The 90313-nt window shown below is 59.4% G+C and carries 74 protein-coding genes; 44 read left to right on the top strand and 30 right to left on the bottom strand.

Annotation, left to right across the window (positions count from 1 at the left end; translation table 11 throughout):
* Positions 1 to 269 (bottom strand): LysR family transcriptional regulator (locus AF71_RS24835; protein WP_169683669.1); only part of this gene is annotated, 269 nt, incomplete at its 3' end.
* A gap of 84 nt (positions 270 to 353) precedes the next feature.
* On the opposite strand from AF71_RS24835, the gene AF71_RS24830 reads away from it, so the two are divergent.
* The 16 genes from AF71_RS24830 (at position 354) to AF71_RS24755 (ending at position 21429) form a co-directional block, all read left to right on the top strand.
* Positions 354 to 593, top strand: a complete 240-nt coding sequence (locus AF71_RS24830; RefSeq protein ID WP_169683668.1) for a helix-turn-helix transcriptional regulator — start codon at positions 354 to 356, stop codon at positions 591 to 593.
* A 594-nt stretch (positions 594 to 1187) separates the two neighbouring features.
* A complete protein-coding gene (locus tag AF71_RS24825; RefSeq protein ID WP_210258378.1) occupies positions 1188 to 6485 on the top strand; it encodes a DUF4082 domain-containing protein in 5298 nt (1765 codons plus the stop codon).
* Between the two features lie 20 nt (positions 6486 to 6505).
* Positions 6506 to 7729 (top strand): GTP-binding protein, encoded by a 1224-nt coding sequence (locus tag AF71_RS24820; protein WP_169683665.1) that lies wholly within the window; start codon positions 6506 to 6508, stop codon positions 7727 to 7729.
* A 26-nt stretch (positions 7730 to 7755) separates the two neighbouring features.
* On the top strand, positions 7756 to 8064 hold the full coding sequence (locus tag AF71_RS24815) for a hypothetical protein (RefSeq protein ID WP_025660548.1): 309 nt from the start codon (positions 7756 to 7758) through the stop codon (positions 8062 to 8064).
* A gap of 38 nt (positions 8065 to 8102) precedes the next feature.
* Positions 8103 to 10247, top strand: coding sequence for a peptidase domain-containing ABC transporter (locus tag AF71_RS24810; RefSeq protein ID WP_169683663.1), 2145 nt, complete (start codon positions 8103 to 8105; stop codon positions 10245 to 10247).
* Positions 10244 to 11650: an HlyD family type I secretion periplasmic adaptor subunit gene (locus AF71_RS24805; RefSeq protein WP_169683662.1), complete on the top strand. Its 1407-nt coding sequence runs from the start codon at positions 10244 to 10246 to the stop codon at positions 11648 to 11650. The genes AF71_RS24810 and AF71_RS24805 overlap by 4 nt, the downstream gene beginning before the upstream one ends.
* Before the next feature lie 130 nt (positions 11651 to 11780).
* Positions 11781 to 12674 (top strand): phenylacetic acid degradation operon negative regulatory protein PaaX, encoded by an 894-nt coding sequence (gene paaX, locus AF71_RS24800; protein WP_169683660.1) that lies wholly within the window; start codon positions 11781 to 11783, stop codon positions 12672 to 12674.
* Positions 12675 to 12868: 194 nt separating this feature from the next.
* The gene (pcaF, locus tag AF71_RS24795; RefSeq protein WP_169683659.1) at positions 12869 to 14074 is read left to right on the top strand and encodes a 3-oxoadipyl-CoA thiolase; all 1206 of its coding nucleotides are present in this window, start codon (positions 12869 to 12871) and stop codon (positions 14072 to 14074) included.
* 25 nt (positions 14075 to 14099) lie between these two features.
* Complete coding sequence (gene paaA / locus AF71_RS24790; protein WP_169683658.1) at positions 14100 to 15104, top strand: 1,2-phenylacetyl-CoA epoxidase subunit PaaA; 1005 nt, start codon at positions 14100 to 14102, stop codon at positions 15102 to 15104.
* A 104-nt stretch (positions 15105 to 15208) separates the two neighbouring features.
* On the top strand, positions 15209 to 15493 hold the full coding sequence (paaB, locus tag AF71_RS24785; protein WP_018856780.1) for a 1,2-phenylacetyl-CoA epoxidase subunit PaaB: 285 nt from the start codon (positions 15209 to 15211) through the stop codon (positions 15491 to 15493).
* Positions 15493 to 16272 carry a 1,2-phenylacetyl-CoA epoxidase subunit PaaC gene (gene paaC, locus AF71_RS24780; protein WP_169683657.1) on the top strand — a complete coding sequence of 260 codons (780 nt, stop codon included), beginning with the start codon at positions 15493 to 15495 and terminating at the stop codon, positions 16270 to 16272. Before paaB ends, paaC begins: the two co-directional genes overlap by 1 nt.
* Before the next feature lie 15 nt (positions 16273 to 16287).
* Positions 16288 to 16812 (top strand): 1,2-phenylacetyl-CoA epoxidase subunit PaaD, encoded by a 525-nt coding sequence (paaD, locus tag AF71_RS24775; RefSeq protein WP_169683656.1) that lies wholly within the window; start codon positions 16288 to 16290, stop codon positions 16810 to 16812.
* 25 nt (positions 16813 to 16837) lie between these two features.
* Positions 16838 to 17914 carry a 1,2-phenylacetyl-CoA epoxidase subunit PaaE gene (paaE, locus tag AF71_RS24770; protein ID WP_169683654.1) on the top strand — a complete coding sequence of 359 codons (1077 nt, stop codon included), beginning with the start codon at positions 16838 to 16840 and terminating at the stop codon, positions 17912 to 17914.
* Positions 17915 to 17941: 27 nt separating this feature from the next.
* Positions 17942 to 18697: a Phenylacetic acid catabolic protein gene (locus tag AF71_RS24765; RefSeq protein WP_025660539.1), complete on the top strand. Its 756-nt coding sequence runs from the start codon at positions 17942 to 17944 to the stop codon at positions 18695 to 18697.
* A 16-nt stretch (positions 18698 to 18713) separates the two neighbouring features.
* Positions 18714 to 20771, top strand: coding sequence for a phenylacetic acid degradation bifunctional protein PaaZ (gene paaZ, locus AF71_RS24760; protein WP_169683653.1), 2058 nt, complete (start codon positions 18714 to 18716; stop codon positions 20769 to 20771).
* 43 nt (positions 20772 to 20814) lie between these two features.
* On the top strand, positions 20815 to 21429 hold the full coding sequence (locus tag AF71_RS24755; RefSeq protein WP_169683652.1) for a transferase hexapeptide repeat family protein: 615 nt from the start codon (positions 20815 to 20817) through the stop codon (positions 21427 to 21429).
* Between the two features lie 214 nt (positions 21430 to 21643).
* On the opposite strand, the gene AF71_RS24750 is transcribed toward AF71_RS24755, so the two are convergent.
* The 3 genes from AF71_RS24750 to AF71_RS24740 form a co-directional block, all read right to left on the bottom strand.
* Entirely contained in the window at positions 21644 to 23080 is a 1437-nt protein-coding gene (locus AF71_RS24750; protein ID WP_169683651.1) for a DUF6880 family protein, read from the bottom strand.
* A gap of 252 nt (positions 23081 to 23332) precedes the next feature.
* Positions 23333 to 24571: a type II toxin-antitoxin system HipA family toxin gene (locus tag AF71_RS24745; RefSeq protein ID WP_169683650.1), complete on the bottom strand. Its 1239-nt coding sequence runs from the start codon at positions 24569 to 24571 to the stop codon at positions 23333 to 23335.
* Positions 24568 to 24840 (bottom strand): helix-turn-helix transcriptional regulator, encoded by a 273-nt coding sequence (locus tag AF71_RS24740; protein WP_018856771.1) that lies wholly within the window; start codon positions 24838 to 24840, stop codon positions 24568 to 24570. Before AF71_RS24740 ends, AF71_RS24745 begins: the two co-directional genes overlap by 4 nt.
* A 204-nt stretch (positions 24841 to 25044) precedes the next feature.
* Here AF71_RS24740 and AF71_RS24735 point away from each other — a divergent pair, with 204 nt between their 5' ends.
* Entirely contained in the window at positions 25045 to 25197 is a 153-nt protein-coding gene (locus tag AF71_RS24735; protein ID WP_246733796.1) for a hypothetical protein, read from the top strand.
* Positions 25198 to 25383: 186 nt separating this feature from the next.
* Here the strand turns inward: AF71_RS24735 and AF71_RS24730 are convergent, their stop codons facing one another.
* Entirely contained in the window at positions 25384 to 25611 is a 228-nt protein-coding gene (locus AF71_RS24730; protein ID WP_113469847.1) for a hypothetical protein, read from the bottom strand.
* Here AF71_RS24730 and AF71_RS24725 point away from each other — a divergent pair.
* Both AF71_RS24725 and AF71_RS24720 read left to right on the top strand, forming a co-directional pair.
* Positions 25610 to 27019, top strand: a complete 1410-nt coding sequence (locus tag AF71_RS24725) for a nodulation protein NfeD (protein ID WP_169683648.1) — start codon at positions 25610 to 25612, stop codon at positions 27017 to 27019. The genes AF71_RS24730 and AF71_RS24725 overlap by 2 nt on opposite strands.
* A 26-nt stretch (positions 27020 to 27045) precedes the next feature.
* The gene (locus tag AF71_RS24720) at positions 27046 to 27807 is read left to right on the top strand and encodes a slipin family protein (protein WP_062368341.1); all 762 of its coding nucleotides are present in this window, start codon (positions 27046 to 27048) and stop codon (positions 27805 to 27807) included.
* Between the two features lie 87 nt (positions 27808 to 27894).
* Here the strand turns inward: AF71_RS24720 and AF71_RS24715 are convergent, their stop codons facing one another.
* The 4 genes from AF71_RS24715 to paaG all read right to left on the bottom strand — a co-directional run bounded on the left by AF71_RS24715 (position 27895) and on the right by paaG (position 31182).
* Positions 27895 to 28491, bottom strand: a complete 597-nt coding sequence (locus tag AF71_RS24715; RefSeq protein WP_025660533.1) for a TetR/AcrR family transcriptional regulator — start codon at positions 28489 to 28491, stop codon at positions 27895 to 27897.
* Between the two features lie 104 nt (positions 28492 to 28595).
* Entirely contained in the window at positions 28596 to 29906 is a 1311-nt protein-coding gene (paaK, locus tag AF71_RS24710; RefSeq protein WP_169683646.1) for a phenylacetate--CoA ligase PaaK, read from the bottom strand.
* 35 nt (positions 29907 to 29941) lie between these two features.
* Positions 29942 to 30391: a hydroxyphenylacetyl-CoA thioesterase PaaI gene (paaI, locus tag AF71_RS24705; RefSeq protein WP_169683644.1), complete on the bottom strand. Its 450-nt coding sequence runs from the start codon at positions 30389 to 30391 to the stop codon at positions 29942 to 29944.
* Complete coding sequence (gene paaG / locus AF71_RS24700; RefSeq protein WP_169683643.1) at positions 30388 to 31182, bottom strand: 2-(1,2-epoxy-1,2-dihydrophenyl)acetyl-CoA isomerase PaaG; 795 nt, start codon at positions 31180 to 31182, stop codon at positions 30388 to 30390. Before paaG ends, paaI begins: the two co-directional genes overlap by 4 nt.
* Before the next feature lie 102 nt (positions 31183 to 31284).
* Here paaG and paaN point away from each other — a divergent pair, with 102 nt between their 5' ends.
* The 7 genes from paaN to AF71_RS24665 all read left to right on the top strand — a co-directional run bounded on the left by paaN (position 31285) and on the right by AF71_RS24665 (position 39530).
* On the top strand, positions 31285 to 32946 hold the full coding sequence (gene paaN / locus AF71_RS24695) for a phenylacetic acid degradation protein PaaN (protein WP_169683642.1): 1662 nt from the start codon (positions 31285 to 31287) through the stop codon (positions 32944 to 32946).
* Between the two features lie 41 nt (positions 32947 to 32987).
* On the top strand, positions 32988 to 34136 hold the full coding sequence (locus tag AF71_RS24690) for an ABC transporter substrate-binding protein (protein WP_169683641.1): 1149 nt from the start codon (positions 32988 to 32990) through the stop codon (positions 34134 to 34136).
* A 66-nt stretch (positions 34137 to 34202) separates the two neighbouring features.
* Positions 34203 to 35075, top strand: coding sequence for a branched-chain amino acid ABC transporter permease (locus AF71_RS24685; protein WP_169683639.1), 873 nt, complete (start codon positions 34203 to 34205; stop codon positions 35073 to 35075).
* Positions 35072 to 36034 carry a branched-chain amino acid ABC transporter permease gene (locus AF71_RS24680; protein WP_169683638.1) on the top strand — a complete coding sequence of 321 codons (963 nt, stop codon included), beginning with the start codon at positions 35072 to 35074 and terminating at the stop codon, positions 36032 to 36034. Before AF71_RS24685 ends, AF71_RS24680 begins: the two co-directional genes overlap by 4 nt.
* On the top strand, positions 36031 to 36816 hold the full coding sequence (locus AF71_RS24675; protein WP_169683637.1) for an ABC transporter ATP-binding protein: 786 nt from the start codon (positions 36031 to 36033) through the stop codon (positions 36814 to 36816). Before AF71_RS24680 ends, AF71_RS24675 begins: the two co-directional genes overlap by 4 nt.
* On the top strand, positions 36803 to 37504 hold the full coding sequence (locus AF71_RS24670) for an ABC transporter ATP-binding protein (protein WP_169683635.1): 702 nt from the start codon (positions 36803 to 36805) through the stop codon (positions 37502 to 37504). The genes AF71_RS24675 and AF71_RS24670 overlap by 14 nt, the downstream gene beginning before the upstream one ends.
* Positions 37505 to 37508: 4 nt before the next feature.
* The gene (locus AF71_RS24665; protein WP_169683634.1) at positions 37509 to 39530 is read left to right on the top strand and encodes a 3-hydroxyacyl-CoA dehydrogenase NAD-binding domain-containing protein; all 2022 of its coding nucleotides are present in this window, start codon (positions 37509 to 37511) and stop codon (positions 39528 to 39530) included.
* A gap of 53 nt (positions 39531 to 39583) precedes the next feature.
* On the opposite strand, the gene AF71_RS24660 is transcribed toward AF71_RS24665, so the two are convergent.
* Together AF71_RS24660 and AF71_RS24655 are read right to left on the bottom strand one after the other, a co-directional pair.
* On the bottom strand, positions 39584 to 40330 hold the full coding sequence (locus tag AF71_RS24660; RefSeq protein ID WP_169683633.1) for a CpsD/CapB family tyrosine-protein kinase: 747 nt from the start codon (positions 40328 to 40330) through the stop codon (positions 39584 to 39586).
* Between the two features lie 130 nt (positions 40331 to 40460).
* Entirely contained in the window at positions 40461 to 41915 is a 1455-nt protein-coding gene (locus AF71_RS24655) for a Wzz/FepE/Etk N-terminal domain-containing protein (protein WP_169683631.1), read from the bottom strand.
* Positions 41916 to 42247: 332 nt separating this feature from the next.
* Between AF71_RS24655 and AF71_RS24650 the strand changes: the two genes are divergently transcribed.
* The gene (locus tag AF71_RS24650; protein ID WP_169683630.1) at positions 42248 to 43546 is read left to right on the top strand and encodes a polysaccharide biosynthesis/export family protein; all 1299 of its coding nucleotides are present in this window, start codon (positions 42248 to 42250) and stop codon (positions 43544 to 43546) included.
* Between the two features lie 29 nt (positions 43547 to 43575).
* Positions 43576 to 45111, top strand: a complete 1536-nt coding sequence (locus AF71_RS24645; RefSeq protein ID WP_169683629.1) for an O-antigen translocase — start codon at positions 43576 to 43578, stop codon at positions 45109 to 45111.
* Between the two features lie 448 nt (positions 45112 to 45559).
* Here the strand turns inward: AF71_RS24645 and AF71_RS24640 are convergent, their stop codons facing one another.
* The 7 genes from AF71_RS24640 to AF71_RS24610 form a co-directional block, all read right to left on the bottom strand.
* Positions 45560 to 46018 carry a hypothetical protein gene (locus AF71_RS24640; RefSeq protein WP_246733794.1) on the bottom strand — a complete coding sequence of 153 codons (459 nt, stop codon included), beginning with the start codon at positions 46016 to 46018 and terminating at the stop codon, positions 45560 to 45562.
* A gap of 206 nt (positions 46019 to 46224) precedes the next feature.
* Positions 46225 to 47445, bottom strand: a complete 1221-nt coding sequence (locus tag AF71_RS24635) for a DegT/DnrJ/EryC1/StrS family aminotransferase (protein WP_169683627.1) — start codon at positions 47443 to 47445, stop codon at positions 46225 to 46227.
* A complete protein-coding gene (locus AF71_RS24630) occupies positions 47442 to 48416 on the bottom strand; it encodes an NAD-dependent epimerase/dehydratase family protein (RefSeq protein WP_169683626.1) in 975 nt (324 codons plus the stop codon). The genes AF71_RS24635 and AF71_RS24630 overlap by 4 nt, the downstream gene beginning before the upstream one ends.
* A gap of 6 nt (positions 48417 to 48422) precedes the next feature.
* On the bottom strand, positions 48423 to 49130 hold the full coding sequence (locus AF71_RS24625) for an acyltransferase (RefSeq protein WP_169683624.1): 708 nt from the start codon (positions 49128 to 49130) through the stop codon (positions 48423 to 48425).
* The gene (locus AF71_RS24620; RefSeq protein WP_169683623.1) at positions 49120 to 50226 is read right to left on the bottom strand and encodes a DegT/DnrJ/EryC1/StrS family aminotransferase; all 1107 of its coding nucleotides are present in this window, start codon (positions 50224 to 50226) and stop codon (positions 49120 to 49122) included. Before AF71_RS24620 ends, AF71_RS24625 begins: the two co-directional genes overlap by 11 nt.
* A complete protein-coding gene (locus AF71_RS24615; RefSeq protein WP_169683622.1) occupies positions 50223 to 51260 on the bottom strand; it encodes a Gfo/Idh/MocA family oxidoreductase in 1038 nt (345 codons plus the stop codon). Before AF71_RS24615 ends, AF71_RS24620 begins: the two co-directional genes overlap by 4 nt.
* Positions 51257 to 51763, bottom strand: coding sequence for an acyltransferase (locus AF71_RS24610; protein WP_169683620.1), 507 nt, complete (start codon positions 51761 to 51763; stop codon positions 51257 to 51259). Before AF71_RS24610 ends, AF71_RS24615 begins: the two co-directional genes overlap by 4 nt.
* Positions 51764 to 52051: 288 nt before the next feature.
* On the opposite strand from AF71_RS24610, the gene AF71_RS24605 reads away from it, so the two are divergent.
* The 3 genes from AF71_RS24605 to AF71_RS24595 all read left to right on the top strand — a co-directional run bounded on the left by AF71_RS24605 (position 52052) and on the right by AF71_RS24595 (position 56532).
* Entirely contained in the window at positions 52052 to 53299 is a 1248-nt protein-coding gene (locus AF71_RS24605) for a glycosyltransferase family 4 protein (RefSeq protein ID WP_169683618.1), read from the top strand.
* A 648-nt stretch (positions 53300 to 53947) separates the two neighbouring features.
* On the top strand, positions 53948 to 54859 hold the full coding sequence (locus AF71_RS24600) for an aldo/keto reductase (protein ID WP_169683616.1): 912 nt from the start codon (positions 53948 to 53950) through the stop codon (positions 54857 to 54859).
* Between the two features lie 116 nt (positions 54860 to 54975).
* A complete protein-coding gene (locus tag AF71_RS24595; RefSeq protein ID WP_169683614.1) occupies positions 54976 to 56532 on the top strand; it encodes a GMC oxidoreductase in 1557 nt (518 codons plus the stop codon).
* A gap of 229 nt (positions 56533 to 56761) precedes the next feature.
* Here the strand turns inward: AF71_RS24595 and AF71_RS24590 are convergent, their stop codons facing one another.
* Positions 56762 to 57688, bottom strand: a complete 927-nt coding sequence (locus AF71_RS24590) for a glycosyltransferase family A protein (protein ID WP_169683613.1) — start codon at positions 57686 to 57688, stop codon at positions 56762 to 56764.
* A 543-nt stretch (positions 57689 to 58231) separates the two neighbouring features.
* Between AF71_RS24590 and wecB the strand changes: the two genes are divergently transcribed.
* Entirely contained in the window at positions 58232 to 59461 is a 1230-nt protein-coding gene (gene wecB / locus AF71_RS24585; protein WP_169683612.1) for a UDP-N-acetylglucosamine 2-epimerase (non-hydrolyzing), read from the top strand.
* 119 nt (positions 59462 to 59580) lie between these two features.
* Here wecB and AF71_RS31370 read toward each other — a convergent pair whose 3' ends face one another.
* The 4 genes from AF71_RS31370 to AF71_RS24565 form a co-directional block, all read right to left on the bottom strand.
* Positions 59581 to 59898 (bottom strand): hypothetical protein, encoded by a 318-nt coding sequence (locus AF71_RS31370; protein ID WP_210258376.1) that lies wholly within the window; start codon positions 59896 to 59898, stop codon positions 59581 to 59583.
* A 437-nt stretch (positions 59899 to 60335) separates the two neighbouring features.
* Positions 60336 to 61595 (bottom strand): UDP-N-acetyl-D-mannosamine dehydrogenase, encoded by a 1260-nt coding sequence (gene wecC, locus AF71_RS24575; RefSeq protein ID WP_169683611.1) that lies wholly within the window; start codon positions 61593 to 61595, stop codon positions 60336 to 60338.
* A 43-nt stretch (positions 61596 to 61638) separates the two neighbouring features.
* Complete coding sequence (locus tag AF71_RS24570; RefSeq protein ID WP_169683610.1) at positions 61639 to 62400, bottom strand: WecB/TagA/CpsF family glycosyltransferase; 762 nt, start codon at positions 62398 to 62400, stop codon at positions 61639 to 61641.
* Positions 62401 to 63585 (bottom strand): hypothetical protein, encoded by a 1185-nt coding sequence (locus AF71_RS24565; protein ID WP_246733799.1) that lies wholly within the window; start codon positions 63583 to 63585, stop codon positions 62401 to 62403.
* Between the two features lie 539 nt (positions 63586 to 64124).
* Here AF71_RS24565 and AF71_RS24560 point away from each other — a divergent pair.
* Complete coding sequence (locus tag AF71_RS24560; RefSeq protein WP_246733791.1) at positions 64125 to 65072, top strand: glycosyltransferase family 2 protein; 948 nt, start codon at positions 64125 to 64127, stop codon at positions 65070 to 65072.
* Here the strand turns inward: AF71_RS24560 and AF71_RS24555 are convergent.
* Positions 65051 to 66274 (bottom strand): glycosyltransferase family 4 protein, encoded by a 1224-nt coding sequence (locus AF71_RS24555; protein ID WP_169683605.1) that lies wholly within the window; start codon positions 66272 to 66274, stop codon positions 65051 to 65053. The genes AF71_RS24560 and AF71_RS24555 overlap by 22 nt on opposite strands.
* 500 nt (positions 66275 to 66774) lie before the next feature.
* Between AF71_RS24555 and AF71_RS24550 the strand changes: the two genes are divergently transcribed.
* The 3 genes from AF71_RS24550 to AF71_RS24540 all read left to right on the top strand — a co-directional run bounded on the left by AF71_RS24550 (position 66775) and on the right by AF71_RS24540 (position 70166).
* Complete coding sequence (locus AF71_RS24550; protein WP_169683603.1) at positions 66775 to 67725, top strand: glycosyltransferase family 2 protein; 951 nt, start codon at positions 66775 to 66777, stop codon at positions 67723 to 67725.
* Entirely contained in the window at positions 67722 to 68528 is an 807-nt protein-coding gene (locus AF71_RS24545; protein WP_169683601.1) for a hypothetical protein, read from the top strand. Before AF71_RS24550 ends, AF71_RS24545 begins: the two co-directional genes overlap by 4 nt.
* Positions 68529 to 68849: 321 nt before the next feature.
* A complete protein-coding gene (locus AF71_RS24540; protein WP_169683600.1) occupies positions 68850 to 70166 on the top strand; it encodes an O-antigen ligase family protein in 1317 nt (438 codons plus the stop codon).
* Positions 70167 to 70235: 69 nt separating this feature from the next.
* On the opposite strand, the gene AF71_RS24535 is transcribed toward AF71_RS24540, so the two are convergent.
* Both AF71_RS24535 and AF71_RS24530 read right to left on the bottom strand, forming a co-directional pair.
* Positions 70236 to 71315, bottom strand: a complete 1080-nt coding sequence (locus AF71_RS24535; RefSeq protein ID WP_169683599.1) for a glycosyltransferase family 2 protein — start codon at positions 71313 to 71315, stop codon at positions 70236 to 70238.
* A gap of 520 nt (positions 71316 to 71835) precedes the next feature.
* The gene (locus AF71_RS24530; RefSeq protein WP_169683597.1) at positions 71836 to 75465 is read right to left on the bottom strand and encodes a hydantoinase B/oxoprolinase family protein; all 3630 of its coding nucleotides are present in this window, start codon (positions 75463 to 75465) and stop codon (positions 71836 to 71838) included.
* A 212-nt stretch (positions 75466 to 75677) separates the two neighbouring features.
* Between AF71_RS24530 and AF71_RS24525 the strand changes: the two genes are divergently transcribed.
* The 5 genes from AF71_RS24525 to AF71_RS24505 all read left to right on the top strand — a co-directional run bounded on the left by AF71_RS24525 (position 75678) and on the right by AF71_RS24505 (position 78797).
* Entirely contained in the window at positions 75678 to 76085 is a 408-nt protein-coding gene (locus tag AF71_RS24525) for a hypothetical protein (RefSeq protein WP_246733790.1), read from the top strand.
* A 170-nt stretch (positions 76086 to 76255) separates the two neighbouring features.
* A complete protein-coding gene (locus AF71_RS24520; protein WP_169683595.1) occupies positions 76256 to 76774 on the top strand; it encodes a copper chaperone PCu(A)C in 519 nt (172 codons plus the stop codon).
* A 67-nt stretch (positions 76775 to 76841) separates the two neighbouring features.
* On the top strand, positions 76842 to 77210 hold the full coding sequence (copC, locus tag AF71_RS24515) for a copper homeostasis periplasmic binding protein CopC (RefSeq protein WP_169683593.1): 369 nt from the start codon (positions 76842 to 76844) through the stop codon (positions 77208 to 77210).
* Positions 77207 to 78085: a copper homeostasis membrane protein CopD gene (copD, locus tag AF71_RS24510; protein ID WP_169683592.1), complete on the top strand. Its 879-nt coding sequence runs from the start codon at positions 77207 to 77209 to the stop codon at positions 78083 to 78085. Before copC ends, copD begins: the two co-directional genes overlap by 4 nt.
* A gap of 109 nt (positions 78086 to 78194) precedes the next feature.
* The gene (locus AF71_RS24505; RefSeq protein WP_169683590.1) at positions 78195 to 78797 is read left to right on the top strand and encodes a HupE/UreJ family protein; all 603 of its coding nucleotides are present in this window, start codon (positions 78195 to 78197) and stop codon (positions 78795 to 78797) included.
* Between the two features lie 37 nt (positions 78798 to 78834).
* On the opposite strand, the gene AF71_RS24500 is transcribed toward AF71_RS24505, so the two are convergent.
* Positions 78835 to 79620: an SDR family oxidoreductase gene (locus AF71_RS24500; RefSeq protein WP_169683588.1), complete on the bottom strand. Its 786-nt coding sequence runs from the start codon at positions 79618 to 79620 to the stop codon at positions 78835 to 78837.
* A 24-nt stretch (positions 79621 to 79644) separates the two neighbouring features.
* Complete coding sequence (locus tag AF71_RS32290; protein WP_169683587.1) at positions 79645 to 80322, bottom strand: FCD domain-containing protein; 678 nt, start codon at positions 80320 to 80322, stop codon at positions 79645 to 79647.
* A 125-nt stretch (positions 80323 to 80447) separates the two neighbouring features.
* Here AF71_RS32290 and uxuA point away from each other — a divergent pair, with 125 nt between their 5' ends.
* Positions 80448 to 81635, top strand: coding sequence for a mannonate dehydratase (gene uxuA, locus AF71_RS24490; protein ID WP_169683585.1), 1188 nt, complete (start codon positions 80448 to 80450; stop codon positions 81633 to 81635).
* Between the two features lie 63 nt (positions 81636 to 81698).
* On the opposite strand, the gene AF71_RS24485 is transcribed toward uxuA, so the two are convergent.
* Positions 81699 to 82103, bottom strand: coding sequence for a response regulator (locus tag AF71_RS24485; protein ID WP_169683582.1), 405 nt, complete (start codon positions 82101 to 82103; stop codon positions 81699 to 81701).
* Between the two features lie 347 nt (positions 82104 to 82450).
* On the opposite strand from AF71_RS24485, the gene AF71_RS24480 reads away from it, so the two are divergent.
* Together AF71_RS24480 and pbpC are read left to right on the top strand one after the other, a co-directional pair.
* On the top strand, positions 82451 to 87928 hold the full coding sequence (locus AF71_RS24480; RefSeq protein WP_169683580.1) for an alpha-2-macroglobulin family protein: 5478 nt from the start codon (positions 82451 to 82453) through the stop codon (positions 87926 to 87928).
* Positions 87925 to 90006: a penicillin-binding protein 1C gene (gene pbpC, locus AF71_RS24475; RefSeq protein ID WP_169683578.1), complete on the top strand. Its 2082-nt coding sequence runs from the start codon at positions 87925 to 87927 to the stop codon at positions 90004 to 90006. Before AF71_RS24480 ends, pbpC begins: the two co-directional genes overlap by 4 nt.
* A gap of 36 nt (positions 90007 to 90042) precedes the next feature.
* Here the strand turns inward: pbpC and AF71_RS24470 are convergent.
* The coding region (locus AF71_RS24470) for a transposase (protein WP_210258344.1) at positions 90043 to 90313 on the bottom strand (271 nt) is incomplete at its 5' end.

Here is a 90313-nt window from a genome sequence, read left to right as displayed (position 1 = left end):
ATGCGACTGCCGCCGGCTGCCCGCGTCAGTTCCGTGGTCAGGTCGATGTCGCTCAAGATCCGCACACAGCGATCGTAAAAGGTTTCCCCTGCCCTGGTCAGTTCCACCCTTCTCGTCGAGCGGATGAACAGCGGGCAGCCAAGCTCCCTTTCCAGCGACATCACATGATTGCTGAGGGCCGGCTGGGCAATGCGCATCCTGGCTGCTGCCCGGCCGAAGTGCAGTTCCTCGGCCACTGCTTTGAAATAGGAGAGTTGGCGTAGTTCCATGTTCGCGTCGTTTCCTGCATATGGTCGTCAATTTACATACTATAGTTGATAAACTTATAGTGTGCAAATTGCGATCTTTCACGCATGGACATGCGTAAATTGGTCGGTCGCAACTTTGCTCGTCTCCGTCGGGAAAAAGGCCTGACGCAGGAGGATATTGAGACGCGATCAGGCTACAGCCAACAATATCTCAGTGGGCTAGAGCGCGGAAAACGCAATCCCACTGTCGTTACCCTTTACGAATTGGCCCAGGCACTTGGCGTGAGCCACGTTGACCTTGTTTCTCCCGATGAGACATCTACACAAATCAAAGCAGCAATGTGATCTTTTCATTTCAGCGGACGCGCGACGGCTCCACTATCGTCATAGCTCATAAATCCGTTATGAGCGGCGACCGGATAGTTCGTTCACCGCGCACCGTCCCCCCAACCGTTCGACGAGGAACATGCTGGCCCTGCAGGGGAATGAGCCGGCACGGCGTCTTCGTTGCAGCGTTGAGACGGCCGCGCCAGGTCATTGGTAGGCACGTTGGAGACGAAGGCATGTCAGGCGTCGGCGCCATCGATCAGCGCTAAAAGGCAGGTTCCCGGACGTACGCTTCCCCACCTTAAGCGGACGAAATGCGGAACCATCACGCTCGGCAAGCAACTTTGTATCCGCACGGTTGCCGATCCTATGGAACTCACAGGACCGAACTGCGTCCGCCCGAAGGAGTCTTCACTCGAGCTGACTGCTTTAAGTATTACTTTCAGTGGAACAGAGCCAACTTAAATAAAATCCGTTCAATAGCTTATCGATAATCCTATCGGGGTATGCCCTACGATACTACTTACCGCAGATTACTGTCGTTCTCTCTCGCCGCAAACATGACAGGATAATTGCCTGAACCTGTGTCGCAGCGCAATGAGGACGTTTGTCATGCTGAGGATCAACATCAAGGACCGCGACTATTTGAGTGGATGGGGCGGCTCGTTGAATGTTTACAGCGCAGCAGCGACCGGCAGCGCTCTTTTCGTGACCGCAACAGTGGGTTCGTCAGCCAGCGATAGCGCAGTTGCCGATTTAAGCACCGTCGGCTCTGTGACCTCGCTCACGGGGACGACCACTGCGTCTCCTTTGACCAATGATCCAGCCGCGGCGCAAACGTCACCGGCTTCAGGCGCCTCCTCCACAGTCGACGCGACCGGCGGAGCGAGCTTGGCGCTCACCACCGCCACAACGCCGACCGAAGGCACCCCCGACCCACAGACGATCAAACCGCGCACCGTCCTGCCACCAGATCCTTCCACTTCTATCACCACGACGTCGCTGGAGCCGGCTCTGTCAGCTGCTCCTGAGGTTGTGCTGCCGGTCTCGGACGCGAGCGATACGTCGAGTGTTCCGGTCCTGAGATTCTCGGTTGCAAGTGTGGGAACGGCTGAGGATACGTCATCCGCGTCAGCAACGGCGACTTCGGATGCGCCGGCGACCCTCGCCGCAACAGCTTCGACGACGACGGTTTTGGCCGTTACAGCTGCAGTGGCCGCGGCTCCTACGCTTAATAAGATCGCCCTCGAAAACATGAAGCAGGGCAACCCCAAAAGTGAATGGGGTGTTGATGGCGACGGCGGCGGGACCATTCAGGGGTTTGCAACCGAGATCAGCACCAATGTCGGCCAGACTGTCGACTTCAAGATCGCAACGGACTCCACCCATTACCGCATCGACATTTATCGGTTGGGCTACTACGGGGGTGACGGCGCGCGCAAAGTCGCGTCGATCGACAAGTCGCTGACGACAGCGCAAATCCAGCCACATCCGATCGTCGACATGTCTCTTGGTCTGATCGACTGCGGCAACTGGTCGGTTTCGGCAAGCTGGCAGATTCCGGATGACGCCGTCTCCGGTGTCTACATTGCCAAGCTGGTTCGTGAAGACGGGACCGAAGACGCCAGCATCATTCCATTTGTCGTACGCGACGACGCTTCGACGAGTGACATCGTCTTCCAGACGTCCGACACGACCTGGCAGGCCTACAATGCCTGGGGCGGGGCAAGCCTCTACGAAGGCAATGTACCGGTCGACCCAGCAGACATGATCGGCTACATGCCTCCAAACTGCAGTTGCGGCCTGACGGCAATTGGGCGTGCATCGGCAATCAGCTACAACCGGCCGATCATCACCAATTCAAGCCCGATGGGAGGAACGTGGGACTACATCTTTGGCGCCGAGCATTCCGCAATTCAATGGCTGGAACAGAACGGCTACGACGTATCCTACATCTCGGGCGTCGACGCTTCCCGAAATGGCAATCTGCTGCTCAACCACCAGGCCTATCTGTCGGTCGGCCACGACGAGTACTGGTCTGGCGAACAGCGCGCCAACGTCGAGGCGGCGCGCGACAGCGGCGTCAACCTCGCATTCTGGAGTGGCAACGAGTGCTATTGGAAGGTGCGCTGGGAAAGCAGCATCGACGGCAATGGCCAGGCCTACCGGACGATGGTCTGCTACAAGGAAACCTGGGGGACCAGCACCGATCCGAGCGACACCGGCACCGGCACGTGGCGCGATCCACGCTATGCAGACCCCGGGCAGGAGCCAGAAAATTCACTGACCGGAACCATGTTCACGGTCGACAGCTATCGCAGAGATACCATTACGATACCGTACGACTATTCGAACCTCCGCTTCTGGCGCAACACCGACGTTGCCAACCTCCAGCCCGGAGAGACATATAGTCTCGTACAGAACCTGCTCGGTTACGAATGGGATTCCGACGTCGAGAACGGCTTCCGACCTGATGGCCTTGTCAACCTTTCCCTCTCCACGATTGCCGTCAATACGTATCTTCGGGACTATGGCCAAACCGTTGGAGACGGGATCGCAACGCACAGCCTCACAATGTACCGGGCCGAAAGTGGAGCCCTGGTGTTCGGCGCAGGTACCGTTTTCTGGTCGTGGGGTCTGAACGATCAACACGAGGGCGATGAGACCCCAACTGATCCAAACGTCCAGCAGGCCATGGTCAACATGTTTGCAGACATGGGCATCCAGCCGACGACACTGGATGCAAGCCTTATCCTGGCGACCCAATCGACCGACAGCCTCAAACCAACGTCGACGATTACCTCGCCGATCATCGGCGCCAGTTTCGTCGAAGGGCAGCATGTCACCATAACAGGAACGGCCCAGGATTTCGGCGGGGGCATCATCGCCGGCATCGAGGTTTCGACCGACGGCGGACAGCATTGGTTCAAGGCAACCGGGCGCGAGAACTGGAGCTACAACTGGGTCGTCCAGGCCAGCGGCACCTACACGATCATGTCACGCGCCGTCGACGACAGTGTCAACCTGGAAACACCGTCGGCTGGCAAACAGGTCAGCATCATCCTGCCCGACACGAGCAGTCTCTGGACGCTGGCGTCCAAGCCTGCGCTCGAGACCGCGATTGACCGCGACGGTGTCGAACTTGGGGTCCGCTTTCAGTCCACGACGGGCGGCTCCATCGAGGGAATACGCTTCTACAAGGGCTTCTATAACGTTGGAGAGCACACTGTCAGCCTGTGGGATGCGAACGGTACGCTGCTCGCAACCGGTATATCGACAGGAGAATCTCTTTCAGGCTGGCAAACAGTCATGTTTTCCTCGCCGATCCATATCTCGGCGGGAACGACCTATATCGCATCCTACCATAGCAATGGCTATTACTCTGCCACCGAAAACTATTTCACCACGGGGTCGACCTACAGCAGCGGCGCGTTGAAGGCAGTCGACGGTGGCGGCGTTTACACATATGGTGCTACCAGTGCCTTCCCCGGAAACAACTCTGGCGGTGCAAACTATTGGGTTGATGTCGTCTTCGATGCTGGGCCGAACAGCGTGCCCGTTGCCGCCGACGACAGCGGCTTTTCGGTTTCACGCAATGGCACACTGACGATTTCCATTGCTTCGCTCGTTGCCAACGACGTCGATCCCAACGGTGACGCGCTCACCATCTCGGCTGTTGGCAATGCCTCAAATGGCACCGTCTCGCTGGACACGCAGACTGGCACTGTCATCTTCACACCCAATGCAAACTACACGGGTCCGGCAAGTTTCAGCTACACACTGTCTGACGGACGCGGCGGCACGGACCAAGGCGACGTGAGCCTGACCGTCGAGGAAGGACCAGCCGGCCAATCACTGTTCCAGGCTGGCGAAGGCCCTGGCAATACTGCTTACAACGACAATGCTCCAATCGAACTGGGCATGAAGTTTACCGCCTCGACAAGCGGCACGCTCACGGGGATTCGCTTCTACAAGGCGGCAGGTGATAGTGGCGCCCATACCGGTTCAATATGGACTGCTGACGGGACGCTGATCGCTACGGTCACATTCACAAATGAGTCCCTGAGTGGTTGGCAGACTGCCAAGTTCTCCTCGCCAATCCAGATTACTGCCGGAACGACCTATATTGCTTCCTATCATACGACGGGCAGCTATGTTGCAACCACCAACTATTTCTCGACTGCTCATACCAGTGGTGCGCTGACTGGCTTGTCGAGCGCAGCCAGCGGCGGCAACGGCGTCTACTCCTATGGGGCGAATACGACGTTCCCAACCTCCAGCTACCAGGCATCGAACTACTGGGTGGACGTTGTCTTCAATCAATCGACGGTCAACAGCGCCCCGGTTGCGGCAAACGACAACGGATTCACGACCTATTCCAACACCGCCCTGTCAATTGCGGCGGCAAGTCTGCTTGCTAATGACACGGATCCTGACGGCGATGGCCTGGCGATCACGGAGGCGAATGGCGCAACAAACGGTACGGTAACGTTTGACAGCCAAACCAACTCCGTCATCTTCACACCAACGACAAACTATGTAGGCGCTGCAAGCTTCAGCTACACTATTTCTGATGGTCGTGGCGGAACATCGTCTGCGACCGTCTCTCTCAATGTTGGAGCTCAGGCCACCGGTGCGGGTCTGTTCAGCAGCTCGGACACGCCAAGTATTGCCGCCGACAACGATCCCGCATCTGTTGAACTGGGTGTCAAGTTCGTGGCATCCGAGCGCGGCGAAATCACCGGCCTACGCTACTACAAGAGCGCTCAGGACGTCGGTACCCACGTCGGTTCACTGTGGAGCAGTACCGGTCAACTTCTGGCAACGGCAACGTTTACCAACGAAACAGCAAGCGGCTGGCAAACTGTGACCTTCTCGCAGCCGGTCACCATTTCTGCCGGTGTGACCTATGTCGCAAGCTATCATTCCAACGGCTTCTATGCAGCAACGCCAAACTACTTCACAACGAGCCATACGAACGGAGTATTGACTGCGCCGTCCAGTTCGACGAGCGGTGGAAATGGCGTCTACGCATACGGGAACGGAAGCCTGTTCCCGACCGCGAGCTACAATTCGGCCAACTACTGGGTCGACGTCCTTTATCAGCAGTCGTCGCAAAATGCTGTGCCTGTTGCCGTCAACGACAATGGAATTTCGACGAGTGTCGGAACGCCTGTTGTCATCCAGGCATCAAGCCTGCTCGCCAACGATAACGATCCCGATGGCGACCAGATCTCGGTTGCAAGCGTTGGCAACGCGATCAACGGTACGGTCGTTTTCGACAACCAATCCGGCGCGATCACGTTCACGCCGCTGGCCGGCTATACCGGTGCAGCAAGCTTTGACTACACGATCCAGGATACTCAAGGAGCGACGTCAACGGCCAATGTCTCGCTCAACGTGACCAATCAGGGCAGCGAGCAGAACGTCTTTGCAGCCGGCACGACACCTGCGATCCTCTCTGTCAACGACAACAGCCCTGTCAATCTCGGCATGAAGTTCCAGTCGAATGCAGCAGGCTGGATCACCGGCATTCGCTTCTACAAGAGTGAGGACAATACCGGACCGCACACTGGGTATCTCTGGACGGCAAGCGGCACGTTGCTTGCAAGCGCGACCTTCTCCAACGAGAGCGCAAGCGGTTGGCAGTCTGTCGACCTTTCGCAGCAGGTCGCAATCGATGCGGATACGACATACGTCGTCTCCTACAGCACGAACGGCAACTATTCCGCAACGGGCGACTACTTCAGCGACACGACGACCAACGGCAATCTGCAGGCCATGTCGTCGGCGCTGAGCGGTGGCAACGGCCTCTATGCATATGGCTCCAGCGGGTTGTTCCCGACGAGCACATTCAACAGCACCAACTACTACGTGGACGTGGCGTTCAGGCAGCAGCTCGCAGCGTAACAGCGAGTGGGGGAGTATCAATGACAGGTGGCGACAAGCGCCTCCCAGTAACGGTTTTGGCGGGTTTCCTCGGCGCGGGAAAGACAACCATCCTCAACCATGTATTGCGTAACCGGGAAGGACGCCGGGTTGCCGTTATCGTCAACGACATGAGCGAGATCAACATCGATGCCGAGCTCGTTCGTGATGGCGGAGCCAACCTGTCGCGCACCGATGAGACGCTGGTCGAACTCACCAACGGTTGCATCTGTTGCACGTTGCGTGACGACCTCCTGAGCGAAGTGCGTCGACTTGCCGCCGACGATCGCTTCGACTACCTGCTGATCGAGGGGACCGGGATTGCCGAACCTCTGCCGATCGCCGCCACATTCTCCTTCCGTGACGAAAACGGCAGCGCGCTTTGCGACGTTGCCAGGCTCGATACGATGGTTTCCGTCGTCGATGCGGCCAACCTTCTTGCCGATTATTCGAGCGCAGATTTCCTGAGTGATCGTGGCGAAAGCCGCGACACGGACGACGAACGGACACTCGTCGACCTTCTGGTAGAGCAGATCGAATTTGCCGATGTCGTCGTGATCAACAAGGTTTCGGAGGTCGGTGCGGAAACACGCGCGATGGTGCGCCAGGTCGTTGCCGCGCTCAATCCCGATGCGCGTGTCATCGAGACGGACTTCGGTCACCTGCCGCTTTCCACCATTCTCGATACCGGGCTTTTCAGCGAGGCGAAGTCCTCCCGGCACCCGTACTGGCACAAGGAGCTCTATGGCTGGGGCGATCACGTTCCGGAAACCGAAGAATACGGGATTACGAGCTTCGTCTATCGCGCACGCCGCCCCTTTGACCCGGCAGCACTCGATCGCTTTCTCGCGCAGCAATGGCCGGGCCTCATTCGCGCCAAGGGGCACTTCTGGCTGGCAACACGGCCAAACGAAATCGGACTTCTTTCGATTGCCGGCACACAGCAGCGGATGGACACCAAGGGCTTCTGGTGGGCGAGCGTATCCAGGGCGCATTGGCCACGCTACCCGCAGTTCCGTCAGTTGCTCGACCGGTATTGGGACGCCGAGTGGGGCGACCGCCGCCAGGAACTCGTTTTCATCGGCGCGGGCTTTGATCAAAAGGCAATCAGCGCAGCGCTCGACGACTGCCTGATCGGAGACGAGGCAAGCTTCGACCCGGATCTCGGCAGACATCTGACGGATCCGTTCCCGGCCTGGCAACAGGCACAGCATCACAATCCATGACCACTCATCAAAACGAGGAGACGACAATGAGCAATGAACTCTATGCAGACGGAATTGGCGAAATCACTGTCACCGGCACCATCGTGCGCATCGATCTGATGTCGCTGTCGGCCACAGAGCGCGATCAGAACAACAACCCGAAGCCGGTCTTCCGTCAGCGCATCATCATGCCGGTCGACGCTTTCGCGAATGCCGTCGACCTGATGCAGAAGGCCCTTGTTGGATTGGTCGAAGCCGGTGCGGTGCGCCGGATCAACGATCTGCCATCAAGCCCGAAGGCTGAAATCATCCAGCCGTCGGGCAGCTCGGCAAACGCATCGCCGAACTTCAACTGACCAACGCCACTTCTTCAACCCAGACACCCGGGTGGGCCATGAGTACGTTTTTGCACACCAATCTACACTGCCTTGCTCTCGTTGCACGCCATCACGGCGTCGATCTGTCGCCCGAGCGCCTGCAGCACGACTATGCAGTCGACGAACGCCCGGTCGAAATCCGGCAGTTGCTGCGCATGGCCAAGGATGCCGGACTGCGCGCAAGGCAGATCAAGCTCTCCTGGGCATCGCTGCTCCAGTTGGGCGAGGCCTTCCCGGTTCTGGCGGAACTCGACAACGGCAACTGGGTCGTCATTGCCGGCCCCGCCATGGGTGAGGAAGAGGCAAAGATCAGGGTTCTCGACCCGCTCGCCGAGCGCCCTGACTTCATTCTCCTGAACCAGGAGCAGTTCATCAGGTCCTGGTGTGGATCTGTGGTGATGATGAAGCGGAACTTCGGCATCAATGATGCCGACCAGCCCTTCGGCTTCCGCTGGTTCATTCCTGAGATCATCAAGCAGCGCAGTTTCTTCCGCGATGTCGCCCTTGCCGCCATCGTTCTTTATGGCCTTGGCCTGATGACGCCGATCTTCTTCCAGCTCGTCATCGACAAGGTGCTGGTCCATCAGAGCTACGCAACGCTGACGGTCCTGACCATCGGCATCGCCATTGCGCTTGTCTTCGATGCGGCCTTCAGCTTCCTGCGCCGATACCTGTTGCTCTATGCCACGAACAGGATCGATATCCGCATTGCGACGCGCACCTTCGGCCATCTGCTCAATCTTCCCATCGCCTTGTTCGAGCAGGCATCGGCAGGCGTCCTTGTCAAGCACATGCAGCAGACCGGCAGGATCCGCGAGTTTCTGACCGGTCGTCTGTTTCTGACACTTCTCGACGGCGTATCGTTGCTGGTCTTCATCCCGATCCTGCTTCTATACAGCGTCAAGCTGACGCTCGTCGTCATCGGATTTGCAGCCCTTGTCGGCCTCGTGGTCATGCTGCTTGTCGGTCCCTTCCAGCGCCGCCTTCAGGCACTCTACAAGGCGGAAGGCGACCGACAGGCCTTGCTCGTCGAAACCGTCCACGGCATGCGAACCGTCAAGTCGCTGGCGCTTGAACCCCGCCAACGTCGTGCCTGGGACGACTATTCGGCGCAATCGATCTCTGTCCGGTTCCGTGTCGAGAAGATCTCGACGGCCGCTCAATCGATGACCGGGCTCCTCGAAAAGCTGATGAGTGTTGCCATCATCGGGCTTGGCGCACTCGATGTCTTCAACGGCGCGATGACGATTGGTGCGCTGGTCGCATTCAACATGCTGGCTGGTCGCGTCTCTGGCCCGCTTGTCCAGATTGTGACGATGGTACACGAGTACCAGGAAGTTGCGCTCTCGGTGCGCATGCTCGGTGAGATCATGAACCAGCGCCCGGAACAGGCTGGCCGCGGTCGCGGCATTCGCCCACACCTTCGAGGCAACATCGAGTTCGACAAGGTGACGTTCCGCTACGGGCCGGACGGCCCGCCGGCGCTCGACAACGTCTCCTTCAGCATTCCCGCCGGCTCCGTCTTCGGTGTCGTTGGCAAGAGCGGTTCGGGCAAGACGACGATCACCAGGCTGATCCAGGGTCTCTATCAGAACCAGCAGGGCATCGTGCGGATGGACGGCTATGACAGCCGCGAGATCGACCTCGTGCATCTGAGGACGAGTACGGGTGTTGTGCTGCAGGACAACTTCCTCTTCCGCGGCACCGTTCGCGAAAACATCGCGGCAGCAAAGCCCGATGCAAGCATCGAGGAAATCATGGAAGCGGCACGCATTGCGGGCGCCGAGGAGTTCATCGAGCGGCTTCCGCGTGGTTTCGACACGATGCTCGAAGAAAACGCCTCGAACCTGTCGGGGGGGCAGAAACAGCGTCTGGCAATCGCCAGAGCGCTCATCACCGACCCGAAACTTTTGATTCTCGACGAGGCCACCAGCGCGCTCGACCCTGACAGCGAGACGATCATTCGTCAGAACCTCAGCCAGATTGCGGCAGGAAGAACGGTGGTCATCGTATCTCACCGGCTCTCCACGCTCGTCGACGCCGATGCCATTCTCGTCGTCGAACGCGGCAAGATCGCCGATATCGGCAGGCATGATCAGCTGGTCACACGCTGCATGACATACCGTCACCTTTGGTCACAGCAGATGAGGCAGGTAGCATGAACGCGCGCGCTCAAAAACCAGGAGAGAACCTGCCTGTTCCAACGACCGCCCCGGTCACGCAGCCGGCCCTCAGGCGCTCGCTGCCATCAGCGATTGCGGCGTTCCAGTCGGATGCCGTGGAACTGGAAGAGCGCGCTCCGCCAAGGGTCGCCCGCATGACGCTGTACGGCATCACCGCGCTGATTGCAGCGGCCATCACCTGGGCGTCGGTGTCATCGATCGACGAGGTCGTCGTTGCTCCGGGCAAGCTGATCACGACTGAGCCGACCATCGTCGTGCAGCCGCTCGAAACATCAATCATCCGAACGATCAATGTGGCGGCCGGCGCGATCGTGCAGAAGGGCCAGGTGCTTGCCACGCTTGACGCGACGTTCAGCCAGGCCGACGCCGATCAGCAGCGGGCAAAATTTGTTGCACTCGACGCCCAGGTGAAGCGTCTGGAAGCAGAGCTTGCCGGTGCGGACTACACCCAGACGGCGGGCGGATCGCGCGACGAGCTGCTTCAAATGCAGCTGTTCGGACAGCGCCGTGCCTATTATATGGCTCAATTGCAGAACTACGATCAGCAGATTGCGGCCCAGGCGGCGACAATTGCTTCCAGCCGAAACCAGGAGGCAGTCCTCACCAATCGACGCGAAACGCTGTCCCAGATCGAGGGTGCCAGGGAGCGGCTTTATAATCGCGAGAGCGGATCCCTGATAACGCTTCTGGGGTCGCGTGACGCCCGCCTTGACGTCGAGACCAGTCTGTCTGCTGTCCAGGGCAGGGCTGATGAGGCCGAGCATACCTTCGCCAAGCTCAAGGCAGACCGGCAGGCATTCATCGAGGATTTCAGGCGCGCCGCCATGGAGCAGCTTGTCGACCTGCGCAGCCAACGCGACACTGCGGCCGAGGAGCTGAAGAAGATGGAACTTCGCCGCGACATGGTGGTCCTGTCGGCACCGGCTGATGCCGTCGTGCTCGACCTTGCGGCGCGCTCCGTCGGCTCGGTGGTTCGGGAGGCAGAGCCGATCTTGACGCTTGTTCCGCTCAACGTCCCGCTTGAGGCAGAGGTCAACGTCAATACGCGTGACATCGGTCGTATCACGGCGGGCAAGGAGGCACGGATCAAGTTCGACGCCTATCCGTTCCAGAAGTTCGGCACCGCGTCCGGAAGCGTCAGGACGGTGAGCCGTGATGCTTTCACCCCATCCCAGCAGGAGGCAGCGACCCAGTCGCCAGCGCCTTACTTCAAGGCACGCATACCGCTTGCAGATCCAAGGCTCAAAGGTTCGGACGAGCCTGTGCGACTGCTTCCCGGCATGACTGTTTCAGCCGAGATCATGGTGGGGCGTCGCACCGTCATCTCCTACTTCCTCTATCCCATCCTGCGAGGGCTCGACAGCGCAATCAGAGAGCCCTGATCAGTGGGCTTTCGGGGAGCGGTCGTGGGAGGCGAATGCCTGACGGCTCGCCTCAGCGCCTCTCCTCCAGCGGGGATGCAGCGGCCTCGACAATATGCTAGTCGCACTGTCACCATCCAGGGAGGAATCGGTGACGGCAGCGACCAATCCGGCAGATGCTCGGCCAAGCGAGTTGATACGACGCATTCTGGATGAAAGCCCGCTGAAGGCAGCGAGCTTCATCGTGACCATCTACGGTGACGTCGTCGACCCGCGCGGCGGCATTGCCTGGATCGGCAACCTGATCGAGACCTGCGCGGACGTTGGCATCAGCGAGACGCTGGTGCGCACCGCCGTTTCCCGGCTCGTCGCCGCAGGCCAGCTTTCGGGAGAAAGAGAGGGACGGCGCAGCTATTACCGGCTGTCACGGGCGGCCGGCAGCGAGTTCGCGGCGGCGGCCCGCGTGCTGTTTTCTGCTCCCGAGGAGAGCGGGTGGCAGTTCGTTCATGTGACGGGGCCAGCGGTCGAAGACGGCATGCAGGCGCTGAAGCGCGCCGGTCACGCGCGTCTCAACGACCGCCTGGCGGTCGGCCCGGCGAGGGCTGTGACCACGACAGTGCCTGCCCTGGTTTTCCGCGCAGAACCGCCACAAGATCCAAAAGCCCTGCAAGAATTCGCCTCCGAGTACTGGGATCTGACAGTGCATGCGGAAGCGTATGCGGTTTTTCTGGCGCAGTTCGGCGCTCTGCTCAGCCCGGCTGCCTCCGTCAGTTTTTCGCCTTCCCTAGCGCTGACCATCCGCCTCCTGCTCGTGCATCGCTTCCGCGCCGTTCATCTACACGATCCGAGATTGCCCTCAGGCGCACTCCCCGACGATTGGCCGGGAAAGGCAGCGCGGCAGCTGTTTGCGCGGGCTTACAGGCAACTCTCCCCGGCCGCTGATGCCCACGTTGCCCGCACCTTCGTCACGGCCTCCGGCCCGTTGCCCGCCTCGACCGCAGCGACGGAGCTACGCCTGGAGATGCTGGCACACGAGGCTTTCTAGCAATCTTACGATCAGCTTTTCGGCCGCCGGCACACAGCTTTCGTGCTAAGGTTTCTTCTGCAGAATATTAAATATCACAAACTTTCCACAAAAATGCATTGCTCTGTGACATATCGCATGCTAATAACATGACCGATCGGTCGGTTAATCAATGCTGAATTGATCGGCTTTGCGAGAGCAGGAGGAAATCGCGCATGTCGGAAGCATTCATCTGTGATGCCGTTCGCACACCCATCGGTCGCTATGGCGGCGCGCTGGCGACGGTTCGCGCAGACGATCTGGCCGCCCTCCCCCTCACTGCGCTGATGGAACGAAATCCTGACGTCGACTGGAGCAAGGTCGATGATCTGATCTACGGCTGCGCCAATCAGGCGGGCGAAGACAATCGCAATGTCGGCCGCATGGCTGTCCTTTTGTCGGGCATGCCGATCAATGTCCCTGCAACAACCGTCAACCGCCTGTGCGGCTCCGGCATGGATGCCGTCGGCATGGCGGCAAGAGCGATCCGCGCCGGCGACTGTGACCTTGTGATTGCCGGCGGCGTTGAAAGCATGAGCCGGGCGCCTTTCGTCATGCCGAAGGCAGACAGCGCCTTTTCCCGCTCCAACGCCATCTACGACACGACGATCGGCTGGCGCTTCGTCAATCCGAAGATGAAGGCGGGCTTTGGCGTCGATTCCATGCCTCAGACGGCCGACAATGTGGCAGCCGATTTTGGCGTCAGCCGCACCGACCAGGACGCCTTCGCGGCCCGCAGCCAGGCCCGCTGGGCGGCTGCTCAGGAGGCCGGCCTCTTCGCGGATGAACTGGTCGCCGTCAAGGTCGCGCAAAAGAAGGGCGACCCCATCATTGTCGATCGCGACGAGCACCCTCGTCCAGGCACGACGATCGACCAGCTTTCCAGATTGAAGGGCGTCAATGGCCCTGATCTCAGCGTTACAGCCGGCAATGCATCGGGCGTCAATGACGGTGCAGCCGCTCTCGTCGTTGCAAGCGAAGCGGCCGCGAAGGCACAAGGCATGACGCCGAAGGCGCGTATCGTGGCAATGGCGGCCGCCGGCGTCGAACCGCGCATCATGGGCGTCGGCCCGGCACCGGCCGCGCGGCGGGTGCTCGAGCGCGCCGGTCTTTCGATCGGCCAGATGGATGTGATCGAGCTCAACGAGGCTTTTGCCGCCCAGGCGCTCGCCGTGTTGCGCGATCTGGACCTCCCCGATGATGCGCCCCATGTCAATCCGAATGGCGGCGCCATCGCGATGGGCCATCCGCTCGGCATGAGCGGTGCCCGGCTGGTCACGACGGCAACCTACCAATTGCATCGCCAGGGCGGTCGCTACGCGCTTTGCACCATGTGCATCGGCGTCGGCCAGGGCATCGCGATCATTCTCGAGCGCGTCTGACGCGCCAAGGCAAAGGAGACGAACCATGTACGCACAGATGGTCAAGACCGACAGCGCCCGCGTCAAGACGCTCGATGAAATGGATCCGATCGAACGCGCCTTCCAGGAGCGCATCGACGCCGGCCAGAAGATCGAGCCGAAGGAATGGATGCCCGAAGGCTATCGCAAGACACTGACGCGCCAGATCAGCCAGCATGCGCATTCCGAAATCGTCGGCCAGCTGCCCGAAGGCAACTGGATCACTCGTGCCCCGACGCTCGAGCGCAAGGCGATCCTGCTCGCCAAGGTTCAGGACGAGGCCGGGCATGGGCTTTACCTCTACTGTGCGGCCGAAACGCTCGGCATCAGCCGGGACGAGATGTACGAGCAGCTGCACAGTGGCAAGGCGAAATACTCCTCGATCTTCAACTACCCGACGCTGAGCTGGGCCGACATCGGCGCGATCGGCTGGCTGGTCGATGGCGCGGCGATTATGAACCAGGTGCCGCTGCAACGCTGTTCCTACGGGCCTTACGCCCGCGCCATGGTCCGCATCTGCAAGGAAGAAAGCTTCCATCAGCGCCAGGGCTTCGACATCCTGATGAAGATGGTCAAGGGCACGCCCGCCCAGAAGGAAATGGTCCAGGACGCCTTGAACCGCTGGTGGTGGCCATCGCTGATGATGTTTGGCCCGTCAGACGACGCATCCGTGCATTCCGCCCAGTCCATGTCCTGGAAGATCAAGCAGAATTCGAATGACGAGCTGCGCCAGAAGTTCGTCGACCAGACAGTGCCGCAGGCCGAATATCTCGGCCTGACCGTTCCGGACCCGGATCTGAAGTGGAACGAGGAAAAGGGCGGCTACGACTTCGGCGAACCTGACTGGACCGAGTTCTTCGCCGTCATCGCCGGCAACGGTCCGTGCAACGCCGAACGCCTCGGCGCCCGGCAGAAGGCATGGAACGATGGCGCATGGTTTCGGGATGGTCTCGTTGCCCACGCCGAGAAGATGACATCGCGTCGCGCCGCTCAGCGCACCGCAGCCGAATAATGCGTCCGGACGCCTCGGCGTCCGCTCCAAGCAGTCGCAAGTCTTAACAATACGCGATTTCCGGGCCACGGCCCGCGAGAAAACGCAAGACGGGAGAAATGTCCATGTCCAGCGAATGGCCTCTTTGGGAAGTCTTCATCCGCGGCCAGCACGGCCTCAATCACCGGCATGTCGGCAGCCTGCATGCGCCCGATGCCGAAATGGCCGTCAACAACGCACGTGATGTCTACACCCGCCGAAACGAAGGCGTGAGCATCTGGGTGGTGCGCTCGAGCGACATCACCGCCAGCGCGCCTTCGGACAAGGGACCACTCTTTGATCCTTCGAATTCGAAGGTCTATCGTCATCCGACGTTCTTCGACGTTCCCGAAGAAGTGGGGCATATGTGATGAGCGCTGCCTCCAACACGGCCGTCAGCCAGACGGCACTTTTCGAGTTTCTGACACGCATGGGCGACAATGCGCTGATCCTCGGTCATCGCGTTTCCGAGTGGTGCGGGCATTCGCCGGCGCTCGAGGAAGATATTGCGCTTTCCAACACCGCGCTCGATCTGATCGGCCAGACACAACTCTGGCTCGGACTTGCTGGCGAAGTCGAAGGCCGGGGCCGCAGTGCCGACAATCTCGCCTATCTGCGTGATGCCCGCGACTTCCGCAACGTCCTGCTGGTCGAGCGTCCGAATGGCGATTTTGGCAAGACGCTGATGCGTCAGTTTCTGTTCGACGCCTGGCATTTCCTGATGCTGAAGGCGCTTTGCGGCTCGACCGACAAGCGCATTGCCGAAATCGCGGAAAAAGCCACGAAGGAAGTTGCCTATCACCTCGATCGCAGTCGCGATCTGATCATCCGCCTTGGCGACGGTACCGCCGAGAGCCATCGTCGCATGCAGGAAGCGCTTGACGATCTCTGGGCCTATACCGGCGAACTCTTCATCGGCGACGCGTCCGACGCGGAGCTTGTCGCTGCCGGCATTGCGCCGGAGCCGGAAAGCCTGAAGCCCGCCTGGGATGAACTGGTCGGCGAGGCCCTGTCCGAGGCAACGCTCAAGAAGCCGGCCGATGGCTTCATGCACAAGGGCGGCAAGCGCGGCCTTCATACCGAACATATGGGCTTCATCCTGGCCGATCTGCAATTCCTGCAGCGCGCTTATCCGGGCGCGACCTGGTAACGGAAGGAGGCGGTCATGACGGCCGTAACTTTGCCTTCGACATCAGACGTCTGGCAGTGGCTTGCAGAGGTTCCGGATCCCGAGATTCCGGTGATCTCCCTGGTCGATCTCGGCATTATCAGGCATGTCGCCTTCGATGACGACACGCTGGTTGTGACGGTAACGCCGACCTATTCTGGCTGTCCGGCAACCGCGATCATCAATCTCGATATCGAGCGGGCGCTGCATGAGAAGGGCATCGAAAAGCTGCGGCTGGAACGCCAGCTTTCGCCGGCCTGGACGACGGACTGGATCAGCGCCGAAGGTCGCGAAAAGCTCAAGGCCTATGGCATTGCGCCGCCTGTCGATGGCACCGCGATCGACGGGATCCTGCGCCAGCGCGTCGATCGGCTCTCTGGCCGCTCCAATCTGACGATCGCCTGTCCGCGCTGCGGATCGGCAAACACAGAAAAGATCAGTCAGTTCGGCTCGACGCCCTGCAAGGCGAGCTATCGCTGCACCGACTGTCTGGAACCATTCGATTATTTCAAGTGCATCTGACCCTTTGCCTAGTGAGGTCCGCAATATGGCACGTTTCCATTCCCTTCAGGTCACCGACGTCAAGCGCGAGACGCGCGATGCCGTGGTCGTCACCCTTGCTCCGCTGGACGAGGACCGCGGTGCGTTCGATTTCACGCAGGGCCAGTATCTGACATTTCGCCGCCAGTTCGATGGCGAGGAACTCCGCCGCTCCTACTCGATCTGTGCCGGACGTGACGAAGGTATCCTGAGGGTCGGCATCAAGCGGGTCGACGGCGGCTGCTTTTCGACCTGGGCCAATGAAGAGCTCAAGATTGGCGATACGATGGAAGCGATGCCGCCGATGGGCGCGTTCTTCACGGCAATCGAGCCAGAAGTTTCCAAGAGCTACGTCGGCTTTGCAGCCGGCAGCGGCATCACGCCGGTGCTCTCCATCATCAAGACCACCTTGGCGCGTGAGCCCCGTTCGCGCTTCACGCTCGTCTACGCAAACCGGCAGATCAGCTCGATCATGTTCCGCGAGGAGCTGGACGATCTGAAGAATAGCTATCTCGGTCGGCTGTCCATCCTGCACGTGCTGGAAAGCGAAGCCCAGGATATCGACCTCTTCACGGGGCGCATTGATACCGAAAAGTGCGCAGCATTGTTCAGGCACTGGATCGACCTGAAATCCGTCGACACCGCATTCATCTGCGGTCCGGAACCGATGATGTTGACGATCGCGGCTGCCCTTCGCGACCACGGAATGCGCGAAGAGCAGATCAAGTTCGAGCTCTTTGCGTCCTCGCAGCCAGGCCGGGCGCGCCGAAAGACGGAAAGCGCTGCCTCTGCGGATCGCCACGCGGCGTGCGAGGCGACCGTCACCCTCGACGGTGCAACCCGTGTCTTCAAGATGCCGAAGCAGGGGCAAACCTTGCTGGAAGCCGCGCTCGAGAACAACATGGACGCGCCCTACGCCTGCAAGGCAGGTGTCTGTTCCACGTGTCGGGCCAAGGTGATCGAGGGCGAGACCGAGATGGAGGTCAACCATGCGCTCGAGGATTACGAAGTGCGCCAGGGCTATGTTCTGACCTGCCAATGTTATCCGCTGAGCGACCGGGTCGTGGTCAGCTACGATCAATAAGGCGCGAAAGCGAGGGAGGAATAGCCAATGTCCGATACGATGCCGATCGAGGAATACCTGCTGAAAGGTGGCGTGCTGACGTCGCCTGACAATGTGACCCCACGCTATCGCGGCGAGCTTTTGCGCCTGATGGCAAGTTTCGTCGATAGCGAGCTTGCGGGTGCAGCCGGCTTTGCCGATACGATCAACGATGCGCCGGGCATCAAGGAGCGCATCGCCTCTGCCAAGATCGTGCTCGAAAAGACCGACCATGCCGGTCGGGTCCTCGAGATCATGGGCAGCTTCGGCGCCGACACCGGCCGTTACGCCGTGCATCATCCCTGGGACGCCCGGCTGGAGCGCGACGCCGATATCGGTGCGGCGCGTCAGGGCGGCGACATGCGCCTTTCGGTCTTCCACTATCCCCTGCATGGCTGGATCGACGCGGTGGTCATGAACGTGCTGATGGGGACCGCGAGTACCATCCAGCTTCGCGAACTTGCCCGCGTTTCCTACCAGCCACTTGCCGAAGTGTTCCGCGCCATTCTACCCAGCGAGGCGCATCACACCGAACTCGGCATCGAGGGACTGAAGAAAATTGCCGAGACGGAAGACGGAGCAACGGCAGCGCGCAAGGCAATCGCCTATTGGCGCCCGCGCGTTGCGGCAAGCTTCGGGCTCTCCGGCTCGGCGCGCTACGAAACGCTGGCTCGCTTCGGCCTTCGCCACACACCCAACGAGACGCTGCTATCCGAATGGCAGGCGGCCGTTGATGCGCAGCTTGCTGCGCGCAATCTGAACTGACCGGAAGGATAAGACGATGAACGTCCTGGTAAACCCGCCGCGCCGCCTCGAAAGCTATGTTTATGGCCGCTGGGTTCCCGGCACGAAGGATGGCGCCGAACTCCTCGACGCTTCGACAGGCGCACCGGTTGCATTGATCGATTCCACCGGCGTCGACTTTGCCGCATCTCTGGCCTACGGCCGTAAGAAGGCTGGTCCGGCCCTGCGTCGCATGTCGTTTCATGAGCGCGCCGCCATGCTGAAGGCACTTGGCCAGGCGCTGATGGAGAGGAAGGAAGAATTCTACGCCCTTTCCTCGGCCACCGGTGCGACCAAGGCAGACAGCTGGATCGATATCGATGGCGGCATTGGGACTCTCTTGTCCTATGCCTCAAAGGGACGGCGCGAGTTGCCGAATACGCGCGTGCTTGTTGACGGCGACGTGGAAAACCTGTCGCGCGACGGCACGTTTGCCGCCCGGCACATCCTGTCGCCGCTGCAGGGCGTCGCCATTCACATCAATGCCTTCAACTTTCCGGTCTGGGGCATGCTGGAGAAGCTGGCGCCGACCCTGCTTGCCGGCATGCCGGCTATCGTCAAGCCGGCGAGCCAGACGGCCTATCTGACCGAACTGGTCATGCGCCGCATGGTCGAGACGGGCCTGCTTCCCGAAGGCGCCGTGCAACTTGTCTGCGGCTCCGTCGGAGATCTTCTTGATCATGTCGACGGACAGGATGCCGTCACCTTTACCGGTTCGGCCTGGACCGGCCGCAAGCTGAAGACTCATCCGGCAATCATCGAGAATTCGGTCCGCTTCACCATGGAGGCCGACAGTCTCAATGCCTCTGTCCTCGGTCTCGACGCGGCCCCTGGCACCGAGGAGTTCGACCTTTTCGTCAAGGAAGTCTCCCGCGAGATGACGGCGAAGGCCGGCCAGAAGTGCACGGCGATCCGTCGCGTCATCGCACCCCGCGCCTATTGCGACGCTCTTGTCGCCGCTCTCGGCGATCGTCTTGGCAAGACGGCGCTCGGCAATGCCGCCGATGAAAACGTCCGAATGGGCCCGCTCGCAAGCCTTGCCCAGCGCGACGAGGTCCGCGCCCGCATCCGCGATCTTCTTACCGATGCCGAGATCGTTGCCGGCGATCCGGACAATCCCCGCGTCGTCTCCGGAGACGCTGAGGCCGGAGCCTTCCTCAATCCAGTGCTGCTATACTGCGACAAACCTTGGGACGCCCGGGCTGTTCACGACGTCGAAGCCTTCGGCCCGGTCAGCACGGTCATGCCCTATGACAGCGCCGAGGAGGCTGTCGACCTTGCCCGCCGCGGCAAGGGAAGCCTGGTATCGTCGGTCTTCACCAATGATCAGGCCTTTGCCGAAGAGGTTGTTCTCGGCATGGCGCCCTTCCACGGCCGCGTACTGATCGGCAACAGGGTCAGCGCCAAGACCTCGACCGGCCATGGCTCACCGCTGCCGGGTCTCGTGCACGGCGGCCCGGGACGTGCCGGCGGCGGCGAGGAGTTGGGCGGACTTCGTGGGGTCAAGCATTACATGCAGCGCACCGCGGTCCAGGGCTCGCCAACGCTTCTTTCGGCGGTCACCGGCCGCTGGGTTGCGGATGCCGAGGTCCGCAAGGATGGCGAACATCCCTTCCGCAAGTCGCTCACGGAACTGCGGATCGGCGACCAGCTTGTCACCGGAACACGCACCGTCACGCTTGAGGATATCGAGCACTTCGCCAACTTCACCGGCGACACCTTCTACGCCCATATGGACGAGGAAGCCGCCCGCGCCAATCCGTTCTTCGATGGTCGCGTTGCCCATGGCTACCTGATCGTCTCATTTGCTGCCGGCCTCTTCGTCGACCCGGCCCCCGGCCCGGTTCTCGCCAATTACGGCGTCGACAACCTGCGCTTCCTCACGCCGGTCAACCCGGGCGATACGTTGCAGGTGAAATTGACCTGCAAGGAGATCAATCCGCGCATCGGCGCCGAGCACGGCGAAGTGCGCTGGGACTGCAATGTGACCAACCAGAACGGTGCGACGGTCGCCCAATACGATGTCTTGACGATGGTCGCCAAGACAAGAGACTAAGGCAAGAGACTAAGACAAGGGTCTAAGACAAGGGACTGATCCGATGGCTATGGTCTATTCCTATGATGGCGTCGTGCCTGTGATCCATCCGGCGGCCTTCGTCCATCCGGCCGCGGTGGTGATCGGCGACGTCATCATCGGACCGGCCTGCTATGTCGGGCCTTGCGCCGTGCTGCGCGGGGATTTCGGGCGCATTGTCATGGAACGCGGTTCGAACGTCCAGGAGACCTGCGTCGTGCACAGTTTCCCAAATGTCGAGGTGGTGATCGGCGAGGAAGGCCACATCGGGCATGGCGCCGTGCTGCACGGCTGCCGGATCGGTCGCAATGCCATGGTGGGGATGAATGCGGTCGTCATGGACGAGGCTGTCATCGGCGAAAATTCGATCGTTGCCGCCATGGCTTTCGTCAAGGCAGGGGCCGACATCCCGGCAAACAGCCTGGCGGTCGGCTCGCCGGCCAGGGTCATCCGCGAACTCAGTGAAAAGGAAATCGCCTGGAAGCGCCAGGGCACTGGCGTTTACCAACGCCTCGCCCTGGAGGCCAGGGAAAAGCTTCAACCAGCCGAACCCCTCACCGAGCCGGAGGAAGACCGGCGACGGATCCAGGCACCCGAATACGATCCATTGATCCTGGAACGTCTGAAATTCGGCGATTGAGGCAAAGCACGCTTCACCCAAAAAGGGCGACGGATACTCGAGTGTCAGAAGCTTTTAGGATTGTCTTTGGCAGCGGGCAAGACATTGATTTCGCTTACTGCGCCGGGATAATCCCTGGCACCCTTCCAGATGCGTCCTACGCGTGATCGACAACATCCGTTGGGTCACCACCATGAGGAAGCTCAGAAGACATTGGCCAACATGAGCGCAATACTCACGACACCAGGCTCCAAAATCCCGACTTCCTTCCGTAGTCGCGCTTGATGACCACCATATACACCTCATGTGGCCGAACGCTGCCGAAATCCTCGATCTGACTCGCCAGGGACCGGCATTCTGCAAGGTGTCGTGCCGCGTGCTTGTAACGGCTCGATCGGCCGCTCTCCAAAGTAAAGTCGATCATTGATCGCAGCACGATCGTCGCGGCCAGTGGTTGTTTCGTCGAAAGCGCTTCCGCAGCCGGCGTCATCAACTCATAGAGGTCGCCATCCAGTTCCGCCGCCCGCTTCGTAACGAGCTTTGACGCTTCCGCCAATGAAGGCCAGCGCAGGAAGAAGTAGAGAGCGCGATGAACGTCCGGGAACGCTTGGGCGTAGGCGAACGCCCTCTCCTCCGCTTCCAGATCGTCGAAGTCCGGCAGGCGGCGCGCATAGGCGCGCAGGTGGTCGTCGTTCAGGGACTGCTCGAAGCACTCCCAGCGAAACGCCTGGGCTTCGTCGTTGCGCCCCAGGGCTTCCAGTGCCTCGGCGCGGGCAAGCTGCCATTCGAAGGGGACATCCGCCCGGCCTTTCGCATCAACCTTCTCGAGGGCTTTCAGTGCTTCCTCAGCCCGTCCCGCCGAGACCAGACGGTTGGCGATGTCAGCCGCGACCATCGGCGCTCCATGTGTCCTTTCCGGCTGCTGCGCAATATAGGCATCCACATCACCCTGGGCGTCGGCTATTTCCTGCAGCGCGATACGAATGGTCAGATCCTGGTGATTGCCGTAAACCTCGTCCTCGTAGATCGGGCCAGCGCTGCTCCAGCCGATGACCTTCTGATCTTTCTTGGCCGGCTTCTCCTTGGGCTGGTTCGACCAGCCGACAAAGAGAGCCTTGAGACGCTCCAATCCTTCATTCGCCAGCGCCGCCACCATTGCAGTAATCAGCCGGTCGAACTGGCCGTAAGCATTGCTTTGAACTGCCTTGAATATCTTCTCGGCCAGGACATCGGCATCGATATTCGCCGCCTTGGCGATCGCGCCGGCGTCGGTGCAGGCTTGATGGAAGCTCTGGATCAACGAGCCGCTGCCATCGTCCGATCGCTGAAATAGAGGATCCGCAACCGCTAAAAACTGCCAGATTAGCTCAAACGCTCCTGCGGGATCGTTGGGCGCGACGGTTTCGACGATCGACTTGCGCTGGGTCTCCAGGTCGGTCCTGGTCGCCTTCACCTTTCGCCAATCAACGAAGGTCTTGGCGCGTGCAATGCTGGAAAGCCTCTTGCGAACCTCCCTGGCAACTTCGGCGATGCTATGGTTGCCAGCAAGCTCCATACGAAGCCGACGCTTGTGCGCAGCGCTGCCGGTGCTGATTTCCATGAGAAGCTCGGCGAGGCGTTGCACGCCGAGAGCTTCAAGGTTCTTCGCATTAAGTGTCGTCTTGGCTGCCATGGGTCTTTGATGATCTGTGTCGCGCGGACGTTACCCCAGCGCACCACGAAGTCCAAGACGAGAGTGCCGGGATAGTCCTTGGTTTCCCTCCTGGACCTATCCTTTGATAGGTGATAGCCGGCTGACGGCCCCATTACAGTCTCTTGCCGCAACAGCGACCGTACCGTCTCATTTTCGGAAGAACCGGCAGTTGTGTGAGCGCAATATTTGCAAGAGAAGCGGAAATAATTTCCGCCCTCCGTGCTTTACTGGCTATCCGCGACATTGGACCCGTATTCGCCGACACCGCTTTCGGACGGAATTGATAATCTTCTCGAGGACTCTCACCGGATCGCCAGCCAGAGCCTCGACTTGCGGCGCTACGTCGTCGCACGCGGCGCTGACACGCTCGGCAAGTTCCACAACGCGCCTCAAAGTCGATGCACCGCTTAATCCAACCTCGTCTGCCAGGGCCTGCCAATCCGCTCGCCGTAGGTCCGGAGCGTTGAACCGGCCGGCGATCCCCTGCGGCAAACTTTGGTCAACCTGGCGGTACACAGCCGCGCACATCAGGTCATAGAGCGGCGCCATCTTCGCTGACCCGCCAGCACCGATCAGGATGGAATAATTCTTGGCATGGGAATCCGAATTGCAAATCAGCACGTTGAATATAACTGCATCGAGCAGCGTCAGGCGCTCGGCAGGCGAAACCAGATCGCTGGCGGTGTCGAACATCATTTTCAGGGTCACGCCGCGTCCGGTGGAGGAGCGCTCATATTTCTGCGATGGGAAGTTGCCCGTTAGCTGGCAAAAATCCTCCTGATGCAGTCGACGAGTCTCGCCTTGCGGATCGGTGAAGCGGTCATAGCGCTTCACGAGCAGATAGCGCCGGTTACCCGCGACACCGATCGTTGCTTCGGCGGCCCCCAGTCCACAGGCGCGCGCGAGGGTAAGGCAGAAGGCTTCGTTCTCGACACTGCCCGCAAGCCGTTTTGAACCCGGCTTCAGAATATGGGTTGAGGGTGTCCCATCGATCGGAATAGAGATGGCGCCACCCTCATCCACGAAGACCGGTAGCTTCTCTTGCACGCCCGCAAGAGACATGGAGACGCCACGTTCTCCAACCAGGAAGGGTTTTGCCGGAAGCTCGTCCAGGATGCGCTCCAGTGCCGTCGCATCCGGCACGGGCTGCAGATGAATGCCCGGCTTACGGGGCGCACCAATCGACAATGCACCCGCCGTGTCCCGCCCGATGTGGCCGAGCAGACCAACGATGTCCTGGGGCGAGACCTTCAGCCGCTGGCCGATTTCGGCGAGGTGCGTTTCCGGAAGCAGATTTGCAAGCCAGGGCAGGAGCCGTTCAGCACCGACTGGGCCTGAACGGAGCGACATGGTCAGCGACACTGGGAAGGCCGAGCGGCGCGCTTCCCAGCTCGGGTCATAGTCCAGTCGCCACTCGCCATCGAAGGTCAGGTGGGCGACGGGGTGGGCTTCGTAGAAGATCGTCGTCATCGACCGTCACCGAAGGTCGGCAGGAAGTCCAGGTCATCGTCAGGCGAGGCCGGGGCGGCTTGGGCCGTCCTGAGATCGCCGATCTCGATGCCGACAGTGCGCGCCACGATCAAGGACTTTTCAAGCTGGCAGCTTGGCTTGCCGGATTCGAGCTCGACGATGAAGCGCTCGCCGGTGCCGGACCGGGCGGCAAGCTCGGTCTGTGTCCAGCCAAGCGCCTTCCGATTTTCCCGGATGGCGGCGCCGAAATCGCGTGCGGACCTGAACATCGAGCATCTCCTGAGGTGGCTTACCGTACAGGAAGATTCCCGTTAGATCAACGCAAGCCTTACCGATCGGGAAGCGTGTGTCCGAAGGCATAAAAATCACCCCGATCGGGAAGTTTTGCGCATCCTGATACCCTTGCGCGTGTGGTACAGGCCGAGGATGCGATCAAGCTCGCAGTGATAGAAGCCTTCAACGAGGCGAATATCTTGAAGCGAGAACTAGCCCGCCGCCACGGCAAGACCGAAAATGAAGCCAGACGGATCTTGGATCCTGACCATCATTCCAAGCTTGGTCAGCTGCAGGATGCGATGCAGGCGCTCGGCAAAACCATCGTCGTTTCGGTTCTCAAAGCGGCTTGAAACAGAGAAAGGCGCGGACCGGGAGCCGCGCCTTTTTTCCTCACAAGGCCTAATTATCAATATCCGCCTGCACCACCGCCTCTGGGAAAGAGTGCCTCAGGCGGCATCGTCCGACCGGTATTCCCGCTGCCGTTTCCGATGCCGTTGCTCTTCGGCAGCGATCAATCGCCTCGAGAATTCTGCCGGCTATCGACGCCGCAAACTGGTCGCCAGCTGCACAAGTTTCGCTGCCAGCGCATTACCTGCTTTTGATCCGGATTGCTCGATCGCACTTCCAGCCTCGCGACCGCCTTGAGCAAAACGATCCTCGATACCCTCGAAGACATTCAAGCTGTTCGCCCCGGACTGCGACGCTTTTCTTTCTCTTTGTGATTTCTGGCTCTTTGTGATTTCTGGGATATACTGGAAAATCATGAGCGTTCCGCAGGTGGTAGCGCTGAGCTTGAAGCGTTGGCGGTGGGTGCCGCCAATCCTGATCTCGTTGTTCTTGCTGCTCTTAGCTCCAGGCATCTTCACGCTGTCGGCGTCGGCGCAATCCAATCGCGCTGCGGTCGTCCTCAAGGTGAACGGCGCCATCGGACCTGCAACGGCAGATTATGTCATACGGGGCCTTCAGCGTGCCGGCGGACATGCCAGCCTGATTATCCTTGAGATGGACACGCCCGGTGGCCTCGACACGTCCATGCGGGACATCATTCGTGCCATCCTTGCCTCGCCCGTGCCAGTCGCCGGCTTCGTTGCACCGAGCGGCGCAAGGGCTGCCAGCGCGGGTACCTATATTCTCTATGCAAGCCACATTGCGGCGATGGCGCCCGGCACCAACATAGGAGCAGCGACACCGATCGCACTCGGGGTGAACCCTTTTGGCGGCGATGCAAAACCCGGGAAAGAACCGGACAAGCAAAATGACAAGCAAGCCGAGCCTCCAGCCAGTGCCAGCGAAAAGAAGATCATCAACGACGCGGTGGCGTATATTCGCGGGCTTGCGGAATTGCGCAATCGCAACGCCGACTGGGCAGAGCGGGCCGTGCGGGAAGGCGCGAGCCTTTCATCGACCGCAGCGGTGCGCGAACATGTCATTGATTTCACGGCGGTGGATGTCAACGATCTCCTTGCGCAGGCACAGGCGCGCGTGGTGCGGGTCGGTCAGACAGACATGCGAATTGATACCGCCGGTTTGACGGTACAGGAGTTCGAGCCGGACTGGCGAACACGCCTGCTTTCGGTGATTACCGATCCAAACATCGCAATCATCCTGATGATGGTTGGTATCTATGGCCTCATCTTCGAGTTTCTTGCGCCCGGGACGATGTTTCCCGGAACGATCGGCGGCATCTCACTCCTTCTTGGTCTCTATGCCCTGGCATTGCTTCCGGTGAGCTTTGCCGGCATCGGGCTCATCATCCTCGGCGTCGGATTGACGGTGGCCGAGATGCATTCGCCAAGCTTCGGCGCTCTGGGCATCGGCGGCGGGGTAGCCATGATCCTCGGCGCAACCATTCTGTTTGATACGGATATGCCGGGCCTTCAGGTTTCCCGCCCTGTACTTGGCGCAATCGCTCTTGCCAGCCTCGTTTTCAGCCTGCTCGTTGCACGCCTGGCATTTGCCTCGCGGTGGCGCAAAGTCGCGACGGGCGCTGAGCAGATGATCGGTATTTCGGGCCAGGTCGAGAGTTGGGCCGGGCCTACAGGCTATGTCATCACGCATGGCGAGCGCTGGAAGGCGATTTCCACCGAGGTGCTCGCCGCCGGGGACGCTGTCGAGGTAATCGCCCGCAACGGTCTGACGCTCGAGGTCGAGAGACGCCCCGACAAGAGCTAGCGGCCTGAAGAGAGCAGGAGAACGTCATGGCTATGTTTGCAGATCTTGCCTTTTATCTTGTGGCGATCCTTATCTTGCTCGTGATCATTGCATCCGCGATCAAGATCCTGCGGGAATACGAACGTGGCGTCGTTTTCACGCTTGGCCGCTTCACAGGCGTCAAGGGACCCGGCCTGATACTCCTGATCCCCTACGTCCAGCAAATGATCCGGGTCGACTTGCGCACGCGGGTACTCGATGTGCCGAGCCAGGACGTCATTTCTCATGACAATGTCTCGGTCCGTGTCAGCGCGGTGATCTACTTCAGGGTCATTGATCCCGGAAAGTCGACGATACAGGTCGAGGATTTCATGATGGCGACAAGCCAGCTTGCCCAGACGACATTGCGCTCGGTCCTCGGCAAGCATGACCTAGACGAGATGCTGGCGGAACGTGACCGGCTCAACCTGGATATTCAGGAAATCCTTGACGCTCAGACGGATGCCTGGGGCATCAAAGTCGCCACTGTCGAGATCAAGCATGTCGACATCAACGAATCGATGATCCGCGCAATTGCCCGCCAGGCGGAAGCCGAACGCGAGCGCCGCGCAAAAGTCATCAATGCCGAGGGTGAACAGCAGGCGGCTGCAAAGCTCCTCGAAGCGGCCCAAGTCCTCGCCAGGCAGCCAGAGGCCATGCAGCTGCGCTATCTGAACACCTTGAACGTCATCGCAAGCGAGAAGAGCTCGACGATCCTGTTCCCCTTTCCGATGGAGTTCGGCAATCTCATGGCTCCCAAACCGAAATGATCAACCTTCAGGCTCGGCCTGCCGGTCATGATCATCTCAAGGGGCCTTATGCGCGACCGAAGCGCAATAGGCGAAACGCCGCGGGCCCTAGCGGACCGCCTTGACGCCCTCGAGGATAAGGGTCGTGGCGATATCGGCATACTCGTCACGGCTGACCTGGCCGCCTGGGCGAAACCACATGTAGACCCAGTTCATCATGCCGAAGAGCGACATCGTCACTGGCATCAGCAGAGGCTTGCTGGCGTTGAGGTCGGGGTTGATCTCGATGATGGTATTGGAGAAGCGCTTGACGATCCGGCGCTCGATGGCGCGCAACTCGTCCAGCTGTTCTTGCGACAGCGCACTCGTGCCGTTCAGCTGCACCTTGTGCTCGTTGTCCGCATCGCGATAATTCTCCAGGACTTGCCGGACCAGCAGCCGAAGTCGCTCCTGAGGCGTCACACTGGGTTCGTCTGCGGCAGCAACGGCAGCTTCCAGTTCCTCGAGATGGTTGCGAATGATATCGAAAATCAACGCGTCCTTGCTCGGGTAATAGTGATAGAGGAGGGCTTTGGAAACATTGCTGCGCGAGGCAATGTGGGCCATGGAGGCTTTCTCCATTCCCATTTCCGCAAAGACGGCAGCGGCGCTGCTCAAGAGGCTGCGTTGTTTCTCTTCAAAATCGATCGCGCGCGTTCGTGCCATATTATCCTGCGTTCCTGTTTTTCCTCCGCGCCCCCACGCGATGAGCCGAAGGGCTCGTGATTTGCGCTTCCCGGAATGATCATCACGCCGGGAAGCAATCGCCTCTATTCCTTTGGCCTGTTGTCGACGACCCGCTTTGCCTTGCCCTCGGATCGTGCGACTCCACCCGGGTCGCGAATCTCGATCTTCGTGGTAACACCAACGACGCTCTTGATGTAGTGGGCAAGGGATTTTGCCGAGGAGGCGCGTGCAGTTTCGTCCGCAGCCTCAGGCGTGCACTCGACATGAACCGTCATCTGATCCATGCGACCGGCGCGGCTGAGCTCGATCTGGAAGTGCGGAGCGAGCCCCTGACACTTCAGAATCTGCTCCTCGATCTGGGTCGGGAAGACGTTGACCCCGCGAAGGATCATCATGTCGTCGGAGCGGCCGGTGATCTTTTCGATGCGGCGCATGGAGCGGGCCGTGCCGGGCAGCAGCCGCGTCAGGTCGCGCGTGCGGTAGCGGATGATCGGCAGACCTTCCTTGGTCAGCGTCGTGAAGACAAGCTCGCCCATTTCGCCATCGGGAAGGACCTCGCCCGTCGCCGGGTCGATGATTTCAGGATAGAAATGGTCTTCCCAGATGTGCAGCCCGTCCTTGGTCTCGACGCACTCACTGGCAACGCCGGGACCCATGACTTCGGAGAGGCCATAGATATCGACCGCATGCATGTCGAATGACTGCTCGATTTCCTGGCGCATCGCGTTCGTCCAGGGCTCGGCGCCGAAGATGCCGACCGCCAGCGAGCTCTCGCGCGGGTCTATGCCCTGTCTGTGGAACTCGTCGAGGATGGAGAGCATATAGGATGGCGTCACCATGATGATGCGCGGCCGGAAATCCTGTATCAACGTGACCTGACGCTCTGTCATGCCGCCCGACATCGGCACGACGGTACAGCCAAGCCGTTCGGCGCCGTAGTGGGCACCAAGGCCGCCCGTGAAGAGCCCGTAGCCGTAGGCGACGTGGACCATGTCTCCAGGCCGGCCACCGGCAGCACGGATCGAGCGCGCCACCATATCCGCCCAGACGTCGATGTCCTTCTGCGTATAGCCGACGACCGTCGGCTTGCCCGTGGTGCCCGAAGATCCATGGATGCGCGTCAGCTTCTCGCGCGGCACGGCAAACATGCCAAAGGGATAGGTATCGCGAAGATCCTTCTTGGTCGTGAAGGGGAACTTTGCGAGATCGGCCAGCGACTTCAGATCCGACGGATGGACGCCCGCTTCGTCGAAACGCGCCCTGTAGAAGGGCGAATTCTCATAGGAATGGCTCAGTGACCACTTCATCCTGGCAAGCTGAAGTGCGGCGATCTCGTCACGCGATGCTGTTTCTATCGCGTCGAGGTCGCCAGGGCGGGGTGAAAGGTCTTCCATGTCTGTCTCTCCTCCGAGATGAATGACCGGCGGCTTTACGCCTCTTCCGGCAAAAGGGTGCCCTTGACGGTGCGCGAATGGCCACGGAACTCGGCAATGTGCTCGCCGTTCTGATTGGTCACGTTGATATCGTAGATGCCGCCACGCCCGCGCCGTGAAACCTCCCGCGCGGTTGCCGTCAAGCGATCGCCGGCAAAGGCCGGTGCAATGTAGGTAACCGAGCAATGCTGCGCGACGGCCCGCTGATTGTAGGTGTTGCAGGCAAAGGCGAAGGCGGAATCGGCCAGCGTGAAGATGTATCCGCCGTGGCAGGTCCCATGGCCGTTGGTCATCTCCGGCTTGATGACCATCGAAATGACCGCCATGCCGGGTGCCACACGTTCCATCGCCATGCCAAGGCGACGGGAGGCATTGTCGTCGCGCCACATGGCGTCTGCGCAGGCGTTCGCAAGCTCCTGGGCCGTGAGAATGATCCTGTCGGTCATTGTCCCTTGAACTCCGGCTTGCGCTTTTCCAGGAAGGCGGCGACGCCCTCGGCATAGTCGGCACTGCGTCCAGCTTCGCGCTGCAGATCGCGTTCAAGCTCAAGCTGCTCATCGAGCGAATTGGTTGCCGCTGCCTGGATCGCGCGCTTGGTCATGCCGAGACCCTTTGTCGGTCCGGCCGCAAGTTTGGCGGCAACGGTCCTGGCTTCATCGAGGAGTGCCGCATCGTCGACCGTCTTCCAGATCAGCCCCCAGCTTGCCGCCGTTTCTGCGTCGAGCGGCTCGGCGGTCAGTGCCAGCGCCTTGGCGCGCGCTTCGCCAAGCAGCCGCGGCAGGCTCCAGGTGCCGCCGGAATCGGGTACGAGGCCGATCTTGGCGAAAGCCTGAATGAACCGCGCCGAGCGAGCCGCCAGAGTGATATCGCATGCAAGCGCGATATTGGCGCCCGCACCCGCGGCAACGCCGTTGACGGCACAGATGACGGGCTTTTCCAGTGTCCTGATCAGCCGGATCAGCGGGTTGTAGAAAAGCTCGATCGTGCGTCCAAGGTCGGGGGCCGCCCCACCCTTGCGCGGATCGCGGTCGCCGAGGTCCTGCCCCGCGCAGAAGCCGCGACCGGCGCCGGTCAGAAGTACCGCCCGAACGGATGCATCCCGATGCGCACGTTCGAAGCCTGCCCTGAGCGCCAGATGCATCTCTTCATTGAAGGCGTTGAGCTTGTCTGGACGGTTGAGCGTCAACGTAAGGACGCCATCGGCAAATGCCGATAGGACGGTGTCGGATTCGGACATGTTTCCTCCAGTTCCGCCAGGATCGGGCGGTTCATGAAAAAACTCTTGCATAAACCGACCGGCCGGTCAATTATAAATCCACAGCATGAGAGGAACATGTGAATGGATGCCCTTTTCGACCGCCACCAGCCAACCCTTGCCGCAGCCCTGAAGGCTGCGCAGGAACGCGGTTATTGGTCGGCCTATCCTGAAATCCCGAGCGGCAAGATCTATGGCGAAACCGCCAAGGACGATGGCCTGGCATCCTACAATGCCCGGCTCGGCAAGCCTTTTGCCTTGCCTGGCCATCCGGAGACGGCGAAGGTCGGCGCGGAAGTCTCGCCATTCGGCCCGACGCTCGGCATCACCTATCCGGCCGCAGATGCAGACACGCTGATCGCCGCCTCGCAGGCTGCGGCACCCGCATGGGCGGATGCGGCGGTCAAGACCCGCGTCGGCATCTGCCTCGAAGTTCTGGCCCGCCTCAATCGCATCAGCTTCGAAATCGCCAATGCCGTCATGCACACAACGGGACAGGCCTTTGCCATGGCATTCCAGGCTGGCGGACCGCATGCGCAGGACCGCGGCCTCGAAGCCGTTGCCTATGCCTTCGCAGAGATGACCCGCACGCCGGCTCAGGCCATCTGGACCAAACCGCAGGGCAAGGCCGAGCCGATCGTTCTGGAAAAACACTGGCGGATCGTGCCGCGTGGGATCTCGCTGGTGATCGGCTGCCAGACATTTCCGACCTGGAACAGCTATCCAGGCCTGTTTGCCAGCCTTGCGACCGGCAACACCGTCATCGTCAAGCCGCATCCGGGCGCAATCCTGCCATTGGCGATCACGGTTTCAGTCATTCGCCAGGTGCTTGCCGAAGAGGGATTTGACGCCAATATCGCGCTTCTGGCCGCCGACGCGCCGGGTGCCGAAATCACCCGCGATCTCGTTGAGAACAATGCGGTGCAGCTCATCGACTACACCGGCTCGAACAGCTTCGGCGAATGGGTGCGCAAGCATGCCGGAGACGCTCAGGTCTACACCGAAGAGGCTGGCGTCAATTCGATTGTCGTTGCCGGCACCGATAACTTTGCAGGCATGTGCGCCAATATCGCCTTTTCTCTTTCGCTCTACAGCGGCCAGATGTGCACCGCCCCGCAGAACATCTTCGTTCCAAGGAACGGCATTAAGACCGATGAGGACCACAAGAGCTTCGACGACGTGGCAAAGGCAATTGCCGCAGCCATCGACGACCTTCTTGCCGATCCGGCACGCGCCGGGGGGGTCTGTGGCGCGATAGCCAATCCGGCTACTCTATCGCGCATTGAGACCGCCCGCAGCCTCGGAACACTCATTCGCGACTCTGCCCCGGTCACGACAGCCGGGAATGCGCGCACGGCAACGCCCCTCGTCCTTGCTGTCGATGCCGACAAGACGGATGCGCATGAGGAAGAGCGCTTCGGTCCGATCGCCTTCATTGTCGCTGTTGCGGATGTTGCCGTGGGCATTGAAAAGGCATCAAGCCTTGCCCGTCGGAAGGGTGCGATCACCGCGGCACTTTATGACACCGACGATCGGCGCATCGACGCTGCTGTCGACGCCTTCGCCAGGGCGGGCGTCAATCTCTCGATCAATCTGACCGGCGGCATCTTCGTCAATCAGAGTGCTGCGTTCAGTGATTTCCACGTCACCGGCGCCAACCCGGCCGGCAATGCCAGCCTGACAGACGCGGCCTTCGTGGCCAACCGCTTCCGCACCGTCATGTGGCGCCGTCCGAAGGCGGCGTGACGACTTTGACTTAACCTTTGTTCTCTTGGGAGGAGACTGACATGAAATTTGCGATGACCACCGCGCTCGCGGGTACGCTTGCGCTTGGGCTTGGCTTTGCCGGCGAAGCCCTTGCCGACATCCGCATCGGAGCGACTGTCTCGGAAACAGGACCCGCCTCGTTCCTTGGCGACCCTGAAGCCAAGACGCTGAAGCTCTTGGTCGACGAGATCAATGCGGCTGGCGGCGTTCTCGGTGAGAAGCTCGAGCTCGTCATCTACGACGACGGCGGCGATCCGAACAAGGCACGCACCTTCGCAACGCGTCTGGTCGAGGACGACGAAGTCACCGCGGTCATTGGCGGCACCACCACCGGCACCTCGATGGCAATCATCCCGGTTGCCGAAGATGCCGAGATCCCATTCATCTCGCTTGCTGGCGCCATCGAAATCATCGACCCGGTAAAGCCCTATACGTTCAAGACGCCGCATACCGATCGCATGGCCTGCGCAAAGATCTTCGACGACATGAAGAAGAAGGGCTTCACGAAGATCGGCATGATCTCCGGTTCCGACGGCTTCGGCGCCTCCATGCACAAGCAGTGCCTGGCCATCGTTGGCGACTATGGCATTGAGGTCGTTGCAGACGAAACCTATGGGCCGAGCGATGCGGACATGACCCCGCAGCTCACCAACATCAAGAACACTTCAGGCGTGCAGGCAATCCTCAACCCGGGCTTCGGCCAGGGTCCGGCAATTGTCACCCGCAACTACGCACAGCTCGCCGTCGGTCTGCCGCTTTATCAGTCGCACGGTGTTGCCTCCAACGGCTTCATCGATCTGGCTGGCGCGAGTGCGGCCGAAGGCATTCGCCTGCCGGGTACCGCCCTGCTGGTGGCCGACCTCCTGCCGGAAAACGATCCGCAGCGCGCGGTCGTTGCCGCCTACAAGAAGAGCTTCGAAACAGCGACGGGCAAGCCGGTATCGACCTTTGGTGGCTATGCGCACGACGCGCTCCGCATCCTCGTCGACGCGATCAACCGTGCGGGCAAAGCCGATCCCGCAGCCATTCGCGAAGCCATTGAGCAGACGAAGGGCCTCGTCGGAACGACCGGAACCGTCACCATGACGGCGGACGATCACCTCGGACTCGATCTCACGGCCTTCCGCATGCTGGAGATCCGTGACGGTAGCTGGAAGATCGTCGACTAAGTGCCGAACCGTGCTTTCGGGAGCGTGTGACGCTCCCGATCAGGCGCGGTGCAAAGGGAGGCAGCCATGGCCGAGTTCATGCAATTTCTGCTGTCCGGGGTGACGGTCGGTGCGGTCTACGCGCTGGTGGCCCTCGGCTTCACCATCATCTACAACGCATCCGATGTCGTGAACTTCGCCCAGGGCGAATTCGTCATGCTCGGCGGCATGATCACCGTCTTTTCCTATCAGGCGGGCATTCCACTGCCGCTGGCGGCGATCCTTGCCATCCTCGTGACGGCAGCGATCGGGGTTGCACTCAACAAGCTCGCCATCGAGCCCGCGCGCGGTGCCCCCGTGGTGTCCCTGATCATCATCACGATTGGCGCCTCGATCTTCATCCGCGGCCTGACGCAGATCGTCTTCGACAAGCAATTGCATCGCTTCCCCGCCTTCTCGGGCGATACGCCGATCGCAATCGGCGGAGCGACCATCCTGCCGCAGAGCCTGTGGGTCGTTGCCGGCGCGCTGGCAGTCTTCATTAGCCTTTGGCTGTTCTTCACGAAGACGCTCACTGGCCGCGCGGTGCTCGCGACCGCCAATAACCGCATCGCCGCGCAACTGGTCGGCATCAACACGCGCTACATCATGACGTTGAGCTTCGCGCTTTCAGCCGCGATCGGCGCCCTGGCAGGTGTGCTCGTCACGCCGATCACGCTGACCAGCTATGATGTCGGCATCTCGCTGGCGCTCAAGGGATTTGCCGCTGCCATGCTGGGCGGGATGGGCAACCCCAAGGGAGCACTCGTGGGCGGCCTGCTTCTCGGTGTCCTCGAGGCCATGACCGCCGGCTACATAAGCTCACAATACAAGGACGCGGCTGCCTTCATCGTGATCCTTGCCGTCCTCTTCGCCATGCCGCAGGGCATCTTCGGCCGCAAAGTCACGGATCGGGTATGACGATGAAGCTCTCCTCGAAAACCATCACGCTGCTTGTGCTGACGCTCGTCGTCGTCGCCCTGCCCTTCCTGTTTCCCTCCTCCTACTATTTCCGCGTCGGCTCGCTGATCTTCGTCAACGGACTTGCGGTGACGGGTCTTGTCATCCTCACCGGATATGCCGGCCAGATCAGCCTCGGCCATGCCGGCTTCGTCGGGATCGGCGGCTACAGCTGTGCGCTTGCGCCTCTTCACATCGGCCTGCATCCAGCCTTGGCTGTCATCCTTGGCGCCGTGCTTTCCGCCCTTGTCGCATGGCTGGTCGGACGGCCCATCCTGCGGCTGAAGGGATACTATCTGGCCGTGGCAAGTCTCGGGCTTGGAGCGCTGGTTGCCATGGTGCTTGCCAATGAAGCGGGATGGACCGGTGGTCCTGACGGCATTGCCGTTGTCGACCTCGGATTGCGGCCGCTCCTGAAGTCACTCGGTCTCGACATGTCGAACCCGGTCTTCTGGTATGCCTTTACCGGTTTCATCATGCTGATCGGCGCCTGGCTCGCACTCAACCTCTTTCACAGCCCGACCGGGCGTGCGCTGCGCGCCCTTCATGGCTCGGAGGTCGCTGCCCGCACCGTCGGCGTCGATGTCGCCAAATACAAGCTGAGGGCCTTCGTGATCTCCGCAGTCTACGCGTCGGTTGCCGGTTCCCTGCTGGCGCTGCAGAACAAGTTCATCACCCCGGACGTTGCCGGCTACATGCATTCGATCGAGTTGGTCACCATGGCGGTTCTCGGCGGTGCGGGTTCCGTTGTCGGCGCAATCCTCGGGGCCGCCATCCTGACGACGCTGCCTCAGGTCCTGACCGTGTTTCAGGAATATGAGCAGCTCGTGCTCGGCCTCATCATGATGCTCGTGATGATCTTCATGCGCGACGGCCTGCTTCCGAGCCTTGCGCGCCTGATCAGAGGGAGGGGAGAATGAGCCTGCTTCAAGTCGAAGGCCTCGGGATCGACTTTGGCGGCCTGCGTGCCGTCAATGATGTGAGCTTTTCCCTGAAGGCGGGCGAAATCGTCTCGGTGATCGGACCGAACGGCGCCGGCAAGACGACCCTCTTCAACATGATTTCGGGCGTCTACCTGCCAGGCCGCGGGCGTATCCTGCTCGCAGGGGAGGATGTCACTGGCCTTGGGCCGCATCTGCTCGCCGAACGGGGTCTCTCCCGCACGTTCCAGAACCTGCAGATATTCCAGACAATGACGGTGCTGGAGAATGTCACCGTCGGTCATCATCTGCACGAACGGGGATCAATTCTCGCCGATCTCCTCGGGCTCCCGGGCTCGCGTCACAGAAGCCAGGCCTCGGAAGCCGGAGCCCGCGAACTGCTTAAGCGTGTTGGCCTTGCCCAGGCAGCCGAGAGAACTGCGGGCTCCTTGTCCTACGGTGCGCTGAAACGGCTGGAGATCGCCCGCGCGCTTGCCCTGCAACCACGTGTGCTGCTTCTCGACGAGCCGGCTGCCGGCTGCAACGCTGTCGAGACGGAGGAGATCGATCACCTGATCGCCGAGGTCGCGGCTGAGGGCGTTTCCATTCTGCTTGTGGAGCACGACATGAAGATGGTGATGCGCATTTCGAACCATATCGTGGTGCTCGATCACGGCGAGAAGATCGCAGAAGGAGAACCGGCAGCGGTCGCCCGCAACCCGCGGGTCATCGAAGCCTATCTTGGCGCGCAAGCGGTGGAGGCGGCTGATGTTGACGGTTGAAGGATTGCGCTCCCGCTATGGCCGCATCGAAGTTCTGCACGGCATTGATCTTGAGGTCGGTTCGGGCGAAATTGTCACTGTTGTGGGTGCGAACGGCGCTGGCAAGACGACGCTTCTGCGTTGCCTTTCCGGCATACAGCCGGTGTCGTCAGGTTCCATTGTGTTTCGCGGCGAGAGCCTGAACAGTGTTCCAGCCTATCGCCGCCCGGCGCGCGGCCTCGCGCAATCGCCCGAGGGACGGCAGATCTTCACGAACCTCTCCGTCGAGGAAAATCTGCGCCTCGGCGCCTTCCTTTTCTCCGACGACAAGGTCGAACGGGACATGGAGGAGGCATTCGTCATGTTCCCGGTGCTGCGCGAAAAACGCAATCTGGCGGCCGGTGGCCTGTCCGGCGGCCAGCAGCAGATGCTTGCGATTGCCCGTGCCCTGATGGCCCGCCCCTCCTGCCTGCTGCTCGACGAGCCAAGCATGGGACTGGCGCCGATCCTCGTCGCCCAGATCTTCGAGGTGGTGAAGGGCCTGCGTGCGCTCAACGTCACTGTGCTTCTCGTCGAACAGAACGCCTTTGGCGCACTGTCGATTGCCGACCGCGGCTATGTGATGGAGACCGGCCGTATTACAATGTCGGGACCAGCTCAGGACCTGATTGCCGACGAACGAATTCGCGAAGCCTACCTGGGAATTTGACATCATGACCGTAACCATCGAACGCAACGGCGACATTGCCGTCGTCACCATCGACAACCCGCCCGTGAACGCCTTGTCGCAGGCGGTGCGGCAGGACCTGTGGAATGCGGCCGAGACGCTGGACGCCGACCCTTCGGTGCGCGCAGTGGTGCTGATCTGCGACGGACGGACGTTCATTGCCGGCGCCGATGTCAACGAATTCGGCAAGCCGCCGATGCCCCCTCACCTTCCCGACCTCGTCGCTCGTATCGAGACGGCAGCCAAGCCTTGGGTTGCTGCAATTCATGGCAGCGCGCTCGGTGGTGGCTTCGAAGTGGCGCTCGGCTGCCGCTTTCGCATAGCCGTGCCGTCGGCAAGCGTCGGGTTGCCCGAAGTCCGCCTCGGCATCGTTCCAGGTGCCGGGGGCACCGTGCGCCTGCCACGGCTGATCGGACCGGCGCTTGCAACCGAGATGGTCACAACAGGTACGCCCGTGGCAGCGCCGAAGGCGCGGTCTCAAGGGCTGATCGATGCCGTTGTCGAGGGTGATCTGGAAAAGGGGGCGATCGACTTTGCGCGTTCTGCCGTGGATCAGTCCCTTCCACTTCCGCTCCGCCAGCGCGGCGTGCCGGCCGTCGACGCGACGTTCTGGGAAACGACCTCAAAGGCGGTCGCCAGCCGCGCCAGGCGCGAGGAAGCACCGCTTCGCGCGCTCGCCTGCGTGAGGAAGGCGGCGGAGGCCGATTTCGACACCGCGATGGCCTTCGAGCGGCAGACATTTCTCGAATTGCGCGGCTCACCCCAGGCTGCAGCCCTGCGCCACGTTTTCTTCGCCGAGCGGGCAGCGCCCAGGCCACCTGAACTTGCAGGGGTCGAGCCCCGAAAGATCCGTTCTGCTGCTGTCATCGGCGGCGGCACGATGGGCGCGGGTATTGCGGCCGCCCTTCGCGACGCAGGACTGCCGGTGACGCTTGTGGAGCGCAACGAGGCTGCGGTCGAACGCGGCCTCTCCAACCTGCGTTCGATCTTCGAAGGCGCGGCCAAACGCGGCAAGATCGGTCCAGATGTTGCGGCCGAGCGCCTGGCCGACGTAACAGGAACGACAGACTACAGCCAGCTTTCCGCAACCGACCTCGTCATCGAAGCAGTGTTTGAGGATCTCGACGTGAAGCGCGAGGTCTTCGGCAGGCTTTCGACGGTTTGCCGCGCCGATGCGGTTCTTGCCACCAATACGTCCTACCTCGATCCCGAGCAGATCGCGGCAGGCATCAGGCACCCGGAGCGCTTCCTCGGGTTGCATTTCTTCAGTCCGGCACATGTCATGAAGCTGCTGGAGATCGTACCGACCGCCCATACCGCGCCCGCAACCCTTGCAACGGGCTTTGCACTTGCGAGGATGCTGAACAAGATTCCTGTGCGCGCCGGCATCTGCGATGGCTTTATCGGCAACCGGATCCTGAAAGTCACCCGCGCCCAGGCCGAACGTCTGTTGCTGGCGGGCGCGACACCACAGGCGGTCGATGCAGCGATGCGCAGCTTCGGGTTGCCCATGGGGCCCTTCGAGGCCCAGGACCTCGGCGGCCTCGACATTGCCGCTTTCCAACGCAAGGCGGCGCGTGCCCGTGGCGAGACCCCCTTCGCTCCAATCGCGGAACGGCTTTGCGCATTGGAACGCTTTGGCCAGAAAAGCGGCGGCGGCTGGTACGACTACGCGAAGGGCGATCGCACGCCCAGACACTCAGAAATCGTCGCCGACATTATTGCCGGGGAAGCCCGGGAAACGCCGCAGAGAGCGTGGGATGAAGCCAGCATCATCGACTGCATCGTCCTGCCGATGGTCAACGAGGCCACAAAGATCCTCAACGAGAAGGTGGCGTTAAGAGCTGAGGACATCGACCTCGTGGAAATCCACGGATATGGCTTTCCGCGCTGGCGCGGTGGTCTGATGCATTATGCTGAAGGGCGGGGAACCGATGAAATTGCCTCAAGACTCAACGAACTTGCAGCAAACGGGCTGGCCGAGCCGCCTTTCAAATTACAGGTTTGAGGCGAGGCGGTCTCCAGCAACGAGATAAGGCAGGACTATCCAGGGCCTCTTTGCTAATAGCCATACTGTTCGTGACTATACTGGCTCTTGTTCAGGACGACGCCTAGGACGTTCGTTTTCTCGCGCAGGGTCTGTTCGCAGATGTCCACCTCACTGATCGTGCTCTGATCTGAAGCGGCAATGAGGATGACACCATCGACATTCGGCAGGAATGCAAGCACATCATCGGTCGACAGCATCGGTGGCAAATCATACAGAACCACGTCTGGCTCGATCTTCTGGCGCATGTCTTCTATTGAGTGGGCTGCGACGGCACTTTGAAGAAGCTCCGCCGAGTACTGGACCGGCTGTCGATTTGGCGCAATCGCCAGGTTGTCGCCGTATCGGAAGAACGTTTCGCGTAGGCCGACATCGCCCTTCAGAAAGCTCTCGATAGAGCCTGGATTCTTGATGGCAAGGGACTTGCCTACCTGCGGTCGCCGCAAATCAAGATCGACAAGGACAGTTCGACAATCCCTTTGATTGGCGAGGCTGAATGCAAGGTTCAGCGCAATGCACGTCTTGCCGCACGCCGGTGTGGCAGACGTGATAGCTACCGAAGTCCAGTTATTCTCCCTGAGGAGACGGAGCAGTTTCGTCCGCATCATGTCAAAGGCAGCGTGAGCCGGTGACGACCGGTTCAAAGTGATAATGCGATTGTTGGCTGCGGCATCGGGATCGACGACAAGTGGGGGAAGTCCCTCCCACGCGCCTCGCACGATCTCCAACGGTTCCGGCAATGCCGGACTCCGATCGTCCATCTCGACAACCCCTCTACTAAGTGACGATCTGCCAACAGACTCCATTACAAATCCTCAATCAACGCGTCGACGCCGGACGCTTTTCGAGTTCACATCGTCAACCAGCGGCCTGGAGACGACACCACTTCCCTCACCGGTAGCTGAGCATGCGCTTGACGCTATTGAGCCTCCTCTTCAACGGTGGCGTTCGTGTCTCATAGGGGGTATTGATGAATGGAATTACCGCCAGCGGCTGCGCCTGGAGCATCTGGATCAATTCGGCGGGGCGGCGGATCGTTTTGTTCAGTATTTCAAGCAAGACAATAATGCCGAAACTCAAACCCACTCCAGCAAGGAGGCCACCGAAAGCGATGAGGCGACGCTTCGATCGCATTGGCTGTTGCGGTTCTGTTGCCGGCTCCAGCAGGGAGAACCGGTTACCGTCCGACCGAGCCTCGATCTGCCGGCCCAATGAAGCTTCCGCACGTTTGGCAATCGCGGTGTTGTACTGGGTTTGCGTGTTCGAGAGCGTTCGTTCAAGGGCGTTCAAGCGGATATCGGTTGCCGGAGTTGCACTTATCGATTGCGTGAGAGAAGCAATCTTCTCGGTTATCTGCTCGCGCTCCTTTTCGATCGCACCTATTCGCCTGTCCACGTCGGACAGTTGGAGATCGAGGCCGGACTGTGCCTTCGAATCAGTACCCTCTTGTCTTTTGGGAACCACTTTTCCGCGCAGCGCGGCAATGCGTCCCCGCAACGCGACGATGTTGGGGCTCGTCTCGGAAAAGACCGTGAGCTGATCGGCAAGGGCTTTGTTGAGATCAAGTAGCATTTGTTGCTCTGCAGTCAGCGGCTCTCCCGTTGGATACTTGCCCGTCACCATATAAGTCTCGACCAGAAGGCTCCGTCTTGTCCGCAGGTCCGATTCTTCGCGCTCAAGCGATATGAGGCGCTCTTGCAAGGTGCTCTGCTGGGTGCGGCGAAACTCCAGGCTTTCTGGTAGCGTATCCCTGTTTTCGTTCTTGAATTTCAGGAGTTCCGCCTCGATTCGGGCAAGGTCCCCGTCTAGGCGCTTCACCTCGTCATCAAAGAATTCCAGGGTATTTCCCGCCCTGTCTGTTCTTTGCTTCTGATTGCTGTTGAGGATCGACGTCGCAAGCTCATTGGCAACCTGGGCTGCGAGGATCGGGGACTTGGCCTCGAACCCGATTGCGAATACCGATGTTCCATCGCCACCGCTCAATTCTGTTTCCTCAAAAGTGATGCGGGCCCGCAAATTCTTCACAAGATCCTCGACTGACGGCTGTTCCTTCTCGTCGGCATAAATGTTGAGCTTGGCTGCGAGTTTAACAAGATTGTCTCGCGTCGTAAGTTGCTGCTGGATTATCTGCAACTGGCCCACGGAACTGGTCTGGACAGTGGACTGGACGAGGTTGGCGGGAATCTGCGGCGCTTCAACCAGGATCTTTGCTGAAGACTGATAGGTTCGCGGCAGAAGTATCGCAACGATAAGGGCAATGATCGTGGTCGCCGTTACGCATAGCAGTATATACGGCAATCTCCGTCGAAGAATTGAAATGTAAAAATGGACGTCAATTTCACCCATCGCGAATATATCCGAACTTGAAGGCCAGAGCGGCACAATGCTAGGCGTTATTCTATCAGATTTTGGAGACGTGATAGTTGATCGATAGTGGGTATGATCGCTGTGTTCTGTAGTCCATTTGGGTAATCTATGTCGCGGCCTGTGATCATGAGCCATCAATTTCACCGCACTGATTCTTTTGAACACCTCTAGAACTAACGATAATTGATTACTTACGGCATATTGCTCGAAATACCGTAGGATGAAAGAATAAATTCATCGCCACACAAAGCGACACCACGACATCTCCTGATTGATCTCAAAGATAGCGCGAAATATTGTTGGAGCGTTACATGATAATGCACAGAGGTTTCGGCAAGTTTCCGCGGACAGTCCCATGGCTTGTTGCGACTGCGAGTGCTTTGCTGATTGCCCTGAATGTCAGTGCAGCCCTCGCCTCTACGATTTTTCCCAATACAAGGATCCGGCTGACCCTTGTCCAGTGGATGCCGACGAAGGGAAGTTACGAGCAATGGACTGCCGTGGGGGGGGATTATACGGTCTCGGACGAGGGGACGATCATTGTTCCACTGCTTGGCGCAATCTCAGTCGAAAACAAGGACGAAGCTGCCCTCGCGTCTGCCATCGCTAAGGCGTTGAAGGAAAGGATCGGGCTGGTCGATGAACCAGCCGCCAGCGTCGAGATCATAAAATATCCGCCGATCTATGTCATGGGCGACGTTAAAAATCCTGGCGAATATGAATTCCGCACCGGCATGACAGTTCTTCAAGCGTTGGCACTGGGCGGTGGCGAACTGCAGGCTCCGGATACGACCGCAAGTCCAGAGGTCGTTATCAAACTGGTCGGCGATGCGAAGGAGATCGATGACTCGATCATGCGCACGGCCGCAAAAATTGAGCGCCTTGAAGCTGAAATGGCTGGGCAAACAACGTTCCAATCCAAGCAAGAACCGAACGATGCCGTTGCTATTGCCGTCGGCCGGCAGGAAGAGGCGATATTCTCGGCGCGGGCAAACGAGCTTTCGAGGCAGACGAAATCATTGACAGCGCTTCGCGATTTACTCTCTAGCGAGATCGGCGTTCTTGAAGAGAAGATGAAGAGTACGGACGCAAACATAAACTCCGCACAACAGCAACTCGATAGCACCATTGCGCTTGTTGAGCGCGGCGCGCTTGTCGCAACACGACAAGCAGAAGCCGAACGCACGATGAGATCCTACCAGGACACACGCCTTGATCTTACCGTCCTCATTATGCGGGCCCGCCAAAGCATCAGCCAAACCACGCGTGATCTTGAAGGACTTGCGGACAGAAGACAGACAGAAATTGCTTCAACGCTGCAGACAGAGCGCGCCCTTATGAGCAGTTTGCAGCTCAAGAAGGCCACAGCCCAGAAGGTGCTCATGGAAACCCTGTCATCGGGCGCGTCTTTGGAGCCTGCCGGGAAACCAAAGATTGAGTACATGATCGTCCACAACAATGGTGGAAAGAGCACCGAGACCCTCGCTACCGAGACCACGTCAATGGCGCCAGGCGACGTGTTGAAGATCACCCGTAACGCGCCGCATCCAACGCCTCCATCGATATCACCTGATACGTCAGAACCCATTGTACCGGACGCCGGCCAATGACCTTCGTGTCTATCGTGTCGAAACTCTCAATGAAAATTCGTTCGCCAGGTCAAACACCAACGTCACTTCCCAGCAATGAGGGTCGCGAAAGCTACAACCAGATTATCAAGTCCACCATGCTGATTGGCGGATCGTCCGTCGTTAATGTGGCGTGCTCCATCGCTCGAAACAAAGCTATGGCGCTGCTTCTCGGACCCGAAGGCATCGGCATGATGGCGCTCTACAACTCTGTTGCAGATATCGCTCAGACCATCGCGGGCCTTGGCATCAATGCCAGTGGCGTTCGTCAGATAGCAGCTGTCAGTACCCGAGACACCCAGCGGATCTCAACGGTTGTCGCGGTGCTGCGCCGCGTCTCCATCTTCCTCGGGTTGGCGGGAGCCGCGCTGTTGCTTCTCTTTTCAGGCCCATTGGCAGAGCTGACCTTTGGAGATCGCCAGCATCGTTTCGGCGTGATGATCCTGTCGCTCGCGGTGTTCTTTCAAGTTGCGGCAGCGGGAAGAGGGGCGTTGATACAAGGTGTGCGAGACATTTCCAGTCTTGTATGGATGAGCATGCTGGGAGGCCTCTCCAGCTTGGTCGTCGGAGTACCTATCATCTATTTGCTGGGCGCGAATGGAATTGCGATAGCCCTCGCGGCGGCAGCCTTCGCAAATTTCGTAACCTCGTGGTGGTTCAGCCGGAGGATCGATATGCCAAGCGTGCCTCTTTCGGCGCGACGGGCATTACAGGAGACGAGCGCGCTGTTGAAGCTTGGCTTCGTATTTATGGCGAGTGGCTTTCTAACGATGGGAAGCGCTTACACCATCCGTCTCATCGTTTCCTCGGAAAGCGGGTTGCATGCAGCTGGCCTTTATCAGGCAGCGTGGTCCCTGGGGGGACTTTATGCTGGCTTCATCCTGCAGGCGATGGGCACCGACTTCTATCCACGCTTGACTGCCGTTGCCGAGGACAACGCAGAAAGCAACCGACTGGTCAACGAACAGACTGAAGTGAGTATCCTGCTGGCAGGTCCTGGTCTGATCGCGACACTGACTCTGGCCCCCGCCGTCGTTGCGCTCTTTTATTCCTCGGAGTTTGCGGGTGCGGTCGAAATCCTGCGTTGGATCTGCCTTGGAATGATGCTTCGAATTGTTGCCTGGCCGATTGGTTTCATCGTGCTTGCCAAGGGTGCCAAGTCGATTTTCTTCTGGTCAGAAGTCGCCGCCACCGTTGTTCATGTCGGGCTGGCTTGGCTGTGTGTGCCTAAATTCGGGGTCGCAGGGGCAGGCTTTGCATTCTTCGGCCTCTACGTTTGGCATAGCATGCTGATATATTGTGTTGCGCGACGCTACACGAATTTCCGCTGGTCGTCCGCCAATCGCAAGCTAATCATCGGCTATCTTCCGATAGCTGGATTGGTGTTTGGTGCCTTCCAGTTTTTGCCGCTCTGGCAAGCAACCGGTCTCGGGCTAGCGATTACCCTCATGGTCGGCCTCTATTCACTGAGGATGCTTGCAGGTTTGCTTCCAGAAAACGCGTTCCCGCGACTGATCCGGCCGCTCCTGAACATGCGGGGCGTTTGAAACCAACAGGGCGTCAATCGCAACCCTCCAGATTGGCGCTCGAAAGAGGTGTCTTCAACGCAAACGCCCAGCACCCTATCAGTCAATTGCAAAGGCAGGTCCTCGCCCTGCCGACCTTGTGGAAGGCATCCTTCCGAGTGAGTGAACTGAGTGTCAGCAGCTAATTTAGTGGGAACCGGTTTCAGGCTTAAGACACGCGTGAAAGCAAGGAAAACTATAGCGCAACGGGCGAATCGGATAGGTGCTTCAATGTCGCGCCCTGCCCTCCATCGCCCGCGATGGCGAGCTCAAACGGGTCTCAAGAGGGAGGACGAGGGTCTTGCGCTCGCTGTCGATTGCGTTCGGGGAGAACTTCAGCCAGTTTCGATGACCAGCACTCTTGGTTGGCGGTCAGCCTTGGATGATGTCTTACAGCGACAAGATTCGCATTCGCGCCGAGCGCAAAGTGCTAGCTCGCGATAAGTCCGCTCATTTGATGAACCACCTTCGCCCTACGCCACTCGCTTGCGAGCAGTACAATCAAAATCCCCGCCATCTCCAATATCCAGTACCATTTGAGGCCCAACAAACGGCTTCCGAAAAAACTGTCGAGATGATGAAAAGATGCCGCGCGAATTAGCACGTAGCCGAGCACGAACATCGAACCTACTGATGCGATCCACATTTGAATTGGGGATTTCCTGATGCAGTAGATGAGGGCCGGGACAATGGCTAAGCACCCGGCGGCAACACTGACTACGAAATAAATCTGAACAGCCTGACGTCGTTCGTACCAGCCCTGAGAGTGCGCAATCATGCGGCCAAGCTCTGTCATGCCAGACTGGAGGTCCAACTGCTTGTTTACGCCTAGAATGAAAAAGAACAGTGAGATAAAGCGCCAAATGCTGGCATCGGATCTGTCGTTCAAGTTTTGCCGCCGGACGCACCCCATAGTCATCCAGCAACTGATGCCTGCAAGTAAGTACAGAGCGACCGTAACCCACCCCGCGATTGTGGGGTCGCCAATGCCGGGGTGCCAACTGAACTCATAATTGCTTGTCACTCCTGCCCCCAAAGTGGTTGCGTTCTTGGAGCCCGATATTCGAGGTTTTCGCCGTTGCTCCCAAGTGCAATTCAGCCTGGCCGCCGCCGAAGGGACGATGCAGGTGGAAATTGGCCGACCTGCCCGATTGCCAATTTGGAGGCGGAAACACAGTCTTGGACTGCGTTGGCGACAGCGGTTAGGTCACTCTCGGTCATCTGCGCAAATAGCGGCAGAATGATTGAATGTAGTTGTGCCAAGACACTTCGGCGCAGGCCCGTTGCGACGCGATGCGAGCCCGGTTCGCTATAGGCATCCTCGAGATGGATATTCATAATTCCACGTCTCGTCGAGACGCCCTGATCGAGCATCTCCTGCATGACTTCGCGCTGATCGAGATCCTGTGATAGTCGCAGGCAGTAGCTCTGCCAATTGCTACGAGCCCACGAGGGTTCGATCGGCAATACCGCCGCGACAGCCCCATGGAGCTCCTCGGTATAGCGGCTCGCAATCTCACGTCGCCGCGCGACGATTGCCGGCAGCCGCTTCAGCTGCTCACGCCCAACCGCCGCCTGCATGTCTGTCATGCGATAGTTATAACCCAACTCAGGATAGGATTCGAAAATAACCTGCTTCGAGCCGTGGCGTACTGCATCCGTCACACTCATGCCGTGTTGCCGCCACAAGCGGAACTTTCGATCGTACTCCGGATTGGCCGTTGTCAGCATACCGCCGTCGCCTGTCGTAACCACCTTGCGCGGGTGAAAGGAGAAACAGGCGATATCGCCGTGAGGCTTGCCGATCTTTTCCCATCGACCCTTCCAGAGAATTTCGCTGCCCGTTGCGCAGGCGGCATCTTCGATCACCGGGATGGAATGGCGGGCGGCGATCGCAACGACGCGGCGCAGGTCGCAGGGCATTCCAAGCTGATGGACGCAAATGATGGCCCTTGTTCGGGGCGTGATGGCCGCTTCGATCAAGTCGGGATCGATGTTGTAGCCATTTTTCTCGATATCGACGAAAACAGGCACGGCCCCACAGTAGCGGATCGCATTTGCGGTTGCGATGAACGTGTGGCTAACCGTGATGACTTCATCGCCAGCTTCTACGCCGACCGCCTTCAGGGCGAGGTGGAGCGCAGTCGTGCAATTGGATACGGCACATGCGTGCCGGGCTCCGACAAAATCGGCGAACTCTTCCTCGAACGCAGCCACCTCGGGCCCTTGCGTAACCCAGCCGGACAGAATGACGCGTCGGACCGCCTCGACCTCCTGCTCGTCGAGAACAGGCTTGGCAACCGGGATCTGGCTCATGCTGCCTCTCCTGCGTTCAGGCTCTTTTCCTGGCGCCACCACTCTACGAGATCGCGCAGGCCTTCTTCTATCGTCACCTTTGCGCTGAAGCCTAGAAGCTTCTCTGCCTTGGCTGTTGAGGCGAGACGCCGCGGCACGGCGTTGACCTTGCGCGCCGGCCCGAATTGCGGTTCCAGCGAAGAGCCCATGACCTTGGTCAGGAGGGCCGCAAGTTCGCGGAGGCTCGTCTCGCTACCGCTTGCGACGTTGAAAACCTCATCGGTGACATCGGATTTCGCGGCTAGCAGGTTGGCCCGCGCGATGTCGTGCACATGCACGAAATCCATCGTTTGCATGCCATCGCCGAGGATAATCGGCGGCAGGCCGCTGGCAATTCGCTCCATCCAGCGGATCAGAACTTCCGTATAGGCGCCGTAGACATCCATGCGCGGACCGTAGACGTTGAAGTAGCGAAGCGCGACGTAGCGAAGGCCGTACATCTCCGCAAAGCTGCGCAGCAGGCCTTCGTTGAAGGCTTTGGCAGCACCGTAAATGGTCCGATTGTTATAAGAGTGATGTTCCTCGGTGGTCGGGAAGGTGTCCGCCAGCCCCAGGACCGAGGCGGAGGACGCTGCGACAACTTTGGAAACCCCGGCCTGTACGGCCGCCTCGAGAACGTCGAACGTTCCGCCTGCCAGAACATCAAAAGCAAGTCGCGGCTCCTCCGCGCACTGCGTGATGCGAATGGCGGCCTGGTGGAAGACGACGTCGATGCCCTGACTGACGTCCTTGAGAAGTCCGCGATCCCTGATGTCTCCCTCGACAATCGTGACCGGAGCCCGATCGATGGCGTCAACAAGGTTCTCACGCCTGCCTCGGACGAAATTGTCGAGGATCACGATTTCTCTGGGTTCCTCGCGGGCGACGAGATCCGCAATATGCGAACCGATGAGACCGGCGCCGCCGGTGATCAAAATCCGCTTGTTCTTCATACTCTATCACTCCGAATTTGGTCCGCTTGGATCCTGATCTGTTCGCCAACGAAGGAATTTTGCAGGAACGCCGGCAACGACAGCAAAAGGCGCAACATCGTCAACCACAACGGCACCCGCGCCGACGATTGCGCCTTTGCCGACAGTCACGCCGGGGAGAATGGTGGCATTGGTGCCTATGTCTGCCCATGCGCCGATGCGGACCGGTTTGATTTCCAGGTCGGTGCGGATGATCGGCATGTCGACCGGCATTGCGGTATGGCTTGAACCGAGAACCTTTGCGCCGGGGCCCCATCCGACATGATCCTCGAGCACGAGGTCACGTGCATCAAAATAGGCTTGGGGGCCGATCCAGACGTTGTTTCCGATCCGGCAAGTGCCGTCGAATCTGCCCTGGATATAGGCTTGTGCACCGATAAACACCCCGTTGCCGATTTCAAAGGTTTCCGGGTGCTTGAAACCAGCCCCGCTGCCAACCTGCAGGCCGTCGCCACAAGCGCGCGCCAGGCTTTTCCAGATTGTCTTGCGCATGAAACTGTCGACGAAACCGTCGCCCGTTGCGAAGCGCGCGTAAAGTTCGACGAGGCCCGCTGTACCGTAGGAGCGTGTCAGTTCCTCGGCGAGATGAACGACATAATCAGGATCCATGGAGGTTTGCTGACGTCCATGCACGGCCAGGACAAGACGCACACCGGTGACGGGGTCAGCTGACATAGGCTTCCTGCTCCACAGCAGCTGCAATCTGATCGACTTGCGTCAATGTCAGCTCCGGATAGATCGGAAGCGAGAGGACCTCACGCGCCGCCGCTTCCGATATCGGGAGATCTCCGACACGATAGCCGAGATCCGCATGCGCCTTTTGAAGGTGGATCGGGATCGGGTAGTGGAGGCCGGTATGGATGCCCGCCGACCGCAACGAGTGCTGGAGATGCTCACGGTCGCGCGAGCGCACGGCGTAGACATGGTAGACATGGCGCCGATCCATCATCGCAACGGGGGCGCTGACCGAGCGCGAGTCGGCCAGAAGGCCGGAGTAGCGGTTGGCACGAACCCGGCGTGCTTCGGTCCAGGCCTCGAGGTGCCGGAGCTTGATGCGCAAGATCGCGCCCTGGATCTCATCCATGCGATAGTTGTAGCCCTTCAGCGCATGGTGATAGCGCTGCTCCTGGCCCCAGTCCCGCAGCATTCTGATCGTCTTGGCGTGCTCGTCATCGTTGGTGACGACGACGCCTCCCTCGCCACAGGCACCGAGGTTCTTGCCGGGGTAGAAGCTGAAGCAACCCGACACGCCGATGCTTCCCGCACGGCGTTGCTTGTATTCTGCGCCGTGGGCCTGGCAGGCGTCTTCGATGACAGGTATTCCGTGCTTGTCAGCAATGACCTTGATGGCGTCCATGTCGGCCATCTGCCCATAGAGATGGACAGGCATTATGGCCTTGGTCCGAGGCGTGATTGCTGCCTCAAGCAAGGCCGGATCCATTGTGAGCGTTACCGGTTCGACATCAACAAAGACCGGGCGCGCGCCGGTATAGCAGACGGCGGATGCGGTTGCGACGAAGCTGAAGGAAACGGTAATGACCTCGTCGCCTGGGCCGACGCCGGCAGCAAGCAATGCAAGATGCAAAGCGCTTGTACCGGTGTTGACGGCGATCGCATGCTTGGCATCGCAATAGACCGCGAACTCCTCTTCGAAGCGAGCGACTTCTTCACCAAGCACATAGTGACCCGACGCGAGCACGCGAAGCACTGCGGGCTCAACCTCGCTCCTGATAGAGGCGTACTGAGCCTTTAGATCGAGAAGAGGGATCATGCAATCAGCCTCGCGGGTTCGAGCTCGACGACACGTCCGCGCTGGGCAAGCGACTGGGTGGCCGCCTCGAGAATGCGAACGACGCGAAGCCCCGCATGGCCATCGGCGATCGGCTGACCATTTGTCATGATACAATCGACAAACTGCTTGAGCTCACGGCCAAGCGCTTCCGTCATATCGAGTTGTGGCGCGTACATATCGCCGGTGCGGTAGCCGACGCGCATGTCGTAAACTTTCTCGCCGTCCATCTGCGGATTTCCGTTGAGCGTGATGCCCTTGTCATAGACTTTGATCTTCTCGCTCGGCTCCAGATCGTCATAGACGATCATCTTGCTGCTGCCGCCGATCAGAGTACGGCGCACCTTGACCGGTGCTAGCCAGTTGACGTGGATGTGGGCGATCAGCTTGCTCTCAAAGAAAAGCGTCAGATAGGCGATATTCTCGGGCTCGCCGGCAACATGGCCCATTCCCGTTGCCGAGACTGCCACTGGTTTTTCCGGCAGCACATAGTCCATGATGGACAGATCGTGGACGGCGAGATCCCAGATGACGCTGACATCATGCTGGAAGAGGCCGAGATTCACCCGCACGGAATCGTAGTAATAGATGTCTCCAAGACCATTCTCGATAATTTCCCGCATTTTGCGGACCGCACCTGTATGAATGAAGGTGTGGTCGACCGCGAGAACGAGCCGGCGACGCGCCGCCTCTTCAACCATCCGGCGAGCTTCTTCGGAAGTTGAGGCCATCGGCTTTTCGACAAACACATGCTTGCCGGCCATCAGCGCTTTCATGGCCAGCATGTAGTGAGCCGACACGGGCGTCGCGATCGCAACGGCGTCAACACGGGGATCACGCAAGACCTCGTCGAAATCGTCTGTAATCTGGACCGTCGGGTAGCGCAGCTGGACGCCGGCGAGGCGATCCTTTTTGAGATCGCATACCCAAATCAGCTTTGCACCTGGCGTTTCCGCAAGATTCCGGACCAAGTTCGGCCCCCAATACCCGTAACCGACGACGGCAACCCCGATCATCTTGCTCTCCCGGTTGAAATGACTTCGATTGGCGCATCCTTTGCGCGACCGATGATTTTAGCTGGCACGCCGGCAACAATCGCGTAGGCAGGAACGTCTTTGGTTACGACCGCGCCCGCGCCAATCTGCGCGCCTTCGCCAATCGTTATGCCGGCGACGATCGTCGCGTTGCTGCCGATCGAGGCATAACGCTTGACGAGCGTCGGCACGACCGACCAGTCAGCGTCCGATTGAAGGGAGCCATCGAGGTTGACGGCACGCGGGTGCAGATCATTGGTGAACATCACACCGTGACCGACGAAGACACCATCTTCGATAGTTACACCCTCACAAATGAAGGAATGACTGGAGATTTTGCAGTTCTCGGCGATAAAGGCGTTCTTCTGAATCTCGACAAAGGTTCCGATGCGTGAACCGCGACCGATAGAGCAGCCGTACAAATTGACGAGGTCTGGATGATGAATAACAACGTCGTCACCCAACGTAACGCTTGGTGCAATCATGTTGTGACGCTTCCTCTTCCTTCCCACTCAATACACAGAGGGAGGCGTTGAATGTTTGAACCATGCCCTCTCGTTTCCAGAGAACAACTTTGCCGCCTACCAGTAAACGGAACAAAAATCGGTAATTGCGCTACCAAAAAGTCGTAGCGTGTATTCGGAGACTATCTTCGTTAAATATTATAGTTCACGACGCGATTGCATGGTCAAAGTATACATGAATATATTATGCTTAGTTTCTTGAGTATCGCGTTCTCTGAAATGCTATAGTTGCGCCGTGGGGGATCAATCGTGCGTCTAATCGTGTATCCGCATGATCTGTCCGTTGGGGGCAGTCAGATCAATGCAATTGACCTGGCGGCAGGCGTGGCAGAGCATGGCCACGAGGTGCTGGTCTACGGCGTGCCTGGCCCACTTGTGGATTACGTTCGCGAAAGAAAACTCCGGTTTTTACCGGCTCACGGCCTACGATACCGCCCAGCTCCGACTCGTATTGCCGAGCTAGCTGCAATAGCGCGTCGAGAACGCGTGGACCTAATTCATACCTACGAATGGTCAACATGCCTCGACGGGTATTTTGGCGCGTCGCTGGCATTAAAGATCCCACTTTTATGTACCGTCTTGAGCATGCAGGTCATGCCATATGTACCACGGTCTGTTCCGCTAATTATGGGAACAGCGGAACTTGGCGAAGAGGCGCGTAGAGGACATCGCGCTGATGTGTGGGTCCTCGAGCCTCCGATCGACGTTGTTCGGGACAACCCGACGATCAAAGGAGACAGCTTTCGACGTAAGCACAATGTGAAAGACGACGAGTTTCTCGTAGTTAGCGTTTCGCGGCTAGCGCTGGATCTTAAGCTGGACGCATTGGTCAGAGGTATCGATGCAGTGGACAAGCTCGCTGTTTCCCGGCGAATTAAGCTAATCCTCGTCGGCGAGGGCCCTGCACGCAATGCTCTGCAAAAGCGGGCGGATGACGTCAATCTTCGCCACGGACGCACGGTCGTTATGCTTACTGGAGCAGATTTGGATCCACGACAAGCCTATGCAGCGGCAGACCTTGTCATCGGCATGGGCAGTTCCGCTTTACGGGCACTTGCTATCGGGCGCCCCCTCATCGTCCAGGGTGAACAGGCGTTCTCGGAGTTGTTCAGTCCCGAGACTTCTGAGCTGTTCATGACGCAAGGGTTCTATGGCTTGGCCGACAATGCCCGCGGGACCGACCGTCTTGCTGCGCAAATCCAATCTGTCATGGATCAGCCCGACAGAAGAGCGGATCTTGGTCGGTTCGGGCGGCACTTTGTAGATAAGCGATTTTCCCTAGAGCGAGCTGTCGCCTTTCAGCTTGAAATCTACAAACGCGTCTTAGAGCGGCGCTTTTCCCCGAAATTGAGAGAGGCGGTGCGCACGGCTTACCTGGCCGCCGCATTGGAAGTTGCCAATCATAACCCGTTGATTAAGCGCCGCAATCGTAGGCGCGAAAAGAGCTTGCTGGCCGCCGCCACTGCCGGCGAATGGCCGCCCATTTTCCAGGGTTGACCCCGCTGCGCCCTTGGGCTGCTGCTGCGGAAGCACGTCACAGATATTCATGTCTGCCCCGCGGCGCCGCTGCGTTGATTCACTTCCTCGAAGTTGAGTACAATAGATACAAAAGCTGATTGCGCCCGGACACACGATCAACCAAATGTGTGCGATAATACCAATTTAGTCAAATGGACACAGCCGAGCTTTCACAGTGGGATATGGCAGCTCAACAGACCTGTAATCACGTACTGGTCGGGGAGCTCGAGGCTAAATCGGAGTACGAACGAATGGTTTCGTCGGCCAAGGCTGACCTCGGAACGAGGCGATGGGATCGCCCAGACTGTGTGCCGGAAAGCACTGGCATGTTCTGGCTTAATTCGGCCGTGCTCTTCGGGCTTCCCGACGGTACCGTTTGGTCGACTGGATTTACGAAGGGGCTCAATCTAACGCGACTGCGGTGCCGAACCGCGTTGCGGGGAAGCGGTGGCGGGCTGGTCGAGATAGAAAAGCCGGTGCCTACGCGCGCGATGTCGAAGAACAGGCAAGCAGAGCCCTTGCGTTCGATGGTTCGCCGGCCGCCCTGCATCGCTTCACGGAATTACCGCCTACGTCGTGAGCGGTAATGCAGTACCTGCTGCCATCTCAACAAGGAAGGAAAGGAATGTGGACTATCGTGTCATGGGAAACACCGACCTGAACGCATCGGTTCTCGGTCTTGGGACTTCTCGACTGACGTCCATCTCGACTGGACTCTCTCGCCATAAAGCGATCGAGCTTGTGGCTGTCGCCGCGGATCACGGGATAAACTTTATCGATACCGCCGACATCTACGGCCAAGGCGACAGCGAAGCAGTCATTGGACAAGCGATTAAAGGGGTTCGAGGCCGCTTCATCGTCGCAACGAAGGTTGGCTACCGTTTTAGTGAAAAGACCGGACTTCTGGTCAAGGCGATGCCACTGTTGAAGAGAGCCTTGCGGCCCTTCAAGGGTGCCCGGCGGCTTGCTGCCAACATGCGCAACAACGCCCACCATGCCAACATAATCACGCAGGACTTCTCGCCCTCCTATCTGGTGGCTGCCATCGACTCCAGTCTGCGTCGCCTCGCAACCGACTACATCGACATCCTCTATCTCCACGACGTCCCGGCGGACTTCGAAACGTCGGAGAGCCTGTTCAATGCCTTGTCGACAATCCAGAGATCGGGCAAGGTAAGGTACTTCGGCATTTCCGCCGAGCACGACGACGCGTTGACGTCAGTATGCTCAAACCCACTGCTGCTGCTCGTTCAAACCGACCTGCACCCCTCCCGTGGGAGGACAACGTTCGCCTCAATCGAACAGGCTGGGAAGGCCATCGTAGTTAACAAGGTATTTTCCGGCGGACATGAGGATGCGATCTCCGCATTTGCACAGCGGCACGGGGTCACGATACGGCAGGCGCTTCTCGGATATGCGCTCAAGCAGCCGTTCGTAGCATCAGTGCTCACGGGTACCACGAACCGGAATCATCTCATCGAGAATGTCTCAAGCGTTAAGGCCGCCAAGCTCCTGCCGTTTGAGGAACTGGCAAGCTGATGACACGCGCTTTCGCCCCACCGAATGGGAGCTCGCTCGGCTGTGACATCCTCGTAGTTGGAAGCGGACCAGCAGGCATTACAATAGCCCTGGGCTTGGTAGGGACAGCTTCCAAGGTGATCCTCCTGGACAGCGGGGGGGCGCGTGAAACGCCCGAGAAACGTGACCTTTTGCGGGGTTTCGTCTTTCCTCAAGGAAGCCATGAACCAATTGAGAACAACCGACGCAGGCAATTCGGAGGCACTTCGAACGCCTGGGGTGGACGATGCATTCCGTTTGACTCGATCGACTTCGCGGAACGCTATTGGGTTCCGCACAGTGGTTGGCCGATATCATGGCAGGAAGTTAAGGGCTATTTGCCAAAATCGGCTGCTCTTTGCGAAATTGGTGATCCAGTCTTTGACGTCATGTCCGCGTTCCCCGGCCGACAAGCGGAAATGATTGCTGGATTTGACGGGCCTGACATCACTTCGAGCCAGCTCGAGCGTTGGGGGCCACCGACAAACTTCGCACATCGATATGGACCAGAGCTTGCACGGAGCGGGAACGTGACCGTCATGCTGAACTGCACGGTCACATCCTTGACCTTGGACCCCAGTTCGCGCCGTGTCGCCAAGGTCGACGTGGCGGTCGCTGCCGACCAGCGCTTCGTCATTTGCCCTGCAATGGTGGTTCTCGCCTGCGGCGGGATAGAGAATGCGAGGCTGTTGCTTGCCTCAAATGATGTGATCCCCACCGGCATAGGCAACGAGCATGACAATGTCGGTCGATACTACATGTCGCATTTGACCGGCATGCACACATGGGCCAAGCTGAAGGACGACGGAGAAAGCCTCATATTCAACTTTGAAAGGCACGGGGAAACGTACGTACGTCGCCGCTTCTGGGTGACTCCTGAGGCACAGGAAAGAGAAAAGATCGGCAACTCCATCGCTACTTTTCTCACTCCGTTTACCGATGATGCCTCACAAGCCAACGCGTTGTCTTCGGCGATATTCCTGGCCAAGTTTGGGATTGGTCTCGCTCGACAGGGAAGCCTGGGTCATATCCGCAACCACTGGACTCAGCTCACCGAACACGCCGCTCGTGTCGTACGCAACGGGCCACAACTACTTCCTCAAGTTACAGAGGCTGTAAAGCAACGTTACTTTTCCAAGCGCCGCCTTCCCATACTGCTTCCGCGTAAGGAAGACCTGCAGAATCAATTCGGACTTTGTTACCAGACCGAACATGCGCCAAATCCGGAGAGCCGAATCGTACTGCACCGGGAGCGTGATGCTTTAGGCGTTCCCCGATCCGAGGTCCGGGTGGCGTTCAGCGAGATTGATATTCGAACGGCGGTTTCAACCCACGCGTTAATCAGGAAACAGCTTAACTCGACCGACACCGGCGACTTGGCATACGACGAGGACACCTTAAAAGACGAGGTGCTCAACCGGCTTCGCAACTTTGACTCTGCGGCGCATCACATTGGAACGACTCGCATGGCATTGCTACCGCGTGATGGTGTAGTCGACGTGGACTGCCGCGTCCACGGGACGGAAAACCTTTTTGTTGCCGGCGCTTCTGTTTTCGCTACGAGTGGACACGCGAACCCGACACTCATGATCATCGCGCTCGCAAGTCGGTTAGTCGACCATCTCAAATCTAAGCGGTTTGATAAACAGAAGTAAGTCGAGACGGTGCCGTAAGCGGGCTCCGTTCGTCCCGTTCCTTGCCACTCTTGACTGTTGGCAGAACATCTTTCCCGCCCATACGAACGAGCAGGCAAGCAGGCCAATCAGCGCGAACATGACGCGCTTGACGCCGTAACAAAACAACTCTTCGTCTAAGGGCGGCGGCTTGCGTGGCGATGTTTCATAGCCCTATTCTGGCTTTACCCTCTAACACGTTTCCCTCGCGCTACATATCCGCTTCTCTGTTCCATCCATCAACGAGTGCGGAGGCTTTTCCGGATAGTGATAGAGCCGCCATCTTTCGGGCTCGATAGAGGCGAACCCGCGTCAGCCAGACGAAGGCGATGGCGCGGCTTCGGGCGCCGACGATCCGCCGGGACGTCAATACTTTCTGAACCTCTCCAAGGGGTGAGGCTGCGACCAAAAGCGTCAAAGCGAGCCAGCGCATCAACGAGGATTTGCCGCGGCGCACATCCCCGAAGGCATGGGCGACGTGACGGTCCCATCGACGCGCCAGCTCGGAAAACGACGTGCAGGAGGGCGTGAGGACCCGGGCCTCCTCCAGAAAGGCGATGCGGAAGCCCCTTGCTGCCGCCCTTTGTCCCCACTCCGTATCTTCCATTGTCGTGATGCCGCCGAAAGGACCGACCGTGTGAAACACGCCGCTTCGAACCGCCATGTTTCCGGTGGCGGTATAACTATGCTTCTCGACGTAGAGGCGCGCCCGATAGCTGAATAGCTCCTCATAGGCTTCTATGCCGGTGGGCGTGGAAGCATCCTTCCGCAGAATGCCGATATCCCCCCCTACAATATCGACGTCAGGCCTTGCCGCCATAAGGGAGAGGATCGCGTTAGCCCACCCCGGCTGTACGACGCAATCTGCGTCGATAAATGCTATCAGATCGGAGGTCGCAAGTGACGCGCCGAGATTGCGGGCCGGTCCCGGGCCGGGAATGGGCTGACGCACCAGGCGGACGTCGCTTAGCCCGCTACAGACATCGAAAGGCATTTCGTGCGAGCCGTTGTCGACGACAATAATTTCCATCCTGACGGCAGACGTGCGCTGGAGATCCAGCGCCTCAAGACAGGCTCTGAGATTCCCTGGCTCATTGAGATGAGGGATCACCACACTTAGTTGGAAATTGCACCCCATGACGGCTCCCGACAACTCGGCAATCTCGCTGGCGGCCAAGCCGATGCGACGACACGCCTGAAGGATCAGTACCAAGAGTCTGGCATCGGAGGCTGTGGATTAGGAAGCCATGCCCGCCGCCAACTTTGGAGGACGCCTGCCTACGCCTTTCGATGATCGATCGACCTGTCGCCCTCATCTGATCGTCTAGTGGCCACCTCGCGGTCGAGCGATACGACGGCGCGCGCGTTCATCGTTTTCCTACCGAATGGGACCTTATCCATAGGTGGCAGATAGGCGTCGAAGGGATTATCCGCGGCTGCCACACGGACTAGGCGAAACGCCCATTGGGGAACTATCCACCCGCTCGCAATCGCCTAATCATGCGCCAAGCGACAAGGAGGCCCGAAAGCGGGCGGGATCGTATGCACGACCTGGATATCGGTTACATCGTCTCGACGACCGCCTCTGGCGGCAGTTCCGCATAGTGCACACGACGTTCGAACAAAGAGATAGGAACTTCAGGCCTCAGGACCCTGCACACTGGAAAAGAAGGAAAAGCTCATGCGGAAGATATTGATCGTGTATGGCACACGCCCTGAAGCCGTTAAAATGGCGCCGCTAATAGATGCCCTTAGCCGCTCTGCTTTCTGCCGCCCCATCGTGGCCGTCACCGGTCAGCATCGCGAGATGCTTGATCAGGTGAACCGTCTCTTCGGAATCGAGCCTCACCACGACCTCAACATCATCACCCAATCCCAGACGCTCGAAACGATTACCTCTCGCGTCCTTACCGGTGTGTCCACCGTGATCGATTTGGAGCGGCCAGACGCGCTCCTGGTTCAGGGTGACACGACTTCCTGTTTTGCGGCTGGCCTTGCCTCTTTCTATCAAAGAATTCCGCTCATCCATCTCGAGGCAGGCTTGCGCTCAGGCGATCACACCAATCCCTTCCCGGAAGAAATCAACCGCCGCCTGACGACCCGGCTTGCCACGCTTCACCTCGCACCGACCAGGGTCTCGAAGCAAAACCTCCTCAACGATGGCGTACCCGAAAGCCAGATTGTGGTCACCGGCAACACAGTGATCGATGCTCTCCTTCATGTGTCGGGACGAAACACCGCCATCGAAAACAGTGATTTCGGACAGGCGACAAGCAAGCGAACCGTTCTCATCACTGCCCACCGACGCGAATCCTGGGGCGAGCCCATGAAACGCACGGCACGCGCCATCGCCTGCCTTGCCCGAATGTTTCCGACGGTCAATTTCCTTCTGCCAGCACACCTCAACCCGGCCGTCCGATCCGTCCTTCTCCCACCGCTCGAAGGTCTCGACAACGTCACGATCACGCAGCCTCTCGACTACTCCGACTTTGTTAAGGCGATGCGCGATTGCTCTATCGTCTTGACTGACAGCGGTGGCGTACAGGAGGAAGCGCCTTCCCTCGGCAAGCCGGTGCTGGTGATGCGCGACACGACGGAGCGGCCGGAAGCCGTCGAGGCCGGCACGGTTCGTCTGGTCGGGACTGACGAGGACGCAATCGTCACCAATGTCGCGACCCTGCTGACGAACCGGAGCGCGTATCGGGCGATGGCTCGGGCGGTCAACCCCTATGGCGACGGACGCGCCTCAGAGCGTGCGGTGCGTGCCATCGAGCATTTCTTTGGCCACGCCGAGCGGCCGGCGGAGTTCGGCGCGACGTTGCCCGCTGTAGGCTCACGCACGCGGAGAGCGCCAACCTCGGCGCAGCAAGCCCCTGGCAATCGGCCCGTCGTAGAACCGCTAACCGCTTAGATGGCGTAGCGAGCGGAGCCCAGCCAGCCAAGTTCGAATGCTGGTGGGCGTCCCTGTCATTGATGATGCGCGGGAGAGACGATCATGAAGCATTAAGCCTGGATCGATGACCCGTTGGACTATTCAAGTTTGTCCGCGGTGGCGCGGATGGCCGCATCGTGCGGGAAGCAACGGTGCCCCAGCGAGCTCGATGCGCTGATCGCCTGGTTTGCCGATCTTGTGAAGACCGACAAGAACGATGCGCGGGCATCGCGCAGTTGATCCGGCTTGGTTGGTTCAGTCCCGACCGACGCAAATCTCTTTCGGCCCGAGCGCTGCTGCCGGCCCGCAAGGTCATCCAAAAAAAAGCTTCGCGACATCGAGATCAGCATCCGGGACAAAATATGCGGCTTCGGCCTCAAGGTACTGCCAATGACGCGGCGCAGCGTGTGCGGCACGGGTCCGCGAACTGGTTGAAGGACATCCAACCTTGGAGGCGATCACCGCGCAATTGAAGATCCGCGACGCACGTGCCGACGAACTTGCCGGGAATGAGCGCAAGCTACGTGGAACGGCGGCTGATGACGATGGCGTTGATACCACCTCGAGCATACGGTGTACCGCCTGCAGTCGGCCAGCGCATTGGACGCTGGTGGGCACCAATCCGCGCCGTGTCGTCTTCGCTCGCGGTGAAACCCTGGCCAGCCAAACAGCTCTATGAAAGTCTCAGCACCGCCCGCGGCGACATCGAAAGCCGCATCAAGAGAGCCAGCTGGACATTTACGCCAACGTCACCAGCGAGATGACGCGCGCCAATCAGCCGAGGCTGTGGTTTGCCTCAACCGGGCCACTGTCTGGGATCTCTACGCCAGCATCGGTCGGCGGCCCTCACCGTTCATTGGCGCCACGCGCCACGCGTGTCGTAGACGATTTTGCCCCCAAGCCGAGTATGGCGGATCGCCTTGAAGGGATCGTGCTCGACCAACAGTACCACGATGTCCGCGTTCTCAACGGCCAGATGTGCTCCCTCGAGACGCAAGTTGTTATGGCCGGACAATTCCTTCGGAAGCTTGTCAACGTAGGGATCGGCGACCATCACCTCCACCTCGGGTAGCGACTTCGCGATAAGATCGACAACCTCGATGGCGGGACTCTCGCGGACATCATCCACATTGGCCTTGAAGGTGAGGCCCAGACAGGCGATCTTCGGTGAACGGAACCTATGGGCTTTATCCACAACCTGAGCCGCTACGTGGTGCGGCCGCCGGTCGTTCACTTCTCGCGCTGTCCGTATGAGGCGGGCCTGCTCGGGCGCTGCACCGACAATGAACCAGGGATCGACCGGAATGCAATGTCCACCAACGCCAGGCCCCGGATTAAGGATGTTGACCCTCGGGTGCCTGTTGGCGAGCCGGATAACCTCCCAGGCATCGACATGCAACGTTTCGCAAACAAGCGAAATCTCGTTCGCAAAGGCAATGTTGACGTCCCGGTAGGCATTCTCGACCAGCTTCGCCATCTCGGCGCTCGCGGCATCTGTCAGCAGGATTTCGCCTTGCGCGAACAGGCGATATATTGAAGCTGCCTTGTCCGCGCATTTCGGCGTGAGACCGCCGACGACGCGATCGTTCGTGACGATCTCAATCATGATGCGGCCCGGCAGCACTCGTTCGGGGCAATGTGCGATGTAAACGTCCGCGCCGTTCTCGCCGTCAAGCGGCATCCTTAGGTCCGGCCGGAGCGCCGAAATCCATCTGCATACCTGCTCGGTCGTCCCCGGGGGTGAGGTAGACTCCAGCACGACGATGTTTCCGACCTTGAGCCGGGGGGCGATCTGTTCTGCGGCCGCTTTAACGTAAGACAGGTTTGCCGAGCGATCCTCATTGAAAGGAGTTGGCACGGCAATGATAAAGGCGTCGGCCTCAGGGAGCTGACAGGTGGCGGTCAGCCGACCCATCGCCACGGCGCCGCTCACCGCCACGGCGAGATCGGGTTCGGTGAACGGTACCTCGCCGCGTGATACGGCCGCGACGATCGCCGGGTTTATGTCCACCCCGACGACATCGACGCCCCGTGTGGCGATTGCCACGGCCGTCGGCAGGCCGATGTAGCCCAATCCCAGGATAGCCAGCCGACCCTTGAAAACTTCGCTCATAATCGCCTTCCCTTAAAAACGCCAGTGTCGCTACGGTGTCCGGTTAGCTGTGCCGGAAGGCTCGGGCCGGACGAATGGCCTCCACGGCCGTCAGCTGAATGAATCGTGTATTCGTCGACAGATACCGCCACCAGAGGCGCCGCGGCTCCAACAGCACGCGATAGGCCCATTCCATGCCGACCTTCTGCCAGGCGAGCGGTGCGCGGCGCGTGAGGCCCGCCATTACGTCAAAGGAGCCGCCCACGCCATGCAGAATTGGGACATTGAGAGAGGCGGCATGAGTGGCAAGAAAGATCTCCTTCAACGGCGACGTCATGCCGATGAACAATATATCGGCGGCGGATTCGCGAATTCCCGCAGCGATTTCGACAGCCTCGGCCGCTCCGAAATAGCCGTGATGGCTGTAGACGATCCTCGCCTTAGGGAAGCCTTCTGCGATGACCTTTTCCAACTTGCTGAGGACCTCTGGCCGCGCCCCGAGAAGCGCGATGGAGCGTTCCTCCTCGTTGGCCAGCCGAAGCAATCGCTGGAAGATATCGATCCCGGCCACTCGCTCGGGAAGCGGGCGCCGAAAGAGCTTGCTCGCCCAGACTACTGACTGGCCGTCCGCAAGCAGAAGGTCACACTCGATCAGGGAATCCCTCAACTGTGGGTCCTTACGAAGATTGACGATCTTGGCTGCGTTCACGACGCCCAGCATTAGTCGACTGCGCGACTTAAGCGCCGCGTGGCATTGGTCGATGACTTCATCCATGCGCATTGCGTCTAGATACATGCCGAATAAGAGTTGCCGTCCGCCCGACATTCAGCCCTCCCGAGCAATTTCGTTGTTTTCGGTGCCGGCTTGCAACGCAAGCTCGGTAATGACGTCGCTTGAAAGCCAAGCGTAAAGGAGCCAGCCCAATTCGTAGGGGCGGCACTCGTAGTCGACACGGGTCGGCGGAAAGATGTGGTTGACGAGCTTCGGAACGCGTAGGCCCGGGAAAACGGCTGTCGTCATTGCGGCCGCCCCTCGAATGGCCTTGCCCGGCTCGCGCCGCGCCACTTTGCGCCAAATCACACCTCGGTCGGCATCTATCAGCCCTGCGGACGTTTCCGGACGTTCGTAGATCCAGCTGAGACCCTTTACGATCGCTGATAGACGGTTCCTGCCACCGGCTTGATGGAGTTCATGCAAGACCATTGGCGCCATCGCGTGCTGGTGCACGCTGTAGACGGGATAGCCCTCCGTGACCTGACCAGTCCGCGCATCATAGTGCCACCACCATTGTCCTTGCGGGCCTTGATGCGCGCATATTGTTTCCGCGCAGTTGTCGGCGATCGTGAGCGCTTCCCTATTGTTCGTCACGACGTGAAAGCGCGCCAGCGCCTGGATCGGATAAACCTGGTCAGCGAAGGACCCGACATGCCCGCGTAGCCGCCCAGCCGCGGCAGACGGCAGCACGTGTGGAAAGATGCCCGAGCCGGACCAACCCGACAGGAGCTTCCTGCGGGCGAGATGCGCCACCTCAATCGCCGTACCCCATCCCCAAGCCGCGACAGCGGCTGTCAACGCCCACGCGCAATCAACCGTCGCGATGGGAACATCGGCCGCGAGATAGTCCCGGAGCTTAAGAAAAGGATCGGAGGAACGCTCACCTGAAACCTCGACAGTCGCCCATGCCGTAAGGGCCAACGCACCGATATCATGCGACGCCTCGGCACGCTTCGCGGTCATCCTGGCGAGATCTGCAGCATTACCAAAACCGAGCACTCGCCGCTGAACCTCGTCGCTCACGCGCGAAAGGCCGAGTGCGACTATCGCCGCATAGCGAATGCTTTCCCCTTCCAGCTGCGTGTCCCATCCTGATCTCGAATGCGGCCCGCGCAACGTGTGGCCGAAAATGCCGTTGCGGTGCATTGCTGGCAAACCAGCCAAAGCAAGTTGCAGAAGCAGGTCGAGCCGATTGACGTCTGGGAAGGATGTGGCGGCGAGTGCCTGCAAGCGCATATCCGCGACATTAAAGCCGCCGGCTGTATGTCGCTCTCCTAACTTTCCGGGCATTCGCCCGTTCGGCGTTCGGCTGTCATGTAGATCACTGGCCATGGAAAACCCTGAACGATAAAGTGAACAACCGAACGGTTTCTCCGCCTCAATGGGCTAAACGCCAGTTGCGATAGAATCATATTAGAAAATTCGATCGCCCTAACCACCGCTCTCAAAGACTTACGAAATACCGCAAGTGTATAGGGTCGAAGCGAAGAGATGCATCAAAAGGGTTGCTATCCTGTGCGGCTTTGCAACTTACACCTCATGGAAAGGCGCACGTCCGTCGCCCCAGCCGGGGAAGAGTATCCTCACATTCCCCAATGGGATGATGCTCCCCAACGCACGACGAGGCCTTCAGGATGACGGTGCCTGCCTCCATCTCGTGAGCCTACCTCTCTCGACAGTCTTTCAGCACGCGCCATTTTTGGACAATGTGGGGCATCCTCCTCGAGGCCAAATCGCAACGAAAGAACGAAAGTGAGAAAAAACAGATGTATGCGATGTCGAAAAAGGACCCGTCAGGCATCGCTGAACCCCGCATCACCACCAACGCGGGGATTGCTCTCGTGATTGTCACCTACAACAGCGCCGGAGTACTACCCGGGATACTGGATTCTCTTGCCGACGGCCTGGAAGGCATAGATCGATATGAAATTATTGTCGTCGACAATGCATCGCACGACGACTCCGTCGCACTGGCGCAGGCGCATCCGATCGGCGTGACAGTGATAGAAACGGGTAGAAATGCGGGCTATGCAGGCGGAATCAATGTTGCTGTCGCAACAATCTCCCTGGAGACTGATATCCTGGTCCTTAATCCGGATATTCGGTTGCAGGCTGGTTGTGTTCGGACGCTCTCTCGCCGGCTTTCGGACACGGCGATCGGCGTAGTTGCCCCGAAACTCCTCAACGATGACGGAACTATCGCCAATTCAGTCCGGCGCGAGCCGTCGCTTCTCACGATCTGGTCGGACGCGCTTCTCGGAACGAAGCTGGCAGGAAAGCTGGGCCTCGGCGAAATTGTCGCCTCACCCGATCTCTACAGCCGCGGCGGCGCCGTGGACTGGGCGACTGGTGCAGCCCTGGCGATTTCTGCGAACGCGCGCAAGAAGGTCGGCACCTGGGACGAATCCTTCTTTCTCTATAGCGAGGAGGTCGACTACATGCAAAGAGTGCGGAGCGCCGGATTGGAGGTAGCGTACGAGGCCGATGCCTGTGTCATGCATTCCGGCGGCGAGTATCACCAGAACACCTATCTTTCAGGACTTATGACGGCCAATCGCATACGATACTTCCGTCGGCATCACAGTGCGTTCGCGACCGTATTTTTCCGCCTCGGCATCATCGTCGGCGAGACGATGCGCATTGCGCTCGGCCCCGGACACCGAGCAGCCTTATACGCTGCGCTCTTCTCCGCGGCCGGACCTCAAAGCGCGCCAGCGCGTTGAGACGCGTTGATAAGATCGGCGTAAATTGCGTCCATCCGGTCGAGCTTCGACGACCAAAGTGCGGTTTGTCCAACATGCGCGTAGGCAGCCGCGCCCATCCTATTCCGCAGGTATTGATCGACAGTCAGTCTTCGGACGGCCTCCGCGATATCGATCGCTAAGGCATCCGGTGTTGTGACGTCAAGCTTGATTGCACAGTCAGAAGATACCGCACTCCCCGGGCCGCCGCGATCGACGACGATCAGCGGCAGTGAAAACGCCATGGCCTCCAGCGCCACGTTTCCACCCGGTTCCCGATAGCTTGGAAAAACGAAGACATCAGCCTTTCGGTAGAATTCCGCCACCTCTTCCTTTCGGCGCCAGCCATGCAGGCGGACACGGTCTCCTAGTTGGAGTTCTTCAATAAGCCGCTCACACTCTCGCCGCTCCGGACCTTCCCCGACGATATCGAGTTCGACCGCCAAATCGCGAATCAGGTTCATCGCGCGAATGATGTCGCGGGCACCCTTAGTGCGAACGAGACGGCCGACATAAATCAGTTTTACCGGATTTTTCCGTGTCGACCGGTCAATTGGCGCCGGGATGTCGTCGAGGCCCGTTTCGCTCATCACCTCAAAACGGCGCAACGGAATGTCGGAAAGCTGCTCACGCACGTAGTTCGCGATGCCAAGCACACAATCGGCGCTTTGGAAGCTGGCACGCAACAACGGGTCCCAGCGCAATCGCATGTGGTCTAGATGCCGAAGCTTCATGAACCAGGGGCTGGATGTCCCATCGGCCGCAAAGCCCACTGGCGTCGACAACCCGCCACCGACCGGACCGATGATCAGAGGCATCCCTAGCTTCGCCGCAGGTGACGGGTAGCGCATGGCAACGGGGACCGGTTGATGAACGATGTCGAAGCGCTCTCCCCTCTCTAGCGCTGAGATTAGCCAACGTCGTGCGCGAATGTAAAACGGCACGTAGGCCGGTTTCATGAGGCTATTCAGCCGCTCCGCGCGGCCAAGCAATGGCGGCTCCCGCCACTCGATGATTCTTATGCCGGTCAATTGCTCGCTGGCGGGCCTGGCGCCGCGTTTGAAATACGTCAGCAGTGTCACGTCGTGACGTTCGGAAAGCCTGCGCGCCCATTGGGACGCCACCCATGCCTCGCCAACATCTTCCCCGTTGCACGTTGGCGCTACAAGCAGAACTTTTGCCACGTCGTTTATTCCCTGCTTTACCGTCGAGATCTCTCAAACGAGGATTTAGCAGGCAGTATGAATGCTCGTTTGTTCAGCGACAACACCACCTTTGGTGTGGTCGACGAGCGCGCATTGTCCTGGGTCAGAATTAGCACGACGTCTTGGCTAAGGCGTGGCAGCCGGGTCCGAGAGCTCCGTATCCTTTTTTTGCGAAATCGCCAGCGGCGGCGGCACGCCTTTCATGTCCCTCTCGCGCAAAACAGTCGACCACTAATGTCCACTTTCACCGCGCGAGCGGTGGGCCGATGGGCCACCACCGCGGTCTAAGACAGAAGTGCCAAGCCAAAGCAACTTGGCGTATTCCGCTCGAACTATGCGTGGAGCAACTCTGGTCTTACCCAAAAGGATGGCCGCGTACGCTCATTGCCGGACTTTCTCCGTTCCCGACATCTGCCTAAATTCTTGGGATAGAATTGAAGCGTATGCGACGCGTCGACAAATGCGTTCCGGGAATTTCAATGGATCCTACTGTTTCAGTTATCCTGCCGACTTACAACCGCAGCAAGACTCTCGCTGCTGCGATGACCAGTGTTCTTACGCAGTCTTACCGGGACCTGGAGTTGATTGTCGTCGACGATGCCTCGACCGAGGACATAGCACAGGTGCTGGCGGGTTTTTCGGACGATCGGATCAGATATCTCCGGCGTGATACGAATGGCGGCGCAGGCGCCGCGCGCAATTCCGGGTTGGTCGCGGCGAAGGGACGCTTCATCGCCTTCCAAGATAGCGACGATCTCTGGCTGCCAGGTAAACTCCAACGACAGATGGCCTTCTTTGCGATCCTCCCCGATCGAGTCCGAGTCGTCACGGGCGGAAAGATACTCTACGGTCGAGACCGGAATTTCCAACGCGGGCCTGGCAAGGTCGTGCATGCCCCCGATCCGGCGGGCGCGCTGCGTCTCGGCGATGATCAACTGGCCAAGCTTCTTAGGGAAAACAGGCTAAGTGTGCAGAACGCTCTCTTTAGGCGGGATTGCATGCCTACGCAGACATGGTTCGACGGCAGTTTGCGCGCGAACGAAGACTGGGAATTCGCGGTGCGGCTCGTACAACACACCGCCATTTACGAAGACGTCGAACCCGTCGTGCTGGGCTTCATCTCGCCCGACAGTATCTCATCGAACCCACGGCGCCAGTTGAAGGGGCTTTTGAAGATTCTGCGGACGAACAGGCGGGTGCTCGCCACGCGCCGGCTGGACCGCTCCCGGCTTCGTATCGAGTTCGCCATCGATCTACACCGACTCGGCAGGCGGCGATTAGCGCTGCGTTTCCTCGTCGAAGGCGTCAAAGATCGGCCGGCGAATATTGTTGCAGTCATGCTCTCCGTTTACCGCCGGTTCAGCCGGATCGCTAAGGAATCGATCGTCGACGGCCTTACCCAGGCGGTTAGCAGGCGGGCCGCGAGATGACCGCCGCACATCGATCACTCAGCCACGGTTCCCGGCTAGTCGTCCTCGTCCTCGCCCTTCACGTGTCGACTGTCTTCGGTGGTTCGCCGCCTACCAGCGGCTTCCGGCCTCTGAATCACACCGGCGTCATCGATGAAACCGTCCTCAAGAAGTTCGAAGGCACTTATTATGTCGGGACCGACAACACTGTCGTCGAGAACCTGGAGATCCGCGGAAACATCGTTGTCGAAGCGAAGAATGTGACGATCCGCAACATAAGGCTGAACTCCGGAACACCGTGGCACGCGATCATCGTGGCCGACGAGGCGAGCGGCTTCACTCTTCAGGACAGCGATATCGATGGCGGCGGCGGCACGGTGAACGGCGTGCTCGGTTTCGGGCTGTTCTTGCGAAACAGCATCCGTGGTGTCGATAATGGCATCAACGTGACAGGTCCCTCAATTATCCGCGAGAACCACATATTCGGACTATTCAGCAGAAAGGGTGGCCACTACGACGGCATCGAGATCAATGGCGGACACGACATCGAGATCACAGGCAACGATATTGTCAACGATCACGGCCAGACATCGGCTGTGATGATGAACAACGAATTCAGCGGCCTCAGCAACATAGTCATCGAAAATAATCGCCTCGTCGGGGGAGGCTATACGGTCTATCTCGACGGCCGTAAGGGCGGAGGCGCGGTAAATGCAGCTTCGATCCGGATCATAACTAACGAGATTGGCGCCGGCCACTGGGGTGAATTCGCTTTCTACGACAGCAAACCAGTGGTCGAAGGCAACCAGCCCACTTCCCACTGATCCGCCCACCGAGTGTTGTCATTGATCAGCAATGATTGGATGCTTCCCAGTCGTGGCATTGGAGCCAATGGCGAGCGACCTGCCATATCAGATAGGTGTAAGCGCTCGGCGCTTGATAGCCGGATTGATAAGTTATGCGTTGTTGCGCACATCGGTAGACTATCCCAGAGTATTTCACCCACCGGCCAAAGCGACCTCAAGGCTGCACTCATGCAAGCAACTGTGTCCAGCGTAAGCACTTCCCGGACTTCGGCGAGGCGGAGTGGCTCAACCCGCGCAATCGCCTCCCAAGCAGCAGACGACAGCGTAGCGCGCGTTCAGATGAGGCCTCTTCCGACCAAGGCCGGGCTTCCTTTTCTTGTGACAGTCTTCGTCGTCTCGCTTTTCGTGCCGATGAGCTTCGGTATCGGAGGCCTCATGCTCAGTCCATTCCGAATCGTGATGCTGGCAACTGTCGTTCCTTGCTTTTGCAAGTGGGTGAGCGGTGGGGCGGGACAGCTGAGGGTGGCCGACTTCACGTTGTTTTTTTACTGCCTCTGGTGTTCGATCGCCCTGAGCGTGGTGCATGGTGTGGCGCAGGGCATGCAATCTGGCGGTATCCTTTTCATCGAGACCATGGGCGCCTACCTAATCGCGCGCTGCTACATCAGATCCGCGGAAGACTTCTACAATGTCATTCTTCTTTTCTATCGTATCATGCTGCTGTTGTTGCCTTTTGCCCTGTTCGAAGCAACGACTGGCATCAATATTCTGCTCAAACTCGCTGGCAGCGTCTTCCCGGGGGCGCCGGTCGAGACGTATGACACGCGATGGGGCCTCCGGCGCGTCCAGAGCATCATAGATCATCCAATTCTTTTCGGCGTCATAACCTCGTGCATGTTTGGGCCGGCCTTTTTCGTACTGGGTTACGGGAAGTCCGTCTTTGAGAAGCTCGTGCGTGCAGGCGTCGTCTTCGTGATCGCGTTCCTTTCGATGTCCTCCGGGCCGATTTCGGGTCTCTTTGCCCAGTTGGCCGTGACCGCGTGGGATCGGATCCTCGCTGGTATGAAGGCACGTTGGACATTGTTCGCCGCCGGCATCGCCGCCGTCTATGCAGCGGTGGCTCTGGGGTCGAACCAGACTTTCTTTCAATTCTTCATCACTCATTTCTCCTTCAGTTCCGACAATGCCTATTATCGTGTCCTGATCTGGGAGTTCGGCACCGGTTCGGTTGCAAAGCATCCATGGTTCGGAACCACAATGACCGGTTGGGACAGGCCCGACTGGATGCCACCCAGCATCGACATGTTCTGGTTGTTCCACGCCATCCTTTACGGCATTCCCGCGGCGGCAGCGATGTTCGCCACGTTCGCGATCCTGTTCATGACGATCGCCTGGCGCAGGATCAGTGACGAGAGGCTGATTTCTTACCGCATGGGATATCTCACCTCGTTGACAAGTTTCTTCCTGGTCGGCTGGACCGTGCATTTCTGGAACACGACCTATGTCATGTTCATTTTCATCGTTGGAGCCGGCGTCTGGCTTCTCGATGCGCAAGGCGAGGGGAATTGTGAGGCTGAACCAAGGCCCACGCGTGGCGCATTGCCGCGACGAGAACGGTCGGGACGTGCACGGGAGGCACAACCCGCAAAAGCGTGATGCCTGTTTATGCAGAGGGCCGTTAGACACGGCCCGGCCAACAACCTCGTGGCATTCCGAACCAGTCAATCACGGGCTGTGGTGCTGCGAGTGACTTAGCGCCTGTTTGAGGCAGCTGGGATGAATATACTTGTCACACATACTCATATACATTTGGGAAAGAGCCGATTTATCCGCTCCAAACAGTTCGCCGCGCAACGAGAATGCGGTTTGGGCACCTCGATGAACATCCCTCCAGAAACTCTCGCGTCGCTTGAGAGAATATAGAAATATCTTATATCGCATATAGTTTTGCAGTGCAGGAAACATAGTTGACTTGCGTTCAAAGAGCTTCGCGCAGATGTAGAGAGTGTTCGCGACTTGGCAAAACCCGTAACTCCAGCCACTGGCTCTGGCGCCTGGGAAAACATGATGAAAAACCCTGGCATCGGACGTCGCGGCCAAGATATAGCCGGATTTTTGCGTCCTTAGCGACACATCCATATCTTCGTGCTGCGAGTAGCCCGCGCCGTAGCCCAAGGTTTCATCGAAGCCGATCGATTTGATGACATCCGTGCGGAAGGACATTCGGAATCCCGACATGGTTTCGACACGGGAATATCTGAGTCCGTCAATCCATGCCGGCTGATCGTCCCACAGGCTTCGGGCGTAAAGCTTGAATGTCTCAGGGACGAACCGCTCCTCGATAGAGTTTCGAAGCGCCTGCATGCGCGACTTGAAAATCGCGGCATTGTTTTTCTTGTATGTTTCATCCGACGTTGATAGAGGCGAGCCCAAAACCGGTGTGGCGGTGACGCCGCCAACGACTCCCGTGGTATCCATTTCGTACGCGGCGACAAGAGCCTCGCCAAATCCGGGATGCCACAAAGAATCGTCGTCCGGCATCGCCACGATTGGCGCTTCAATGTGAGCGAGGCCGAGATTCCGTTGGTAAGCTGAATTTCTTTTCTCAGAGCGCAAAATAACAAAATTCTCAAACTCGGCTACTCTTGCAACGCTGTTTACGACGTCGCAGACGGCCTTGTGATCGTCGCTTGCATCGACGACTACCAATTTAGATGGTGGCCGTTTTTGCTTCAGCATAAGGGGAATCGACATCTGCAACGCATTTGGTCGGTTCCGAGTCGCAATTAGTGCATCATAGTTCATGGGCACCCCGATCACCTGTTGCTTGCGAGATCGTAGCTGCCGCCATGGTAATTGCCCGGCGGGATTGTCCAGCAACGGCCCGACAGTATCAAGCGTGTTCAGCTCTCCACTTAGGGCATGGGGGAATCTACAACCTTCCCAGATACCCGCCAATTAGCCGATTGGAGGAGCCCCCTGCGCGGCTGGATCTGAAGCGAGAAGAGTCCCTTAAGTCGATTGAATCAGATATCAAGCACGGCAACGATTGGCACTCCCCCACCGCTGCCGTCCCTGTTGGGCTTATGCAGTTCAAACATATCGGGGATTTCTCTTTTGCGAAACTAGCACACTTCGGGCTGGATAGCCGCAGTAGCAACGAACACCCTGGCATCAAGGACACAGGGATCGTAGCTGTCGGGCGGAGATATGCACATAGGAGCCATCTGACGGCTGAAAGCCTCCTTGACGTTTTCTCTCGGCGCATTCCTACCGCTTGGGCATGCCAACTCCAAACCAATGATTAAATCAACGAGGCCTTTCATCAGCTTCCAAAACCGCCGGCTGTCGGGGTCGTGACCGTGATTGCTTCCCCCGCATCCAAAGCCGTCTGATCACATGCTTTCAACGTCTCCACAGTACCATCCAGCCGCCGCACGCTTGCTGCCCCGATCTGGCCATCTCCGCCCCCGTTTACTCCGCGAGGCGGACGATTGCGGTGGGAAGAGAGGATCGCACATTCCATCCGCTCCAGAAATCGAATCGTGCGCTCGGTGCCGTCTCCGGCGCTCCATCTGCCCTTTCCGCCCGAACCCTCCATGAGGTGGAAGTCTTCCAGCAGAACGGGGAATCGGAGTTCCAGCACCTCGGGATCCGTCAGCCTAGAATTCGTCATATGGGTATGGACGCCCGCCGTTCCAGCAAAGCCGCGGCCGTCGTTCGTCCGACCCGCCGGCGAACCCGAACAGATCGTCTCGTAGTATTGGTATTTCGCATTGCCGAACGTCAGATTGTTCATCGTTCCCTGCGCATTGGCCATCGCCCCCATGGCGCCGAAAAGCGCATTGGTGACATGCTGCGATGTCTCGACATTTCCGGCGACAACCGCTGCCGGATAAGCCGGTTTTAGCATGCAGCCATCGGGGATGATAATCTTGATCGGCCTCAGGCAGCCGGCGTTCATCGGAATGTTGGCTTCGACCATAACGCGGAAAGCATAGAGAACGGCAGCGCGGGTGACCGGCTCAGGCGCATTGAAATTGTTGGCCTGAACCGCCGACGTTCCGGTAAAATCCACGGTCGCCTCGCGGCTCTGGCGATCGACTGTAATCTTGACCCTGATGAGCTGACCCGTGTCGGTTGGATAGTCGTACTGGGCGGTGTCCGGCAACCGCTCGATGACCCGGCGCACGCTTTCAGCCGCATTGTCCTGGACGTGCCCCATATAGGCTTCAACCACAGAGAGGCCGAAATGAGCAACCATCTTGCGCAGTTCCGCCACGCCCTTTTCGTTTGACGCAATTTGAGCCTTTAGATCGGCGATGTTCTGTTGCGGATTACGCGCTGGATAACGATGATTTGCCAGGAGCGCGAGCAGTTCGGCTTCACGGAAGCGACCACGTTCGACGAGTTGGAAGTTATCGAAGAGAACACCTTCTTCCTCGACGGTTGTTGCAAGTGGGGTCATTGAGCCCGGCGCTGTTCCGCCAACGTCGGCGTGATGTCCGCGCGAAGCAACATAAAACAGGATCGTGGATCCTGCGTCGTCAAACACAGGCGTGACGACTGTTATGTCGGGGAGATGTGTTCCGCCGTTGTACGGGGCGTTGAGAGCAAACACGTCGCCCGGGTGGATGCGCCCCGAGTTCAACTTGATGATTGTCTCCACTGACCGGTCCATGGATCCCAGGTGAACCGGCATATGCGGTGCATTGGCTACGAGCGCGCCGGTTCGGTCGAAGACAGCACACGAAAAATCCAATCGTTCCTTGATGTTGACGGAATAGGCGGTGTTTTGAAGTGTGACACCCATCTGTTCGGCGATAGACATGAAGAGATTGTTGAAAATCTCCAGCATGATCGGATCGGCTTCGGTCCCAAGGGCGGCTACATTCTTCTTCGCTTCAACGCGCCGGAGCAGCACGTGGTTATTCGAGGTGATCTCCGCCCGCCATCCCGGCTCCACGACAATTGTTTGGTTGACTTCAATAACAAGTGCCGGGCCGAGTGCCTGGCTACCGGGAAAGAGATCCTCGCGCCTAAAGACACTGGTATCACGCCAGGAGCCTTCGAAGAAGACTGGCCGAGTTTCTGAGGCACGGGCAGGACTTGCCGCCGCCTCGTGACTTTCCTCCTGATTGCGGCCCTCGGATCGGTCGGTTCCCTCGACGCTCACGGATTCAACGACGACCGTTTTACCGTCATAGACGAAGCCGAACTGCGCCTTGTGCGCCCGCTCGAAGTCGGTCCTGGCATCGGATATCGAACCAAGGCCAAAATCGACCGGGAGCGCAGTATCCGTACCCTCGTATCGCAAGGCGAGGACGGGCCTGAACTCCATTGCATCGGGCGAAATGCCTTGCACCTGCAATTCGTCACGAACGCCGATCCTCAGGGTTTTGATCAAGCGGTCAAGCTCTGAGAGAGACGCTTCCGTCAGAGGCTTGATGAACGCTTGCTGACGAGATGCGAAGATCGATGACAGGCCCATGCCGTAAGCAGACAACAGACCGGAAAAGGGGTGAACCAACACCATCGACATGCCGAGGGCATCGGCAACGAGGCAGGCGTGTTGCCCACCGGCACCACCGAAGCAGTTCAGAAGGTATTCTGTTACGTCGTAGCCACGCTGCACCGAGATTTTCTTGATAGCGTTGGCCATATTTTCAACCGCGATCTTTATGAAGCCTTCCGCGACGCTCTCCGGGCTGTGTCCGCTGGCGGCTTGCGCGGACATTGCCTCGAATTTCTCGCGCACGGCCTGGATATCGAGTGGTTCGTTCTGGGCCGGCCCGAAGATTGCGGGAAACAGATCCGGCTGCAGTTTTCCGAGCATGACGTTGGCGTCCGTCACCGCCAATTCCCCGCCACGACGATAGCAGGTGGGTCCGGGATTGGCGCCCGCCGAATCGGGACCGACGCGGAACCGACCTGTCTCAAAATGAAGGATGGAGCCGCCGCCGGCAGCGACGGTATGAATGCGCATCATCGGCGCCCGCACTCGAACACCTGCAACTTCGGTATCGAAGACGCGTTCGTACTCGCCATCATAGTGGGCTACATCGGTGGAGGTGCCTCCCATGTCAAAGCCAATAACCTTGTCGAACCCGGCAAGTTTTGCGGTCTCCACCATACCAACCACACCGCCCGCGGGGCCCGAAAGGAGTGCATCCTTGCCCTGAAACATATGGGCGGCGGTCAGGCCTCCCGATGACATCATGAAATTCAGTCGCGGCGACGTTTTCCCGGCCTGTTCTACTCCGAGTTCGCTTGCCACCTGTTGAACATACCGAGATAGAATGGGCGAGAGATAGGCGTCGACGACCGTCGTATCGCCCCGGCCGACCAGCTTGAGCAGCGGCGAGACCTCATGGCTTACCGAAATCTGCTTGAATCCCGCTGCCCGGCAGAGGTCCGCGACCACTTTTTCGTGCTGCGGATATTTGTAGGAGTGCATGAACACGATCGCGACCGCATCAATCCCATCAATCCTTGCTCTGGCAATTGCCTGCTCTACAGCGCTCGTCTCGAGCGGCACCTCGATCGAACCATCCACGCGAATGCGTTCGTGGACTTCCACGACCTGCTCATAGAGCTGTTCCGGCAGAATGATCTCCTTGGCGAAAATGTCGGGACGTGCCTGGTAGGCAATCCGTAGCGCGTCGCGAAAGCCCTTGGTGATCAACAAAAGGACCCTGTCACCCTTACGTTCCAGAAGCGCGTTGGTCGCAACGGTCGTCCCCATGCGAATGTCGCCAATACGATCGGACGGTATTTTATCCGTCGGCCCGAGACCGAGCAGGCCGCGGATCCCGTGGATCGCAGCATCGCGATAAGATTCCGGATTTTCGGAGAGAAGCTTTCGCGGATGCAAACTGCCATCGGGTGCACGGCCAATAATATCCGTGAAAGTGCCTCCGCGATCGATCCAGAAATCCCAGGCCCCATCAGACATGTTCCACGCTCCCGTGCCGGACGCCAAAAAAATCGCAGTCGGTGCCGCGCTCGCTCATCCAGACAATGTACAATTTGCCTTGCGCATTCAATGTGCAGGCATCCGTGTTTGCGATAACGCAAGCTATATCTCTTTGGGCCTCTTTCAAATTGCCGCATTGGGATCTATTGCTGTGCTCCGTAGAGACGTTCGCGTCAGGGAAGGAGAAACGGTTGCAGGCGAGATACGCGATGATCATGCGGTGGATGTTGCGCATGACCTGCGCCATCGCGCTGCTGTTTGTCGGCTTCGCCCATCAAACGCCGTCTTTTGCCAAAGGCGCCTTCGTTCCCTCCGAACTTGCAGAGTATATACTGCCCGACGGCACGCTTCCCGTTATCTGCATCGCGGGCAAGGCAGACGGGACGAGCAAGCATGATACGGCGCAGCAAGCGCAGGGTTGTGAGGCTTGCCGGATCGCTGCGTCGGTCCTGTTGCCAGTCCCTGACAATTATCGGGATAGACGTCCTCGTATCGCGACCGCTGCCATGCAGCCCTACGAAGTGGATGGGACTTTCCGCCGGGTCCTTCCCCCGAATACCGGTCCAAGGGCGCCTCCGGCCTCTACTGTCTTTGCTTGAGCCGGCATTTCGGCTTATGCCACGATGCTGTCACAGTGGCCACTGACCTGCGCTCAGGTACCGTTCGGCCCGAAGCAGATCGCACCCGCATCCAATTTCCATTTCGCAAGGATGTTTATCTCCCTGCCGTCGTGCGTCGTCGCGAGAGATGATCCTGCCAGGAGCACCCTATGAAGAAACTGCTCATACTGATCACAGGCCTGATCTTTGCCGGTCTGTTTGCTGCAATCGCTGCCGCCAATGACATCAAGGTGGGTGCCATCGACATCGGCCACCCCCGCACTCGAGCCATGGTGCCGGGTGCCAAGGTCGGGGGTGGCTACCTGAACCTGACCAACACCGGTTCGGCCGATGACAGGCTCGTCAGCATCACGTCCGACCGGGCTGCAAAAACCGAAGTTCATCAGATGAGCGTCAACAACGGCGTGATGACAATGCGCCCCGTCGCGGGCGGGCTCGTCATTCCCGCCGGTCAGACGGTCGAACTGAAGCCGGGCGGCTTCCACATCATGTTCATGGACGTCGCGCAGCCATTCAAGCAAGGGGAGACGATCAAGGCCACCCTGACCTTCGAGATGGCGGGATCGGTGGAGGTCGAGTTTGCAGTCGGCAGTGCTGGCGGGGCGAATGCGTCCGCAAAGGACGGCCACTCGGATATGGGTGGCATGGACATGTCCAAGCCGCAATAAGGGCAGCGACCACCAGGCTCGCATGCGCTAACGCATCAGAACCGTGACCAGAATATGAGATAGAAACATGCCTAAACATTCACGCTTTGCCGCACTGTCGGCGATTACACTCGTCGTCTTTGCCGGGCAGGCTTTTGCACATGCTCATCTGACCAAGAGCGTGCCCGCCGACAAGGCAACGGTCGCAGTCTCTCCCGACGAGCTCGACCTGCACTTTTCCGAAGAGCTGGATCTTAAATTCTCCGGCGCGAAAATCATCGGCCCGGACAAGGCTTCGGTGAAGACCGGTGACGCCATGCTGACGGATGAAGGAAAGACCTTGATGGTTCCTCTTCCGGAAAAGCTCGATCCCGGCGTCTATGAAGTGGAATGGCACGTTCTTTCGACAGACGGCCATAAGACCACGGGCGCATACGGCTTCACAGTCAAGCCGTGACACCAGACGCCGCGCTCGTCCTGTGCCGCTTCCTGTTCTATGGTTCCGCCATATTTTTGTGGGGCGCATCAGCCTACATCTGCTGGATTGCGCCAGCAGATCTGGCGGCACAGGTGAGCCGACGGCTCCGTCATTGCTATGGCCTCTCAACGCTTCTGACCGTCGGCACGACCGCGTCCCTGCTCCCGCTGCGAGCGGCTGCGATCGGCGAGGGCTGGGCCGACGCGTTTGCGCCGCAAATGCTATCCTCCGTCCTTACAGGGACCAGTGTCGGGCAGGCCTGGATTGCCCAGGCTTGCGCCGCCGGTCTTTTGATCGTCTCTTGCCTGGTAACGGGCCGTTTCAGACACGGTGCCCGCGCGATGAGCGCCGGGTTGCTGCTCATGAGCCTCACGCTCAGCGGCCATGCCGCGATGCACAGCGGCTGGTTACGCATGATGCATCGCCTCAATGATGGAGTGCATCTCCTGTCGGGTGGCGCCTGGCTCGGCGCTTTGGTCCCCATCGTCGTCACCTTGCCGTTGTTGAGAGATCCCCGATGGCAGGGGGACGCACGGACGGCGTTGATGCGATTTTCAACCGCGGGTCATGTTGCCGTGGCACTCGTCATCACGACCGGCGTCATCAATACAGCACTGATTGTCGGATCCGTTCCACTGGACTGGCAGCTCGAGTATCAGCTTCTGCTCAGTATCAAGATCCTCATCGTGTTCGCGCTGATCGCGCTTGCGATAGGCAATCGTTACCTTCTTGTTCCAAGGCTTGCTCGCAACCCCTCGCTCGAGCCCCTCAAGTGGGCGACTGGCGCCGAAATAGTCCTGGGGTTTGCCGTGCTTGGGCTTGTCGCCGTGTTTGGCATGCTGCAGCCGACTTGAGCGGTCGATGCTGAACTACGTCAAATGACGGTGTCGCTGATCTTTTTGCTTTATCCCCCTGATCCCGCGTGCCATTTTCTGGACAACGTGCACATAGTAGGGGCCTCCCATGTTTTCAAAGATTTCCAGATTTAACGCCGCGCTCGCGGTTTGCGTCCTTGCTCCATCGCTCGCCTTCGCCCACACCGGCACTGGCCAAACAGTTGGGTTCGCCCACGGCTTTACCCATCCCGTCTCCGGGCTCGATCACGTTCTCGCGATGATCCTCGTCGGCGTTCTCGCCTGGCAGCTCGGCGGCCGTGCGCTGTGGCTCGTGCCGACCACCTTTGTGTCGGTGATGGCGATCGGCGGCGCACTCGGGATGATGGGAATTTCCGTTCCATTTGTCGAAGCCGGCATTGCTTTTTCCGTGATCGTCCTCGGCGCCATCGTCGCGCTGGGCATCCGCGCTCCCGCTGCCATCGCAGCCGGTGTCGTCGGCCTTTTTGCTATCTTTCACGGACAAGCGCACGGCTCCGAAATGCCCCTGGCTGCCGCCGGCATTGCCTATGCAGCAGGCTTCATGCTGGCAACCTCAGTGCTTCACATTGCCGGCATCACCATTGGCTACCTGATCGGCAAGATCAGCGAGCAGCAAGGAGTAATCGTCATGCGCTCGGCTGGCGGCATTGCCGCACTCGCGGGCATCGGGCTGTTTACCGGTCTCATCTAACAAAGCGCCTGCCCGGCCAAAGGGCCGGGCATGGCCCTCAGCGCACCCCGATACCGGCCGTCAGGCCTCCATCGATACGGTGATCCGATCCGGTAATGAACGCAGCCTTGTCCGACGCCAGGAAGGCCGCGAGTGCGGCCACCTCTTCGGGTTCAGCAATGCGGCCAAGCGGATGCGCCTTTCCGAAACGCCGAAACACCGCATCGATATCGGCATCCTCTCCTTCGAATGTGCGTGCCGCCAGCTCCAGGATCGGTGTGCGCACCGAACCGGGGCTGATCGACACCACGCGTATATTGTCTGCCGCAAAGTCGATCGCCATCGCCCGCGTCAACGCGTGTATCGCCCCTTTCGAAGCGACGTAGGCAGAAACGCCAGGCTGGCAGGCAAAGCCTTGCACACTTGAAATGTTGATGATCGCGCCGCCGCCGCGCTTGCGCATCTCGGGCACGCCATGCTCGGCTGTCAGATGGATCGAGCCGACATTCACCGCCATGCAGCGCATGAACGTCTCGAAGGGTGTATCGGTGGCATTGCCGTAAGGGTGCACCGCCGCCGAATTGACGATGATATCCACACCACCAAAGGCTGCGACGGCTTCAGCAAAGGCGTCAGCCACGTTTGCGGGGTTGGAAACATCCGTTCGGATAACGCGCAGGGCCAGACCGTCCTCCGCACCGATCTCCGCAAGCTTGGTGTTCGCCTCTTCATCGATGCCAAGGCAGGCAACGGCCGCGCCCTCGCGCGCCAGATGCAATGCGATCGCGCGTCCGATTCCGGTTGTCCCGGTAACGATTGCGATCTTGCCGGCATATTCTCCCATCAGCCTCTCCCACTGTTCGGCATCTCATTCAGAAATGAACTCAAGACCGGCGCTGAGATGCCGATCCATGTGATAGACAAAGGCAATCCGGTCACGACAGCGCAGAGCCTCCAGAATATCGCCGTGCTCGGCTACAACCGTCTCCAAAGTCAGTCGTTGCGATTTTCCGGCGAGCATCAATCGCTTTATGACAGGCTTCAGCATTCCGTAGGTTTCCGTCAATGTGCGATTGCCGGCCGCGTCCACCAGCAGCCGGTGAAACTCGAAATCGAGCTCGGAGGCACGCTCGGCGTCTTCCGCTGTCAGAATGGCTGCGTTGGCTGCTTCCATCTCGGTAAGAGCCTGATCGGTCAGACGGTCAGCAAGCAGATCGAACAGGTTCATTTCCGTCAGTCGCCGATAGCCCTGGATATCGCGGAAGGCATCGACCGAAATCTCCATGGCAAAGGAAAAGAGATCGCGCATGGCATTTTGATGCTGGTCAGTCAGCACGGCGCCGACCTTCTGCCTGGATTCGGCGACTCCGTACGCCTTCAAGGTGCGGAAGGCTTCGCGCACCGTATTTCGGCTGGAATCGAACATCGCGGCCAGCTCGACTTCGCTCGGCAGGACGTCGCCCACACCAAGCCCCCGCTCGCGGATAAGACCGCGGATTTGTCGGACGACATCATCTACCGCCGAGGCGCGATTGCAGAACTGCACAGTGAAAAGCTCCGTTCTCCGGAAAATCTATTATGTTGGCCTTATTTTGGCAATCGTCGCTTTTGGCTTGCGAAGATCAAATAAAGTGCGCTTAATTGTCCAACATATTAGGGAGGTCGTCTGTAATGCTGGAAAGTTGGCGCTGGTTCGGACCGCAGGATCCTGTCACATTGTCCCATGCCCGTCAGGCCGGCGCGCACGGCATCGTAACCGCGCTCCACCATATCTATGACGGCCGGGTCTGGACGCCAGATGACGTTGCCGAACGCATGGCCCTGGTAAGAAATGCCGGTATGGTCTGGTCGGTATGCGAGTCGATCCCTGTCAATTCGGCGATCAAACTGCGAAACGCAAACTGGCGTCGTTATGTCGATGCGTGGAAGCAGAGTCTTGCCAATCTCGGCAAAGGCGGCGTGCCTGTAGTCTGCTACAATTTCATGCCCGTCGTGGACTGGACACGTACCAACCTGCTCTATCCGACGCCCGTTGGCGGCCTGGCGCTTCGCTTCGACATGATCGATTTCATCGCCTACGACGTCTTTGTCTTGAAGCGTACTGCGGCCGAAGAGAGCTACAACGCTCCGCTCGTTGAAGCGGCGCGCCAGCGATTGGCAGGCATGAGCGAGGAGGATGTGGATACCCTCGAGAGGAATATTATTGCCGGTCTGCCCGGCGGCGAGGACAGCCACACGCGGGAAACCATCCGCGGGCATATCGCGGCTTTCGACGAGCTCTCGGACGACGACATGCGCAGCAATCTGGTCGAGTTTCTAAAAGAGGTCGTGCCGGTAGCCGTCGAAAACAACGTACGTCTCGCAATTCACCCGGACGACCCGCCCTTCTCGCTGTTCGGGTTGCCTCGTGTCGTCTCGAAGTCGGAAGATATCGAGACCATCCTTGCAGCGGTCGATCATGCTGCCAACGGCATAACCCTCTGTGCCGGATCCTACGGCTCGCGCCACGGCAACGACGTCGTCGGCATGGCGAGCCGCTTTGCCGAGCGCATCCACTTCGCGCATCTGCGAAATGTCAGCAAGGAACCGGACGGCTCATTCATCGAGTCCGAGCACCTCGGCGGCGACGTCAACATGGTCTCGCTGATCTCGGCGCTACGTCGGGAGGAGCGCCGCCGGGCCGCGTCCGGAAGGGCAGACAGCGTCATTCCGATGCGCCCCGACCATGGCCATCTTCTGATTGACGACCAGACAAAGAAGGTCAATCCAGGCTATTCCTGCATCGGCCGGCTGAAGGGCCTGGCGGAGCTCCGAGGCGTGATTGCAGCGGTGGATCAGTTGGACGTTCAGACGGTATAGCTCTGGCCGCATGGCGACACGGATAGCTGGCGGATATCGCGCATTTTTCGACTTACAGCGTCGTCACGCACTGCGGCGCGCATCAAGCGCATGACGCAGAGAGTTCTGCACGATCGATGGCGTTGCCGGCTTGCTGACCACACCCAGTGCTCCGTGAACACGGCCAACGACCGCCGCGGGGTTGCTGGTCATGAAGACGACCGTTACGCCAAATTCATCGACGAGCCGTTGACCAATCTCTGGGCCAGTCGCGCCGTCAGCCAAGTTGACGTCGACAAAGGCGATGTCGGCCTGTGCGGCTAGTGAGAAAGCCTGCCTTCTGTCGGTTGCGACACCGACGACATCGAGCCCCATTTCCCTGACTGTTGTTTCAAGATCTAGCGCAACGAGAAAGTCATCTTCAACGATCAAGACGCTTTCACGCGGGGCGCCGCCTGTCCGGCGTTGTGTTTCGACATCGCTGTCCATGATTGCCCCTTGTTTCTGCTTATTTTGCAACACTGATTACGCTCAACAGCATGTTGGCGAGCGGATAACGGCATTGAGGACAATATGTTCCGCGCTGAGGCGAATTCGCTCGCCAATAGATCGCTGTTAACGGTAACAAACCGTTAACGACAAATGTGAGGAGCGAGCAGGAGTGGCCGATTGGGAATTCATGGGCCACCCGGATATAGACCGTATATAGCAGCGTCCCCCATCTGTCCTTGCCCACCCTTGGTTCATTCCGAAACAACGCTTTGGCCAAGTTGACAACCGGTTGTGGAGTGCGGAGAGTGCACTCTGGACCAGCGCCAGTCACCTTGGGGGGACCTATGTCTGTACGCGCGTTTTTCGCCATAGCCGCAGTTGCTCTCGCCTCAATCACTCCAAGCCTTCCGGCATTTGCGGCAGACGTAAAACGCGAAATCCAGACAATCCAGGACGCCGATTACTTCGGCTTCGATCTGCGGACCGAACAGAACCTTACGCTGGATCAATGCAAGACATCCTGCATCGGCGACAAGTCCTGCAAGGCCTTCACCTATAATCCGAAGGTGAAGTGGTGCTTTTTGAAGTCCGACTTCAAGACAATGAACGCCTTCCCGGGCGCTATCGCTGGCAAGATCGTCGAGACTGCCGCTGCAAAGCCGGAGCCGGACATTGGGGCTGCCCCGCGGCTCGGCTTTCTCTCCGGCGATGTGCTCCAGCAGGCCCGCGACGACAAGGTAAATCTTGAGGTGGCCGACGATCAGCAGGGCCAGAGCGCCGACAGCCTGATCGCCAACGGCCGTCTCGACCTGACGGCAGGCAATGTCATTGATGCCGTGAAATCCTTCCGAAGTGCGCTCGCACTTTCCCCCGACAATGCCGATCTTTGGCTGGAAACGGCGCGCGCCGGCGACAGCTTTACAAAGACCGACGACAACGATGGCAGCGAGATCTACGGACAGGCTGTGCTGGACGCGGTCAATGGCTATGACTTGACGCGAACAACCTCTGCCCGTGCCGAGGCTCTTTCCGTGCTTGCCGCAGCACTCGACAAGAACACCAACTATCGCGCCGCACTCAATGCCTACAAGGCAAGCCTGGCACTCGTGAACTCGAAGGAGGTCCAGGCGGCCTTCCTGCAGCTGAAATCGACGCAGGGATTTCGGATCACCGAGCATACGGTTGATGCCGATAGCGCAAATCCCCGTATCTGCGCGACATTCTCCGAAACCCTGGTCAAGACGCAGGACTATACGCCCTTCGTGACGCTGAACGGTGCAGCCCCCAAGGCGCTCGAGACCAAGGACAAGCAGGTCTGCATCGAAGGGCTGACCCACGGCGAAAATTACAAGATCACGTTCCGCACCGGCCTGCCCTCTTCGGTCGACGAAGCGCTTGAGGCCCCCGTCAGCCTCGATATCTACGTCAAGGACCGCACAGCCAGCGTACGCTTCACCGGCGACAGCTTCGTCTTGCCGTCAACGGCACGTCGAGGGATACCGATCGTTTCCGTCAACATGACGTCGACCAATCTCAAGCTCTATCGTATCGGCGATCGCGGCATCGCTCCGCTTTTGACTAGCTCGCAATTCCTGACGCAGCTCGACGGATACAGCGCACAGCGCATCGAAGACGAGAGCGGCGAACTTGTCTGGCAAGGCTCGATCGAGATGACCAACGACCTCAACAAGGATGTCGTCACCAGCTTCCCGGTGGATGAGGCGCTGCCCGAGCGCAAGCCTGGTGTCTATGTGCTGACGGCAACGGCGCCGAACGCCCCGGATCAGGATTGGAATGCCCAGGCGACACAATGGTTCGTGGTTTCCGATATCGGCATCACGACATACGCGGGTACCGATGGCCTCAACGTCTTCACCCGCTCGCTCGCCTCGGCAAAGCCGATCGCTGGCGTTGAGCTCCAGCTTCTGGCGAAGAACAATGAAGTACTCGGCACTGCAACGACCGATGAGAACGGTCGGGCGACGTTCACCGCCGGTCTGATGCGTGCGACGGCTGCCCTGACACCCGCTGTCATCACCGCCAGGAAAGGGGGCGCCGACTATGTCTTCCTCGACATGACGCGCGCGGGCTTTGATCTCTCCGATCGTGGCGTCACCGGGCGTGCTTCCCCCGGCGCCATCGATGTCTTGAGCTGGACGGAACGCGGCATCTACCGCGCTGGCGAGACAGTCCACGCGGCTGCCCTTGCCCGCGATACCGATGGCAAGGCCATCGAGAGCTTGCCGCTGACCTTCATTTTTCTGCGCCCCGATGGTGTCGAGGACCGGCGGATCGTCAGCCAGACCAGCAATGTCGGCGGTTATGCCATCGACCTGCCCGTTCAGGAAAATGCCATGCGCGGCACCTGGACGATGAACATTCACACCGACCCAAAAGGCTCGCCGATCGCGACAAAAACCTTCCTGGTCGATGACTTCGTGCCGGATCGCACCGACATGGAGATCAAGACAGAGGCGAAGGTAATCGGTCCGGAGACGTCAGCAACGATCAATATATCAGGCAAGTATCTCTATGGCGCACCTGCGGCAGGGCTGTCGCTCGAAGGCGATGTCGTGATCAAGCCGACCCGCGAGGCGGCCGCCTTCCCCGGCTACTTCTTTGGCCTTGCCGACGAGGAAGCCAGCGAAGAGACGCGCCAGACCATAGAAGGCCTGCCAGACCTCGACGAAGATGGCCAAGGTACCACCGACCTGACTGTCGGCGATCTGCCGGCTTCGACGCAGCTTCTGAACGCCACGGTCTATATCCGCATGCAGGAAGCCGGTGGCCGCGCCATCGAGCGTTCGCTCGTGCTTCCCGTCAAGAACCAGAGCCCGATGATCGGCATCAAGCCGGAATTCTCCGGCGACCTTGGCGAGAATTCGATCGCGAACTTCACCATTATCGGCGTTGATGCAGACGGGGCGAAGCAGGCGATGAGCGGCCTGCGCTGGAAACTCTACAAGCTGAACCGCGACTATCAATGGTATCGCGACGGCACCGCCTGGAAATACGAGCCGATCTATACCGCCGAGCAGGTCGCCAACGGCAATCTCGATGCGTCCCTGGACGGCGCGAAGATATCGTCTCCCGTCGCCTGGGGCCGCTACCGCCTCGAGGTCGAAAGCACGCAGACGGACGGCCCTGCTTCGAGCGTAGAATTTGATGCGGGATGGTTCGTCCAGGCAACGTCGACGGAGACGCCTGACGGGCTTGAGATCGCGCTCGACAAGGAGAGCTACAGGATCGGCGAGACGGCGAAGTTGAAGGTCTCATCGCGCTACGCAGGCGAATTGATGATCGCGGCCGGTACGGAAACCCTCGTGGCCATCCAGAACGCATCCATTGGCGAGAACGGTGGCGAAGTCGATATTCCCGTCACTTCAAATTGGGGGGCTGGCGCCTATGTCACCGCGACATTGTTCCGCCCCGGTGATGCTCAGGACAGCCACATGCCGATGCGCGCGATCGGCGTGAAATGGCTGAAGGTCGATCCGGCGGAGCGGGCATTGCAGGTAGCGATCGATGCGCCGGAGAAGATGCTGCCGCACGCACCGCTGCCGATCACCCTTGCCGTTGCCGGCGCGGGCGCCAACGAGGACGCCTATGTGACGGTCGCGGCTGTTGATGTCGGCATTCTCAATCTGACCCGCTACGAGCCACCGAACCCAGAAGACTGGTATTTCGGACAGCGTCAGCTCGGTCTCGAAATTCGAGACCTTTACGGACGGCTTATCGACGGTTCGCTCGGCGCGACCGGCAAGCTGAGAACCGGCGGCGACGGAGGCGCTGTGGCACTTCAGGGAAGCCCGCCGACGCAAAAGCTTGTTGCCTTCTTCTCTGGTCCGGTGAAGCTGGATGCCCAAGGCAAGGCCAATGTCAGCTTCGACATTCCCCAGTTTAACGGTACTGCCCGCGTGATGGCGGTCGCCTGGTCGAAAGCCGGCCTTGGCCATGCGACGAAGGACGTCATCATTCGTGACCCTGTCGTGGTGACGGCGAGCCTGCCGGGCTTCCTCGCCCCCGGAGATACCTCCGAGCTTCGGCTCGATATCGCCAATACGGACGCGCCGGCAGGCGACTTCAAGCTGACCGTTGCTGGCAACGATGCCGTGCGCATTGGCGAGGCGTCACAGACTGTTCATCTCGAGGCCGGCGCCAGATCAGCCGTGACACTCGGCGTTACCGGTACGCAACCGGGCCATGGCAGCGTTTCGATCAATCTCGCTGACGCGGCCGGCCTGTCGCTGGATCAGACGGTTGACGTTCCTGTTCGACCAGCTGTTCTGCCGTTGACCGAACGCCGCGTTCTGGCGCTCAATCCAGCCACCAGGCTGACGGTCGACAAGGCATTGCTGGCAGACAGCGTTCTACAAGGCGCCTCCGTCAGCGTCAGCGTCACGCGTTCGGCCGCCTTCGACATACCGGCTCTGCTGATGTCGCTCGACCGTTACCCGTTCGGCTGCGCCGAGCAGACGACCAGCCGTGCCCTGCCGCTGCTCTATCTGAGCGAGCTTGCGCATGAGGCCGGTCGGGAGGATGACGCCGACGTCAAGAAGCGCGTTCAGGACGCAATCTACCGCGTGCTTTCCTATCAGGCGTCCGCCGGAAGCTTCGGGCTCTGGGGACCTGATAGCGGCGACCTCTGGCTCGATTCCTATGTCACCGATTTCCTGACGCGCGCACGCGAGCAGAAATACGACGTCCCGGATCGTGCATTCGCGCAAGCTCTGGAGAACCTTCAGAACGCGCTGAGCTATGATGTCAATGTCAAGGATCAGGGCGACCAGATTGCCTATGCGCTCTACGTTCTCGCCCGCAACAAGAAGGCAGCGATCAGCGACCTTCGCTATTATGCCGACACGATGATCAATGACTTCCCGACGCCGCTCGCCAAGGCTCATATCGCGGCAGCACTGGCGCTTTATGGCGATGCGACGCGCTCGAAGAACATCTTTGTCGACGCATTGCAGATGTCGGAACAGTCCATGGTGACGCGCGTCAATCTTTCGAGAACGGATTACGGCTCGATCCTGCGCGATGGTGCCGCAATCCTTGCTCTTGCCGCCGAAAGCCGTCCGGTCCCGCCGGTGGTTTCGGAATTGGCGAAAGCTGTCGCCAAGGAATGGAATCGCAGCAAATACACGAGCACCCAGGAACAGGCCTGGATGCTGCTTGCCGCGCGCGCAATTCAGGGCGGCGACGACTCTATCAAGATCGACGTCAACGGCGCGCTGCACAATGGCGCCTACATGGCGAAGATGACCGGGGATGCCTTGATGGGCAACGCGCTTACGCTCACCAACCAGACCGGCGAGCCTGTCTCGGCGGTGGTGACGACAATTGCTGCCCCTGTCGTGCCGCCGCCCGCGGGCGGTGACGGCTTTGCCATCGAGCGCACCTACTACACGATGGATGGCGAGCAGGCGAATGTGACCGAAGCCAAGCAGAACGAGCGCTATGTCGTCGTGCTGCATGTCACGGAAAGCAACAACTGGCCGTCGCGGATCGTCGTGACGGACCTGCTTCCGGCCGGCTTCCAGATCGACAATCCGAACCTGGTCGACAGCGCGCAACTGACGAACTTCGACTGGATCGGCGAGGTAACGGCGGCCCACACCGAATTCCGCAATGACCGCTTCGTGGCCGCGTTCAATCGGTCGGCGGACGACAATCGCGAAATCAATATCGCTTATGTCGTGCGCGCCGTGACCCCCGGCATCTACGATCATCCGGCCGCCGTCGTCGAGGACATGTACAGACCACAGCTTTCCGCACGCACCGCGACCGGCAAGATGGAGGTCACCGCAGCGTCGAAATGAGACTTGTAAGGAAGCTCGCGATCGGAAGCGCTGCCGGGATCATCCTTGCCGGCGCAGGGTTGGTCTTGCTTGACATCACCGACCGGGCCTATCCGCCGCCGCTCGACAAGGCGGAAACGGTCTCCGCGGAAGTGGTCGATGCGGATGGTCAGTTGCTGCGTGCCTTTGCAACGCCTGAAGGCCTTTGGCGTCTGAGGACCACAGCCGCCGATGTCGATCCACAATTCCTCAAGATGCTGATCGCCTACGAGGACCGGCGTTTTTACAGCCATGCCGGTGTCGATCTTCAGGCAATGGCACGTGCCGCCCTGCAGTTCGTTACCAATGGCCGCATCGTCTCCGGTGCATCGACGCTGTCGATGCAGGTCGCCCGGCTGATCGAGCCGCGACAGGGCCGCTCGCTGTCGGCAAAGCTCCTGCAGATGGCACGCGCCATCCAGATCGAGCGGCGGCTATCCAAGGCGCAGATCCTCGATCTCTATCTGACGCATGCACCCTATGGCGGCAATCTCGAGGGTGTACGGGCTGCGAGCCTCGCCTATTTCGGCAAGGAGCCGCGGCGGCTGACGGTCGCCGAAGCCGCTCTCCTCGTCGCGCTGCCACAGCTGCCTGAAAAGCGTCGGCCGGACCGCAACCTCGCGACAGCCGAGGTGTCGCGCAAACGGGTGCTCGAGCGTGTCGCGGTCTCCGAAGCTGTCGGCGAGGGTGAGGCGGCGCGTGCCGAAATCGTGCCGGTGCCGTCTCAACGCATGCAGCTTCCGGCGCTTGCAGCGCATGTTGCCGAAGCGGCACGACGCAAGGATCCGAAAGCACGGCAATACGAGACGACCCTGAAGAAACAGGTGCAAGCAGGATTGGAGGCCGTTGCCCATGCCTCCGCCTTGAAACTGGGTCCGAAGCTGTCAATTGCCATGGTCATGGCCGATGCACAAACGGGCGACATTGTCGGCGAGGTTGGCTCGGCCGACTACTTCGATGCCAGCCGTTCAGGCTGGATCGACATGACGCGCGCCAGCCGTTCGCCAGGCTCGACGCTGAAGCCATTCATCTATGGCCTCGCATTCGAAGAAGGCCTTGTCAGCCAGGAGACGATCATCGAGGACCGCCCCGCCGATTTCTTCGGCTACAGGCCGCGGAATTTCGATATGAGCTATCAGGGCGACGTCACGGTGCGCGAGGCGCTGCAGCTGTCGCTGAACGTCCCGGCGGTCAAGTTGCTCGATGCAGTCAATCCGGCAAAGCTGCTGATCCGTTTTCGCCGCGCCGAAGTGCGTCCCCTGCTGCCCCCGAACGAAACACCCGGGCTGGCAATCGGTCTCGGCGGCCTCGGCATCACGTTGAAGGATCTCGTCCAGCTCTACACCGCGCTTGCCAATCGTGGCCAGCCGGTCCGCATCGGCGATGGCGTCAACGACCGCCCCGGCAAGATCGATGGCGAGGGCATGCTTGATCCGGTGGCCGTCTGGAATGTCGCAGATATCCTCTCGGGCGTCATTCCACCGGCCGGCGCTCCGAAACGCGGGATCGCCTACAAGACCGGCACCAGCTACGGCTATCGCGATGCCTGGTCCGTCGGCTACGATGGGCGCTATGTCCTCGGCGTCTGGGTCGGGCGCCCTGACAATGGCGCTGTCCCGGGATTGACGGGTTACGGCACTGCCGCGCCGATCCTCTTTGAAGGTTTCGCAAAGTCAGGGATTGCGACGACGCCCCTCCCGCGCCCGCCCTTGGGAGCAATACGGATCGCCCAACCAGAACTGCCGATCAGCCAGCGTCGCTTTGCCATCAATCCAAGCGGCCTGTTGGCGACCTCCGGCCGTGAACCGGCGCCGCAGATCGTCTATCCACCGGAGGGCGCACATGTCGACCTTGGGGCGAAGAGCGGCGATCTCTCGCCGTTGATGCTGAAGCTGCAGGGCGGACGCGCGCCCTTCCGTTGGCTCGCAAATGGCAAGCCTTTGCCCGATATTTCCCGGCGCCGCACCAATCAGTGGATCCCGGACGGCGGCGGCTACTCAAAGCTCACGGTGATCGACGCCATGGGCCGGGCCGCAAGCGTCGGCGTCTTCGTCGATTGATCGTCTGCAGCGATCAGTCATATTTTCTAGAGCCTTTCATGTTTTGACGGAAGCGTAGCCAGCATTTGAGAAGTAGTTGGCGCATTCCTCTGGCTTGATGGTGTCGGCGAGTAAGCCCAGATGGCGCCAGGTTTCCTCGATGGTTCGCTTTTGCGCCTGGCGCATCCAGTGCTTGATCTTGGCGAAGGCCTGCTCGATCGGATTAAGGTCGGGGGAATATTTCGGCAGGAACCAAAGTCTGGCGCCGACAGCCCTGATAGCATCGCGGATGACCTTGGCTTTGTGAGAGCCGAGATTGTCGAGGATG

The sequence above is a fragment of the Rhizobium sp. 57MFTsu3.2 genome (assembly GCF_012932765.1).
GTDB lineage: Bacteria > Pseudomonadota > Alphaproteobacteria > Rhizobiales > Rhizobiaceae > Rhizobium > Rhizobium altiplani.
The sequence above is the reverse complement of the archived record's forward strand: the minus strand, read 5'-3'. Positions and strand labels throughout refer to the sequence as shown.

Bases quoted from the DNA above. Each gene is read 5' to 3' on its own strand.
- AF71_RS24675 (WP_169683637.1), top strand. From the start codon at position 36,031: ATGAGCCTGCTTCAAGTCGAAGGCCTCGGGATCGACTTTGGCGGCCTG.
- paaK (WP_169683646.1), bottom strand. From the start codon at position 29,906: ATGGAAGACCTTTCACCCCGCCCTGGCGACCTCGACGCGATAGAAACA.
- AF71_RS24535 (WP_169683599.1), bottom strand. From the start codon at position 71,315: ATGAACTATGATGCACTAATTGCGACTCGGAACCGACCAAATGCGTTG.
- AF71_RS24480 (WP_169683580.1), top strand. From the start codon at position 82,451: ATGTCTGTACGCGCGTTTTTCGCCATAGCCGCAGTTGCTCTCGCCTCA.
- AF71_RS24505 (WP_169683590.1), top strand. From the start codon at position 78,195: ATGTTTTCAAAGATTTCCAGATTTAACGCCGCGCTCGCGGTTTGCGTC.
- AF71_RS24725 (WP_169683648.1), top strand. From the start codon at position 25,610: ATGAGCGTTCCGCAGGTGGTAGCGCTGAGCTTGAAGCGTTGGCGGTGG.
- AF71_RS24520 (WP_169683595.1), top strand. From the start codon at position 76,256: ATGAAGAAACTGCTCATACTGATCACAGGCCTGATCTTTGCCGGTCTG.
- pbpC (WP_169683578.1), top strand. From the start codon at position 87,925: ATGAGACTTGTAAGGAAGCTCGCGATCGGAAGCGCTGCCGGGATCATC.
- AF71_RS24805 (WP_169683662.1), top strand. From the start codon at position 10,244: ATGAACGCGCGCGCTCAAAAACCAGGAGAGAACCTGCCTGTTCCAACG.
- AF71_RS24815 (WP_025660548.1), top strand. From the start codon at position 7,756: ATGAGCAATGAACTCTATGCAGACGGAATTGGCGAAATCACTGTCACC.
- AF71_RS24590 (WP_169683613.1), bottom strand. From the start codon at position 57,688: ATGGGGTGCAATTTCCAACTAAGTGTGGTGATCCCTCATCTCAATGAG.
- AF71_RS24830 (WP_169683668.1), top strand. From the start codon at position 354: ATGGACATGCGTAAATTGGTCGGTCGCAACTTTGCTCGTCTCCGTCGG.
- AF71_RS24825 (WP_210258378.1), top strand. From the start codon at position 1,188: ATGCTGAGGATCAACATCAAGGACCGCGACTATTTGAGTGGATGGGGC.
- AF71_RS24500 (WP_169683588.1), bottom strand. From the start codon at position 79,620: ATGGGAGAATATGCCGGCAAGATCGCAATCGTTACCGGGACAACCGGA.
- AF71_RS24655 (WP_169683631.1), bottom strand. From the start codon at position 41,915: ATGGGTGAAATTGACGTCCATTTTTACATTTCAATTCTTCGACGGAGA.
- AF71_RS24565 (WP_246733799.1), bottom strand. From the start codon at position 63,585: ATGCGCTTGCAGGCACTCGCCGCCACATCCTTCCCAGACGTCAATCGG.
- AF71_RS24745 (WP_169683650.1), bottom strand. From the start codon at position 24,571: ATGACGACGATCTTCTACGAAGCCCACCCCGTCGCCCACCTGACCTTC.
- AF71_RS24810 (WP_169683663.1), top strand. From the start codon at position 8,103: ATGAGTACGTTTTTGCACACCAATCTACACTGCCTTGCTCTCGTTGCA.
- AF71_RS24615 (WP_169683622.1), bottom strand. From the start codon at position 51,260: ATGATCGGGGTTGCCGTCGTCGGTTACGGGTATTGGGGGCCGAACTTG.
- paaD (WP_169683656.1), top strand. From the start codon at position 16,288: ATGACGGCCGTAACTTTGCCTTCGACATCAGACGTCTGGCAGTGGCTT.
- AF71_RS24755 (WP_169683652.1), top strand. From the start codon at position 20,815: ATGGCTATGGTCTATTCCTATGATGGCGTCGTGCCTGTGATCCATCCG.
- paaE (WP_169683654.1), top strand. From the start codon at position 16,838: ATGGCACGTTTCCATTCCCTTCAGGTCACCGACGTCAAGCGCGAGACG.
- AF71_RS24715 (WP_025660533.1), bottom strand. From the start codon at position 28,491: ATGGCACGAACGCGCGCGATCGATTTTGAAGAGAAACAACGCAGCCTC.
- AF71_RS24680 (WP_169683638.1), top strand. From the start codon at position 35,072: ATGACGATGAAGCTCTCCTCGAAAACCATCACGCTGCTTGTGCTGACG.
- copC (WP_169683593.1), top strand. From the start codon at position 76,842: ATGCCTAAACATTCACGCTTTGCCGCACTGTCGGCGATTACACTCGTC.
- AF71_RS24540 (WP_169683600.1), top strand. From the start codon at position 68,850: ATGAGGCCTCTTCCGACCAAGGCCGGGCTTCCTTTTCTTGTGACAGTC.
- AF71_RS24630 (WP_169683626.1), bottom strand. From the start codon at position 48,416: ATGAAGAACAAGCGGATTTTGATCACCGGCGGCGCCGGTCTCATCGGT.
- AF71_RS24620 (WP_169683623.1), bottom strand. From the start codon at position 50,226: ATGATCCCTCTTCTCGATCTAAAGGCTCAGTACGCCTCTATCAGGAGC.
- paaI (WP_169683644.1), bottom strand. From the start codon at position 30,391: ATGACCGACAGGATCATTCTCACGGCCCAGGAGCTTGCGAACGCCTGC.
- paaN (WP_169683642.1), top strand. From the start codon at position 31,285: ATGGATGCCCTTTTCGACCGCCACCAGCCAACCCTTGCCGCAGCCCTG.
- AF71_RS24560 (WP_246733791.1), top strand. From the start codon at position 64,125: ATGTCGAAAAAGGACCCGTCAGGCATCGCTGAACCCCGCATCACCACC.
- AF71_RS24550 (WP_169683603.1), top strand. From the start codon at position 66,775: ATGGATCCTACTGTTTCAGTTATCCTGCCGACTTACAACCGCAGCAAG.
- AF71_RS24570 (WP_169683610.1), bottom strand. From the start codon at position 62,400: ATGTCGGGCGGACGGCAACTCTTATTCGGCATGTATCTAGACGCAATG.
- paaG (WP_169683643.1), bottom strand. From the start codon at position 31,182: ATGTCCGAATCCGACACCGTCCTATCGGCATTTGCCGATGGCGTCCTT.
- wecC (WP_169683611.1), bottom strand. From the start codon at position 61,595: ATGAGCGAAGTTTTCAAGGGTCGGCTGGCTATCCTGGGATTGGGCTAC.
- AF71_RS24645 (WP_169683629.1), top strand. From the start codon at position 43,576: ATGAAAATTCGTTCGCCAGGTCAAACACCAACGTCACTTCCCAGCAAT.
- AF71_RS24650 (WP_169683630.1), top strand. From the start codon at position 42,248: ATGATAATGCACAGAGGTTTCGGCAAGTTTCCGCGGACAGTCCCATGG.
- AF71_RS24660 (WP_169683633.1), bottom strand. From the start codon at position 40,330: ATGGACGATCGGAGTCCGGCATTGCCGGAACCGTTGGAGATCGTGCGA.
- AF71_RS24635 (WP_169683627.1), bottom strand. From the start codon at position 47,445: ATGAGCCAGATCCCGGTTGCCAAGCCTGTTCTCGACGAGCAGGAGGTC.
- AF71_RS24730 (WP_113469847.1), bottom strand. From the start codon at position 25,611: ATGATTTTCCAGTATATCCCAGAAATCACAAAGAGCCAGAAATCACAA.
- AF71_RS24670 (WP_169683635.1), top strand. From the start codon at position 36,803: ATGTTGACGGTTGAAGGATTGCGCTCCCGCTATGGCCGCATCGAAGTT.
- paaZ (WP_169683653.1), top strand. From the start codon at position 18,714: ATGAACGTCCTGGTAAACCCGCCGCGCCGCCTCGAAAGCTATGTTTAT.
- AF71_RS24820 (WP_169683665.1), top strand. From the start codon at position 6,506: ATGACAGGTGGCGACAAGCGCCTCCCAGTAACGGTTTTGGCGGGTTTC.
- AF71_RS24485 (WP_169683582.1), bottom strand. From the start codon at position 82,103: ATGGACAGCGATGTCGAAACACAACGCCGGACAGGCGGCGCCCCGCGT.
- AF71_RS24765 (WP_025660539.1), top strand. From the start codon at position 17,942: ATGTCCGATACGATGCCGATCGAGGAATACCTGCTGAAAGGTGGCGTG.
- AF71_RS24740 (WP_018856771.1), bottom strand. From the start codon at position 24,840: ATGTTCAGGTCCGCACGCGATTTCGGCGCCGCCATCCGGGAAAATCGG.
- AF71_RS24530 (WP_169683597.1), bottom strand. From the start codon at position 75,465: ATGTCTGATGGGGCCTGGGATTTCTGGATCGATCGCGGAGGCACTTTC.
- AF71_RS24545 (WP_169683601.1), top strand. From the start codon at position 67,722: ATGACCGCCGCACATCGATCACTCAGCCACGGTTCCCGGCTAGTCGTC.
- paaB (WP_018856780.1), top strand. From the start codon at position 15,209: ATGTCCAGCGAATGGCCTCTTTGGGAAGTCTTCATCCGCGGCCAGCAC.
- uxuA (WP_169683585.1), top strand. From the start codon at position 80,448: ATGCTGGAAAGTTGGCGCTGGTTCGGACCGCAGGATCCTGTCACATTG.
- AF71_RS24690 (WP_169683641.1), top strand. From the start codon at position 32,988: ATGAAATTTGCGATGACCACCGCGCTCGCGGGTACGCTTGCGCTTGGG.
- AF71_RS24665 (WP_169683634.1), top strand. From the start codon at position 37,509: ATGACCGTAACCATCGAACGCAACGGCGACATTGCCGTCGTCACCATC.
- pcaF (WP_169683659.1), top strand. From the start codon at position 12,869: ATGTCGGAAGCATTCATCTGTGATGCCGTTCGCACACCCATCGGTCGC.
- wecB (WP_169683612.1), top strand. From the start codon at position 58,232: ATGCGGAAGATATTGATCGTGTATGGCACACGCCCTGAAGCCGTTAAA.
- AF71_RS24625 (WP_169683624.1), bottom strand. From the start codon at position 49,130: ATGTCAGCTGACCCCGTCACCGGTGTGCGTCTTGTCCTGGCCGTGCAT.
- AF71_RS24610 (WP_169683620.1), bottom strand. From the start codon at position 51,763: ATGATTGCACCAAGCGTTACGTTGGGTGACGACGTTGTTATTCATCAT.
- AF71_RS24720 (WP_062368341.1), top strand. From the start codon at position 27,046: ATGGCTATGTTTGCAGATCTTGCCTTTTATCTTGTGGCGATCCTTATC.
- paaC (WP_169683657.1), top strand. From the start codon at position 15,493: ATGAGCGCTGCCTCCAACACGGCCGTCAGCCAGACGGCACTTTTCGAG.
- paaA (WP_169683658.1), top strand. From the start codon at position 14,100: ATGTACGCACAGATGGTCAAGACCGACAGCGCCCGCGTCAAGACGCTC.
- AF71_RS24685 (WP_169683639.1), top strand. From the start codon at position 34,203: ATGGCCGAGTTCATGCAATTTCTGCTGTCCGGGGTGACGGTCGGTGCG.
- AF71_RS24750 (WP_169683651.1), bottom strand. From the start codon at position 23,080: ATGGCAGCCAAGACGACACTTAATGCGAAGAACCTTGAAGCTCTCGGC.